Below are 115,343 nucleotides of genomic sequence, written 5' to 3' on the forward strand. Positions count from 1 at the left end.
AGGCAGTTTTTTAAACATACAAAGACGAAGTATGTTACAGAAGCATGTCTTCAGAAGCTTCACTACCATTATCAGGAGCAGCATTTCTTTAACATGAATCACCCAGATGATTTTGAAAGGGCTTTAAAAATAGAGGGGGATTCTAATAGGAAATAGAGGCATCCTCTTTGGAATCTGTCCGAAAATTTGGTATGTTGTTAGTAACAAACTTTAACGATAAATTGAGATAATAAATATGTTGTTGGGGAGGGGTTTACTTGAATTTTTACGAGATTGCTAAGGAGCCGATTGTCATTCAAGAGGTGATTGATAAAGTGGTCCAGCGTGAAGCGGGTGCGATTACGACCTTTATCGGCACCGTACGGGAATTAACTCATGGAAAAAAGACGTTATACTTAATTTATGAAGCCTATGAAGCGATGGCAGTTAAGAAGCTTGAACAAATTGGCGATGAAATAAAGGAGCGATGGAGCGGGGCTGAGGTCGCCATTACTCATCGTGTCGGGAAGCTAGATATTACGGATATAGCTGTTGTTATTGCGGTTTCAACTCCCCATCGTGCCGATGCATATGAAGCCAATCGATATGCAATTGAACGGATCAAGGAGATTGTTCCAATTTGGAAAAAGGAGCATTGGGAGGATGGAGAGGAATGGATCGGAAACCAGCTTGAAACGGTTGCCTATCCAAAAGGAAAACCGGAGGAGAGTGACTTACATGAATAAAATTTTGTTTTTTGCTCATTTGCGTGATGCTGTTGGGGAAGAATCTGTGCAGTTGAATGTGGGCGGCAAAACCGTTGCCGAGTTGAAACAGATCATCTCTGAAACATATAAGTCCGTTAATCTGGAAAATGTGATGACTGCTATTAATGAAGAATTTGCTTCAAATGAAGAGGTTATTCAAGCTGGGGATACTGTTGCGTTTATTCCTCCAGTCAGTGGAGGCTGATGTTCTATGGATGATCGATACTCCCGGCAGACTCTGTTTCCATTCATAGGGAAAGAGGGACAGGAGAAAATCCGTTCCAAGCATGTATTGATGATTGGAGCAGGTGCTTTAGGGTCAGGAAATGCTGATATTTTAACAAGAGCGGGCATTGGAAAGCTAACGATCGTTGACCGCGATTATGTGGAGGCAAGCAATCTGCAGCGGCAGCAGCTTTATACAGAGCAGGATGTCGAAGAGAAGCTTCCAAAGGCGGCAGCGGCTGCAAAACGTTTGAAAACCATTAATTCAGACGTTAACATTCAAGCTGTGATTGCTGATGCGAATCCGGAAATGATGGAGGAACTTGTTCAAGGAATAGATCTCATCATTGATGCAACAGATAATTTCGAAACAAGAATGATGATCAATGATATCTCACAAAAACATCATATCCCATGGATCTATGGGGGATGTGTGGGGAGCTTTGGCATGAGCCTCACCATTATCCCTGGAAAGACCCCTTGTTTGAATTGCCTGCTCAAAACCGTTCCTATCCAAGGGATGACTTGTGATACAGGCGGAATTATTGCACCTGCTGCTCAAATGGTCATTTCACACCAAACGGCAGAAGCTCTGAAAATTCTTGTGGAAGATTGGGACGCCGTTAGAACGTCCTTCGTCAGCTTCGATTTATGGAGAAATCAATATACGAGCATGAAGGTTTCGAAAGCAAAGGATATGGGCTGTTTATCGTGCGGGGAAGTGAGAACCTACCCGTATCTCGACAGTGAAAACATGATGAAATCTACGGTCCTTTGCGGAAGGGATACCGTGCAAATTCGTCCGCCAAACGTGCAGCAAATTCAGCTAGGGGATTTATCTCGTCAGTTGAAATCCCTTGGCTATCAAGTAAAGGGAAATCCTTATTTACTTTCGGTTGAAATGGAAGAGCAGCGTCTCGTTATTTTTAACGATGGCCGGGCGCTCATTCATGGCACGAAGGACTTATCACAAGCTAGAGCGATTTATCAGCGTTTGCTTGGATAAGGAACTATAAGCTAAGTTTAAATTCAGTACTAAAAAGATAGGTATAAGGGTTTAAAGGAGGGTCCTATTCTGTAGTGAGTAGGCCCTTTTTTAGTCTCTATTTTAGCGTTATCTACATCATTCGCCTTGTTTCACGTGGAACAGACAAGTTTTGGCAAAAGCCGCCCTTAAAAAGCAGTGTAATCGAAAATTCATTTGCTATCATGTATAATGTAGAATATTAATTTGGAGAATGAAAATGATGGCAAAGAGAGTGGATTGTTTTAAGTGTAAATATTTCTATGTAACGTGGGATCAAAGATTTCCTAAAGGCTGTAGAGCCTTTGAATTCAAAACAGCAAGGCTTCCATCCATGGAAGTTTTGCGCGCATCGGGGCAGCCGTGCATGCGTTTTGAAAGAAAGGGAGATAAGTAGGGCACACTTTCCTAGATTTTATAGGAAATTATTTGAATGCTAAGGAGTGATTGTGTTGAACATTACCGTCCAGCAGCTTTTAGGAAAGATGGAAAAGGAATTGAAGGAAGCAAAGGATAGTTCAACAACGGCAAGGCTGCGGGAAAGGATTCATGCGATTAAATCGTTATGCGAATTAATTCTTGACGAGCCGGCACAGGAGAATAGAGTATCTCCTTCAATAAGTTCTTACATGGCTCCAACTGTCCAGCCAGCTCAGCCGGCCGCCATTCAGCAGCCGAAGCGAATAGAAATGGATGACAGTGCTAATGGAGAATCGCTATTTGATTTTTAAATCAAGGGGCTATTAATGGAAGTCAGAATACAGATGTGAGGGAAGTTCAATGAAACTATTTATCATTATAGGGGCTTTAAATGCCTTTTTATCTGTGGCTTTAGGTGCATTTGGTGCCCATGGGCTTGAAAAAGTGGTGGAGCCAAAGTATCTGGAAATCTGGAAGACCGGTGTACAGTATCAAATGTTTCATGCTACAGGCCTTTTGGTTATCGGGGTATTGCTTGGTAAAATGCCGGCAAATGCTCTAATTTCCTGGTCAGGCTGGATGATGCTCATCGGGATTATTCTTTTCTCAGGGAGCTTATACGTGTTAGCTGTTACCCAAATTAGCGTCCTAGGTGCCATCACACCTTTAGGTGGGGTATCCTTCTTGGCGGCATGGGTACTATTAATTATAGCTGCTGTGAAGAATTTATAAGTGAAGACGAAAAGAAGCTTTGACCATGTTGTCAAAGCTTCTTTGGTTATGCGATTATCGTGGACTAAATTGCGATAACATTCCAGGTTGTGTGAATCCTGGGTACTCGTATTCAATTTCTTCGGAGAATGTCACATAATCTACATACACCATTGGGATTAAGAATCTCATGCCCGATTGAGGATCACTTATTATTACATGGTCTCTCCCAGCGGCTTCGATGATTCCTTCAAATTTTTTCGCATTCCACTCTCTATTATTTTCAAAAGTTGCATAAACGGTGACAAGCTTTCCTTTGTTTAAGCGGAGAATGTTCTCGATATAAGATTGCTCAATCGGAAGCATACCAGGTACCTGCGGGCCAGTTGTTTGTGGGGTCATTCCCATTGTTTGCGGAGGAAGCATTCCCCCAGCTGGCATCATCCCCATTGTTTGCTGCATTTGAGGCATGCTAGGCTGGACTCTCATTGAAGAGTTCTGCGCCTGTACCCCTGCTGTTGGCTGCTGATACCCATAATAAGGTGTTCCGTATGGATTGAAATTTGATTGACTCATTTTTTCCCCTCCCAAGCTTAAAATAATTCCGATAATATTAATAAAGCACCCCATTTTCAGAACACTTTCTGCCTTAATGAAAAATGGCGGTGTTGAGCGGAGCTATGTATCTCACTTAAATAGGTGAGCCCCCGCTCCATTTCCTTCATAAAAAAGAACCTTGAAGCATCGTAGATTTTTTTCCTCAAGAGAAGTGTGATCATAATTAATAGTTCGTCAGAAACTTTTCCTTATAAACGCCTTGAAGGAAGCTAGGCAAAAATCATTACAAGATTTGGATACTCACTCACTAATTCAATAGTATGTTCATGCCTGTTCCTTTATGCTTTCTTTTATGAATAAAAAAAGGGAAGATTCATATCCAGATACAATTGCGGATTCAATAGGGGAAAGGGGGGATTTATAAAAAAACTCCTAGATCCATCATCTAGGAGTTAAACAGGTTAATTGACATGCAACAGCTTGCCAATTTGATTTTCTTCAAGCAGATTTCCAACGAAGAAAGAGCCAAATTCGCCATAGCGTGCACTTACTTCGTCAAAACGCATTTCATAGACAAGCTTTTTGAATTGAAGGGCATCGTCAGAGAATAGTGTAACGCCCCACTCGTAGTCATCTAAGCCAACAGAGCCGGTAATAATTTGTTTCACCTTGCCTGCATATTGGCGGCCAATCATCCCGTGGCTGCGCATCATATTGCGGCGATCCTCCATCGGAAGCATATACCAGTTATCATTGCCCTGGCGGCGTTTATCCATTGGATAGAAGCATACATGCTTCGCTTTAGGCAGAATTGGATAAAGGCGGGCAAGTACTTCTGGACTTTGGTAAGGGTCCTGATCGGAAGGCAGGTAATTGCTCAATTCCACAACAGACACATAGGAATACACAGGAACCGTATATTCAGCTAGTTTTGTTTTATTGAATTCATTTTCAATTTCATTTAATTCTTCTAAAGTTGGTCTTAACACCATCATCATAAAATCGGCTTTTTGGCCAACTACTGTATATAACGCGTGGCTGCCTTTCTTCTCACTTTGAACCCCATTCCATTTATCAACAAGGGTTGCAAACTCATGGATAGCTGCTTGGCGCTCATCACTAGAAAGCATCTTCCAAGACGTCCAATCAATAGCACGGAAGTCATGTAAACTATACCAGCCCTCGAGCGTTTTTGCTGCTTCACTCATAACTATCACTCCTATGTATGTACTTAGAAAATTACACCATTACTATATCATAGTTTCTCCAATTGCCAACGTAATAAAACTTGAAATTGGAAAGGAAGTCCGTATAGTATGGCGAAATTGTGGATACTTTGTTATAAGCGGCAAATTAAGAGGATTGAATTTGACGATAAAAGGGTCAAGCATTAGATTAAAAATAGAGGATTAACTTTTTCCAGCAAAAGGAGAGAATGTAATGATAGATTTATTTAGAAAGTTACAGGAAAAGGTCAAGGGGAAAAATGTGAAAATTGTATTTCCGGAAGGGACGGATAATCGAATTTTAGCTGCGGCGGGAAGACTTGCGGAAGAAAAAATTCTGACGCCCATCCTAATTGGCCAGATTCACGAAATTGAAGCAAAGGCGAAGGAGATGAATCTTTCTCTAGAGGGTACGGAAATTTACGATCCAAGTCAATATGAGTTTGCAGATGAAATGGTTGCTGCTTTTGTAGAAAGAAGGAACGGAAAAGCTTCAGAAGAGAATGCGAGAAAAATTCTTTTAGACGAAAATTACTTCGGAACGATGCTTGTTTATATGAATAAAGCAGATGGACTTGTAAGCGGGGCTGCCCATTCAACGGCCGACACCGTTCGTCCGGCATTGCAGATCATCAAAACGATAGAGGGTGTACGGAAAACATCAGGTGTCTTCATCATGGTTCGGGAGGATGAAGAGTATGTTTTCGCGGATTGTGCCATAAATATTGCTCCGGACAGTCAGGATTTAGCTGAGATTGCGATTGAAAGTGCTAGAACTGCGAAAATGTTTGATATTGAGCCTCGGATAGCGATGCTAAGCTTTTCAACGAAGGGATCAGCCAAGTCGCCAGAAACCGATAAGGTTATTGCGGCTGTTGAAGAGGTAAAAAAACGGAATCCGCAGTTATTGATTGATGGGGAGTTTCAGTTTGATGCGGCATTTGTCCCATCTGTGGCTAAAAAGAAGGCACCGGATTCACCTATTCAAGGGGATGCGAATGTTTTTATTTTCCCAAGCTTGGAAGCAGGAAATATCGGGTATAAAATTGCTCAGCGTCTTGGAAGGTTTGAGGCGATCGGCCCTATTTTACAAGGGTTGAATCAGCCAGTTAATGACCTTTCCCGCGGATGCAATGAAGAGGATGTTTATAAACTAGCACTAATTACCGCGGCACAGACATTGAATGATTGATTTGGAAAGGGTTAAGGGTCGGGCTTTAGGTCCGTCTCTTTTTTTTCGCCATTTTTGCTGATATAATGTGCTTTGGTTGATAATTGAAAAGGATTCGCTCAAAAGGAGAACCGGGTGTATGAATGACTTATTACAGCAAGATCAATGGAGAGTGATTGATCAATCGTCAGCAGCCGTCCATTTAGATGCTTTATATTCATTCGGAATGGATGATACCCTCTGTGCATCGGTCGGGAGCGGCATGGCACCCTCAACGGCAAGGGCCTGGGTTCACCGTGATACGATTGTATTAGGCATCCAGGATACAAAGCTTCCCTTTCTGGAAGAGGGGATCAGCTATTTGCAGAAAGAGGGTTATCGGGTCATCGTCAGAAATTCAGGTGGACTGGCTGTTGTGTTGGATGAAGGGATCTTAAATCTAACTCTAGTTTTTTCAGAAGGTGATAAGGGCATTGATATTAATCGGGGCTATGATGCGATGTGGATGCTCATTAAAGAAATGTTTTCTGATTTTAATAAAGAAATAGAAGCAAGGGAGATTGTCGGTTCCTATTGTCCGGGAAGCTATGATTTAAGTATAGGCGGGAAAAAGTTTGCCGGCATTTCTCAAAGGCGTCTGAGAAATGGAGTGGCTGTGCAGATTTATCTTTGTGTTCATGGAAGCGGGAGTGCCCGTGCTGAACAAATTGGCCGTTTTTATGCCATTTCCAAGAAAGAGGCGGACACTAAATTTCATTTTCCTGACATAAAGCCTGAGGTGATGGCTTCTTTATCTGAATTGCTGGGGCAAAGTCTATCGATTCAAGATGTGATGCTTCGGTTTTTACAAGCATTAAAGATTCGCTCTAACCGTTTGTTTTCAGGTGAATTGCACGGTGAGGAGATTTCGCTATTTGAAGGGTATCACCAGCGTATCGTTGAACGTAACGAAAAGGTACTCGGGTGAAATATGAGAAAGCCGTAAACAGAGCGTTACGGCTTTTTTTAATAAAAATCGAGGATGTCATTCCTTCTCCTGCTCCCATAATTGGAAGTTTTATATTTACTCAGCTACCTTTTCCAGGTTTCCGTTTCGGTCCATCTTGAACTTAGTCGCTGGTCTTTCTTCTTCCTCAAAAAGGACGAGTTTGCGGGCGCGGTTCATAATTTTCATGAGCGTCTCGTAATCTTCTTGGATCGTTTCCGAATTTTCCTCAAGATGATTAATCTTACCCTCTAGCTCTTCGTTTCGGCTCTTAATCTGTGCAATCTCCCGCTTCAATCTTTCATTCTCATTTCTCAAAATATCTAATTGAATACTCGAGTGTTTTAAAGATTGTAAGTAAGTGATGATGCGATCAAGATTTAAATCATTGCCGCCAATTTGAGATCCACTTGTGTAGCTTGGTTTCTCCGTATAGACAGGGATAGGGCTTGCTTCGATAATTTCCATGGAATCATAATCATCCTGCTCTACAGGTGCAGATATCATCATGGCCGCAGCGGGTACGGCTTCAACCTCTGAAACGGCTGGTACAGGCGGCGAATAGAGCAGCTTTTTCTTTCCGCTTTGTTCTTTTCCAAGCAAGCGCTGCCTTTGCTTCCGCTGTTTTTTAGCAAGCTGCAATGCCTTTTCGTATTGATGCCTCACAACTGCATTCCAGCGAAATCCACAGGCCGCAGAAGTTCGGTCGAGGCGGTCTCCCACTTCTTCAAAAGCATTTAATTGCGTACTTCCTTCTCTTACATGTCTTAAAACGGTTTCGGCTAGCAATAAATCATTTTCTTCCGTCCATGCATCCTGGCGAACTTTCATTTCTTCAACTCCCAATTCATTTACATTTTTTAATTCTTAATATAAGGATGGACATTTCAGAAGAAAAATATACAAAGTGAATTAAAAGGATAGTAGATTTTTTTATTTTTTCAATAGATAGGTATTGAAAACTCTTTAGATTCATATGTTTATTTCCCTTTTGCGGGTGCTTAACATAGGCGACAGCTTGCATTAGAAGGAAAGAAGCTGTAAAATACAGCAAGAGAATCGAAAAGCGGAAGCGCCTTGACCAGGGGCGACAAGCATAAGGCAAGCAGGCGAGAAGGTTGCACTTTAACCTTCTTGACTGATTGACTTATGACCTCCGACGTACAGGACGTACTAGTGCCGATGTTGCCACAGGACGTGGCGCTCTTAGTCGGCGAGCCCCTAGGCGCTGGAGCTAGACAATATCGAAAAGAGAAAGCGAAGGTGCAGATAGTTTTTACCCGACCCTCGCTGATTATAAATTCACCTTTATCTTAATTTCAGGCGGCATTTGCCCATTTTGTATAAATTTTTTTAAGATAGACCATAGAAAGGGTTGTAATAAATATGGCAAACGAATTTCGTGTTTGCGACGATTGTCAGGGTGTTAATTTAAAAACCTTAATTCCCCGTTTGAAGGAGATAGATCCAGAAGCGAAAATCGAGATAGGCTGCCAATCTTATTGTGGACCAGGCCGTAAGAAAACATTTGCCTTCGTCAATAATCGTCCGCTCGCTGGGTTAACGGAAGAGGAATTAATGGAAAAAGTTAATAAAAAGCTTAAGAAGTAAAATCACCTTTTTGATCGCCCCTAAGGTGATTTTTGTTTTTCTTAAGATGATCCGCCTGCATCAAGGTTTTCGTCGAATTCTGCAGAATTAGCAGATTTTCTGTAGTGAATTGCAGAAGGAAACGGGCTATAATAGAGACACATTAGAAAATCGGAGGTAAATGATGGCATATCCGGTGGAGAAGTTACGTGAAGAAAAGGTATTTAAAGACCCTGTCCATCGCTATATTCACGTGAGGGATCGGGTAATCTGGGATTTAATTGGGACGAAGGAGTTTCAGCGCCTTAGAAGAATTAAGCAGCTCGGGACTACTTATTTAACGTTCCATGGGGCCGAGCATAGTCGTTTTAACCATTCCCTAGGTGTCTATGAGATTATTCGCCGAATTGCGGATGATGTGTTTCATGGCCGGCCGGAATGGAATGAAGATGACCGTCTCCTCTCCCTGTGCGCAGCTTTACTCCACGATTTAGGACATGGCCCATTTTCCCATTCATTTGAAAAAGTCTTTGACCTCGACCATGAGCATTATACAAGAGCTATCATTCTCGGAAAAACAGAAGTCAACCGCGTTCTATCTACCATAAGTGCTGATTTTCCTATGAAAGTTGCTGAAGTCATCGCGAAAACGTCAAAAAACAAATTAGTCGTCAGCCTTATTTCCAGTCAGATTGATGCCGACCGCATGGATTATTTGCAAAGGGATGCCTACTATACAGGGGTCAGCTACGGCCATTTTGATATGGAGCGGATTTTGCGCGTCATGCAGCCGGGGGAAGACCAGGTTGTTTTTAAACAAAGCGGTATGCATGCTGTTGAGGACTATATTATGAGCCGGTACCAAATGTATTGGCAAGTATACTTCCACCCTGTGACGAGAAGTGCCGAAGTGATTTTGACGAAAATTTTGCACCGTGCGAAAGACTTACATAGCAAAGGCTATTCTTTCAAATCGCATCCAAATCATTTTTTCTCGATGTTTAATGGGGAAATTACACTTGAAGATTATCTGAAACTAGATGAAGCAATCATCCTTTATTATTTTCAAATGTGGCAGGAGGAAGAGGATCCTATTCTACGGGACCTTTGCCGCCGCTTTATGAATCGCAATCTATTTAAATATGCTGAATTTGACCCTGCAAAGGAATATAAAAAGCTTGCGGAGCTGTCCATTCTATTTCAGAAGGCAGGAATTGATCCTGAGTATTATTTAGTTGTCGATTCCTCATCCGATCTTCCGTATGACTTTTACCGGCCGGGAGAAGAAGAAGAACGGCTGCCGATTTCTTTGCTGATGAAAAATGGAGAAATTCGGGAGCTTTCCCGGGAATCTGAAATTGTCGATGCGATCTCTGGAAAAAGAAGAACCGACCATAAATTATATTATCCAGCAGATTTTCTAAAGGACTTTTCAACAGAATCTGCGATAAAAAAAGACATTTGCAAGCTGCTTGAAATAGACGTGTCACGGTATTAAATGGAGTAGGAGTTGACGTATCTTGTTGAAAGATCATGCTAAAATTATTCATGCCATTGCTGCCTCAGAAGAAATCATTGGACGGAAACGGCTTCAGAAAATGGTATATATCGCAAAAAAACTAGAATTCCCCTTTCAAGAAAGATTTCAATTTCATTTTTATGGCCCTTATTCCGAGGAGCTGACTTTGAGAGTGGAGGAGCTTTGCAATATGGGCTTCCTCAATGAGGTGAAGGAGAAGAAGGGCGGCTATTATCAGTACCGGTACACGTTAACGGACAATGGCAAGGAGTTCTTGAGCTTGAATGAAGGGGTAGCTATGCCCAATCTTCAAGATTGCTTGACTGATATGAACAGCCAAAATGCAAGATTCCTTGAGCTTGTATCGACCGTACTTTTTTTCGAAAGTCTGCCAAGGGAAGAAGTGCAGGAGAAGATTTTTACGTTAAAAAGCAAGCAGCGCTATACGGAGGAAGAAGTGGAGACGGCTTATCAATATATTGAAAGCTTGAAAGAAAAAGCCGGGCATTGAGCTTGCCCGGCTTTCCTGTTGGAAGCAGGGGGCTTTTCGCACCCCAGCACAAATTATTGGTCGCTTAGGCGCTTGCCTGCAACAGCGTAATGGTTCTTCGGCATTTCCTCGATAAACACAACAACATTTTCCTTCGGTGCTCCTGTTGTTTCGCTTACTGCGTCTGTTACCTTCTCAACGAGTGATTTCTTTTGTTCTTCTGTACGGCCTTCTAGCATTTTTACTGTTACATATGGCATGGGGATCTCTCCTTTTTTTGTAGGCTGTGGTTTTCCGCTTTCATTTTACAGGCGGTTTAACCTCAGCTTTTCCTAATGTTTTTAGTTTTTCATATTTCAGAAAAATGTGCAAGTAGTTCATTCGTTTTCCCTTTATCCTTGATATCGTGTATAATTTTTTTAAGTTGTAATTAAAGGGGTTTTGGCCTTGGAACAATTTTTAGCCTTTGATTTAAAGGAAATTCCTTATGTGGCGATTACATTAATGATTGCTTTTACCGTTCATGAATTTGCCCATGCGTTTGTCGCCTATAAATTCGGCGACTCAACAGCGAAAAATCAAGGAAGACTCACGTTAAATCCGATTCAGCATTTAGATCCAATTGGAACGATCCTGATTTTTATTGCAGGCTTTGGCTGGGCGAGACCTGTTCCGGTTAACCGATTCTTTTTTAAAAATCCTCGTTTAGCAGGAATTTCAGTTTCCATTGCCGGCCCAATTAGCAATTTGATCATGGCGAGTTTAGGGTTTCTCATTTGGTATGCTATGGCAGGAATGGGTGTTGCGGCTGGATTGCCATCCTTTGTCCCGGATTTTTTAAATATTTTTATTCATCTCAATTTAGTTTTGTTTATTTTTAACTTAATCCCGCTTCCGCCTTTGGACGGATATCGCATTGTGGAGGATTTAATGCCAAAATCGATTAGGCCGCGATTAACACAATATGAGGCATATGGATCGGTCATTTTCTTAATTCTTGTGATTACGCCGCTCGACCAATATACGATTCAGCCAATCTTTCGTTTTGTTTTGCCTGTCGTTGCAGATGGGTTAGCTAACTTCTTTGGCGGGATATTTTTATAATAGGTTTTTTGAAAAAAGGAGGAACTTCACGTTGGAAGAAAATAAGAAGAAAAATATTGCATTCAATATTATTAAGAATGATCCGACTGCCGGACATGGAGGCTTTGGCTCGGGGTCGTTAAGTTTGGATAATGTTTCGCCTGTCATCATTGACGTGGAGGCGGGGGAGGCATCAATTGAAGTGGGTGCATTGCATGCCCGCAGCCCAGTGGAAAAGGGTATTAAATTCCTGCCCAATAAGGAAGATGTGCCAAATGGAAAGCCGTATTGGCTGATTTGGGTGACGATTGACCGCAAAGAGGATGGTCCTTATTACGCAGGTGTGACAGCTTGTGAAATGACAGTAGACCGGGAAATTCGCAGAGGCTATAAATCCTTGCCGGAGCATGTAAACCGCATGGATAAATCGATTAAGCGCCATATTATGGTTGATCATATGGATGCTAAATCGAAGAAAGTTCTAAGTGGATTTCTGAAAAATCACGATGCCGGCATGTGGGAACGCTCTCTACAACAACTAAAGGATGGTTTGCAAGAAAATTAAAATAATCTTTTTAATTTATGACGAAATTGTGACAGATTACTGACTTAAATTTCTAACTACTTGCCCAAATCCAATACAAAATAGTACAATATTTAACAGTGTGAATGCACTGTATAGAACTAGGACAAGAAAAACCTCGGGCCTTTTGGCACGAGGTTTTTCAATTTGTCATAGCAGGTAATTTGGACAGGTTTTGATGAAAACTCAGAAAGCTGTCCAGAAACCGAGCTGATTTGGACAGGTTTAGTAGAAAACTCAGAAAGCTGTCCAGAAACTGAGCTAATTTGGACAGGTTTTGAAGAAAACTCAGAAAGCTGTCCAGAAACTGAGCTGATTTGGACAGGTTTTGAAGAAAACTCAGAAAGCTGTCCAGAAACCGAGCTGATTTGGACAGGTTTAGTAGAAAACCAGAAAAGCTGTCCAGAAATCGGGCTAATTTGGACAAGTTTTGGTCAAATCCCCGAAACCTGTCCAACAAGCCAATAACCGCTACAAAATTGGTTCTATTTTACCAATTAAACAACCGCTTAAACCAAGGCTTCTTCGCTGGCTTCTCTTCTACATCTGGTTTCTCCTCTTGATATAACAAGTGAGCTGTACAATATTCGGTTGGCTCTGTGCCACTTGCGAAATACGTTAGACGTTTAACAGGGCATTCATCAGTGGCTAATTTGCCGTTTTCCGGATTCACATAGACGCCGACTGTTCCTTTTGCCGGTTTAAAGCCTTTGACTGGCAAGCCTTGATGCGCCTCCTCCATAAAGCGAATCCAGATATTTTTTGCATAGGATTTATCTGCTGTTTTATGAATCGTTTTTCCTTTGTCAAAGCCGGTCCAAACGGCGGAAACAAGCTGAGGCGAATAGCCGATCATCCAGCTGTCGGCATCCGTTGAGCCGGATTTCCCTGCGTATGTCCGAGTCATATCATTGATAACGGACCGCCCCGTGACACTTGTGTACCCGTTCAGCTTCGGGTCAAAAATGCCTGTCATCATTTGTGTCATCACATAGGCTAAATCAGATTTTAATATTGGGAGCGCCTCTTTTTCCTGCTTGTAAATGATTTCTCCCTTATGATTTTCAACCCTTGTGATTAAAACAGGCGACACCTTTTTTCCGCCGTTCGCAAATATGCTGTAGGCATTTGCCATTTCGATTACCCGAACGCCAGATGTGCCTAGTGCCAGGGACGGGACACTGTTCATTTTCGTCGAAAGTCCGAATTTCTGAGCTGTGTTGACGAGTGTATCGATTCCTAAGAAAAGATGGGTTTTCACAGCATAAATATTATCCGAAAGGGCTAGCGCCTGAGCCATGGTGATATCGCCATCCGCATACTGGCTGTTAAAGTTTTTCGGTGTATAGTCGGGTCTTCCGTCATCAAATCGGAAAGTGGTTTGCTCACTTCGCATTAAAGTGGAAGGGGTAAATCCATTTTCCAAAGCAGCGTAATAGAGCAGCGGCTTCATCGTTGATCCCGGCTGGCGAATGGCCTGAACGGCACGGTTAAAAGGACTTTCCGTGTAATCTCTTCCTCCGACCATCGCTTTGACATGCCCGTTTTTTGGATTCATTGAAACCATTCCAACTTGGATTTCAGATTCCTTAGATATTAACTGATCAACTGTCTGTTCCGCGATTTCCTGCTGCTTCATATCCAAGGTGGTGTAAACTTTTAATCCCCCCAATTCAATGACCCGGTCATCCAGTTTCAGCTCTGTTTTCAATGCTTGGCGAACCGCATCCTGAAAGTATGGGGCTGTTACAGCTTTTGTATGGAGATGCTTCCCAACTATGGTCAACGGTTCTTGCACAGCGGCTTCAGCCATCTTTTTATCAATATAGTCGTTTTCGACCATCGTGTTTAAAATGATTTTTTGCCGATTTTTTGCATTTTCGACTGATACGAGTGGGGAATAGATGCCGGCCCCCTTTGGAATTCCAGCTAAAATCGAAGCCTCCCCAAGTGTTAATTCGCCCGCATGCTTGCCAAAATAAAACTGGCTTGCTGCTTCTGATCCATAAGCGCCATGGCCATAATAAATAGTATTTAAGTAGCCTTCAAGAATCTCTTTCTTCGAATAGTTCATTTCAAGCCGAATCGTATAGAAGGCTTCCTTCAATTTACGCTTCCATGTTTTTTCATGTTCAAGAAATAAATTTCGGGCATACTGCTGGCTAATGGTGCTCGCCCCTTGTACTTTGGCCATTGCTTTAATATCCGCAATGATGGCTCCTGCAATTCTCTTATAATCAAACCCATGATGGGAGTAGAATTTCCGGTCTTCAATCGAAACGGTGGCATTCACTAAGTTTGGGCTAATGTCTGCGAGCTCTACCCAATACCGCTTTTGGCCATTATGACTTTCCCCGATCACGGTTCCATCATCCGAATAGAATAAGGTCGACTGCGGAACAGCTAGAGGCGGAGGCCCAAGAACCTTGGCATATAGCAAAATGCCGGCCATGATCATAGCAACTAGGGTAAAACCAATTAAGCTTAAAATCAAGATGGCGCGTAAAACCTTGCCAGCTTTTTTGAAACGTTGATTCGTCATAATCTCCATCGTGAAAACCACCACCTCTCCAAAGTTTTTAATAGACTTTTATATATTTCTAATTAGGTAAAAATTCCATCTCTCAATAGTATTGAAACAAACCTTTCGTTTTAAACATTTCTCTTGAGCAAAATTCAATTTTTTCTTGCTTTTTTGCTAGATTCATCTATACTTTTTCTCATGTTTGTAATTATTCAGATTGGGAAGTATAAAAAAGAATTGTTATCGACAGTAAATAATCGATATTTTACGGAAGGAATGGGTAGATAAATGGGACTTTGGTTTACTGAAAAGCAAACAGAGAATTTTGGGATTACAATGAAGGTTAAGCAGACTTTACATACAGAACAGACAGATTTTCAAATGCTTGAAATGGTGGAAACGGAAGAATGGGGCAATATGCTTTTACTAGACGGCATGGTTATGACTTCTGTGAAGGACGAATTTGTTTATCATGAAATGGTTGCACATGTACCGTTGTTTACACATCCAAATCCTGAAAATGTTTTAGTTGTTGGCGGCGGGGACGGCGGTGTGATTCGCGAAGTTCTTAAGCACCCAAGTGTGAAAAAAGCAACGCTTGTTGATATTGATGGGAAGGTCATCGAGTATTCTAAAAAGTACCTTCCAGAAATCGCAGGCAAACTAGACGATCCGCGTGTGGATGTTCAGGTTGGCGATGGTTTCATGCACATTGCTGAAAGTGAAAATGAATACGATGTGATTATGGTTGACTCCACTGAGCCTGTTGGTCCAGCCGTGAATCTTTTTACAAAAGGCTTCTATGCTGGGATTTCCAAAGCTTTAAAAGAAGACGGAATTTTTGTTGCGCAATCAGATAACCCTTGGTTTAAAGCCGATTTGATTCGCAGTGTTCAAAGGGACGTTAAGGAAATCTTCCCGATTACACGTCTTTATGTGGCGAACATCCCAACGTATCCAAGCGGATTATGGGCGTTCACGATCGGTTCTAAAAAGTATGATCCACTAGAGGTAAGTGAAGACCGCTTCCATGAAATCGAAACAAAATATTATACAAAAGAGCTTCATCAGGCTGCTTTCGTATTGCCGAAATTTGTGAAGGATTTAGTGGAGTAAATAAGTGAAGTTAATTGGCAGCAAAATCTCGATTGGCTGACAAAGCTGGTGAATGGGCTGACAAATCGAAAATTTGGCTGACAAAACAGGTAAATTGGCTGACAAACTGTTTTTTTTGAAAAAAGAGTACTTATGACTTAGCACTCAAGGGGCTTGAGACCCCAAATTTAATACGAACGAGGGATGACAGTGGTGCGTTTTGATGAAGCATACTCTGGCAATGTTTTTATAAAAAGCCATCCGAATTACGAAGAAAGTAAAGCGGTCATTTACGGAATGCCGATGGATTGGACTGTCAGCTACCGTCCGGGCTCACGTTTTGGCCCTGCCCGTATTCGTGAGGTGTCTATTGGGCTCGAGGAATATAGCCCTTATTTAGACCGCGAATTGGAAGAAGTAAAATATTATGATGCCGGCGACATTCCGCTGCCATTCGGAAATCCGCAGAAAAGCCTGGATTTAATTGAGGAATTTATTGACCAGCTTTTAGCAGAGGGTAAATTTCCTCTTGGTATGGGCGGTGAGCATTTAGTTTCATGGCCTGTTTTCAAGGCAATGTATAAAAAATATCCGGATTTAGCGATTATTCACATGGATGCACATACGGATTTGCGTGAGAATTACGAAGGGGAGCCATTATCCCACTCGACTCCTATCCGCAAAGCCTGTGATCTAATCGAGCCTCAAAATATTTTTTCCTTTGGCATCCGTTCTGGAATGAAGGAAGAATTCAAATGGGCAAAAGAAGTTGGCATGCACATTTCAAAATTTGAGGTGCTGGAGCCGTTAAAAGAGATTTTGCCAAGACTTGCGGGACGTCCTGTTTATGTAACAATCGATATTGATGTGCTTGACCCTGCACATGCTCCGGGAACTGGCACTGTGGACGCAGGCGGCATTACATCGAAGGAGCTTCTCGCTTCCATTCATGAAATTGCCCGTTCCAATGTAAACGTAGTTGGCTGTGATCTTGTAGAGGTTGCACCTATTTACGACCCGTCTGAGCAAACGGCTAACACGGCGAGCAAGCTTATTCGCGAAATGATTTTGGGCTGGGTAAAGTAAGAAAAGCTTTTTAAAAAACGATGACGGAGACAGAGGTCTCCGTTTTTTCCATTTTAAAAAAAGGCTATAGTACAGGGAAAAGTAGAACCTTTTGCAAAAGTCTACTATAATGTTACGAAAAGGATGTGTGGCCGTTGTCTACTAGACCAGCGGAGCAAATGCCTGTTAAAATTAAAGTAAAGACAGATATTCGAGATGGGCACAGCAAAGACACTTTTGAACTCATCGCATTTGGTCGATACTATATAAAGGAAAATGCCCGGTTTCTTCAATATGAGGAAGCGATGGAAGAGGGAATGGCCAAAACGATTATCAAAGTATCAGATAAAGAAGGTCTTATTATGCGAAGCGGCGCTGTGAGAATGAGGCTCCCTTTTATCATGAATAAAAAGCTTAAGGGAAGCTATCATACACCTTATGGCGTGTTTGAGATGGAAACGTTGACAAAAAGGTTGGATCATCAGTTTAACGAACAGACCGGGACCGGCTCTATCGACCTTTTATATGAATTGAAAATGCAAGGCGCAAGTTCAGGTACATACCATTTATTGATTACTTTCGAAGAGGAGGAAGAAAGTTGAACAGTGTAGAGCAAATGCAAAACAAACTGAAAGAAGAAATTAAAGCAGCTGTGATTAAAGCGAATCTAGCAACTGAAGAACAAATACCAAACGTTATTTTGGAAACGCCGAAGGAAAAGGCACACGGGGATTATTCCACGAATATGGCGATGCAGCTTGCACGCGTTGCAAAAAAGGCACCGAAAATGATTGCCGAGGCGCTGATTGCGAATTTTGATAAATCGAAAGCCTCCATTGAAAAAATGGAGATTGCGGGCCCAGGGTTTATTAATTTTTACATGGACAACAGCTATTTAACGAATTTAATTCCTGCCATTCTTGATGCAGGCGACAAGTACGGAGAAACGAATATTGGGGCCAATCAAAAGATTCAAGTGGAGTTTGTATCCGCCAATCCGACTGGGGACCTCCACCTTGGGCATGCTCGCGGTGCGGCTGTAGGGGATTCTTTGTCCAATATTTTGGCTAAGGCTGGCTATGATGTTTCCCGCGAGTACTATATTAATGACGCTGGCAACCAGATTAATAATCTTGCGTATTCAGTGGAAGCCCGTTACTTCCAGGCATTAGGATTGGAAAAAGAAATGCCTGCAGACGGCTACCACGGCGAGGATATTATTGGGATTGGGAAAAAGCTTGCTGAGGAATTCGGCGACAAATATGTTCATGTGGATGAGCAGGAGCGCTTTGACTTCTTCCGTGAATATGGATTAAAGGTTGAAATGGCCAAGCTAAAGGCTGACCTAGAAGAATTCCGTGTTCCGTTTGATGTGTGGTATTCTGAAACATCCCTCTATCATAATGGAAAAATTGATACGGCTTTACAAGCATTGAAGGACAACGGCCATATTTATGAGGAAGAGGGGGCAACATGGTTCCGCTCTACGACTTTTGGCGATGATAAAGACCGGGTTATGATTAAAAATGACGGATCTTATACGTACTTAACACCAGATGTTGCGTACCACAAAGACAAGCTGGAGCGCGGCTTTGAAAAGCTGATTAATATTTGGGGTGCTGACCATCACGGCTATATTCCTCGTATGAAAGCAGCTATTCAAGCATTAGGCTACGACCGTGAAACGCTTGAAGTAGAAATTATTCAGCTCGTTCATTTATATAAAAACGGCGAAAAAATGAAGATGAGCAAACGGACAGGAAAAGCGGTAACGATGCGTGATCTAGTGGAAGAAGTAGGGTTGGATGCAACTCGCTATTTCTTTGCGATGAGAAGTGCGGACACGCATATGGACTTTGATCTGGATTTGGCTGTTTCCGAGTCTAATGAAAACCCTGTTTATTATGCGCAATATGCCCACGCACGGATTTGCAGTATTTTACGCCAAGGCGAGGAGCAGGGATTAACCGTGAGCAGCTCTGCGGATTTCTCCTTGATTTCAGCTGAAAAGGAAATAGACGTTTTGAAGAAGCTGGGCGAGTTCCCACAAGCAGTTGGGGAAGCCGCACAAAAACGATTGCCGCATCGAATTACCAACTATATTTTCGAATTGGCATCTGCGTTCCACAGCTTCTACAATGCTGAAAAAGTATTAGATACCGACCACCCAGAACGGACGCAAGCAAGACTTGGTTTAATCAAAGCAGTTAAAACCACATTGAAAAACGCCCTTGCATTAATTGGCGTATCCGCTCCGGAAAAAATGTAATAAAGAAGCTGGCTTGTAAAAGGAAGGTTCCCATTAAATGGGCTATCCTGTTTACGGCCAGCTTTTTTTGATTGGAAAAAGTGGTTTCTATTAGTTCATGCTTCGCGTTAGGAGGGGGGTGTTCCGAAACGCTTACTATGAAAGGTTCATAACACGCGTTTGGCAGGTACCGCCTGCGAAATGCTTACTATGAAAGGTTCATAACACGCGTTTGGCAGGTACCGCCTGTGAAATGCCACTATGAAAGGTTCATAACACGCGTTTGGCAGGTACCGCCCGCGAAATGCCCACTATGAAAGGCTTATAACACGCGTTTGGCAGGTACCGCCCGCGAAACGCTTACTATGAAAGGTTCATGATATGCGTTTGGCAGGTACCGCCTGTGAAATGCCCACTATGAAAGGTTCATAACACGCGTTTGGCAGGTACCGCCCGCGAAATGCCCACTATGAAAGGTTCATAACACGCGTTTGGCAGATTCCGCCCGCAAAACGCCCACTATGAAGGGTTCATACCTCGCGTTTGGAAGGTTCCGCGCGCGAAATGCCCACTATGAAGGGTTCATAACACGCGTTTGGCAGGTACCGCCCGCAAAACACCCACTATGAGGGGTTCATGATATGCGTTTGGCAGGTACCGTCCGTAAAACGCCCACTATGAAAGGTTCATAACACGCGTTCGCGAGAGTCACCTCCTAAATCGCTCCCACTACTGGCTCATAGCCCGGCAATCACAAAAACAATATAATCAAATGCGCCGCCCATTCCTTAAATGACCGGAGGGGGTTAAACTGATTTAGTTCAGTGAGCATCATTCGTTCGGATTGGCGAATGTCTGATTGTACAACCTGCCGCACCTTCTGAATAAAGTCATAATCATAGATATAACAGTTAATTTCATAGTTTAAAAAAAGGCTCCGAAGATCAAAGTTTGTTGTGCCCACATCGCAAACTTTATCATCAATAATAAGGGTCTTAGCATGATAAAATCCATTTTTAAATTCGTAAACAACCGCACCCTGCCTAATTAATTTTCTAAAAAAATAATACGAAGCTTCCTTAACAAGAGGATGATCAGATGTCTTCGGGACAAGCACGGTAAGGCTGACACCTCTTGAGAGGGCATTAGACAATTCACGCAGCAGTTTTTGGCTGGGAATAAAATAAGGTGTTCCAATGGTAATATTCGTTTCTGCCTTCCGTATTAACGTCGTATAAGTATCCTCCAGAAACGCGCCTTTAGAGGGAATTAATTGATGTCTAGACGGACCCTGAGGAAGTGCAGGGAAATAATCTGGATGATCCAGCAAATCCTCCTTGCTGTCATGGCGCCAATCAGTCAAAAACTCCTTTTGCAGGCTGTTTACACCTTCACCCTCAATCTTCAAATGATAGTCTCGCCATGGACTCAATTTAGGATCTAAATCAATATACTCCTTGCCAATATTGAAACCGCCGATATACCCAATTTCCCCGTCGATAACTGTAATTTTTCTATGATTGCGAGCCTGCAGCGTATAGAACAGGAAGGGGAACTTGGGCCGCTGGGAAAAAGAAAACTGAATCCCTTCACTTTCTAAAGACTGGATCGTTTTTTTATCAATGAGATGGCTCCCAAGCCAGTCCAGAAGGAGGCGGACCTCGACTCCCTCTCGAGATTTTTGCCTCAGGATATTTAAAAATTCTGTACTAATTTGATCGTCTTTAACAATATAAAATAATATATGAACGTGAAGCTTTGCTTTTTTTATTTCCGAAAAAAGATCCTCGAATAATGCCGGTCCTTCTGTAAAAATATCCAGGCTGCTATTCCAAAAGGGATACTCCTTCTTTGATTGTTTGCTTAATTGCCTATTTCGTCCAAAATAAAAATCAAGCGCCAGCCAAAGAGCAATCAATAGAACGATGATGAAAAGAATGGAGGTTACTTTCATTACTTTCTCCTCCTCGTGATGGTTTCCATTTATTATCTCCAGTCCAATCATTTATATAATTATTTTCTAAGCAGATAGAAGTGATTTAGTCAACTGAAAAATTTTCAAAATAAAATATGTTGACTGAATGCTCATTCATAATATAATAGAGACAAGGAATAATTTCTGAAAATTTTATTGTATTTAAAATTTTAGAATTATAGGCTGGACAATCCATTTTAAGAGGGGAGAGCAAACGTATGACAGGATTGTTGTGGGTGAATCTAATTGGATTTCTCCTTGTAACCGCTTACGCAGTCAGTTTATTTGTGTATGTTGTTAAAACGAGAATTGAATATATCAAACTCGGAAAGAAGGTAGAGTTTGATAACAATGTTAAGGAACGTCTAGGTAAAATCTGGGTGAATGTCTTTGGCCAGAAGAAGCTGTTGAAGGATAAGAAAAGTGGAATCATCCACGTCATGTTTTTCTACGGGTTTATTCTAGTCCAATTTGGCGCCATTGATTTCATCATTAAAGGAATCAAACCAGGTGCGCATTTGCCGCTTGGACCTCTCTATTCAGGATTTACGTTTTTCCAGGAGCTTGTTACTTTAATGATTCTGGTTGCTGTGATTTGGGCCTTCCATCGCAGATATGTGGAGAAGCTTATCCGCTTAAAAAGAGGCTTTAAATCGGGTCTAGTGCTTATTTTTATCGGTGGATTAATGCTTTCCGTTTTACTAGGAAATGGAATGAGCATGATCTGGCACGGACATGAAGCAGCATGGACAGAGCCAGTTGCGTCAGTCATTGCAGGCGCTTTCTCATGGATGGGCGAAACAGCCTCCATCGTTGTGTTCTATATCGCTTGGTGGATTCATCTAATCTTCCTATTAGCTTTCCTTGTGTATGTGCCGCAATCCAAGCATGCACACTTAATCGCAGGACCTGCTAACGTCTATTTCAACCGTCTTGAAAAGCCTGGTAAATTGACAAAAATTGATTTCGAAGATGAAACACAAGAAAGCTTTGGAGTCGGAAAAATTGAAGACTTCACTCAGCTGCAAATGATTGATTTCTACGCTTGTGTAGAATGTGGACGCTGTACGAATATGTGTCCAGCAACGGGAACAGGCAAAATGCTGTCACCGATGGATTTAATTCTAAAGCTTCGTGATCATTTAACGAATCATGGAGCAGCCGTTACTTCCAAACAGCCATGGGTGCCAACTTTTGCTTTTTCGAATACAATGGGCAATCAGATTGCCTTAGCAGGTGCGGGAAAAGCGGCAGAGGAAGCAGCTGCAGGATTAGCATACAGCCCAAGCTTAATTGGCGACGTCATTACAGAAGAAGAGATCTGGGCATGCACAACTTGCCGTAACTGTGAGGATCAATGTCCAGTTATGAATGAGCATGTAGATAAAATTATCGACCTTCGCCGTTATCTTGTTTTAACAGAAGGAAAGTTAGATGCAGACGCACAGCGTGCTATGACGAACATTGAGCGTCAAGGAAATCCTTGGGGATTAAACCGCAAAGAGAAGGAAAACTGGCGTGAAGCACGCGAGGATGTTCATATACCAACTGTGAAAGAAATGAATAAAGCTGGGGAAGAGTTCGAGTACCTATTCTGGGTAGGATCCATGGGTTCATTTGACAACCGCAGCCAAAAGATTGCTCTTTCTTTTGCAAAATTAATGAATGAAGCGGGCGTGAAGTTTGCCATTCTTGGAAACAAGGAGAAGAACTCAGGGGATACACCGAGACGTCTTGGAAATGAGTTCTTATTCCAGGAGCTGGCGACAAAAAATATTGAGGAATTTGAAAAGGCGGAAGTGAAGAAAATCGTCACAATCGACCCGCATGCCTACAATATTTTCAAAAATGAATACCCTGATTTCGGACTTACAGCAGAGGTTTACCACCATACGGAAATCCTTGCACAGCTTGTTGAGGAAGGAAAGCTGAAGCCGCAATATCCGGTAAATGAAACGATTACGTTCCATGATTCTTGTTATTTAGGCCGCTATAACGAGGTTTATGATCCGCCTCGCGAAATTCTGAAATCCATTCCAGGGGTGAAGCTTGTAGAAATGGAGAGAAACCGCGAAACCGGCATGTGCTGTGGAGCGGGGGGCGGTTTAATGTGGATGGAAGAAGAAACCGGCCACCGCATTAACGTATCTCGTACCGAGCAAGCATTAGCCGTAAGCCCATCAATCATCAGCTCAGGCTGTCCATACTGCCTAACGATGCTATCGGACGGAACGAAGGCGAAGGAAGTGGAAGAAACCGTCCATACGTACGATGTAGCAGAAATTCTCGAGAAATCCGTCATCGGGGAGAAGCAAACTTTAGTTTCTTAATGAATTTTATAGTTCAACTTCAATTGGTGGATTCCGTTAATTGAAGTTGAACTTTATGAATTTTTCGTAAAGTATTTCAATTTTTACTATTTTTAAAGTAAAATAGAATTATAGATAAAGCGCTTACAATTATATTTTTTTGGATGGATATTGAGCGAGCGTTCAGTCAAATGGCTTGATCGCTATGAATCAATTGGGCAAGAAAGTTTTTAAAAAAAGTAAAACAAAGGAGAGATTCTGATGGGAAGAACCGTAATTTTGGGTGGAGCAAGAACGCCATTTGGTAAGTTTGCTGGGGGATTAAGCAGCTTTTCTGCTTCAGACCTTGGCGGTTTCGCTGTAAAAGAGGCTTTAGTTCGTGCTGGTGTCAAACCGGAGGAAGTCGGTGAAGTCATTCTCGGAACGGTACTCCAAGGTGGGCAAGGCCAAATTCCTTCCCGTCAGGCTGCAAGAAAAGCAGGGCTTCCTTGGAATGTGAAAACAGAAACCGTTAATAAGGTTTGTGCTTCGGGCATGCGCAGTGTCACATTAGGGGATCAAATCATCCGCCTCGGTGATGAAGAGGTAATCGTGGCTGGAGGAATGGAATCCATGAGCCAAGCGCCGTATATACTGCCAACCGCTCGTTGGGGACTTCGCATGGGGGATGCGCAAGTTGTGGATTTAATGACACATGATGGATTAAGCTGCAGTTTCAAAGGGGTTCATATGGGGATGTACGGAAATGAAACGGCGGAAGAAATGGACATTAGCCGGGAAGAGCAGGACCGCTGGGCGCTTAGAAGTCATGAACTGGCCATTGCTGCAATAGAAGCTGGAAGGCTAGCGGAGGAAATTGTTCCAGTCTCGGTGCCGCAAAGAAAAGGAGAGCCCATTATGATTTCCGAAGATGAATCTCCTCGAAAGGATACGTCCATTGATAAATTGGCGAAGCTTCGTTCAGCCTTTGGTCAAAGGGGCACAATTACGGCCGGCAATGCGCCTGGAGTGAATGATGGAGCGGCGGCTTTAGTTTTGATGAGTGAAGAAAGAGCTGTTCGTGAAGGAAGAAAGACAGAAGCAGTTATTCTCGGTCACACGGCTATTGCGGTGGAGGCGAAGGATTTCCCGAAAACACCGGGTCTTGTGATCAACGAGCTCTTGAAAAAGACAGGGAAATCCGTTGAGGAGATTGATCTTTTCGAAATTAATGAGGCATTTGCAGCTGTTGCCCTAACAAGCGGAAAAATTGCCAGCCTTGATGAAAATAAGGTGAACGTGAATGGCGGTGCGGTCGCGCTGGGACATCCAATCGGCGCAAGCGGAGCGAGAATTATTTTGACACTAATGCATGAGTTAAAACGCAGAGGCGGCGGCATCGGCATCGCAGCGATTTGCAGCGGCGGCGGGCAAGGGGATGCCATTATGATTGAGGTTCCAAAAAGCTAAATTTGGGTACAAAATTCTTTGGTCCAAGTTGAAATTGGCAGCTAACTTTGCATGCTAGTCAGCCGATTTACTTGCTTATCAGGTGGAATCTGACTTTTTATCAGTTAATTTAGCCAGTTTATCAGTGGAATGTGTTTTTATCAGCCAATTTAGCTTATTTATTTGCGGAATCTTTTTGTTTATTAGCCGCTTAGGCAATTTATCAGCCAAATATATCGGTTTGCCAGCCAATTCGTGCTATTTATCAGCCAAATACACCGGCTTGTCAGCCAATTTAGCCAGTTTATCAGCCAATTGAAAAATTTGTCAGTAAAAAAATTAACATCCCAACAATCGGCCAATATAACATTCAACCGAACGGAGGAATAAAAAATGAACGTACAAAAAATCATGGTAATCGGAGCGGGCCAAATGGGCTCAGGGATTGCCCAGGTTTGTGCACAAGCGGGCTACAGCGTTTTTTTAAACGATTTAAAACAGGAATTTGTTGATCGCGGTCTAGGTGTGATCCGGAAAAACCTTTCCCGTCAGGTTGAAAAAGAACGGATGACTGCAGAGCAAATGGAAGAGATTCTCAACAATCTTACTCCATCAACAGATCTGCAGGACGCCAAAGCCGTAGACCTCATTATTGAAGCAGCCGTGGAAAATATGGAAATCAAAACGAAAATATTCAGCCAGCTGGATGAAATTGCGCCTGCACACGCCATCCTAGCAAGCAATACATCATCCCTCCCAATCACAGAAATTGCAGCCGCCACAAAGCGGCCCGAAAAAGTGATTGGTATGCACTTTATGAACCCAGTTCCGGTTATGAAGCTAGTAGAAATCATTCGCGGACTTGCAACAGCCGATGACGTCTACCAAACAATCGAAGACATAACAAAGACGCTCAAAAAGGTACCAGTTGAAGTTAATGACTTTCCGGGATTTGTGTCAAATCGAGTGCTGATGCCAATGATAAACGAAGCCATTTTTACCCTATATGAAGGGGTGGCTTCAAAGGAAGCGATCGATGAAGTCATGAAGCTTGGGATGAATCATCCGATGGGTCCGCTTACTTTGGCAGATTTTATTGGACTTGACACTTGTCTTTATATTATGGAAACGCTCCATGAGGGCTTTGGTGACGATAAGTACCGCCCGTGTCCGCTGTTAAGAAAATATGTGAAGGCCGGCTGGCTGGGACGTAAGACAGGCAGAGGCTTTTATACGTACGAATAGGCATTTCCTTTTTAAAAAATCATCCGACAGGAGTACGGAGGGCTGCAAATGAACCTGAGATTTACAGAAGAGCAGGAAATGATGAGAAAAATGGTGCGAGACTTTGCCCAATCCGAAATAGCACCTTTTATTGAAAAAATGGAGCAAGGAGAGTTTCCTCGTGAGATTTTACGAAAAATGGGGGAGCTAGGCCTAATGGGAATTCCTATACCGGAAAAGTATGGCGGTGCGGAAATGGATTTTACCTCCTACATCATTGCCATCAATGAGCTTTCTAAGGTGAGTGCAACAATTGGCGTCATCCTATCCGTCCATACCTCTGTAGGGACCAACCCAATCCTTTATTTCGGTACAGAGGAACAAAAGCAAAAGTATATTCCAAAGCTTGCCTCAGGCGAATATCTTGGCGCCTTCTGCCTAACAGAGCCGAGTGCCGGATCTGACGCGGGAAGCCTGAAGTCAAAGGCTGTTAAAAAAGGTGACCATTATGTGATCAACGGCTCCAAGGTATTTATCACAAACGGCGGGGAAGCGGATGTATATATCGTATTTGCCTTGACCAATCCTGAGCTTGGAAGCAGAGGCATTTCCGCTTTTATCGTTGAGAAGGATACGCCGGGTCTTGTAATCGGAAAAGACGAGAAAAAGATGGGCTTGCACGGCTCCAGAACACTTCAGCTAAGCTTTGAGGATATGAGGGTTCCTCTTGAGAATCTTCTTGGCGAAGAAGGACATGGATTTAAGATTGCCTTGGCTAACCTGGAGGTCGGACGAATCGGTATTGCCGCGCAGGCGCTTGGAATTGCGGAAGCAGCTCTTGAAGCAGCGGCGGAATACGCGAAAGAGCGTGTCCAATTCGGAAAACCGATTGCGGCCCAGCAGGGGATCGGATTCAAGCTGGCTGATATGGCCACAGCTGTTGAAGCATCGAAGCTCTTAATCTATCGTGCAGCTGACCTTCGCGAAAGAGGAATCAAATGTGGAATGGAAGCCTCCATGGCCAAGCTGTTTGCTTCCAAAACCGCTGTCGATGTAACAACAGAGGCCATCCAAGTATTTGGCGGCTATGGCTATACAGAGGATTATCCAGTTGAACGATACTTCCGTGACGCGAAAATTACCGAAATCTACGAGGGAACGAGTGAAATTCAGAGATTGGTTATCAGTAAACATCTTTAGTAGCGAACTCACTTAAAACACATAATTCATAGTGAGTGTTTTGAAAGGAACTCATCCAAAACGCTCGTCATGACTGCTTCATAGTGAGTGTTTTGAAAAGGACTTATCCAAAACGCTCGTCATGACCGCTTCATAGTGAGTGTTTTGAAAGGAACTCATCCAAAACGCTCGTCATGACCGGTTCATAGTGAGTGTTTTGAAAGGAACTCATCCAAAACGCTCGTCAAGGCCGCTTCATAGTGAGTGTTTTAAAAGGGTCTCATCCAAAACGCTCGTCATGACCGCTTCATAGTGCGTGTTTTGAAAGGAACTTATACAAAACTCTTGTCATGATCGCTTTATAGTGCGTGTTTTGAGAGGCATCCACCAATAAAGCTAACCATGACGCTTCATAAGTGTTAATTTTCAAAGAAGCTCAACGATCATATCAATTACGCTAAATTAAATGGGGGACAGGGACATGAACTTTCAATTATCAGAAGAGCATGAAATGATTAGAAAAATGGTACGCGATTTTGCAAAGAATGAAGTGGCCCCAACGGCTGCTGAGCGTGATGAGGAAGAGCGCTTTGACCGTGAAATTTTTGACAAAATGGCGGAGCTTGGGCTGACGGGAATTCCGTGGCCAGAGGAATATGGCGGCATTGGCAGCGACTACCTGGCCTACTGTATTGCTGTTGAGGAGCTGTCAAGAGTGTGTGCCTCAACAGGTGTAACGCTTTCCGCTCATACATCTTTAGCAGGCTGGCCGATTTTCAAATTCGGCAGTGAAGAGCAAAAGCAAAAATATTTACGTCCTATGGCAGAAGGAACGAAAATTGGCGGTTATGGCCTAACAGAGCCTGGCAGCGGTTCTGATGCCGGCGGAATGAGAACGACAGCTCGTCTTGAAGGGGACCACTACGTCTTAAATGGTTCAAAAATCTTCATCACAAACGGCGGAATTGCTGATATTTATGTTGTTTTTGCTTTAACTGACCCAGCGGAAAAACATCGAGGAACGACCGCATTCATTGTGGAGGCTGACTTTGAAGGCTTCTCGGTCGGCAAAAAAGAGAAAAAACTCGGCATACGTTCATCACCAACAACGGAAATTATTTTTGATAATTGTAAGGTTCCAGTAGAAAATGTTCTAGGAAATGTGGGAGAAGGCTTTAAAATTGCGATGATGACCCTTGATGGCGGCCGAAACGGAATCGCCGCTCAAGCAGTGGGAATCGCGCAAGGTGCATTAGATGCCTCCGTTGAATATGCAAAGGAGCGCGTTCAATTCGGCAAACCAATCGCTGCTCAACAAGGAATTGGCTTTAAATTAGCGGACATGGCCACAAGCATTGAAGCTTCTAGATTATTAACCTATCAGGCAGCATGGCTTGAATCTGAAGGACTTCCATACGGAAAAGAATCCGCCATGTCCAAATTATTAGCTGGAGACACAGCGATGAAGGTGACGACAGACGCTGTCCAAATATTTGGCGGCTATGGCTATACAAAGGATTATCCGGTTGAACGCTTTATGCGCGATGCGAAAATCACCCAGATTTACGAAGGCACACAGGAAATTCAGCGCCTCGTTATTTCTCGTATGCTGACAAAATAGGCTCCTATCATTTATTCTATTAAAAAAAGGCTTTAGCAGAGTTGAGCCATTCTTATAGAAGGACGGTAGGTAAAATGAAAAAACGCGAAGTACAGGCGTCTGTCAAAGATGAACGCCTTGTTAAAAAAAGACGGGACCAGATGATCAAAGGGGCTGTAACCCTATTTATTCAAAAGGGATTTCATCGCACAACGACAAGAGAAATTGCAAGAGCTGCAGGTTTTAGCATCGGAACATTATATGAATATATCCGCACAAAAGAGGATGTTTTATATCTCGTTTGTGACAGCATCTATGACCAGGTTAGCGACCGCTTGCAAAAGGATCTCAACACTGACCAAGGCACGCTTGAAAGCCTAAAGCGCGGAATTGCTGATTATTTTCGCGTGGTAGATGAGCTGCAGGATGAGGTCCTTGTCATGTATCAGGAAGTGAAATCCTTATCAAAGGATGCCCTTCCATACGTGCTGAAGAAGGAAATCGAAATGGTTGGAATGTTTGAGCAAATCGTAACGAGATGCGTGGAAAATAAAGAAATAGATCTAACCGAAGACCAGATCAAAATGATTGCCCATAATATTTTTGTGCAGGGGCAAATGTGGGCATTCCGCCGCTGGTCATTGAAAAAGATGTACACGCTAGACGAGTATATCCAGCTTCAAACGGAATTGCTTTTTCAAGGGATTAACCAAGTGGAAGTGCCGAAGCAAGATAACTCGCTAGTTTCAAAAATGTAAGTCTTTGACGGAACCTGCGTTAATACGAACAGGGGGAGAAAAATGAGTAATCCAGTAGTGTATAAGCCAAAGAATCATATTCGTTTTGTTACGGCTTCTAGTCTATTTGACGGTCATGATGCTTCCATTAATATTATGAGAAGAATCATTCAGGCAAGCGGAGCGGAGGTCATTCATCTAGGCCATAACCGTTCCGTAGAAGAAGTGGTAAATGCGGCAATTCAAGAGGATGTTCAAGGTATTGCGATTTCTTCCTATCAGGGAGGGCATGTGGAATACTTTAAATATATGTATGACCTTTTAAAGGAAAGAGGGGCTTCCCATATCCGCATTTATGGAGGCGGCGGCGGAGTCATTATTCCAAAGGAGATTAAAGAGCTGCATGACTACGGAATTGCAAGAATCTTTTCACCTGAGGATGGCCGTCAGCATGGGCTTCAAGGCATGATCAACCTCATGATTGAAGAATGTGATTTCCCAACCTTTACGCCAGAAGCTACAGAACAGATTGAAAAGCTTCAGGAAGGGAACACGAATGCCATTGCTAAGCTGATTACTTTAGCCGAGCACCATGTCAGTGTTGAAAAAGAAACGGCAGCCGCACTTGATTCTGTGATGGAAAAAGTGAAATCATTGGAAAAGTCTGTCCCAGTTCTAGGAATTACAGGAACAGGCGGAGCCGGAAAAAGCTCATTAACCGATGAATTAATTCGCCGTTTTATCAATGAAATTCCTGAAAAGAAGGTTGCTATTTTATCAGTCGATCCGACAAAGCAGAAAACGGGCGGGGCTCTTCTTGGGGACCGTATCCGCATGAATGCGATATTTAACCCGCGTGTTTATATGAGAAGCTTAGCGACGAGAAATTCGAAAAGCGAACTCTCGCTTGCGATAAAGGACGCGATTTCGGTTGTCAAAGCAGCCGGCTTTGATCTAATCGTTGTGGAAACAAGCGGAATTGGGCAAGGGGATGCAGAAATTACTGAAATTTGTGACGTTTCAATGTACGTCATGACGAGTGAATTCGGTGCGCCTTCCCAGCTTGAAAAAATCGATATGATTGATTATGCGGATTTAATTGTGATCAATAAGTTTGAACGCAAGGGTTCTGAGGATGCGAAGCGCCAGGTGCAGAAGCAATACCAAAGAAGCCGAATGCTGTTTGAAAAAGACATAGATGAGATGCCTGTTTACGGCACGATTGCGAGCCAGTTCAATGACCCGGGAACGAATGCAGTTTTTGCCGCAATCATTGAAGAATTAAAAGAAAAGGCCGGAACAGACTGGAAAACGAGTTTTTCCAAAACGGCCCTAGTTGAAAAACAAAATGTCATTATTCCGAATGAGCAGCGTTATTATTTACGAGAGATTTCGGAGACGGTGCGCGGCTATCACAAGAAGGCAGAGGAGCAGGCGAATCTTGCCCGCAAGCTTTTTCAGCTTGAAGGTGCGATTCTGGCTGTTAAGGAGCAGGAGGCAAATGAGGAAGTGGTTGCTTCATTAGAGGCGATCAAGTCTAGCGTGGAGTCTAAGCTGACTGCTGAAACGAAGACAATCCTTGAAGGCTGGGACTCTCTGAAGGAAAAATATGCAGGGGATCAGTTTGTCACAAGAATCCGTGACAAAGAAATTATTACTGTGTTAAAAACGAAGAGCCTTTCTGGTTTATCTATTCCAAAGGTGGCACTTCCTAAATACAAGGATTACGGCGAGATTATCCGCTGGGTTTATAGAGAAAATGTTCCAGGCTCATTCCCTTATACAGCTGGCGTATTCCCATTCAAGCGTGAAGGGGAAGATCCAAAAAGACAATTTGCCGGTGAAGGAACACCGGAAAGAACGAACCGCCGTTTTCATTATTTGTCAAAGGATGATTCGGCCAAGCGCTTAAGCACTGCCTTTGATTCAGTTACCCTTTACGGAGAAGATCCGGATTACCGTCCTGATATTTACGGAAAGGTTGGGGAAAGTGGAGTCAGCATCTGTACATTGGACGATATGAAAAAGCTATATGCAGGCTTTGATCTTTGTCATCCATCAACATCCGTTTCGATGACGATCAATGGTCCTGCTCCGATTATCTTGGCGATGTTTATGAATACTGCCATTGAACAGCAAATCGAGGCAAAAGAAAACGAGCTTGGCCGGGTTCTAACTGCAGAAGAGTTCACAGAAGTCAGAGCGCGCACACTTCAAACCGTTCGCGGAACTGTTCAAGCGGATATTTTAAAAGAAGACCAAGGGCAAAATACTTGTATCTTCTCAACTGAATTTGCCCTCCGAATGATGGGAGATATCCAGCAGTATTTTATCGACCAAAAGGTGCGTAACTATTATTCGGTTTCGATTTCAGGCTATCATATTGCGGAGGCTGGCGCGAACCCGATTTCGCAATTAGCGTTCACATTGGCGAACGGCTTTACGTATGTGGAGTACTATTTGAGCAGGGGCATGGATATTAACGACTTTGCACCGAATCTTTCTTTCTTCTTCTCAAATGGGCTTGATCCGGAATATACGGTGATTGGCCGTGTGGCACGCAGGATTTGGGCGACTGTGATGAGAGACAAATATGGTGCGAATGAGCGCAGCCAAAAGCTGAAATATCATATTCAAACGTCAGGGCGTTCGCTGCATGCGCAGGAAATTGATTTCAATGATATTCGTACGACTTTGCAGGCATTAATGGCGCTGCATGATAACTGTAATTCCCTTCATACGAATGCCTATGATGAGGCCATTACAACACCGACAGAGGAATCAGTGCGCCGTGCGATGGCGATTCAAATGATCATTACGAAGGAGCACGGCCTCACGAAGAACGAAAATCCGCTGCAAGGTGCCTTTATTATTGATGAATTAACAGACCTTGTGGAGGAGCTGGTGCTTCAGGAATTCGAACGCATCAATGACCGCGGGGGCGTTCTCGGTGCCATGGAAACGCAATACCAACGCGGAAAAATTCAAGATGAATCCATGCATTATGAAATGAAAAAGCACACAGGCGAGCTGCCGATTATCGGGGTTAATACGTATTTAAATCCGAACCCTCCTTCTGAAGAAGAAGTGAACAATATGGAACTGGCAAGAGCCACACAAGAAGAAAAAGAAACGCAAATTCAAAATCTGCGTAGCTTCCAGGAGCGCAACAAAGACAAAACAGAAGAAGCGATCAAACGCTTGAAGGAAACAGCTGTTTCCGGCGGCAATATTTTTGCAGAATTGATGGAAACAGTGAAAGTGGCAAGCCTTGGCCAAATTACTCATGCTCTGTACGAAGTGGGCGGACAGTATAGAAGGAATATGTAGTCTTTAGTAAAAAATAGGAGGAAACTGGACTTGTGCCGGTTTCTTTTTTTAAATTTTGTTTTACGAATAATATACAAACTTTGCTAAACTCTATATAATCAAAATAATTAATATTTAAAGTGAGCTGACGGTTTATACTTCTTGGATATGATTAGCAGGATGTGGAAATATGAAGCGAATTTTTTTGTTTGCAGCGATTATCGGAATTTGTATCGGATTTTATTACCTTTACCAAAAGCAGCTAGGCGCGATTCCTTTCTTTTTAATTTCGATTTTTTTCTTTTCACTCGCCTATAGCCAGCTCTCGCAAAAAACGAAGAACTCAGCTAAAAACGAAAAAGACAACGGGCGAAAGATATAGCTAGCATAAACACCAAAATATTGTTTATAATGGAGAATATGTATTCTTGAGGGTGCCTAAAGGTTTAACAAAATGGTTCCCAAATTAGTATGGAAGCTAAATAATCTAATGTTGAATTAGCTGTTTATTTTTCGCTTTCTATAAAGCGTTACATAGTGAAGGGGCGTGCTCATGTTGAGTTTATATGAACTTACAAAAGAAGAATTGAAAGAAATGTCATTCATTGAAGTCACTTATGAACTATTAAAAGGCAGAAAAGACGCGATGGCGTTTAAAGATATTATGGATGAATTGACTTCCCTTCTGGATCTGACAGAAGATCAGGTGAAATCAAAAATTGCTCAATTTTATACAGATTTAAACATTGATGGGCGTTTTTTAGGCTTAGGAGACAATCGTTGGGGACTCCGTGTTTGGTATCCAATTGAGCAGCAGGAAGAGGATGTCGTAACGGAAATTAAGCCGAAGAAGAAGAAGTCGAAGAAGGCGAAGGATGAAGACGATCTAGACCTTGACTACGATGATCTTGATGATGAAGATGTTGATTATGATGATATCGATGACATTGATGACGAATTTGAAGAAGAGGAAGAGGAAGTTATCGAAGAGGATGATTTGCTCGATGACGAAGAGCTGGAAGAGGACGACGACCTGATTGACGAGGATGAAGAGTATGACCTTGGAGATGAGGATGAAGATATAGAAGAAGATGAAGACCTTGATCCAGATGAGGAAGATTTAGATTAATCTTATATTCCTATAAGTTAAAATCTGGGCGCAATTTCGCCGAGGCGAAAATGATCCTGCTATCTTGACTTTTTTTTTATAGGCTTGTAGAATACTTTTTGGGCTCCTTAAAAAGGAACGAATCATTAGACGCGTATAGCGCTCCCTTACTTGTTGAAAGTAAGTGGAGCGCTATTTATTTTTTTGGAAAGATTGAATTTTTTTATTCATTAATTAAAGAAGAATATGCACAAACTGTAATGAGGGGGAATTAAAATGACAAAGTATATTTTTGTAACAGGTGGCGTAGTGTCGTCGCTCGGGAAAGGGATTGTCGCAGCTTCCCTTGGACGCCTTCTGAAAAACAGAGGATTGAGCGTGACGATTCAAAAATTTGATCCGTATATTAATGTGGATCCTGGGACGATGAGCCCCTATCAGCACGGTGAAGTGTTCGTAACAGGTGATGGCGCGGAAACGGACTTAGACTTAGGTCACTATGAGCGTTTTGTTGATGTGAATTTAACTAAATACAGCAGTGTGACGACAGGGAAAATTTATTCCACTGTACTTAGGAAGGAACGCCGCGGTGAATACAATGGCGGAACCGTTCAAGTGATTCCCCATATTACAAATGAAATTAAAGAAAGAGTTTTCCGTGCGGGACATGAAACCAATTCAGATGTCGTGATCACCGAAATTGGCGGAACGGTAGGAGATATTGAGTCCCTTCCATTCCTTGAGGCGATTCGCCAAATTAAAAGTGACATCGGCCGCGACAATGTGATGTACATCCATTGCACGTTAATTCCTTATATTAAAGCGGCTGGGGAAATGAAAACAAAACCGACACAGCATAGTGTAAAGGAATTAAGAAGCTTAGGGATTCAGCCAAATGTGGTCGTAGTCCGTACAGAAATGCCGATTTCTCAAGAAATGAAGGACAAGCTTGCTTTATTCTGTGATATTGATAAAGAAGCGGTTATCGAATGTAGAGATGCTGACACATTGTACTCTATTCCGCTTGCGCTTCAAGATCAAAACCTTGACAGCATTGCCTGCAATCATTTGAAACTTGTTTGCGGGGATGCTGATATGACGGAATGGAAGCAGCTCGTTGAAAAAGTAACAAACCTTTCTAAGACAACTAAAATCGCGCTTGTTGGAAAATATGTTGAGCTTCAAGACGCCTACATTTCAGTAGTAGAAGCATTGAAACATGCAGGCTATGCACATGATTCTGATATTGATATTAAATGGATTAATGCTGAAGAAGTGAATGAGGGAAATGTTTCAGAGCTATTAAATGAAGTGGATGGGATTCTTGTTCCTGGCGGATTTGGTGATCGCGGGGTTGAAGGAAAAATCCTTGCGATTCAATATGCCCGTGAAAATAAAAAGCCGTTCCTCGGCATCTGCCTAGGCATGCAATTAGCATCCATCGAATATGCCCGAAACGTATTGAATCTGAATGGGGCGCACTCTGCGGAAATTGATCCATCTACGAAGCACCCGATTATTGATCTTTTACCAGAGCAGAAGGATGTAGAGGATTTAGGCGGAACGTTAAGATTAGGTATTCAAGCATGTAAATTAAACGAAAATACGAAAGCCTATGAAGCTTATCAAGATGAGGTTGTCTATGAGCGTCATCGTCATCGCTATGAGTTTAATAATCATTACCGCCAAGAAATGGAAGATGCTGGCTTTGTCTTCTCTGGCACTAGCCCAGATGGACGCCTAGTCGAAATTATTGAGATTAAAGACCATCCATGGTTTGTGGCATCCCAATTCCATCCTGAATTTATTTCAAGACCGAATCGCCCACAACCCTTATTCCGTGACTTTGTTGGCGCGGCATTAAATCAGAGCAGATAATAGTAAAGGAAGACTCCTGAGCAGCTGGCCCCTAGTGTGGGGACTGGTGCTTCGTGTGGAGGCTTCCTTTTTTGCATTTTCTGAAATACTTTAGCTATGGAGTGGTCATGGTTCGTGTTTTGCAGGAGTAGGGGGGGAAACGGTAACTATAGAGAGTTCATGGAGCGTGTTTTGGAAGGGGACGAGTAGAAACGATAACTATGGAGAGTTTATGGAGCGTGTTTTGCAGGGGAAGAGTTGAAAACGGTAACTATAGAGAGTTCATGGAGCTCGTTTTGGAGGGGGAGGTGTAGAAACGGTAACTAAGGAGAGTTCATGGAGCGTGTTTTGGAGGAGAAGGAGTGAAAACGGTAACTATAGAAAGTTCATAGAGCTCGTTTTGTAGTAGAAGTGATAAAAACGGTAACTAAGGAGAGTTTATAGAGCGTGTTTAGCGGGAGTAAGGGTAAAAACGGTAACTATGAATAGTTTATGGAGCTAGTTTTGAATGATTAGGTGTAAAAACAATAACTATGAAGAGTTCATAGAGCTCGTTATGAAGGAACATATGTGAAAACGATAGCCATGAAAGGCTCATGGCCCCTATCTATCCTAAAAGGTAGCGATAACAGCGGCCATGAATAAATAATGAGTCATCAAAACGGAGAAGGTTCTTTTTTACGATTAATTCCTAAAGCCCTTTATTCATATTCCTCTAAAATTTCCTCTAATATAAACTTGATCCCATAGTATGAAAATAAGGCAGCCATGGAGGAAGGGTAGCCAAATCTGTTACCTGTTTCATCTGGCAGCAGACCTTTTGTAAGCCTTAAATCAATATGTACATCGGCCAAATCAGCTAGTCCGTGACCTTCCTGAACAGTGGAGATGCCCACAAATGGAATCATTTTCTCGGCAAGAATTTCCGCCATCTTCACCGCTTCTTCATCTGTAGAATGACGCGCGACAATGAGAAATCTGTCTGTCTCTGATAGATCATCCAATGGACGGTCGATTGGCCAGATGGCTGCATTTTTCAATGGCTCTTGCCCCTCGGTTGCTTCATAAGCAATAGCATTCATCTCATTGGCCCCAAAAATATAAATATTCCCGTTTCCGACAGCCGCCTGGGCCAGCAGTCTAGCACTGTCTTCCATCGAAAATTCCTCGTTTTCCTGGATTCTTTTAAACAGCCCGGTAAGCTGTGTAGAAAACATCTTTAGCATCATGTCTCTCCTATCGCAATTAAAGATTTTCGGTATATCAATTATATGAAAAGCAAACAAAAAGGTAAAATCGGATCCATGTTTTGCAGAGTAACCGGACTCCCATTCCTTTATTTACTCAAAATCCCCTTGATTCTGAATACTTGCGGACACCAGTTCCGTTAACAGACGGAAATCATACGAAATTTACCCTCTGTAGATCTTATAGCGGAACGTAAGTCCGATAAGGCTGGTAATATAGCCTATTTTGTTAAATAACGGAACCCCAGTCCGACCAACAGTTTAAAATTAACTCCAGCAAGCAAATTTTTTGAAGAGGGAGGAATTCTGAGTCAGCAAGTAGAATTAAAGAAAGGGGGAATTCTAATTGGGTAGATAAAACAGCAATCAAAATGACAGAATTTTTGAGACGAAGGGAAGAGGTGGGTTGATTGAAGGGGAAAATATTAATCGTTGATGATCAATTTGGTATTCGCATTTTGCTGAATGAAGTTCTACAAAAGGAAGGCTATGACACATACCAAGCTGCAAATGGAATTCAGGCACTTGACATTGTCTCCAAGCATTCACCTGATCTAGTGCTTCTCGATATGAAAATCCCTGGCATGGACGGGATTGAAATATTAAAGAGAATGAGAGTAATTGATAAAGAAATTCGTGTCATCATTATGACGGCATACGGCGAGCTGGATATGATTCAGGAAGCACGCGATTTAGGCGCCTTGACGCACTTCGCAAAGCCTTTTGATATTGATGATATTCGGGCAGCCGTTAAGAAATATGTGCCAATAGCCAATTCATTTTAACAACCAGCCTGTGGGCGATCAGCGGCAGATTCATCTGTAACATTTATGCGCGCTTTCGCTTCACAGGCTTTTCATATCGAGCTTCGTTTTCTCATGAAAATTCATTCCGGTAATAGCATTTCTTTAGCTGTTTTGGTATGATACAAATGAATTCCATAGGATCGGTTCCGTTTAAGCAGGAGAATACATAAACGCAAGTATCAAGGGAAGACTTATCCTGTGTAAATTAGAAGCGATGATCATGAAGGAGGAAGAAATATGCCTTTAGTATCAATGACTGACATGCTGAACAAGGGAAAAGCGGAAGGCTATGCAGTAGGTCAATTTAACTTAAATAATCTTGAGTTTACTCAAGCGATTCTTCAAGCAGCAGAGGAAGAAAAATCCCCTGTTATTCTTGGTGTGTCCGAAGGGGCAGCACGTTATATGGGCGGCTTCAAAACCGTTGTAAAAATGGTAGAAGGCTTGCTTGAGGATTATAAAATTTCGGTACCTGTAGCGATTCATTTAGATCATGGTTCAAGCTTTGATAAATGTAAAGAGGCGATCGATGCTGGCTTTACTTCAGTTATGATTGACGCTTCACATGATCCTTTTGAAGAAAATGTGGCAACTACTTCAAAGGTTGTAGAATATGCACATGCCCGCGGTGTTTCAGTGGAAGCTGAATTAGGGACGGTCGGCGGACAAGAGGATGATGTTGTAGCAGATGGTGTTATTTACGCAGATGCAAAAGAATGTGAAGAGCTTGTAAAAAGAACGAAAATTGACTGCCTAGCTCCTGCGTTAGGATCTGTGCATGGTCCTTACAAAGGGGAACCAAATCTCGGATTTGCTGAAATGGAAGAAATCGGCCAGCTCACAGGCGTTCCACTTGTTCTGCACGGCGGAACGGGAATACCAACGAAAGATATTCAAAGAGCGGTTTCTTTAGGAACGGCCAAAATTAATGTAAATACAGAGAATCAAATTGCTTCTGCCAAGCGTGTTCGCGAGGTATTAGCTGCCGATTCAGAAATGTATGATCCACGAAAATACATGGGACCAGCTAGAGAAGCTATTAAAGAAACCGTTATTGGAAAAATGCGCGAGTTTGGTTCTTCTGGGAAGGCTTAATAGCAGTGTAGAATTTTTAGGAAACCGCCTTTAAAATAGAGGCGGTTTTGATTCATTTGTTAAGTTTTTCGGGCAGGAAAGCTTAAGAATACTATTTATTTTTTTGAGGAGGATTTTATTATGAAATTTTTCATCGATACAGCGAATATGGATGAGATTAAAGAAGCACATGCATTAGGTATTCTAGATGGGGTCACGACAAACCCTTCATTGGTAGCAAAGGAGAAGAATGTTTCCTTCCATGACCGACTGAAAGAAATTACAGAGCTTGTTCCAGGTTCAGTAAGTGCAGAGGTGATCGCACTAGACGCGGAAGGCATGATTAAAGAAGGACGCGAGTTAGCGGCTATTGCGCCAAATATTACAGTTAAAGTCCCGATGACGCCTGATGGATTAAAGGCTGTTCATGTTTTTTCAAAAGAAGGAATCAAAACAAATGTTACGTTAATTTTCAGTGCGAACCAAGCATTGCTGGCAGCAAGAGCTGGAGCTACATATGTTTCTCCTTTCCTTGGCCGATTAGACGATATTGGCCATAATGGGCTGGATTTAATTTCTACCATTGCAGAAATATTTGCTATCCATGATATTCATACGGAAATTATTGCAGCATCAATCCGTCATCCTCAGCACGTAACAGATGCCGCTTTAAGAGGTGCTCACATTTCAACAATCCCTTATAAAGTGATTATGCAATTATTTAAACACCCGCTAACGGATAAAGGGATTGAAGCATTTCTTGCTGACTGGAATGCCCGCTAAAAATTAAATGGAAGAACGTCCGTTTTTTACAAAAGTTTGGGTATTACCAATGGCCGATTTGGGGTAAAGTGTTAGTAGCAAGCACTAGCAGACGTTGAACAATTGAAACTTTATTTTCATAACCACACATGGGAATGGCTTTTTCGTGTAAACTAGAAGATAAGGAATCATGTCGGAATGAACAGGATGCGACCTGTTGTCAGTTCTATTTCTAAAGCAAAGGACAAGCTAAATTAATTCCTACATAGTTCAAGAAGGATGCAGACATTTCATTACCCACGCAGCGATTTTTCATATACTTTACGGCGTAGAAGGGAGCAAAAAATGGAAAAGCTTATGATTGCAGGCGGTTACCCTTTAAAAGGAACTGTTCGAATTAGCGGAGCAAAAAATAGTGCAGTGGCATTGATTCCGGCTACGATTCTAGCTGATTCGCCTGTCACAATTGAAGGGCTGCCAGATATTTCGGATGTGCAAATTTTAAAAGGACTGCTTGAAGAACTTGGGGGGACCGTCAACTTTATTGACGGAGATATGAAAGTTGACCCCTCCTCGATGATTTCCATGCCTTTGCCGAATGGAAAAGTAAAGAAACTGCGTGCCTCTTATTATTTAATGGGGGCCATGCTTGGCCGATTCAAAAAAGCAGTGATTGGTCTGCCAGGTGGATGCCATCTTGGCCCGAGACCGATTGACCAGCATATTAAGGGCTTCGAGGCTCTTGGTGCAACTGTAACCAATGAGCAGGGAGCTATTTACCTGCGGGCGGATGAACTGCGAGGGGCTCGAATTTATCTCGATGTTGTCAGTGTTGGGGCGACCATCAATATTATGCTGGCAGCTGTTAGAGCTAAAGGAAGAACGATCATTGAAAATGCGGCAAAAGAGCCGGAGATTATTGATGTAGCCACTTTGCTGACGAATATGGGGGCAAAAATTAAGGGTGCTGGAACAGATGTTATTCGAATTGATGGGGTAGACCAGCTACATGGCTGCCAGCACACGATTATCCCGGACCGTATCGAAGCGGGTACGTATATGTTACTTGGTGCAGCCGTTGGTGAAGGAATGACCATTGATAATGTGATCCCTCAGCATCTTGAGTCACTGATTGCGAAATTAAGAGAAATGGGTGCTCAGATTGAAACAGGGGATGATCATGTCTATATTCATCCGGTTGGAAAAAGAAAAGCCGTTGATATTAAAACGCTTGTTTATCCAGGTTTCCCGACAGATTTGCAGCAGCCTTTCACGACTTTATTAACGAGTGCAGATGGGACAAGTATGGTGACGGACACCATTTATAGTGCCCGTTTTAAACATATTGATGAATTAAGAAGAATGAATGCGAATATTAAGGTGGAAGGCCGTTCAGCGATTATTCACGGACCTGTCAAGCTTCAGGGCGCCAAAGTAAAGGCCAGTGATTTACGAGCAGGCGCAGCACTAGTCATTGCTGGACTGATGGCAGACGGAATTACGGAAGTAACCGGAGTCGAGCATATTGACCGCGGCTACAGCCATCTTGTAGAAAAGTTAAATGGCCTCGGAGCAACTATTTGGCGAGAAAATTTAACAAAAGAAGAACAGGAACAAATGAAAAATGCTTAACTTATTGATGGAATCTGCCTAATGGACCCCCGGGTTCCAATAGGCATTTCGAATTTATTTCATAAATGTAGAACAGCAAAGATTTGAGGGGGAAAAAGGATGGAACGCAGTTTAACAATGGAGCTTGTCCGTGTAACAGAAGGGGCAGCCTTAGCATCGGCCCGCTGGATGGGACGCGGGAAAAAGGATGAAGCAGATGATGCAGCCACAACAGCGATGAGAAATGTGTTTGATACCGTACCAATGAAGGGAACCGTTGTCATTGGTGAAGGGGAAATGGATGAAGCGCCAATGCTTTACATCGGAGAAAAGCTTGGTACTGGCTATGGACCGCGTGTAGATGTAGCAGTAGATCCGCTTGAAGGCACGAATATCGTGGCATCTGGAGGCTGGAATGCACTTGCTGTTTTGGCTGTTGCTGATCATGGCAACTTGCTTCACGCTCCTGATATGTATATGGACAAAATCGCGGTTGGCCCTGAAGCTGTAGGCCAAATTGATATTAATGCTTCGGTCATCGATAACTTGAAGGCTGTAGCAAAAGCGAAAAATAAAGACATTGAAGATGTGGTAGCAACGGTCTTAAATCGTGATCGTCATAGTCACATTGTGTCTCAGCTTCGTGAAGCGGGGGCTAGAATTAAATTGATCAATGACGGGGATGTCGCAGGTGCGATCAACACGGCATTTGATCATACGGGAGTCGACATTCTTTTCGGACTTGGCGGTGCACCAGAGGGCGTGTTAGCCGCTGTAGCACTTAAATGCCTAGGCGGAGAAATTCAAGGAAAGCTTGTTCCGCAGAACGATGCTGAAATCGAACGCTGCAAGAAAATGGGCCTTGATGTAAACAAAATTCTTCTTATGGAGGATTTAGTAAAAGGCGATGACGCTATCTTTGCTGCAACGGGTGTGACAGATGGAGAGCTTCTTCGCGGAGTACAATTTAAAGGAACGTACGGGTCTACTCATACGGTTGTTATGCGTGCAAAATCCGGAACAGTCCGTTTCATTGAAGGACGTCATAGTCTAACGAAAAAACCAAACCTAGTCATTGGATAAAGAGAGTCTTTACGGGCTGTTGATCCCAGGCTCAACGGGGGCTCACAGCCCGATAATCTGCGATAATATCTTCAGAATGCTAGTTCATTCTAATGGAAAGTAACCTTTCCAAAATGAAGAGGATAAAGATATAAAAAGGTCTGGTCATAAAATGGCCAGGCCGTATCCTCTTATTTCCTGCCAAAATGGACTTGTTTCCTAATTGTAAATAAAATATAGTTAATACAGGCCCCTATGGGGAGTGCTTTTAAGTTTTTTTCAATAAAGCTAACCTCAAAAAAATAACCTTTCAAAGTTGTAGGATTAGATGGGCTCCTTTTTTGATTTATCCTCAAGTTTAATTATATATAATACTAGTTTTCGTTTTACCTCAATCATATTTTTCCCGTTTTATTTTATTGTTTCTTCGGTTTTTAGTTTCAATTTTTTAGGGGAAGAGTTTGAAAAAATAAAAGAGTGGTGTCATTATGGGATTAAATATATCCAGTTTAGAAAATATGAAGTTAAAGGAGCTTTATGAGCTTGCCCGCGAATATAAAGTTTCTTATTACAGCAAATTAACAAAGAAAGAATTAATTTTTGCCATTTTAAAGGCGAGAGCAGAGAAGGAAGGATACTTCTTTATGGAAGGTGTCCTGGAAATCATTCAATCGGAGGGCTTTGGATTTTTAAGGCCGATCAATTATTCTCCAAGCTCAGAGGATATTTATATTTCGGCTTCGCAAATCCGCCGTTTTGACTTAAGGAATGGGGATAAGGTTTCCGGAAAAGTTCGTCCTCCGAAAGAGAATGAACGGTATTTTGGCTTGCTTCAAGTTGAACTTGTTAATGGGGATGACCCGGAGACTGCGAAGGAGCGCGTGCATTTTCCTGCCTTAACACCGTTATATCCAGATCTCCACATGAAGCTGGAAACAACGCAAAGGCATCTTTCTACAAGAATTATGGACGTGCTGGCACCAGTTGGATTTGGACAGCGTGGTCTAATTGTCGCTCCGCCTAAGGCTGGTAAAACGATGCTTTTAAAAGAAATTGCCAATAGCATTACAACGAACCATCCTGAAGTGGAGCTGATCGTCCTCTTAATTGATGAGCGCCCGGAAGAGGTAACCGATATTGAACGCTCTGTTGCGGGAGATGTAGTGAGCTCAACCTTTGATGAGGTTCCTGAAAATCACATCAAGGTGGCGGAGCTTGTCCTTGAACGTGCGATGCGCCTAGTCGAGCATAAGCGCGATGTTGTGATCTTGATGGATAGTATTACGAGATTGGCAAGGGCTTATAACCTTGTTATTCCGCCGAGCGGCAGAACGCTTTCAGGGGGGATTGACCCGGCAGCCTTCCACCGTCCAAAACGTTTCTTCGGTGCAGCGCGTAATATTGAGGAAGGCGGCAGCTTAACGATTCTAGCAACCGCTCTTGTCGATACAGGCTCGAGAATGGACGATGTCATTTACGAGGAATTTAAAGGGACTGGTAATATGGAGCTTCATCTTGACCGTGCACTTGCCGAAAGAAGAATCTTCCCAGCGATTGATATCCGCCGTTCCGGAACGCGTAAAGAAGAGCTTCTTATCCAGAAGGAACAGCTGGACATGCTGTGGGCGATTCGAAAATCCATGTCAGACTCACCAGACTTTGCTGAGAAGTTCTTGCGCAAGCTAAGACAAACGAAATCAAATGAAGACTTTTTTGCCAACTTGGCAGAAGAAATGAAGTCGAAGCGTTCTCATTAGTAGGAAAACAGGGCAAGTAGTTGGGAAGAGTGGATAATTTTTCTCTCTTTATATACGCAATCAAATATTGCAAAATAGGGTTGACCTTGTTATAATAATTCCAGTGTGTTTTAGATTATACGGTCAGCTTCATTTGACCCGTAATATATAACTCTGTCTCAGTATGATTCAGGGCGGAAGGAGATGAAAAGAATGAAAGCAGGAATTCATCCAAATTACAATAAAGCAATCGTTAAATGTGCATGTGGTAATGAATTTGAAACGGGTTCTGTTCAAAAGGAAATCCGTGTTGAAACTTGTTCTGAATGCCATCCATTCTACACAGGTCGTCAAAAATTCGCTGAAGCTGGCGGACGTGTTGACCGTTTCAACAAAAAATACGGCATTAAGCAATAATAATAACAAAACCAAAACAGGCAAGTTTTCTTTCTTGCCTGTTTTTTATTTCGATTTTACAGCATAATTTGCACTGTTTTTAAGGAGGAGAGGCCTTCTATGTATGTCATGAAGCAACATGGATGGGTAGAGGTGATTTGCGGGAGCATGTTCTCTGGAAAATCCGAAGAACTGATTCGCCGGGTGCGCAGAGTGCAATTTGCGAAACAGCAAATTGTGGTGTTTAAACCGCAAATAGATAATCGCTATAGTGAAGAAGCGGTGGTTTCCCATAATGGGACAGCCTTTACGGCTATACCGATTTCAAATTCTACAGAGATTTTCAAACATATTCATTCTGATATCGATGTTATTGCTATCGATGAGGTTCAATTTTTTGACTCGGAAATCGTAAAGGTGATTCAGCATCTAGCGAATAGCGGCCATCGTGTCATTGCAGCAGGCCTCGATCAGGATTTCCGCGGCGAGACATTTGGCCAAATGCCAGCCCTTATGGCCATTGCCGAATTAGTGACCAAACTTCAAGCCGTCTGTGCGGTTTGCGGCTCACCAGCCAGCCGTACGCAAAGATTAATTAACGGGGAGCCCGCTTCCTATGATGATCCTGTTATTTTAGTTGGTGCTTCTGAAACGTATGAAGCACGGTGCCGACATCATCATGAAGTGCCCAAGTCACCGAAAATTTCAGGTGAAGAGCAGGCAACACAGGCTTTATAACATACTTAATTCTGTCTGAAGAGATTCAGGCAGTTTTTTTGTTTTTTGGAGAAGAAGGAGATGGCGGATAACATGATGGAACTGGCGGGTATTTTGCCAAAGCAGCGGATATAGTGGCGTATCTAGCGGATATCCTGGATTTGTCCATTTTTAGAGGGGGATTTTTTTAAAAAAAGAGCAACGTTTTGGCTGAAATTGGGCGGTGGAATCTCCGGTATAGTGGACATGCTATAAATGGAGGTGTAAATGATGAAGAGATGGTTTGTTATTATTATGCTTCTTGTATTATCAGCGGGCTGTACGAATTTTAATCGTGGAGTTGAAAAGCTTTACGGGCCGAATGAGGATCAGGATGGGTTTAGAAATGTATCTACCCGAAATGATGACCAGGACTATAATACAAGGGCTTGGACAATGGATGAACAAAATCCTAATTTTCCTAATACGACAGGAACGAATAGGGTAAATCAGCAGTCAGAAATTGATCAAGCACGCCAGGTCATCGATGCCTTAGATGGCTACCGTTCTGGTCCCGTATGGATCAACGGCGATGATATGTGGGTCACGGCTTATAAAAAAGGCATGCTGACTGATAGCCAAAGAACAAAGGAAGCGTCTATGCTCCGAAAAAAACTAGAACATGCGCTGCCCCGCTATCATATTGAAATTAAAGTTCAAGAGGATCGAAGGTAAAATGCCTTGCTGCTGCAGCAGGGTTTTTTTTGTTGTGGATTGTCCGCCTTGGTGGACATAGTGTCCGCAAGTTTCTTCAACTATTGAGTTTAGTACAAAAAAATCTCCCTCAATCTAATAAAAACAGTTGATTAAAAACCAAAATGCGATATATTAGTTATATGAATTTAACATAATATTTCAAATTTTGGGGAGAGAACATCATGCGGCCAATCATAATAGGGATTTTTGCGGCTTTCTTTTTTGCGTTTACATTTATTTTTAATCGGTCAATGGAGCTTTCAGGGGGAAGCTGGATTTGGAGTGCTTCGTTACGATATATATTTATGGTGCCATTTCTAATGCTCATTGTCGCAAGCAGAAGGAATTTAAAGCCGCTTTTAATTGAAATGAAAAAGAATCCGGGCGCCTGGCTTCTATGGAGCTTAATCGGATTTGGACTTTTCTATGCCCCTATAAGTTTTGCGGCAGCCTATGGTCCAGGATGGCTGATTGCTGGAACATGGCAAGTGACGATCATTTCGGGCTCACTGCTTGCTCCATTATTTTTTGAAACAAAGCAAACACGAAACGGCCCGATTAAAGTGAGAGGAAAAATTCCGCTTATTGGTCTGTCGATGTCATTGATCATCCTTCTAGGTGTTGCGTTTATGCAATTGGAGCAAGCAAGCAATATTTCTGGAAAAATGCTCATGCTAGGAGTGGTGCCGGTCATTATTGCCTCATTTGCCTATCCATTAGGGAACCGGAAAATGATGGAGGTTTGCGGAAATCGGTTAGACGCTTATCAGCGGGTGCTAGGGATGACATTGGCAAGTCTGCCGTTTTGGTTGCTTTTATCTATATATGGAGTAGCTACTGTTGGGCTGCCGAGCACAGGACAAACCTTTCAATCACTTCTAGTTGCACTGTTCTCTGGAGTGATTGCAACAGTACTCTTTTTCAAGGCAACGGATTTGGTAAAAGGGGACATGCAGAAGCTGGGAGCTGTAGAAGCAACACAGTCATTTGAAGTTTTATTTGCCGTAGCGGGAGAGATGCTCATTTTATCAGCACCCGTTCCTTCGCTTGTTTCTTGGATCGGCATTCTCTTAGTCATTGCGGGTCTAGTTCTGCATAGCTATGTTTCCAACCGGGAAAAACCGTTAAAGGTAACGGCGGTAAGATACAAATCTAGCTAAGCAAAAACTCATAAGGCTGCTTTTGCCTGTCATGCTTAAATTGACAGACAAATACAAGGTTGATATATTGGTTTTATGAAGATTATTAAAACGATTGCGCGCCCTGCTTTAAGAGATCAAGTATATGAGTCATTGAAGAAAGCCATTGTGACATTGGAATTAGAGCCTGGCCAGCGGATTATGGATAAGGATTTAGCCACACAGTTCGGTGTTAGCAGAACGCCTGTGAGGGAAGCACTTAAAAGGCTGGAGGATGAAGGTCTTGTTGAATCATTGCCAGGCTCGCAAACTCGGATTACGGAAATTCATTTAGAGGAGGCGAAAAACGCGTTTACCGTTGTTGCTGCCTTGCATGGGTTAGCTGCACGGCTGGCCGTACCGTCTATTACGGAAGAAGATATTCAGCTAATGGAAGAAAGCAATGCTCAGTTAAAAAAGGCATTAGAAAATAAAAATGTTTTAGATGCGGTCGAAGCAGATGACCAATTTCATGCGATTCTGTTATTAGCTTCCGGGAATCAGGAAATAAGTCTGGCATTAGAAAGAATGATGTCGAAGGTTCGGAGACTGGAATTTTCGAAGTTTAGTTCTCTTGATGGGATGAAATCGATTGCGGAGCACGATGAAATCATTTCCGCCTGCAGAACCAAAAATCCAAGCCTAGCCAGTTCACTGTTAGAAGAAAATTGGCTTAGCCTAGGAAGGCTATTAGTCGGAGATGAGGAATAAAGAGAATCATACACTTTTTGAGTATAACATTTGTTGTACTCTTTTTTATTTTGTCGAAAATTAATATTTGAAAAAATAAAATAATCAGAAAAATAACATTGACTGTTTAAACAATATGCGATATATTGGTTTTGGATTTGGGTTTTCTAATGCAGCTCTGAGTTCTCATACGATAATCAGTCAGAATGTTGTGCTTTTTGTAAAGGGATTGAACTAGATTATAAATTTAGGAGGAAACGGCAATGACTTCACTTACCACAACGGCTGGAAATTATGATGTTCACGACTCAAAGGTATTAGATTGGGCAAAGGATATTATTGAAAAAAGCTCTTCTGCGAGATTAATTCAGAAGGAAATTATTGATGCTGTCGACCGGAATGCCATTTGGAGAGGGCAGGAGTGTCTGAATTTATTGGCCCCTGAGGCGCCGACAAGCCCAACAGTAAGACAATTATTAGCTTCTGAGGTGGGAACAAGAGCGGCTGAGGGTCATATTGGGCCAACGCAAAGATGGTTTTCCGGAACGAAATATATAGATGAAATTGAATCTTTATGTGTGGAATTGCTGAAAAAGGTTTTTAACAGTAATTATGCAGATCATCGCCTTGTGGCAAGTATGATCGGGAATATGACGGTTTATGCTGCGTTGACGAAGCCTGGGGATAATATTTTAACAATTGCTCAGCCATTTGGCGGCCATTCCAGTAATCGTTATGATGGACCTGCGGGAATTCGCGGCTTGAACATTTACGATGTTCCAATGGATCCTGTTGATCTCGTTGTAAATATCGATGAGTTTGCCAAGGTGGCGAGGGAGGTAAAGCCTAAGCTCGTAACGCTCGGTGCTTCCATGACACTGTTCCCATTCCCGCTGAAGGAAATGTCCGATATTGTGAGCGAATGGGGCGGGAAAATCTTCTTCGACGGTGCCCATCAGCTCGGCCTTATCGGCGGCGGACAATTTCAAGATCCATTAAACGAGGGTGCCTGTGTCATGACAGGCTCTGCTGGAAAAACATTCAGCGGACCACAGAGCGGAATTATTGTCTGGAATGATCCTGAGCTAACGAAGCCAATTTGCGATACGATTTTCCCGGCACTTGCTGCCACTCACCAAGTGAACCGTGTAGCAGCATTGGCTGCATCAGCAGCTGAATTCCTGGCGTTTGGAAAGGAATACATGGCGCAAATTGTGGCAAATGCCAAGGCACTGGCAAAGGCATTGCATGAACGGGGCATTACAGTACTCGGAGCTCATAAAGGTTTTACTGAAACTCATCAAGTTATTGTAGACGTGAAGCATTTTGGTGGCGGGCTTGATGTCGCTCATAAACTGGCAAAAGCGAATATCATTACGAACAAAAATCTGATTCCAAGCGATAAACCTGAAGATTGGGATTTCCCAAGCGGCCTGCGCATAGGTACGATTGAAATTACCCGCCTTGGCATGAAGGAAGCGGAGATGGAGATCATCGCAGACTATATTGTCAGTGTGCTTGAGGATCGGGATACGGTTGAGAATATTCGCAAACAAGTCATTGATATGCGTTCTGCTTATCAAAAAATCCATTACTGCTTTGACTAATAAATTGTCCGAAGAGGCTATCGTTCTTAAAACGGTAGCCTTTTCTATTGCTTTTTCCAAAATATTTTTGACCTCATCTTTCACCTATACTATAATTAGAATGTTATGGACTTTATTGGTGAATAAGCGTGAATCGCTCACTTTTAGCGTAAACGTATTGAATAGATATAGCTCGGAAATAATACTCCGAAGTGTTATGGAAATTAGAGGTGAAATGCTGTGTTTGATCGTCTTCAATCTGTAGAGGACCGCTATGAAAGATTAAATGAGCTTTTAAGTGATCCGGAAATTGTTAATGATCCAAAAAAATTGCGCGAATACTCGAAGGAACAGTCAGATATTCAGGAGACTGTTGACGCTTATCGTGAATATAAGGATGTTCGTGAGCAGTATCAAGATGCGAAAGCCATGCTTGATGACAAGCTGGATGCGGAAATGCGTGAAATGGTAAAGGAAGAGCTTGATGAGCTGGAAGACAAGGTCGAGGAATTAGAAGCTCGTTTGAAGATTCTTTTAATCCCGAAAGATCCGAACGATGATAAAAACGTTATTATGGAAATTCGTGGAGCAGCAGGCGGAGATGAAGCTGCCTTATTTGCCGGGGATTTATACCGCATGTACAGCCGTTTTGCCGAGATGCAGGGCTGGAAAACGGAAGTCATTGAAACACACTCAACTGGAGTGGGCGGCTACAAGGAAATTATTTTTATGATTAACGGAAACGGCGCTTATTCAAAATTGAAGTTTGAAAATGGCGCTCACCGCGTACAGCGTGTACCGGAAACAGAATCTGGCGGTCGTATCCATACTTCTACGGCAACGGTTGCGGTTTTACCAGAGGCAGAGGAAGTTGAGATTGAAATTCATGATAAAGATGTTCGTGTGGATACGTTTGCATCAAGTGGACCAGGTGGACAGAGTGTTAACACCACAATGTCAGCTGTTCGTTTAACACATATTCCAACAGGTACAGTTGTTTCCTGCCAGGATGAAAAATCGCAAATTAAAAATAAAGAAAAAGCCATGAAGGTTTTACGTGCGCGTGTGTATGATAAATTCCAACGGGAAGCACAGGCTGAGTATGATCAGGCCCGTAAATCCGCAGTTGGTACCGGAGACCGTTCTGAGCGTATCCGCACGTACAACTTCCCGCAAAATCGTGTAACAGACCACCGCATTGGATTAACGATCCAAAAGCTTGACCAAATTCTTTCAGGGAAATTGGATGAAGTAATTGATGCGTTAATCGTTGAAGAACAGTCAGCTAAGCTGGAAAGTGCATCAAATGAGTAATCAAGCTATGAAAGTCTATGAAGCCCTCCAGTGGGCTTCTTCTTTTTTAAAAGAAAAAAATCGGGATGACAATGCGGGAGAAATATTATTGCAGCATTATATGGGAATGGACCGGGCGAAGTTTTTAGCTAGCCTGCGTGAAGAGGTGGAGGCGCGGGTTTTCGAGGATTTTAAGAAGGCGGTGCTTCTTCATAGTGAGGGTAAGCCCGTTCAATATATTATTGGAATTGAGTCTTTTTATGGGCGGGATTTTAAAGTAAATGAGGATGTGTTGATTCCTCGTCCTGAAACGGAGGAGCTGGTTTATCACACGCTGAAGCGGGTGGGGAAGCTTTTTGGAAAGAAGGAAGGTCTTAAATTGGCGGATATTGGGACGGGGAGCGGGGCCATTGCCGTCACATTGAAGCTGGAGAATCCTGATCTGGCTGTAACCGCGACAGATATTTATGGACCGACTCTGCTTTTAGCGGAGGAAAATGCTCGTCATCTTGGTGCTGACGTTCGATTTGTTCAAGGGGATCTACTGAAGCCATTTATTGATGGTGGCGAGAGATTTGATATTGTTCTTTCCAATCCACCATATATTCCGGATGGGGATATTGAATGGATGTCAGAGGTCGTGACTGAGCATGAGCCTCACCGGGCACTGTTTGCAGGAATTGATGGGTTGAATATTTATAAAAGGCTAGCGGAGGAGCTTCCGTTTGTTGTCCGCGAAGAGGCGTTGATTGGTTTTGAGGTTGGGGCCGGTCAAAGTGAAGCTGTGGCTAGTCTGCTGAGTCGAGCCTTTCCTGGAGCAAAAGTGGAGACGGTCTATGATATTAACGGGAAGGACCGAATGGTATTTGCGGAGGTTGGGTTTTAGGAAATAGGGTGTTCTTATAGTGAGTGTTTTGGTCAATGAAAGAGGAAAACGCGAGTTATGAATGGTTCATAGTACTCGTTTTGGTGAATGAAAGAGCAAAACGCGAGTTATGAAGGGTTCATAGTAAGTGTTTTAGTTAATGAAAGAGGAAAACGCGAGTTATGGAGAGTTCATAGTACTCGTTTTAGTCAATGAAAGAGGAAAATGCGACTTATGAATGGCTCATAGTAATCGTTTAGATCAATCACAATAAAAAAACGCGACTCATGAATAATCCACAGCAAGCATTTTTACACAAATAAAATTAGCTCAATCCCAAGCCAAAAGCCCTTAGAAAATCTCTAAGGGCCTTAAATTCAAGTATTCTGTTCCTCAGGAACTAAAATTTGTCCCCTTTTACCGGTTTTCAGCAGGGTTTGGTGGATTGCTTCTGATAGCTCGCTGGGTTTATATGGTTTAATGAAGAAGTCATTGGCTCCGAGGGATAATCCCTTCTCCTTCTCATCCAAGGCAGTTGAGATGATAATTGGGATATTTTTCAGGCGCTCGCTTTCCTTCATTTTTCTCATAATGGTCCAGCCGTCGATTTGTTCCTCCAGCAGAATATCGAGCACGATGGCGTCCGGTGTTTCCTTCTGAAAATAATCCAGTGCTTCTTCACCCTTTGCAAAGCATGTTACATGGAACCCGCTTTCGGTTAATTCATTTTGAATAAGCTCAGACAGGCTTTGGTCGTCCTCAACTACCGTGACGTTGAAATCGGCAGCCGGCATGTTAGGTAAATCGGTCGTTCCTACCGGCTTTGCATTCCCGACTGTAGGGAAGGAGAGGCTGAAGGTACTTCCTTTGCCATAGTGGGAGGTGACCTTGACCGCCCCATTATGGGCTTTCATAATTTCTTGAACAATAGCCAATCCCAAGCCAGTCCCGCCAATCGTTCTCCGATCCGAATTATCGACCCGGAAAAATTTAATAAATAATTTATCCAGTGCATCCGCTGGGATCCCCAAACCATGGTCCGTAATATCGACCTTGAGACTGGAGCCCTCCCCGTAAACATCAATTTTAATATCTCCGCCCTTAGGGGAATATTTAATGGCATTGTTAATAAGGTTCGTAAAAACATGCTCCATTTTCGAACGGTCGCCGTTCACTAAATCATTTTCAACAAACGGATGAAGCTCAATCCGATGAAGATCGGTTTGAACTTGCTGCTTTTCAATGACCTTTTCAATAATCGGCACGAGCTTTATGAATTTCTTTTCATACGTTTGTTTGCCGGATTCCATCCGTTGGACATCTAAAAAATCGTTAATTAACGCAGTCAAGCGTTTAGCCTCATTTAAAATCGTTGTTAAATATTTCGTTTGCTTTTCCGCCTTCAGCTCCCGATTCAGCATTAATTCGGTAAAGCCTAGAATACTGGCTAATGGCGTTCGCAATTCATGGCTGACGGTGCTGACAAACTCTGATTTCATCTGGTCTACTTCAAATTCCTTTGTCATGTCGCGATGAACGATGACCGTGCCGAAACGTTCCTCTCCATCATATAGACCTTCCAAATACATCTTAATAACCTGCTGGGAGTTTTTCATTTTATACGTAAAAGAGTGCTCTTCCTCTGAACGATTGTTAAGGGCATCTGTCAAAAATGCGATAAATTCATGCTCATCCTCGACAAACTCCTTCATCACATCTGTCCATTCGTACCAAGAAAGGCCAATGAGACTAAGGTTTTTCTCACGGGGGAAAAGCTCACATAATTGATTATTCACTTGAAGGATTTTCCCGTCCGAATCAATTAGCTGGATGCCTTCTTTTACCGTATCCATAATATTTTGGTTTAATTTGCGACTTTCCTCAGATGACTCATAAAGTCTAATTTTTTCAAGAGAGATTCCGATTTGCTTAGACAAAGCCTCGTATTCTTCCATTTGATTTGGCTGAAAATGCCCCCCGAACCGGCTAAATACCATAATCGCCACAACCTCATTTTCTGAGGAGAGAATAGGCATATACAAATCATGTCCATACGAAACCGCCGTATGATAGCCTTTTTCCTCAGGCTGTAGTTCACGCCTAATTGTGAAGACCTGTTTCGTTTTCTTAAGTCGTTCATGTAAGCCATTATCGATGTATTGCTTAAACTGCCGGGTGCCAGCTTCAGAAATTCCGAAAGAAGCAGAGGCATCTTCGTTCAGCATGACAATCATTCCACTGTCAGCATCAAGAACCTCGCACATATTCGTGACAATGCTTTCCAACACTTCTTGTTTCTCAAGAGAATTCGAAATGCTGTTTGTCAGCATGTTTCTTCTTTCTAGCTTTCTTTCATTTTCCTGCACAGCCGAAAGCATCGATTCCAGTTCAAGCTGCTGTGCCTGCAGCTCGTCCTGCTGGGCCATAAGCTCTTCATTTTGAGCAAGCAAGTCCTGTTCATTTTCCTGTATACTCTTAATCATTTTTCGAAAAGCAACGGACAGCGCACCAAGTTCATCATCCCGTTTTTCTTCTACTTCAATGACCGCTTCCTTCCCAAGGGCAATTTCATTCGCCGCTTTGGAAAATTGAGCAAGCGGCTGGCCAACTTTTTTGACCATGACCCTGATGAAGAGGAATAGGATGAAAAGCAGTGCCAGAAAAAGAATGATAAAAACCGACTGAATCAATGACTGCTTTTCCGTTAATTCAGTGGCTTTTGCATTTAAGTTCTTCTGCACACTTTTTAAATAAGTTTTAGAATAGACTTGAAAGTTCTTTATCTTTTGGAATCCGATAGATTGGACGATTTGAATGATTTCATCTTTTCGCCCGGCTTCAATATAGGAGAACGTTTCAGGCAATCTTTCGATGAAATAATAATCGATCATTTCCCTAAGTTCCCTGGCATACGCTTTATCCTCTTGCGTCACGGCAACGGCTTCCAGCTGCTTATGCAACTCATTTAGCCTTGGCAATTGGGCCAAAGCCTCTTGCTTAAACTCTTCATTTTCAAAAGCAATGTAGCTGCGGGCATCCAAAACGGCAAGATTAAAGGATTCATCAATTTCCGCCAAAAGCCCTTGCTTTTCAACAAGCACCTGCCGCTCCTTAAAATAAGTTTCATTTATTTGCTTATGGGTCAAAAATAAACTCGAAGCAATCCCGATAAAAAGAAGGGTAAACAAGCTGATGAGGGTAACAAATTGCCTGGAAAGGCTCCTTCTTACATATTGATTAAGCTTCACCTTAGAATCTCCCCAACCTTATTCAAAAGATGGAGGGGGCTGAACGGCTTGGCCATAAAGTAGTCTGCCCCAGCTGCTAATACACGGTCCTGTTCATACTGCTGGCTTTTTGCAGATAGCATCAGAATTTTCACATGCTGATTTTCGGCATTAGACCGGATTTTTTCAATAACCTCTAATCCTGAAAGACCTGGCATCATGTAATCAACGATGATTAAGTCATAGTTATTTTGGTAAAATAAATCCAATGCCTCTTGGCCATCAGCGGCTTCGTCTATTTCGAAATCTTCATCCTCAAACGTATCCACAATCAGCATTCGTAAAATCTCTTCATCTTCTGCAAGCAAAATTCTTTTCATATTGAGTCCTCCATACATCACGATGGGTTAGTATTTTGCGGGTTCCCGCATAGCAACGGAAAAGAACAGCGGCCAAATTCGCCAGCATTTACGATAGTCTTTGGATAAGGCGCTGGATCCTTGCTTCCAATTCCATAATGCTAAAGGGCTTTGTCATATAATCATCCGCCCCAAGCCTCAGGGCTTCGGCAATATCGCTTTCACTTTTTCGTCCCGTCAGCATGAGGACTGTCATTTCCTTCGCGTTTTTCGCCTGTTTTACCTTTTTCAGCACCTCAAGTCCGTCCATGACAGGCATCATGCCATCAAGAATTAAGAAATGGCCGCCTTTTTCTTCAAGTCTATTGGAAGAAAAGAACTTTAAGCCATCCTCATACACTTGAATATCTAGTTCAAACTGATCGAAATTCATATGTTGCAATATTTTCATCAGCATCATTCGAATAATGGCATCATCATCAATAACCGAAACACGTAAAAGCCTCTTAGCAGGAGTTACCTCAATCTTATTCGCACTTTCCACACGGGCCCGGCCGTTATTCTTCGCCTCATAAAGGGCGGAATCAGCCATTTTTATGACTGCTGACGTATCCAAATCTGGATCGGTAATCATATATACACCTGCTGAAAAAGAAACAGAAAACTCTTGGCCATTTTCGCTAAAAATTTTACCCTTAAATTCCTGGATCAGTCTTGTTAGGACATTCTTTGCTTCCAAATCAGTGGTCTGCGGGAATAAAATAATAAACTCTTCCCCGCCAAAACGGAAAACAGTATCCAGACTTCGGACATTCTCCTTCAAGAACTGGGCAAAAGCAACAAGGACACGATCCCCTGCAATATGACCGTATGTATCATTGACTTTTTTGAAGAAATCCAGATCCATCACAGCGAGAGTGAAGCATTTTCCGGTCCTTTTCAGCTCCTTCATGCTCTTTTGCATCGTATCCTGAAGGAATTTACGATTATATACTTGGGTGAGCTCATCAATGAGGACAGATTGATCGAAAATCTTCTTTCTATCTAAGTGCCGTTCCATCCGTACTAAAAACTCTTCCAAATCAATCGGCTTTTCAATAAAGTCATCTGCGCCCATTTTATATGCCTGAATTCTAGTCTGCCTGTCATTTTGAATACTGATCATGATCTTCGGGATAAATTTCTTGTTCGAGTGCCTTTGAATATCTTCCAAAATTTGAAAGCCATTTTTCTTTGGCAAGTTAATATCAATAATGAGGCAATCCGGGCGCATATCAAAATATTGCTCAGTTGCCTTAAGCGGATCGGTGTTCGCCAGCACCATCCAGCCCCTACTCTCCATCGCATCCTTGAGTAGAATGAGCATCGAAATATCGTCATCAATCAATTGAATAAGAGGGACGTTTTCATTTCGAGGAATAGCTAGCTTTTCTTCTATCTGGTTAAAATGCTCGTATTCATAGCTAAATTCTATCAATTCATATAAAAAGTCACGAAGCTCCTGATTAGTCCAAGTCTCGTTTTCCTTAGTAGTAACCTCGTCCATTAGCTTTGTGGCAATCTGATGAAGGCCGCCAAGCTGCAGCGTCCCAGCTGTTCCCTTAATCGAGTGAAGAAAGCGGAATATTTCTTCATTCGTAAACGTGGCTTCCATGCCATCTTCAAACCATTCTGTCAGCTGCTCCTTTACCTTTTGGAAAAGAAGATCTTTGTATTTATCTAGATTCATAGTATTCACCTCAATTTGACTAAAAAAACCGGCCATACGATGATTGGGCCGGTTTAGTTCGAAAGAGAGACCTGCAATCACAGTAGGCTGAACGATATATAGATGATTGCAGCAAAAACATATTTTAATAGAATAAGAGTATAATGAATCTTTTTCCCAACAAACAAAATATAGTCTTCACATAATCATTCGTCAATCATTTTTCTCTGTAAAACTAAATTGCCGTTGAAGTTCGGAGTAATCACCGGCCAACGACTTTTTGCAGTATCTGCTATTAATAGATTAAATTTATTAATTTTACTAGTTTAAGATTTCGGTTCCTTGACCACAATGAGTTAGTGAAGGGGCGTGGAGAATATGAAAACAAAAACAGCGGTAAATTTATATATAATTATCTTATGTTTGGGTACGATTTTAAGTTTATATATACCACAAAATGAAACATTGACCGAAGATCAGCTCGTCATTCCAAATGAAGCGATCCGTCTTAGAATTCTAGCAAATAGTGATAGAGAAAAAGATCAAGTCATCAAGCGACAAGTGAGAGACGCGGTGAATGCGGAAATTACTAAATGGGTCGCAGAGTTAACTTCAATTGATGAGGCCAGAAGCTTACTACAATCCAAGCTGCCGGAAATTCAAGCAATCGCAGAAAAAGTGGCAGCGGAAAACCAATCAGCACAAGCGGTTAAGGTGAACTTCGGCAAGGTAGATTTCCCAACTAAGCTTTACGGCCAATTCCTTTATCCGGCAGGTGAATATGAAGCCATTCTGATTTCGCTAGGTGACGCGCAAGGAGCTAACTGGTGGTGTGTATTATTCCCCCCGCTATGCTTCCTCGATTTCTCAAATGGGGTAGCGGTAAGTGATGGATTTGAGGAAGATGGAACGAAAGAAGTGGCCGCTGCAGAAACCAAGCCGGAGAAAGAAGAGAAGGCACCTCCAGTCTATACGGGAGAGGACGAACAGCCTGTAAGAGTTAAATTTTTCTTAGTCGAGCTTTGGGAGAAAATTTTCGGATAAGGAACTTAGTAACTGCTCAAAAATATTATTTTCTGCATAAAGTTCTACTATCTCTATTTCTTCATATGAATATAGTAAGTTTCAACACATCTACTAGAACAAAATGGGTGAAATTTATTAATAGACTATATGAATGAGGTGGAACGATGGCTGCTTTCATACGATGTGCAGTGGCAGAGGATGTTGAGAGATTAACAAGTTTTTTGGCAGAGGCGAAACTTAATACGGATGGACTTGCGGAATCCATCGATTATTTTTTAATCATGGAGAATGATCAGGGAAATGTGAAAGCAACGCTTGGGATTGAGCCATTAGGGACAATGGGATTGCTTCGTTCTCTTGCCATGACAAAGGAAATGACTGAAAACGAGCTGTTCGTCCTATTCGAGCAGATCCTAATGTTAGCAAGAGACAGGAAGCTGCGATCTCTTTACCTTTCCTCCAATAAAAAAACCTCGCTGGCCTTTTTTCAGCTGCTAGGTTTTAAAGAAGTGGATAAGCGGAGCTTGCCGGCGGAGCTTTATGAATCCGACCATGTAAAACATATTTTAACTGTGGACAACTCATTCTTTTTGACATTATCCGTGTAAAATGTGGATATATTGGCGAAGTTATGCACAAATGTGAGCAATCTGTCCACAAATTGTGGATAATGCTTGAGTTATCCTCCATCTTCTTTTATACTTTCAAAAGTAATTAACATGTGAATAAAGGATTTTATTACGATATTAAGGTGACAAAAAGAAGGTGGAGCATCATGAATACGGAAAGATGGTCAGTGGATAAATATGTGGATGATCTCGAAAGTTATCCACAAATTGCACAGGCTGCTGACCTTTTAAAAAATAATGAAGTCGTAGCATTCCCGACAGAAACGGTTTACGGCTTGGGCGGTAACGCGGAAAATAGCGAGGCTGTAGCAAAAATTTTTGCAGCTAAAGGGAGGCCAAGTGATAATCCACTGATTATCCACATTGCGGAGGAACACCAGCTTAATGATTTTGCGAAGGACATATCAGATCAAGCTAGACTTTTGATAAAGGAGTTCTGGCCAGGTCCGCTTACTCTTATTTTTAAAAAGAAAGAGGAAAAGCTTTCGGATCAGGCGACAGCAGGGTTATCCACAGTAGCTGTTCGTATGCCGGATCATCCGGTTGCGTTAGCCATCCTCAAGAAATCGGGCCTTCCGATTGCCGCACCGAGTGCAAACCGCTCAGGAAAGCCAAGTCCGACAACTGCTGAGCACGTGTGGGAGGACCTGAACGGGAAGATTGCGGGAATTGTGGACGGTGGCCAAACAGGTGTAGGTGTGGAATCGACTGTATTGGATTGCACTGAAGAAATCCCTGTTATTCTGCGGCCGGGTGCCGTGACAAAGGAACAGATAGAGGCCGTGATCGGTGAAGTTTCCGTTGATGCAGCGCTCCTCGATGCAGGTCAGGCGCCGAAATCTCCAGGAATGAAATACCGCCACTATGCTCCAGATGCACCGCTCTATTTAGTGAATGGGTCAAGGGAGTTTATCCAGGAACTTGTGGATAAGAAGAAGGAAGAGGGGTTGACCGTTGGGGTGTTAACAACTGTGGAAAACGAAGCCTTCTATCAAGCGGATTATGTCGTTCCTTGTGGACAACGCGAAAATCTTGAAACCGTTGCGAGCTATTTATATGAAGCATTGAGGAAATTCAACAATACAAACGCAGATATAATCTATAGCGAAATGTTCCCGAATGAAGGAGTCGGCGTTGCCGTCATGAACCGCCTGATGAAGGCAGCGGGGCATCGCGTGATCTGATGGGACGAGGGGCGGCCTCGTCCCTTTTCTGTTGTCAGAACTTGTCCTTGATGTACGAAGTAATCACCAGCGCAGAGAAATGAAGCCAACGACTTATACTTCTAGGTTGGTGCAGACACTAATGAATGTTTTTTGATAAAGCAGGAAGGGGAACAGATTCCTTTTCGATTCTAAATTCTCTTGGACGTGCATATGTTGAAATAGCAAGTCCAAGGAGGAGAAAAGATGGCAGATTTATTCGGAGAAATACTAACACTCACAATCATGGCGTTTGCCCTGGCCATGGATGCCTTTTCAGTGGGCTTGGGGATGGGCATGTATAAGCTCCGCCTTAGACAAATATTCACAATTGGTGTGACAATTGGCTTTTTCCATATTTGGATGCCCCTCATCGGAATGATTGCCGGGAGATTATTATCAGATAAATTCGGTGCCATTGCCACCTATGTCGGCGGCGGGCTCCTGCTCATATTAGGTATACAAATGGTCTGGTCAGGATTCCAGCAGGAAAGAAGCAGCATGATTACCCCAGTGGGAGCCGGCTTAATGCTCTTTGGCTTCAGTGTAAGCTTAGACAGCTTTTCCGTTAGCTTAACTTTAGGCATTTACGGAGCCAAAACGTTGTTAGTTTTGACATGCTTCGGTGTCACCGCCACCTTCCTAACGTGGATGGGCCTGCTCATAGGCAGAAAGGTCCAGGGCTGGCTCGGCACCTATAGTGAAGCCCTTGGCGGCAGCATCCTTTTTGCGTTCGGGATTAAGCTGCTATTGGGGTAGGGAGCAGCGCCAGCGGATTTGTTAAACATACTTTTCGGAAAGGATGGGGATGTCCTTTCTTTTTTGTTGTCTACTAAGAATGGGATACCTTAAAAATGTCTAAAGTAAGCGTTTTGGGGTTTCTGCATGGAAAAGGAGTACTATGAACGAGTCATGGTGAGCGTTTCGGGGTTTCTGCTTGAAAACGAGTGTTATGAACGAGTCATGGTGAGCGTTTTGGGGTTTCTGCATGGAAAAGGAGTACTATGAACGAGTCATAGTGAGCGTTTTGGGGTTTCTGCATGGAAAAGGAGTGCTATGAACGAGTCATAGTGAGCGTTTTGAGGTTTCTGCATGGAAAAGGAGTGTTATGAATGAGTCATGGTGAGCGTTTTGGGGTTTCTGCATGGAAAAGGAGTGCTATGAACGAGTCATAGTGAGCGTTTTGGGGTTTCACCTTGGAATAGGAGTGTTATGAACGAGTCATAGTGAGCATTTTGAGGTTTCTGCATGGAAAAGGAGTGTTATGAATGAGTCATGGTGAGCGTTTCGGGGTTTCTGCTTGAAAAACGAGTGTTATGAACGAGTCATGGTGAGCGTTTTGAAGCTTCTCCTCGGAAAATGATTGCCAGTAAGCGTTTGGAAGGGTAAAGTCACAAAACGCTAACAAAGCCGGTTCAATGTAAGGTTTTTCTAATCTTTTAAAAATTTTCACATTCAATACTATTGAATCTGGGGATTTTGGCTTATAATGGGATGAAAGGAGGCGCAGCTATGACTCGAATTTTATTTGTGTGTACGGGGAACACATGTCGGAGCCCGATGGCTGAGGCCATTTTGAGGAATATGGGGCCCCTTGGAGTAGAGGTGAAATCAGCAGGCGTTTATGCTCAGGATGGAAGCGATGCGTCCGAACATACACGGACGGTTCTGGCGGAAGAAGGAATCGGCATCGACCATCAAGCTTCCATGATCAACGAAAGCCTAGTGAATTGGACAAGCTTTATTTTGACGATGACGGAAAGCCATAAGGCGGCAGTCACTCGGACGTTTCCAAATGCCTCGGGAAAAACATTTACGTTGAAGGAATTTGCCGGAAATGAAGGGGACCTGGATATTATTGATCCTTTCGGGGGCCCAGTTGAAATGTATCGAAAAACCTTCAATGAGATGAAAATCGCTATATCCGAAATAATAAAAAAATTATAAAGCAATATTTTTCAGGGGGAGCATAATGGGAGAAAAGCAAAGATACAAATTTGGTTTAAGAAAGAAACTTGTATTTTTTATTACGATTTTAGCCATCATTACATATTCAACAAGTGCATTCTTTATCTATTTCCTATACCCGATGATCCAAAATTCACTGCCTGTCAATGAGGCCCTTTTCAGCGTTATTACATTAAGCTTAGGGATCATTTGGTCGGCGCTCTTGGCCTTTTTCGCTGCGGGCTTCATTATAAAGCCATTGCAAAAGCTAGAGAAAATGGCATTAAAGGCTGCGCAAGGGGATATTCAAGAGGATGTGGAGTTAGCGAAATCAGATGATGAAATTCGCTCACTCGGGGTTGCCTTTAATGACATGCTTGCGAATTTAAGGGAAATGGTTCAAAAAATTGATGAGAACTTTCGCGAAACGAATGATAAGGTCATTGCGATTTCCAAGGAATCCTCTTATGCGGCAGATCAGGCAAATTCCATTGCTCGAACGATCAATGAAATCTCACTTGGAGCTGACAACTCAGCGATTGCGATTCAGTCCACCGCGGAACTGGTTGAAGATGTAATTAGCATTGCGGAAGAGGTTCAAGAGAAAGCGAGAGCTTCTGTATCCGTTTCAAGTGAAATGGTTCAGGATCTCCATGATTCTAAAAAGGTGATTCATTCTCTCGTATCAGGCATTGAAAAGCTTGCTAATGAAAATCAGGAATCCTTACAAACGGTTATTCGTTTAGAGGAGAATGCAAGAAAAGTAGAGCAGATTATTCAGCTTGTCGGTGACATTGCCGCTCAGACGAATCTACTTGCCTTAAATGCTTCCATTGAAGCAGCGCGTGCCGGGGAGCATGGAAAAGGATTTGCCGTTGTTGCGGAGGAAGTTAGGAAACTAGCTGACGAAAGTGCAACCGCGGTTCAAGGAATTTCTGAATTAATTTCGAATATCCAAGCTGAAGTTCAAAATGTCGTTAAGCAAATTTCCGAGCAAGTCGAGACCGCTAATAATGAAGCGAAAAAAGGAACAGAAACGAATATAGTCATTGAGGAAATGACGAAAACCGTCAACGAAATGGCTTCCTTTGTTTCGGCCATTACCGATTTAGTCGACCGCCAAATGGAAAGCATTCAACATACATCCACACAATCACAAGAGGTCGCGGCAATTGCGGAAGAAACCTCTGCAGGTGCTCAGGAAGTGGCGACAGCGACAGACCAGCAAAACGAAGTCATGTCGAATGTTGAAAATCTAGCTAATGAACTAAAGGTACAAGCAGAAAAACTAAAGAATACGATTACGAGATTTCAGATTTGATAGAGGAGAGTCTTCTGTTTTCAGGAGGACTCTCTTTTTTTTAAAAAAAGGGTCTTGCGGCTCACTCTTACAAAAAGGTCTGCTTGCACACTTCTCATTGCTTATGTCAAAATAAAAGCATACTCAAATGTTTCTAATAAATAGGAGGATTATATATGAAGGTTGCAATTGCGTCTGATCACGGCGGCATTCACATCCGTGAAGAAATTAAAGCGCTCATGACAGAAATGGGCATTGAATTTGAGGACTTTGGCTGTGATTGCGAAACGTCTGTGGATTATCCGGATTATGCGTTGCCTGTTGCTGAAAAGGTAGCGAAAGGTGAGTTTGATAAAGGGATTCTTGTTTGCGGAACTGGAATCGGGATGAGCATTGCCGCCAATAAGGTGAAGGGCATCCGCTGTGCACTTGTACATGATACCTTCAGTGCGAAGGCAACACGTGAACATAATGACAGCAATATGCTAGCCATGGGGGAACGCGTTATCGGTCCAGGGCTGGCACGTGAAATTGCAAAGATATGGCTGACAACGGAATACGAAGGCGGACGCCACGAAAACCGTGTTGGCAAAATTAAGGATTACGAAAGTAAATAAGGTGAAGCTTCCGGTTATCGGACAGGTTTTCGGGAAAACTTTGAAACCTGTCCGGATTCCTTGATTTGTTGGACAGGTTTTCGGAAAATCATAGAAAGTTGTCCATGAAACCCGATTTATTGGACAGGTTTTCGGAAAATCATAGAAAGTTGTCCATGAAACCCGATTTATTGGACAGGTTCTTGGAAAAACGCAGAAAGCTGTCCATGAAACTCGATTTATTGGACAGGTTTTCGGAAAAACGCAGAAAGCTGTCCGTGAAACTCAATTTATTGGACAGGTTCTCTAGAAACACGCTGAACCTGTCCAAAACAACATCTTTGGCAAGGCCTGTTTTATCTAAAAAAACAAAGCTTCCGAAAGGGTGAGCTTATTATGATTCATATTTGGGAAAAGCAGCTAACAGATATTATTCAAGATTTTGGTGAACAAGTGTCCCTTGATCAGCGGCATATTTTAGTGATTGGCTGCAGCACGAGCGAGGTGGCAGGGAAGAAAATCGGAACGGCTGGCACTGAACAGGTAGCCGAGATGATTTTTTCCAAACTAAAAAGCTTTAGTGAAAAAACAGGTGTGGCCCTCGCCTTTCAATGCTGCGAACATTTGAATCGTGCTTTAGTTCTTGAGCGGCAAACAGCGGAGCGGAGAAATCTTGATGAAGTAACCGTAATTCCGGTTCGTACGGCTGGCGGAGCCATGGCAACGTATGCTTTTGAGCATTTCGAGGATCCGGTTGTGGTCGAACATATTAAGGCGGACGCGGGAATCGATATCGGCGATACTTTCATCGGCATGCACATGAAGCATGTGGCTGTTCCAATTAGAACTGCTCAGAAATCGGTCGGCGATGCGCATGTGACCTTAGCTAAAACGAGACCAAAGCTGATCGGCGGCGCAAGAGCGGTATACGAGAGAAAAGCGGAAAATGAATCTTGCCAGTAAGGATAATATGAGTTCGCTAAAAAGGAGAGTCTTGCATCATGCAGGGCTTTCCCTTTTTAAATTGCTAAAGAATATATCATCTTCTTTTCACAAACGAAACGTGATACTATATAATAGAATTTTCAAAAGTGGTAGAGTGTATTTATTTTTTTGAAAATAGTTGAAGGAAAAGGGAGGCCTATTAGATGAAGCATCTAGCAAAGCAAGATGAGCTAATTTTCAAATCCATTCAAGATGAATTAGGACGCCAAAGATCAAAAATTGAATTAATCGCGTCTGAGAACTTTGTGAGTGAAGCAGTGATGGAAGCACAAGGGTCTGTGCTAACAAATAAATATGCAGAAGGCTATCCTAGCCGCCGCTATTATGGCGGATGCGAGCATGTCGATGTTGTCGAGAATTTAGCTCGTGACCGTGCGAAGGAAATTTTCGGAGCAGAGCATGTGAATGTACAGCCGCACTCTGGTGCCCAAGCGAACATGGCGGTTTACTTCACTATTTTAGAGCCAGGCGATACGGTTCTTGGTATGAATCTATCTCATGGCGGTCACTTAACACACGGCAGCCCTGTAAACTTCAGTGGCGTTCTATATAATTTTGTGGAGTACGGTGTGGACGAAAAGACTCAATTGATCGATTATGATGTCGTTCTTGAAAAAGCACGCGAACACAAACCAAAGCTGATCGTGGCGGGAGCAAGTGCTTATCCACGTGCGATTGATTTCAAACGTTTCCGTGAAATCGCTGATGAAGTGGGAGCGATTCTGATGGTGGATATGGCTCATATCGCTGGTCTTGTAGCAGCTGGCTTGCATCAAAACCCAGTTCCTTATGCGGATTTTGTGACGACAACTACTCATAAAACTCTTCGCGGCCCGCGCGGCGGTATGATTCTTTGTAAAGAAGAATACGCGAAGAAAATTGATAAATCCATCTTCCCTGGCATTCAAGGTGGTCCATTAATGCATGTGATTGCGGCGAAAGCTGTTTCATTTGGTGAAGCGCTTCAAGATGAATTTAAAACATATGCAGCCAATATCATTTCCAATGCGAAGGTTCTTGGGGAATCTCTTCAAAAAGAAGGAATCAACCTTGTTTCTGGCGGAACAGACAATCACCTATTATTAGTTGATTTACGTTCACTAGGCCTAACTGGAAAAGTGGCTGAACATGTTCTTGACGAAATCGGTATCACTGTGAACAAAAACACGATTCCGTTCGATCCGGAAAGCCCATTTGTAACAAGTGGAGTCCGCATCGGTACAGCTGCCGTCACATCCCGCGGATTCGGGGAAAAAGAAATGCAAGAGATCGCATCCATCATTGCTCTTACATTGAAAAACCACGAAGACGAAGGCAAGCTTGAGGAAGCAAGAAATCGTGTCGAAGCTTTAACAAGCAACTTTACTCTATATCCTGAATATTAAAAAATCCTGGGTCAGATCCTTTTCGAATGGGTCTGGCCTTTTTTTGCGATTAAATCCATGGGGAATGCGGTTAAAACGGATTTTTTCAGTCCATTAGGATAAGTTGTCAGGTAGATTCGCTGTGTTTTGGCAAAATAGTAGCTAGAATAGTTACATTATATGGAAAATGTAAGGTTATCAAGACTGTTTCCCTGTTTTATCAGCCGATTCATACAGTTTGTCAGCCAATTTCATAAATCTGCTAATCCCCAATTGATTCCTCCACACATTATGAAGATTCCATAACAATTTTAAATCAAAGTTGCCGTGAGAAAAGTTTTTCTGTAAAATTAGACGAAGTGCAAGATGAAGAAAAATGTCGAAGGTAGAATAGCTTCCTTATAGTTGCTAACCCTATTGAAGAAATGGAAAGATTTTTTTGAGAGGGCAGAAGGAAGATTCTTCATTAATAGGAGCATGTCTAAAATAGAAAAGGAGAGATTTTTATATGGCAAAAGTATTCGTATTCGATCATCCACTAATCCAGCATAAACTTACATACATCCGCGACAAATCAACAGGGACAAAGGATTTCCGCGAGCTTGTCGATGAAGTAGCCACGTTAATGGCGTTTGAAATTACGAGAGATATGTCATTAGAAGACGTTGAAATCGAGACGCCGATTAGCATGACAAAATCAAAAGTCCTCTCTGGGAAAAAGATCGGAATCATCCCTATTCTACGCGCAGGAATTGGAATGGTCGATGGAATCTTAAAGTTAATCCCTGCTGCAAAGGTCGGCCATGTTGGGCTATACCGCGATCCAAAAACATTGCAGCCTGTAGAGTATTATGTAAAGCTGCCTAGCGATGTGGAAGAAAGAGATTTCATCGTCATCGACCCAATGCTTGCGACAGGCGGATCCGCCATCGAAGCCATTCATTCCTTGAAAAAACGCGGCGCAACACATATTAAATTCATGTGCCTAGTTGCCGCGCCTGAAGGAGTCGAGGCACTCCAACAGGCTCATCCGGATGTAGATATTTATATCGCGGCCCTAGATGAAAAGTTAAATGACCACGGTTATATCGTTCCTGGACTAGGAGATGCGGGAGATCGATTGTTTGGAACGAAGTAAGACATTTGGGGATAGCGCTATTCCCTTTGTAAGGTTCTTTTGTACTTCCATTTATTAACTATTGTTGATGTAAAATGTCCTCCAATCCTTTTGGGGGCAGAGAAGAATTTGAGAAGCCATTACTTTTTAGACTTATTGGCGGATTATCAAGAGGAATATAAACGCAATTATTGAGATTAGACTGGTCCTGGTGAAGGGGCCAGTCTTTTGTTCCTTGAGTTGATTTTTGAAAAAATTAGAATAGGATCCCTCAACATAAATGGGTTATAGTTAGCGTTTTAGAGGAGTTGTGGCAGAAATGCTGAATATGAGCGGGTCATGGAACGCATTTTTGAAAAGATGAAGGAGAAACACTCACTATGAAAGGTTCATGGAACGCATTTCGGAGAAGTTGAAGTAGAAACGCGAACTATGAAAGGTTCATGATAAGCATTTTAGAGAAGTTGAAGCAGAAACGAGAACTATGAGTGGTTCATGGTACGTGTTTTTGAAAAAATGAATTAAAAACACTCACTATGAAAGTAACCGCTCACATAAGAAGAGCAACCCCTTATTTTTCATTAGCCATAGCCAATCAAACTACCAACAATCCTCCCGCATATTTCCCCTCTATAAAGAAAACCCTATTTAAAAAAAGGGGGATTACTATATGAAAAAACTAAACATATTTTTACCCCTCATCTTCATGCTGCTTTTCCAATCAACCGCAAATGCACAAACACTGGATCACCCTCCCATCCCAATGGAATCTTCACAAAACAAAAAGGTATCGATCATCATTCTGGAAAAAGAAAAAAGCGAGCAGGAAATCAAAAAGCTCATCCAATTTGTACCCAATCTGGAATTACGGCATATCTACAAATACGCCTTTCACGGATTTTCCGTAAAAGGCACACAGGCAGATATTGATCAGCTTTCCAAACTTGCTGGTGCAAAAATGGCTTCACCCGTTAATACGTATACGGTTCATGCGGACGAAAGTGTGAAAATGATTGGAGGAGAGGAGGTCAGGGGTTTATTTGATGCCAAAAATCAGCGATTAACGGGGAAAGGCGTTAAGGTTGGCGTCATTGACACAGGGATCGATTATACCCACCCTGATTTACGAGCGAATTATGGGGGCGGCTATGATTTAGTTGACAGAGATCACGACCCGATGGAAACTCAGGCTACACAAGGGGAGGGCACCCTCCACGGAACGCATGTTGCGGGGATTATTGCCGCAAACGGAAAAATTCGCGGGGTTGCGCCGGAAGCCACCATCATTGCCTACCGGGCACTTGGACCAGGGGGAAGCGGCACCACCGAGCAGGTGATTGCAGCCATTGATCGTGCCATAAAGGATAAAGTGGATGTTCTAAACTTATCGCTCGGAAATAATGTGAACGGTCCTGATCTTCCGATAAGCCTAGCGTTAAATAAAGCAGTGGAAAAGGGGATTACGGCTGTTACGTCTTCGGGAAATTCGGGCCCGAATAGCTGGACGGTCGGATCGCCTGGCACAGCCTCCAAAGCGATCTCAGTCGGCGCCTCAACCCCTTCCTTGAACATTCCCTATGTGGATATTGCCGGCCAAAAGTTAAGACTTGAGCCTCTGCAAGGATCTGTAGAATGGGATTTTAATAAATCCTATGAAATCATCAAAGCTGGATTAGGGAAAAAGGAAGAATTAAAGGAGGCAAAGGGTAAAATTGTTCTACTGGAGAGAGGAGAATTGACTTTTACCGAAAAAGCATTAAATGCCCATGATGCAGGTGCTGTTGCCGTTATGATTTACAATAATACGAAGGGGGCCTTTTTCGGAAATTTAGAGACGGATGTGACGATTCCAGTCACGGCAATGTCAAAAGCGAACGGTGAAAAAATAAAAAAAGCCTTAGCCAAAAACAAAGTATTTGCCAGAACCCAAATAATAGAGGAAAAGGATGTTCTTGCTGACTTTAGTTCCCGCGGTCCTGTGACCTCCACATGGGAAATAAAACCGGATGTCGTTGCACCGGGGGTTGCGATTAACAGCACCGTACCTGGCGGGTATTTGCCTTTACAAGGGACAAGCATGGCTGCGCCTCATGTAGCGGGAGCCTGTGCATTAATTAAGCAAGCCCATCCCGACTGGGGTCCAGAGGAAATTAAAGCCGCACTTATGAATACAGCAAAACCGATATTCAATCAAAAAGGAAAGCTGTACCGGACATTCGAGCAAGGCTCGGGAAGAATTCAAATCGAAAAGGCACTAAAGACCAATACCTTGGCTACGCCTGGATCCCTTCAATTCGGGAAATTCCAACTTGCAGACAGCCTGCATGAGCACTCAAGCTATGTGACCGTCAAAAATATCGGCACAAAAGGTCAATCCTATTCTTTTTCGATTCCGCCTGCAGAAAACGGGCTAAGCTGGAAATTTCCTTTATCCTTCTTCTTAAAGCCGGGCGAGAAAAAAAGAGTGGAAATCAAGCTCTCTGCGGATCCGGAGCTGCTAAACAAAAAAATATATGATGGCAATATTACATTAAATGCAGGGCCACAAACAATTAGCCTGCCCTATCTTTATGTCCTTGAAGAACCTAATTATCCTCGGGTAATGGGATTTGGTTTGGGAAAAGGGGATAAAAAGGATATGTATCGCTATGAGGTGTATTTGCCAGGAGGAGCGGAGGAGTTCGGGATCGCCATGTTTGAAGCGGAAAGTCTGCGCTTTGTTGGATTTTTAGACTGGAAAAGGAATGTTGGAAAAGGGCAGCTTTTGCAGGAAATCGACAGTCAGCAGCTTCCGGAACCGGGTCTTTATCTGATCAAGGTTTTTGCCAAAAAGGCGGGAAAAGAGGATTCAATTGAGTCATATTTATTCATTCAGCCAAATGGCCAATTAGTTGTGCAAAGTAGCTAAATATAAAGAGCGTACCAAATGTACGCTCTTTTTTCAATAGTTTTGGCGAAAATTAAATTGTGATAATTATGTGAACATACCATATTTCCATCATTTTCAATGTGACTTTTTTCACTACAAACACGTTGACATTGACAAGGGCCTATTGTATGCTTACAAAGGGTGTAAATGGCAGGGTTTTCAAAATGAAAAAACAGTCATGAAACCCGTTATACTTGACTTTTTTAGTAATCCGCTTACCGTTCTCTTATGTGGAGAGGATGCGTTTTTATGCGTCAAAAAAACCGTAATCCATTTATCGCAATGGGGTTAATGTCTGCTATTCTTTCACAATTAGTCGGATCTGTCTTAATTGGTATTTTTGCAGGAAGATGGCTAGACAGTAAGGTGAGTACTGAACCGCTATTCCTTATTATAGGATTATTTCTTGGCTTGGCAACAGGAGTTTTTGCTATGACTAGACTAATCCAACATTTTTTTACAGGAGAATAAGAGACCATGCCGGAATTTAAAGTGATGTTTATCAGGCAACGAAAATACATATTTTTATTGTTGTCCGTTTATGTTCTTGGCTGGGGTTTTACCTCTTATCAATCTATTTTCCTAGGACTTATTTTAGGAACAGTCTTAAGCTTATTTAATTTATGGCTGATGACGAGAAGGGTTGATAAGTTCGGACAAGCGGTGACAAAGGGAGAAAAGGTGCGTTCCTTAGGGATGGTCTCCAGGATGGCATCGGCCGTTTTAGCGGTGATGATTGCCATGAAATATCCGGAAAAGCTGCACCTGATTAGCGTGGTTTTTGGATTAATGACAGCTTATATTGTCATTATGATAGATTATTTTCTTCAATCTTTTCATTTACGTAAATAGTGGGGAAGAGAGGTGAAACACATATGCATCATGAAGCTCCTATACGTGAGTTTATGGGCTTATCATTTAACTTGGCAAACGTTTTGATGATCACAATTGCAAGTGCTGTTGTCTTCATTATTGCCCTTCTTTCCACCCGTCGTTTAGCCATGAAACCAACCGGAATGCAAAACTTCTTCGAGTGGATCATGGATTTTGTCAAAGGAATTGTCAATAGTACGATGGATTGGAAAACAGGTGGCAGATTCCACATTTTAGGAATCACTTTACTTATGTATATCGCTATATCCAACTTTTTAGGGCTTCCGTTCTCAGTTGTCATTGATAATACTTTATGGTGGAAATCACCTACAGCTGATCCGGTCATTACCCTGACTTTAGCAACGATGGTTGTTGCTCTCTCACATTATTATGGCATTAAAATCAAAGGCGCTAAGGAATACGGCCGTGACTTTTTCAAACCAATGCCGTTCTTATTTCCTCTTAAAATCATTGAGGAATTTGCCAATACCTTGACACTTGGTTTACGTCTTTACGGTAACATTTTTGCGGGTGAGATTTTACTTGGTCTCCTTGCTGGCGGCTTAGCTGCTTCAGGATTTGGCGGCATGTTAGCTGCCGTTATTCCAACACTTGCATGGCAAGGATTCTCAATCTTTGTCGGCGGTATCCAGGCATTTATCTTTACTATGTTGACAATGGTTTATTTAGCTCACAAAGTGAGCTCGGACCATTAATATATATACCTGTTCATTATATGAACAAACACGAATAAACAAAAAAATATTTATACAATTTTAAGGAGGAACTTAATAATGGGTCTTATAGCAGCAGCAATCGCAATCGGTTTAGCAGCACTAGGTGCCGGTATCGGTAACGGTCTTATCGTTTCAAGAACAGTAGAAGGTATCGCACGTCAGCCAGAAGCTCGTGGTATGCTTCAAACAACAATGTTCATCGGGGTTGCGTTAGTAGAGGCGATTCCTATTATCGCGGTTGTTATCGCATTCATGGTTATTGGTGGTTAATAACTGGTAAAAAATGTTCCAAAATGGCGAAGATCATTCTATGAGAACCTTCGCCTTTCCTTTATGTCAATATTCCTGAAAAGATTTATATACACAGAAACTTGAGAGACTCTTGAAGGGAGTGAATCGATTGTGTTAACTAGCGGTTTAGTATTAGGAGTTGCTTTTAACGGCGGAGATATTTTATTCCAGCTTGTAATGTTTATCGTTTTAATGGCTCTGCTCAAGAAGTTTGCTTGGGGCCCTTTAATGGGCATCATGAAGCAGCGTGAAGAGCATGTAGCAGGTGAAATTGAAGCAGCTGAACAAAGCCGTCAAGAAGCGAAGAAGCTTCTAGAAGAGCAAAGAAGTCTGCTTAAACAAGCACGTGAAGAAGCACAAGGTCTGATTGAAAGCGCGAAGAAGCAAGGCGATATTCAGCGTGAGGAAATCATTACTGCGGCTCGTTCAGAATCTGAGCGCATTAAGGAATCTGCTAAGCTTGAAATCGATCAGCAAAAAGAAAAAGCAGTTGCAGCTATTCGCGAACAGGTTGCTTCTCTGTCTGTCTTAATTGCATCTAAAGTGATTGAGAAGGAATTAAGCACAGAAGACCAAGATAAGCTTATTAACGAATATATTCAAGAGGCAGGAGAAGTGCGATGATAAGCTCCACAGTAGCAAAGCGCTACGCGTTGGCTCTTTTCCAGCTTGCAAATGAACACCAGCTTCTTGATCAAATAGAAGAAGAGCTTCGTGTAGTTAGGAAAGTAGTAAACCATAACTCCGACTTAAATGCGGTTTTGAAATCTCCTAAGCTTCCACTTGAGAAGAAGAAAGAGATGATTAAAGATGCTTTTGCATCTGCAAACCAATATGTTTTGAACACACTTATGATTTTAATAGAGCGTCATCGTGAAGATCATATTTCCGATGTGGCTGATTACTTTATAAGCCTTGCTAATGATGAAAGAGGCATTGCAGAAGCGACTGTTTATTCCATTCGCCCGTTATCTGGGGCAGAAAAAGAAGCTTTATCTGTATCTTTTGCAGCTAGGGTTGGAAAGCAATCACTTCGTATTGAAAATATTATAGATTCTAATTTACTCGGCGGCATCAAGCTTCGAATCGGAAACCGGATTTTCGACGGCAGCTTGCGCGGTAAGCTAGATCGTCTAGAACGTCAATTATTAGGCTAAGATTCGTAGATAGGGGTGAAACTCATGAGCATCAAAGCTGAAGAAATCAGTGCGCTGATAAAAAAGCAAATCGAAAACTATCAGTCGGAAATTCAAGTGAGTGATGTAGGTACGGTTATCTCTGTGGGTGACGGTATCGCTCGTGCTCATGGCCTCGACAATGTCATGGCTGGAGAACTTGTTGAATTTTCAAACGGCGTTATGGGTATGGCACAAAACCTTGAAGAAAATAACGTCGGTATCATTATTCTTGGACCTTTCACAGAAATTCGTGAAGGCGATGAAGTACGCCGTACAGGACGCATCATGGAGGTTCCGGTTGGAGAAGGATTAATCGGACGCGTGGTAAATCCACTTGGACAGCCTGTCGATGGCATGGGTCCAATTAACACAACGAAAACTCGTCCTATTGAAGCGAATGCTCCTGGTGTTATGGATCGTAAATCTGTACACGAGCCGCTTCAAACGGGAATTAAAGCGATTGACGCATTAGTGCCAATCGGACGCGGACAGCGTGAGTTAATCATCGGTGACCGTCAAACTGGTAAAACATCTGTTGCAATCGATACAATCCTTAACCAAAGAGATCAAAACATGGTTTGTATCTATGTGGCAATCGGACAAAAGGAATCTACTGTTCGTAATGCAGTAGAAATGCTTCGCAGAAATGGTGCATTAGATTACACAATCATTGTAACAGCTTCTGCATCACAGCCTGCTCCATTATTATTCTTAGCTCCTTATGCTGGGGTAACAATGGGTGAAGAGTTCATGTACAACGGCAAGCACGTTCTTGTTGTGTATGATGACTTAACGAAACAAGCATCTGCTTACCGTGAGCTTTCCTTATTATTACGCCGTCCTCCAGGTCGTGAAGCGTATCCAGGGGATGTATTCTACTTGCACAGCCGTCTGTTAGAGCGTGCTGCAAAATTAAGTGATGCAAAAGGTGCTGGTTCAATCACAGCATTGCCATTTATCGAAACTCAAGCAGGTGACGTTTCTGCTTATATCCCAACAAACGTTATTTCCATTACTGATGGACAAATCTTCTTACAGTCAGATCTATTCTTCTCCGGTGTACGTCCGGCGATCAACGCAGGTCTTTCTGTATCACGTGTAGGTGGATCCGCACAAATCAAAGCGATGAAAAAGGTTGCAGGAACACTGCGTCTTGACCTTGCTTCTTACCGTGAGCTAGAATCATTTGCCCAATTCGGTTCTGACCTTGATAAAGCAACACAAGCGAAATTAAATCGTGGTGCCCGTACAGTTGAGGTTCTTAAGCAGGATCTGAACAAGCCGTTAAAAGTTGAGAAGCAAGTTGCAATTCTTTACGCACTTACTCGCGGCTTCCTAGATGATATTCCTGTACATGATATTCGTCGTTTCGAATCTGAGTTCCATGCATGGTTAGACCATAACCGCAAAGATTTGTTAGACCATATCGTTACAACTAAGGATCTTCCTGCAGATGACGATATGGGTGCTGCAATTAATGAATTTAAGAAAACATTCGCAGCATCTGAAAAATAGAATTTCTCTATTATAGGGGTCTGACATTAGGAAAGCAGAAAGTGCCCAGAAATTCCTGGGTGCTCTCTGCTGGACATTCTTTGAAAAAGGGTGGTGAGAACCTGTGGCATCATTACGTGATATAAAAACTCGTATTACTTCTACGAAGAAAACGAGCCAAATTACAAAAGCAATGCAAATGGTATCTGCTGCGAAAATGAGCCGTGCAGAAATGAATGCAAAATCATTCGTTCCCTACATGGAAAAAATTCAAGAGGTTACTGCCTCCATCGCAGTTGGAAGCAAGGATTCAAATCATCCAATGCTGACAAGCCGACCAGTGAAGAAAACAGGCTACCTAGTCATCACATCAGATCGTGGTCTTGCTGGAGCTTTTAACAGTAACGTTTTAAGGCATGTATACCAAACGATAAATCAGCGCCATAAATCTAATGATGAATATGCAATCATTGCCATCGGCCGTAATGGACGTGACTTCTTTAGAAAGCGCGGCATGAATGTCATTCTTGACATTGTAGCTGTTGCCGATCAGCCTGAATTTGCTGAGATTAAGGATATTACGAGCAAAACGGTTGGCATGTTTACGGATGAAACATTTGATGAATTATATATGTACTATAACCACTACGTCAGTGCAATTCAACAAGATGTAACCGAGAAGAAGCTGCTTCCATTAACGGATATTTCAACTTCAACAAAGCTTACATCTTATGAATTTGAACCGTCAGCAGAAGAAATTCTAGAAGTATTGCTCCCACAATATGCAGAAAGCTTAATTTACGGAGCCCTTTTAGATAGTAAAGCTTCTGAGCATGCCGCAAGGATGACGGCTATGAAGAGTGCCACGGATAATGCGAACGAGCTTATTAAATCTCTAAGCCTAAGCTACAACCGTGCTCGTCAAGCAGCTATTACGCAAGAGATCACAGAGATCGTTGGCGGGGCAGCTGCACTAGAGTAATAATACAATACTTTCTTAACATAAATATATTTGGCATCTGCTCCCGAATTTTAAGTTTGGGTAAGGCGCCAACGCATTTCTTTATTAGGAGGGAAAAAGATGAACAAAGGACGCGTTCTTCAAGTTATGGGTCCGGTTGTTGACGTAAAGTTCGAAAGCGGTCAGCTTCCTGAGATCTATAATGCATTGACAATCGTAAATCAAGCGCGTAACGAATCTGAAGTTGCCATCAACTTAACCCTTGAAGTTGCTCTTCATTTAGGTGATGATACTGTTCGTACCATTGCGATGTCTTCAACTGACGGCTTAACGCGCGGCAGTGAAGTAGTAGATACGGGTGCTCCTATTTCTGTTCCTGTTGGGGACGTAACTCTTGGTCGTGTATTTAACGTATTAGGTGATAATATTGACCTTGACGCACCAATCCCTGCAGAAGCACGTCGCGACTCCATTCACAGAGAAGCGCCGAAATTCGAGCAGCTTTCAACTGAGGTTGAAATTCTTGAAACTGGAATTAAAGTAGTAGACCTTCTTGCACCATATATTAAAGGTGGAAAAATCGGTCTATTCGGTGGTGCCGGTGTAGGTAAAACCGTTTTAATCCAGGAGTTAATCAATAACATCGCTCAAGAGCACGGCGGTATTTCCGTATTCGCTGGTGTAGGTGAGCGTACTCGTGAAGGAAACGACCTTTATCATGAAATGACAGATTCAGGCGTTATTAAGAAAACAGCGATGGTATTCGGTCAGATGAACGAACCGCCTGGCGCACGTATGCGTGTTGCTTTAACTGGTTTGACAATGGCTGAATATTTCCGTGATGATCAAGGACAAGATGTTCTTTTCTTCATGGATAACATCTTCCGTTTCACACAAGCAGGTTCTGAGGTTTCTGCCCTATTAGGCCGTATGCCTTCTGCGGTAGGTTACCAGCCCACTCTTGCTACTGAAATGGGTAAATTACAAGAGCGTATTACATCAACAAACGTTGGTTCTGTAACTTCGATCCAAGCGATCTACGTACCAGCCGATGACTATACGGATCCAGCTCCAGCAACAACTTTCGCTCACTTAGATGCTACAACGAACCTTGAGCGTAAGCTTTCTGAGATGGGTATCTATCCAGCTGTGGATCCGCTTGCTTCCACTTCTCGTGCATTGTCACCGGAAATTGTTGGAGAAGAGCACTATCATGTGGCAACACAAGTACAGCAAACATTACAGCGTTATAAAGAATTACAAGATATTATCGCAATCCTTGGTATGGATGAGCTTTCTGACGATGACAAGCTTATTGTTCAACGTGCGCGTCGTATCCAGTTCTTCTTATCGCAAAACTTCCACGTTGCTGAACAGTTTACTGGTCAGCCGGGTTCATACGTACCTGTTAAGGAAACTGTTAATGGTTTCAAGGAAATTCTTGAAGGAAAATATGACCACCTTCCAGAAGATGCTTTCCGTCTCGTCGGCCGTATCGAAGAGGTTATCGAGAAAGCAAAGAACATGGGCGTAGAGGTCTAATTTCGGTCCAGGAGGGTAAAAAATGAAGACGATTAAAGTCAGTGTTGTTACTCCCGATGGCCCGGTGTATGAATCAGATGTGGAAATGGTAAGCACAAAAGCTCAAAGCGGTGAGCTTGGAATTTTACCTGGCCATATACCAATGGTTGCACCGTTACAAATTGGAGCCGTCCGTTTAAAAAACGGCGGAAATACAGATTTCGTAGCAGTTAGCGGCGGCTTTCTTGAAGTTCGCCCTGACCAAGTCACGATTTTAGCACAATCAGCTGAACAAGCTGACAGCATTGATGTCGAGCGTGCCGTCCGCGCCAAAGAACGCGCTGAGCAACGCCTCAACGAACAAAAGCGCGACAACATCGACTTCAAACGAGCTGAACTTTCACTTCAACGTGCCATCAATCGTATCAAAGTTTCAGAAAAACATTTCTAAACATATTACCAAACACTCTTCAGCTGCGGCTGGGGGGTGTTTTTTGTTTTTGGGGGGAGAGGTTAATTTGTGGGGTCTTATAGTGCGTGTTTTAGTGGTGGAAGATGGAAAATGGTAACTATGGAGGGTTCATAGTGCGCGATTTGGTAGAGGGAGATGGAAAACGATAACTATGGAGGGTTCATAGTGTGCGTTTTGGTGGAGGGAGATGGAAAACGATAACTATGAATGGTCATAGTGCGTGTTTTGGTAGATGGGGATGGAAAATGGTAACTATGGAGGGTTCATAGTACGTGTTTTGGTGGAGAGAGATGGAAAACGGTAACTATGAATGGTTCATAGTGCGTGTTTTGGTGGAGGGGGATAGAAAATGGTAACTATGGAGGGTTCATAGTGCGTGTTTTGGTAGAGGTGGATGGAAAATGGTAACTATGAATGGTTCATAGTGCGTGTTTTGGTAGAAGGAGGTGGAAAACGATAACTATGGAGGATTCATGGTGCGCGTTTTGGTGGAGGGAGATGGAAAATGGTAACTATAAATGGTTCATAGTGCGTGTTTTGGTAGATGGGGATGGAAAACGGTAACTATGAAGAGTTCATAGTACGTGTTTTGATAGAGAGGGATGGAAAACGATAACTAGAATGGTTCATAGTGCGTAATTATAACTAGGTAATACTTGACAATTTTGTAAATCACTTTAATATTAAGACAGGCCTTCTTACCCCTCCGTAATAAAACCTCAAGTTAACATCACAATTATGCAGTGATCTTTTACCCAAATCCGTTGAAAATCTAATAATTGAAAGGAGTTGATGTATGTAGCTTGATAATGTACGTCTTTTTCTGAATCCTTATTAAAAAAGAGAATAAAGAATGGAGTGTAAAAAATGATACTTAGAACTCGCAAGGAATCAGTAGAATTATTGCTTCATAGATATTTAAATATTCGATCGAGCTTATCAGAAAAGGAGCAGAATTATTATTTAGGTCTTGAGAAGGGATATCAAGGTGAGCTAATGTTTGATGCTTTGTCGGCGCCCCTCTCAGCTAATTGGCTAATCATAAACGACTTAATGCTCGAATATAATCATTCCGTTTTTCAAATAGATACACTGCTAGCATCGGCAGAGAAAATATTAATTTTGGAAATAAAAAACTTTGAGGGTGATTTTTTTATCAAAAATGATAAGTGGTATACATTATCAAAAACGGAAATTACCAATCCTTTGGACCAGCTAAAACGAAGTGAATCATTACTCCGACGATTACTACTAAATTTAAATTTTAACATCCCCATCGAAACATGCCTCATTTTCGTTAACCCCGAATTTTATTTATATCAGGCACAAATAGACCTTCCTATTATTTATCCAACACAGCTTAATCGCTTTATAAAACAACTAAGCAAAAATCCAGCAAGATTTAAAGATAACCATTTAAAGCTTGCTAAACAATTAGTGTCCATGCATGTTGAGAAGTCACCATATTTTCGTTTACCCGAATATAGCTATGGCGAACTGGAAAAAGGAATCACCTGTGTATGCTGCCATTCGTTTAATTTGGAGCATAAAGGCAATGCGTTGGTTTGTAAGAAGTGTGGGCATACGGAGAAGGTACCCTCTACATTATTACGGGGAGTGGAGGAGTTTTCATTCCTTTTTCCAGATAGAAGAATTACCACTAATGGCATGCTGGAATGGTTTAAAATAATTGAATCTAAAGTAACCATGAGAAGGCTGCTCTCGCAAAACTTTAACCAAATGGGGCATGGGAAATACACTTATTATGTAAAATGATAATGCTTTTTATATTAGGGATAGCTAACGAGTGCTTATGGAGTGGGTTCGGGAGCTTGTTTAAGGAAAACACTAACTATAATAGGTTCAAAGTGCGTGTTTAGGGTCCCATTCATGTAAAACTCTAACTATGAGAGGTTCATGGTACGGGTTTAGTAGCTCGACCGCGAAAAACGCTCATCATGATAGGCTTATGGTGCTTGTTTGGGAGCCCATTCATGAAAAACACTTACTATGGGAGGTTCATGGTGCGTGTTTGGGAGCCCATTCATGAAAAACGCTTACTATGACAGACTCATGATGCGTATTTAGGAGATCATCCATTCAAAATGCTTACTATGAAATGTTCATAGATTGAGTTTAGCGGCTCTCCCATGGAAAATGCTTACCTATGAAGGTTCATCGGGCACTTTCGGTATTTCCCAATATGGGTCGCTTTTATAAAAATAAAAGCTTGGTTATTTTTAGGGGAGAAGTTTAATAAGAGTAGTATTAAGTAAGATTGTGGTTTTTGGGTGAAATTGAACATAGAGAAAGAGCTTGTAAATGATTTTTCTCACTGAAAATCTTGTTGTTTTCATGTTTAATGGATAGTGGGAAATAATCTGGGGTGGGTTTTTTATGGGGGGGTTGGAGTTTTTCTGAAAAAATTAATTCTGGAAATTCTCTGTGTTAGCGGTGCTGGCGCACTATTAAGCCGTGAGCTTTTTTAGGATAAAGAAAAAGTTCCTCCTTTATTAAATTATGTAGTTCGCAGTTCGCATTTGCGTCATCTTTGATGTAAGCCAGGGAAGCTAATCCAGGGGATGACGCAAATGCTCAGGGGGTGGGATTTGTGTCGATAACGGAGGTGGCTTTCTGGAAATTCTCTCTTTGCGAGGTGCTTTCGCACCTCTGGCATCAGCTCCGCTGCTGCCCCCACAGAACAAAGCTTTTTCCGCTTATGAGAGCCCGCTCTCGGGCGCTGTAAAAGCTTTGTTCTGTGGGCCGGGAGAATTTCCAGTAAAGTTGGTGGGTTTATCGACACAAATTGGTAAGAGTGCTATAATGATTACGGTTACAACTGGGTAGAGAAAATTCATAATATTGGGGGGGATGAGACATGGAGATGCTAAATGTATATCAAAATAACTATTTGATCGTGTTTGTGTTCCTATGTCTTGGAATTTTGTTACCTGTGGTAGCTTTGTTTTTTGGGAAGCTGCTTCGGCCTCATAAGCCGCAAGAGACGAAGTATACCACGTACGAGAGCGGGATTGAGCCATTCCATGATTCACGGGTGCAGTTTAATGTCCGCTATTATATTTTTGCAATTATGTTTGTCATTTTTGATGTAGAAACGGTATTCCTATATCCGTGGGCAGTTGCTTATGAAAAACTCGGAATCTTTGCATTAATAGAAATGTTGATTTTCGTATGTATGCTTGTCATCGGTCTTATTTATGCATGGAAGAAGAAGGTGTTAAAATGGACTTAAAATTGGAAAATATCTCACCTGAAGAAATGGAAGAACTGCAGCGTAATGTATTTATGGCAACATTGGAACAAATAAAAGCTTGGGCACGGAGTAACTCATTATGGCCAATGACCTTCGGGCTTGCTTGTTGTGCCATTGAAATGATGGGTGTGGGCGGTGCTCACTACGATTTAGACCGTTTTGGCTCGTTTTTCCGGACATCCCCCAGACAGTCAGACGTTATGATTGTTTCTGGTACCGTTACGAAAAAAATGGCTCCGATTGTTCGCCGTTTGTATGATCAAATGCCAGAGCCGAAGTGGGTGATTGCGATGGGTTCCTGTGCAACAGCGGGAGGACCATATGTGAAATCCTACTCCGTTGTAAAAGGTGTTGACCAAATTGTTCCTGTTGATGTTTACATACCAGGATGTCCACCAAACCCGGCAGCATTAATATATGGAATTAATAAATTAAAGGAAAAAATCCGCTACGAGGCTAAAACTGGGAAGAAGGTGATCTAACCTATGAGCGGGGAAAAAGATCTGGATCAGTTAAAAAAGGAGGCCGCCGCCAAAGCGAAAGCCGCCGCACTAGCGAAAATGAAAGCCAAACAAGAGGGCGAAGCGAAGGAAGAAACTCCAGCCGAAGACCTTGATATAGCGAAGCAAAAAGCTGCCGCCGCTGCCAAAGCCAAGGCTGCCGCGCTAGCAAAAATGAAAGCAAAAGAAGAGGGCGAAGCAAAGGAAGAAACTCCAGCTGAAGACCTTGATATAGCGAAGCAAAAAGCTGCTGCCGCTGCCAAAGCCAAGGCTGCCGCACTAGCAAAAATGAAAGCAAAAGAAGAGGGCGAAGCGAAGGAGGAAACTCCAGCTGAAGACCTTGATATAGCAAAGCAAAAAGCCGCTGCAGCCGCAAAAGCCAAGGCTGCCGCACTAGCGAAAATGAAAGCCAAACAAGAGGGCGAAGCAAAGGAAGAAACTCCAGCTGAAGACCTTGATATAGCGAAGCAAAAAGCCGCCGCCGCAGCCAAAGCGAAGGCTGCTGCTGCAGCAGCTAAGGCGAAAGCTGCAGCATTGGCAAAGCAATCGGAAGAAGCACCAGCCGGTGACGATGAGAAGGCGAAAGCGATTGCAGCCGCGAAGGCAAAGGCCGCAGCCGCAGCTAAAGCGAAAGCCGCTGCACTGGCAAAGCAATCAGGAGAAGCCCCGGCCGGTGATGATGAAAAGGCGAAAGCAATTGCAGCCGCCAAAGCAAAAGCTGCCGCAGCCGCAGCCGCAAAAGCCAAGGCCGCAGCTGGTGCTGGAGCAGGTGACGACGAAAAAGCGAAGGCGATCGCCGCTGCCAAAGCAAAAGCCGCCGCCGCAGCAGCCGCGAAGGCAAAAGCAGGTGGGAAAGCCGCAGCTGAGCCTGCAGAGGAAAAGAAACCATCACCAAATCAGCCATATCTCGATAAGTATGTAAAGGTTACCTCTGAGCACCTCGGTCAAGATGTGCTGGAAGATTACTATATCAATAGTTTATCCAAAGATGTCCCAACATTAGTGGCGAAGAAAGAATCCTACTACAAGCTTGCTGAATTTCTTAAATACAATGAGCAGCTTGGGTTTGATTACTTATCTGAAATTCATGGGACAGATTTTGAAACACATATGGAAGTGTATGTTCACCTGTTCTCATATAAGAACAGACAGTCAGTTGCGTTAAAAGTAAAGATTGAACGTGATGAACCAACCATTGATTCTCTGGCGCCATTATGGGCAGGGGCAAACTGGCCTGAGTGTGAAGCCTATGATCTTTTAGGGATTAAATTTACTGGACACCCGAATCTGCATCGGATTCTGCTTGGGGAAGATTGGATTGGCCATCCGTTAAGAAAAGATTATGAACCGTATGATGTGGAGGTGTAACCAGTGATACGTACTGAAGAAATGCTTTTAAACGTAGGTCCTCAGCATCCAAGTACGCACGGTGTATTTCGTCTCGTCGTCAAAATTGATGGGGAAATCATAAGGGAAGCGAAGCCAGTCATCGGTTATTTGCACCGCGGAACGGAAAAGCTGGCTGAAGATCTCCAATATACTCAGATCATCCCGTACACAGACCGAATGGATTATCTGTCAGCAATGACGAATAACTATGTCATCTGCCATGCCGTAGAAACGATGATGGGCATCGAGGTTCCAGAACGGGCGGAATTCCTGCGCGTAATGGCGATGGAGCTTGGCCGGATTGCGAGTCACCTAGTTTCATGGGGAACTTTTTTGCTAGACCTAGGGGCTACGAGTCCATTCATTTTTGCTTTCCGTGAACGTGAAATGATCATCAATATGCTGAACGAGCTTTCAGGCGCACGCTTAACCTTCAACTACATGCGTGTAGGCGGCGTGAAATGGGACGCACCAGAGGGCTGGGTTGACAAGGTAAAAGAATTTATTCCTTATATGCGTGAACAGCTGGTCGGCTACCATCAGCTTGTAACAGGAAATGAAATTTTCATGAACCGTGTTAAAGGAGTAGGCGTTTATACGAAGGAAGAGGCCATCCAATACTCATTAAGCGGGCCGACACTTCGCTGTACCGGCGTAAAATGGGATCTGCGCAAGGATGAGCCATATTCCATTTACGATCGCTTCGATTTTAACGTCATTACTCGTGAAGAAGGCGATGCATGGGCTCGTTATCACGTAAGATTAGCAGAAATCGAGGAATCTTTGAAAATTCTTGAACAGGCATGTGAACAATTCCCGGCTGAGGGAGAAATTATGGCCAAGGTTCCTAAGATTATTAAGGCTCCAAAAGGAGAAACCTTTGTCAGAATTGAATCTCCACGCGGAGAAATTGGCTGCTATATATACAGTGACGGGAAGAAAGAACCGTATCGCTTGAAATTCCGAAGACCGTCCTTCTATAATCTGCAAATTCTTCCTAAGCTGCTTGAAGGCGAAAACATGGCAAACATGGTTACAATTTTAGGAGGAATTGATATTGTCCTCGGGGAGGTGGACGGTTAATGGTAGAAGAATTATTGCATTCGAGTCCCGGATTATTAAATTTCGGTATTTTCTTCTTACTAGCCGTCGTTTTACTATTGGTGGTCCTAGGTTTTGTTACGTATGCAATCCTAGCAGAGCGTAAAGTTATGGGATATATGCAAATGCGCCATGGTCCGAACCAACTCGGTGGACGCTGGGGGTTATTACAAACAGTTGCTGACGTTCTCAAGCTGCTTTTAAAAGAAGATATCATTCCAAAGCTTGCAGACCGGCCGTTATTTATTTTAGCTCCTGTGATTGCGTTTGCACCGTCCTTTATGGTGCTTGCAGCCATTCCATTTACCGATAAATTTCAATTTGCTGATATCGGTGTAGGCCTGCTTTACTATATCGCCGTATCAGGAATCACTACTGTAGGAATTGTAACAGGAGCTTGGGCTTCTAACAATAAATATGCTCTCCTTGGAGGAATGCGTGCAGCGGCACAAATGATTTCTTATGAAATCCCGCTCGTCATGTCTGTTGTTGGGGTGATCCTCCTAACAGGAAGTATGAATTTAAATGACATCGTTGAAGCACAAAGAAATGGATGGTATATCATTTGGCAGCCAGTTGCGTTTATTGTCTTCTTTATTGCATCAGTTGCCGAATTAAACCGTGTGCCATTCGACTTGCCTGAATCAGAGTCGGAACTAATTTCCGGATTCATGATGGAATACTCTGGATTCCGCTATGCATTCTTTATGCTTGCTGAATACGTATATGCATTTGCCATGTCAGCGTTAACGACCGTATTATTCTTCGGTGGCTGGCTGCCGCTTCCATTCTTAGACTTTATTCCAGGTGCCATTTGGTTTGCGCTTAAATTCTCAGTGGTCTTCTTTATTCTGATTTGGTTCCGTTCCACGTTCCCGCGTGTGCGTGCAGACCAGTTGATGGAATTTGGCTGGAAGGTTCTCTTGCCAGTTGCGTTAGCGAATATTTTCTTAACCGCACTATTAAAAGAATTGCTAAAACTATTCTAAAAAAGCCTTACACTTTTAATATTCAAGGGGTGAAAAGACATGCTTGGATTAGCGAAAGGTTTATCATATACCCTAAAAAACTTGACCCGCAAAAAGGTCACATATGATTATCCGAATGAGCCGCTTCCGCTTCCAGACCGGTTCCGCGGAATTCAAAAATTCTATCCGGAGAAATGCATCGTTTGTAATCAGTGTGCGAACATTTGCCCGACTGAATGTATCCAGCTGACAGGTAAAAAGCATCCGGATCCGGCGAAAAAAGGAAAAATTATTGATACGTATGATATTAACTTTGAGATTTGTATTCTATGTGATTTATGCACAGAGGTTTGTCCAACAGAGGCCATTATTATGACGAATAACTTTGAACTGGCTGAGTACAGCCGGGATGAGCTGTTTAAAAACCTCGAATGGCTGGATGAAAATGATGAGAATATACGGAAGGAGAATAAAGCATGACGTTTTCAGGTGAATTTATTGCGTTTATGGCACTTGCCATCGTGGCAGTCATGGGCGGCGTGCTTTTATTAAACCTTTCCAATGTTGTGCATATGGTAGTGGCGCTAGTTTTTACTTTTATCAGCATTGCGGGGATTTTTGTTTTACTATCTGCTGAGTTTCTTGCTGCAGCCCAAATTCTGCTGTATTCCGGAGCCATTACAATCATTATGTTATTTGGAATTATGCTGACCCGTCATAACGATGTGAGTGAGCCAAAGACCGGTATCGTCCGAAGGGTATTACTGTTTTTGGGGGTTCTAGGCTTCGCATTTACGGTCTATATCGGTATTTACGGCCTTGATTTCGGTGATTTGCCAAATACGCTGCATGAAAATAATACAGAGCAAATTGGAGTGGCGCTATATTCCAAATACATCATTCCATTTGAATTAACCTCTGTTTTACTATTGGCAGCTCTGATTGGCGCAATCGTTTTAGCGAGGAAAGATGATGAGAAGGGAGCGGAGAAGGAATGAGCTCAGTTCCCGTTTCGGCGTATCTTGCCTTAGCGTTAATCTTATTCTGTATCGGATTATATGGCGCTTTAACGAAGAGGAATACAGTTATCGTCTTAATATCGATTGAGTTAATGCTAAATGCAGTCAATATCAATCTAGTGGCCTTCAGTAAATTTGGCGCGGCGCCTGCGATTACAGGTCAGATCTTCGCTTTATTTGTTATGACAGTTGCCGCAGCGGAAGTAGCTGTTGGGGTAGCGATCTTGATTGCCCTTTACCGCAATCGGAAAACCGTTAATATTGATGAAATCAACACATTGAAGCATTAATGAATGCTTTTGCACGAATAAAAGAGGCTGTTCGTTATACTAGTAAAATATTTTTCCGGGAAATAATGCGCTTTTATTGGAAATAAGTCATGTAACTATTTCCTTGCGCGAAAAAGTATAACCTGCTCTCAATCTAACACGCTGCACTTACAGACGGACAAAACTTACCAGCGTGTTCAAAAAAGGGGATTGTGATATTGATGGAGAATGCATGGATCATACCGCTTTTCCCGCTTTTATCGTTCTTATTCCTTGTCTTTTTCGGCAAACGGCTTAAGGATGCGAGTGCTTACATAGGAATTCTGCTTTCGCTTGCGTCTCTTGTCTACTCGTTGTTGGTGCTGTTTGAAAGATTTTCGTCACCAACCCATAAGGCAGAAGCTGTTTGGCTGACAATTGGGGATGTTCAGTTAACAGCGGGTTTTGAAGTAAACCAGTTAAATGCATTAATGCTAGTGATCGTCTCACTCGTCAGTTTCCTTGTTCACACGTATTCAAAGGGATATATGCACGGGGATGAGAGACTTCATGTTTACTATTCATATTTAGGCTTGTTTACCTTTGCAATGCTAGGGCTTGTTCTATCTCCTAACCTATTGCAAACGTATATTTTCTGGGAGCTTGTCGGCTTAGGCTCATTCCTATTGATTGGTTTCTACTTTTATAAAGACGAAGCAAAAAAGGCTGCGAAAAAGGCGTTTATCATGACGCGTATCGGGGATGTGGGCCTTTTAATCGGAATGATTCTCTTATTCTGGCAGGTTGGCAGCTTTGAATATGACGAAATCTTTGCGGCTGTTGCAGCTGGATCGGTTTCAACAACAATGATTACGTTAACAGCGATTTTGATTTTTATCGGAGCGATTGGGAAATCAGGTCAATTTCCGCTTCACACATGGCTTCCGGACGCGATGGAAGGGCCAACACCAGTTTCAGCGTTAATCCACGCCGCGACAATGGTCGCAGCAGGGGTTTATTTAGTAGCGGCTTTGTTCCCGCTTTTCACAGCAAGCGAAACCGCGCTCATGACTGTAGCTGTTATTGGAGCGATTACCGCGATTTTTGCGGCGAGCATTGGTCTTGTGCAAACGGATATTAAAAGAGTGCTAGCCTACTCAACCGTCAGCCAGCTCGGCTACATGATGCTGGCGCTTGGATCTGCCGGCTATGTAGCGGGTGTGTTCCACTTAATGACTCACGCTTTCTTTAAAGCATTGCTTTTCCTTGCTGCAGGAAGTGTCATCCATGCTGTTCATACACAGGATATTGAGAAAATGGGCGGACTATGGAAGAAGCTTCGTGTCACAGGTCCACTGTTCTTAATTGGAACATTGGCGATCAGCGGGGTTCCGTTATTTTCAGGATTTTTCAGTAAGGATGAAATTTTAATTGCTGCTTGGGCAAATGGCAATACAGTATTGTTCTGGCTTGCTGTTGTGGCTGCATTCTTTACAGCATTCTATATGTTCCGCCTGTTCTTCATGGTATTCTCGGGCGAATCGCGTAGCGATATGAGCCATGCGAAGGAGTCGCCAAGTGTGATGACCGTGCCGATGATGATTCTCGGAGTCCTTGCAGTCGTTGCAGGTTACGTCAATACACCATGGTTCGGAACGTTCCTTGGAGATTGGTTAGTAGACGGAAATCCAGCGCTCGGGCATGGACATATTGAAGGTCCTGCATGGATTATGATTGTCGCAACAGTTGTATCCTTGCTTGGTATTTTCCTAGCTTGGATGATTTACAGCAAGCGTTCACTATCACGTGACTGGCTTGGTGCTGAAACGATGTACAATATTTTATATAACAAATATTTTATCGATGAATTTTACGGGCTAACCGTCCTTAAGGTGACGAAGTTCTTCAGTATATTCCTTCGCTACATCGAAACCTTCCTTGTTGAAGGCGTTGTAAAAGGAGTATCTGGAACCGTGTTCGCACTTGGAAGACTAGGCTCAAAATTCCAAGATGGCCAAGTACAAAGATATGGAACGGTCGCTTTTGTAGGATTAGCTATTTTAGTAGTCGTATTTGCGGTAACAGGGGGGTATTTAAGATGAATATCGCTTATTTCTTATCAATCTTAGTATTTTCCCCTTTAGTTGGTGTTTTAGTTTTATCATTGATTCCGAACACAAAGGAATCTGTTATTAAAACGGTCGGTTTCCTAGCAACTCTGCCAGCATTAATTTTGTCACTTGTGGCATTTTTTCAATATCGTGCAGGTGTATCGCTAGCCGATATAAGCGAGAATGTGCGCTGGGTTCAGTTTGGCGATCCGAATCGCTTAGGAGATTTATTCTCGATTAATTACGAGCTTGGGGTAGATGGATTCTCCCTCATTATGATCGTGCTGACAGCGATTCTGTCCACTCTTGCAGCCATTGCTTCTATGTATATTAAAAAAGAATGGAAAGGCTATTTTATGCTGTTCCTTCTATTAGAAGTAGGAATGCTCGGTGTGTTCGCTGCCGAAAACTTAATTCTATTCTTCATCTTTTTCGAAATTACCTTAATTCCGACCTTCTTCCTGATTGGAAAATGGGGTTATTTTGAAAAAGAAAGAGCAGCCTTCAGCTTCTTAATTTATAACGGATTAGGATCTGCTGTGCTTCTCATTGTGATTATGGTGTTATTCTCCCGAACAGGAACGTCGAATATTGACGCACTGATGGCTATTTTGCATGCAGACGTCAATCATGCCGTTTTCTCGGAAGGGACTAAAATGGGCTTGCTTATTGCCTTGTTAATTGCTTTCGGTGTTAAGCTGCCAATCTTCCCGCTGCATAGCTGGATGGTTCGTGTTCACGTACAGGCATCTCCGTCCGTTGTTATGCTGCATGCGGGTATTTTGCTGAAAATCGGGGCATACGGGATCATTCGTTTTGGAATGGGAATCTTCCCAGAGCAGTTCCAGGAATTAGCAGTATTAATCGCTGTTCTCGGGGTTGTGAATCTGTTATACGGTGCATTCTTAGCCTTAATTCAGACAGATTTCAAAATGGTCCTAGCTTATTCATCTATTTCCCATATGGGAATTGTGTTAATTGGATTAGGAGCAATGAACGAGGCGGGAATTCAAGGAGCCATCTTCCAAGTGGTTTCCCATGGTTTGATTGCAGCACTTCTATTCTTCCTTGTTGGCGTATTTTACGAGCGTCTGGATACATCCATCATTCAAAATCTTGGCGGGTTGGCAAAGGGAATGCCGGTTACAGCTGGTTTCTTGCTAGCTGGAGCAATGGCTTCACTCGGTATGCCAGGTATGTCCGGATTTGTGAGTGAATTTATGGCGTTCCTTGGCCTATTTAAAGAAATGCCAGTTTTAGCAGCGGTAGGGGCACTGGGGATTATTTTGACAGCTGTTTACCTGCTTCGCGCAGTTCTTGGCATTACTTATGGAAAAGCCCATCGCGAATTTGCCGGTGTAACTGATCTTCGCGGAAGAGAATGGGTTCCAGCTTTAGTTTTACTAGCGATTATTGTGTTAATTGGTGTGTACCCAAGTGTACTAAGCGAACCGCTAACTTCCACACTTGAAACGATTATGCTTGGGATAGGAGGGTGATGAAGGATGGATCTTACAGAATTATTTTCATATAAATGGAGCATCATGACACCAGAGTTCATCATCCTTGGTGTAGCCACTTTACTATCATTATTAGATTTATTTATGCCAAAGACGGTGAACCGGAAAATCCTTGGCTGGATTGGAGTTGCGGGGATTCTAGCTGCATTAGCTTCCTTATTCAGCTTGTTTGGGCAAGGGGCGGAATCGATTCTATATGATACGTTTAGACTCGATTCTTTCGCGAAGGCATTTAAGCTGTTATTGTTATTGGGAGCAGCGCTTGTGATGATTCTGGCAACAAGCTATGAGCCGAAGGAAGGCTTTGCTGAATATAGGGGAGAGTTCTTCTATTTATTCATGGCTGCCCTGCTCGGAACGATGATCATGTCTTCAAGCGGCGATTTAATTACGCTGTTTGTTGGCCTTGAGCTGCTTTCGATTCCATCTTATATCCTTGCAGGCCTTCACAAGAAAAATAGGCTGTCGAACGAGTCTTCAATGAAATACGTCATTAATGGCGGAATTTCAACAGCGATTACTCTTTTCGGGATGAGCTATGTGTACGGTCTTACTGGAACAACGAACCTGCTTGAAATGGCTCGGGGATTATTGGCATTAACGAACCCGCAGCACATTTATCTAATGGGTCTTGCTTTATTTATGATTTTTGTCGGGCTATCATTTAAATTGGCAACGGCGCCGTTCCATATGTGGGCACCTGATGTGTACCAAGGAGCGCCGACACCTGTTACGGCTTTCTTGAGCGTCGTTTCAAAAACAGCCGGCTTTATCATTCTCATTCGAATTATGCTTGTGGTGTTCTTAAGCACACCATCTTCAGACATTCCAAATTCGATTCCGCTCTTTATGAAGGTTCAGGATTACATTGCCTTCCTGGCAGCTGCAACGATGATTATTGGAAACGTGGTAGCGTTAAGACAGAAAAACATTAAGCGTCTATTCGCCTACTCAAGTATTGCACAGGCGGGTTATCTGCTTGTTGTAGTCGCATCGTTATCGGTATTTATCTTTGATACACTTTGGTTCTATTTAGGAGCATATTTGTTTATGAACTTAGGGGCATTTGCGATTATTCAGCTGATCACACAGAAAACAGGATCAGAGGATATTTCCCAATTTGCGGGATTATATCGTAAGGCACCGATTTTGTCGGTATCGATGGCTGTATTTATTCTCAGCTTAGCGGGAATTCCAGGTACTGCCGGATTTATCGGGAAGCTTAATATCTTCATGGGTGCTTTGGCCGTTGAGCCTGCACGCTATGTGTTAGTTTCTATTATGATCGCGACAACAGTCGTATCGTATTTCTACTATTTCGGTGTACTTGTGCAAATGTTCTTCCGCCCAGCTGCCGATCCAGAGGCGAAAATCAAGCTTCCAGCAGGTCTAGGGGTTGTTATCGGCATTTGCGTATTTGCTACCGTGTTGTTTGGAGTCGCGCCGAGCATCGCGTTCGACTTTTTACAGGGGAACTTCAATCAGTTCAGTGACTTTTTTCAGTAAGGGGAATTTTTAAAGGGTTAATCTAAGGGGTAGACATATATTTTATGAGAAAGGGGAGCGGTCCCCTTTCTTTTTTTTGTCTTTTTTGAGAAATAGGAGGGGAATCGAGGGGGATATTGGAATTGGCTGACAAAAGGGGGAATCTGGCTGACAACGGTATGGAATTGGCTGACAAAAGGGGAAATCTGGCTGACAAATGCATGGAATTGGCTGACAAACCGGGAATCAGGTTGAACAACAGCGCGAAATTGGCTGATAAACCGGGAATCAGGTTGAGCAACGGCGCGAAATTGATAGACGACCGGAAATCAGACTGAACAACGGCGCGAAATTGATCGACAAACTAGGAATCTGGCCGATAACCGCATCAAATTATCCAACATACCACGAACTTTTATCAAAACTTAGAGATTCTTTATAGTAAAAGTGTTATTCCCTATTATAAAGCCGCGTTCCATGCTATGATTATAGGCGGATTGTCAATTTTCGGTTTAGTCATGACCAAAATATTGAATGATAGCCCAAATAGAATTTCCTATGGCAGCGATGGAGATGGGAGTGGTATACATGGTTCCAGGATTTGGACAGCAGGCGTTAATTAGCATCATGTCACATTTGGTTTTTATTGCTTTAGCCTGGTGGGCTCTCCAAGCATTGCGCATTGATCAGCTATTGCGCCCCAACCGTGTCATGCAGGCAAGAGTACTCTACATCCTATTATCGATTGCCATTGGGGCGTCCGTAAGCAACTTTTTCCTAGATTATCTTCTATGGTCGAGGCAATTGCCCCTTATTCTTCAAACCGTACTTTAAATTTAACAAATAGTAGATAATATGGGTCTTCGTACATGTTTTCAATTATCTTATTTTTAAGTACAATTCTATTTGTTGTGCTCTATTTTTGTGTGTTTAAAAATTGGCATTAAATAGTTAATCCCACATTTGATGATTTTGAATAGGATATAGGAAATTGGGCAATATCCTCAATTTTGCAAAAGCTTCAGTCGCTATGAACGTCATGTTCAGTGGCAAAACTTCAGCTTTTCTAATTGTCAAAAAGTGACGACAATTCCCAAGTATGCAGAGCCTCTCCTTGGTAACAATGGTAGTAAGGGGGAGGAAGCAAATATGAAATACTTGAAGATAATATTAGCAATTGTTGGTATTTTGGGTTTTGTAGTCTTAAACTTTGGGAATAAGACGACTGTGGCCAAAACTGAGCTCGATCTTATGAAGCTATCCTCAATTTTACAGAACGAAGATATTTTAATCATTGAATGGTCTTTGCATGCAAGAGAAAATATGGAAAATCTTCAAAGCGTGGATGAGGTAAAAAAATATACAAAGAACCTCATGAAACAATACCCAAATTGGACTTGGACGAGTAATGATTCGGGCGAAAATTCAGAAACCGTGGCAGTTTTGAATAAAAATTCCCACACGGAAACGTTAAAGATTCTATCGACCCCCACAAAAAATAAAGTTCAAACGTATGTCATTTATGAAGTGAAGGGGAATAGCTGGAAGGCTGAATCTGAAAAAGAGATCAACTCTCTCTTAAATGGCAGAATTTCTGACATATTCCACAAAAATACAACAATTTTCTCTTGTTTGAAAGGCGAATTCAATGGTAAAATTGATAAGACTTTGCCTGATGAAATAAACCAATTATTAACGGCATTTGACGCGAAAAAAATTGAAGGTTTACATGAGGAAAATTTCATATCGGCATCCGCCTATTCGACATTGTTTGACAATACTCTTCAAACAAAAGGCAAGGATATGAATTTGCAAATAGGTATACGAAATCATGGATTGGGCGGAAAGACTACCCTTGTAGTTGGCACACCCATCCTAACGATTGAATATTAATATAGAGAAATTGGACGCGGAGGGGAATACACTTTGGAAAAAATCATCGTCCGCGGCGGAAATAGGTTAAGCGGTATTGTCAAAGTAGAAGGAGCAAAAAACGCTGTTTTACCGGTTATCGCCGCAACATTATTAGCAAGTGATGGCAAGAGCGTAATTCGTGATGTACCGACACTCTCCGATGTATACACGATCAATGAAGTATTACGCTATTTAAACGCCGAAGTGGAGTTTAAACATAATGAAGTCACTGTTAATGCATCACGAGAATTAAGTGAAGAGGCACCTTTTGAATATGTCCGTAAAATGCGTGCTTCTGTTTTGGTAATGGGATCTCTGCTTGCCCGTAATGGCCGTGCGCGTGTAGCATTGCCTGGCGGCTGTGCCATTGGATCTCGCCCGATTGATCAGCATTTAAAAGGCTTTGAAGCAATGGGTGCTACGGTGAAGGTTGGCAATGGATTTATCGAGGCAGAAGCAGCAAATGGCCGCCTGCACGGGGCAAAAATCTATCTGGATTTTCCGAGTGTCGGAGCAACGGAAAATATTATGATGGCTGCCACCCTTGCCAATGGAACAACAATTTTAGAAAACGTAGCAAAAGAGCCGGAAATCGTGGATTTAGCGAATTTCCTCAATAAAATGGGTGCAAAAGTTAGAGGAGCTGGAACTGGAACGATCCGAATCGAAGGTGTTGACCAATTATTCGGAGCGGAGCACCATATTATTCCTGACCGAATTGAAGCTGGTACCTTTATGGTGGCTGCTGCAATTACAGGCGGAAATGTGCTTGTCAAAGGCGCTGTTCCTGAACACTCCACTTCATTAATTGCAAAAATGGAAGAAATGGGCGTTCTTTTTGTTGAAGAAGCAGATGGCATTCGTGTCATCGGTCCAGAGAAACTAAAGGCAGTTGATATTAAAACAATGCCTCATCCTGGTTTCCCAACGGATATGCAATCCCAAATGATGGCGTTATTACTCCATGCAAACGGTACAAGTGTGATCACGGAGACTGTATTCGAAAATCGCTTCATGCATGTGGAGGAATTCCGCCGTATGAACGCTGATATTAAGATCGAAGGCCGCTCTGTTATTATGAACGGACCATCTAATCTCCAGGGAGCTGAAGTAGCTGCAACGGATTTACGCGCAGCAGCGGCACTTGTTTTATCTGGATTGGTAGCAGATGGGGTCACTCGTGTAACAGAATTGAAGCATTTAGACCGTGGCTATGTGGATTTCCACAACAAGCTGGCTGCTCTAGGTGCGGATATTGAGCGAGTGAATGAAATGGACGAAACCGTTTCCCCGGTGGAACGCTATGTTTCGGATATGAATGCTTAATTGAATGATGCTAGATAAAACGAATTTTGAGATAAAGCGCAGAATCCGTTCGTCAGACCTCTGACGAGTGGGGGTTGCGTTTTTTCTTTTTTAAGGGCCTCTGAACCTCCACCCGAGCTCATGAAGAGCCACCAACCTTTAACATTTTAGATGAAAATTCTTGTCATAATAGCCTGTCCACGACCATAAGATTGTGAAGAGACAGACTTCTAAGGGGTCTAAATCACATATTATGGAGGCGTAGTCATGACAAAATTTAAACCTTTCATCGTACTAGGAGCACTGCTTATTTTCATTACTCTACTGATTCCTTCTTTATTAGTCCTCCCATTTAAAGACGATCAGGTGACCGGAAAGCTAGGGGAGCGGATAAATAAGGAAGAAAGCAAGAAGCATACGGCGGAAATCTCTAATGGGCCAGCTGTAGAGGTAGCGGTATTTCGAATGAAAAAAAAGCAGGTGGATACGCTTCCGCTAGAGGATTATGTTGTCGGGGTAGTAGCATCAGAAATGCCAAGGGCTTTTGAAAAAGAAGCGTTAAAGGCTCAAGCCTTAGCGGCAAGAACGTATATTGTGAATCAAATGATGCGAGAAAATAAGTCAGAGCTGCCTGATGGAGCGCTTGTCACGGACACGGTGGAGCATCAGGTTTATAAAGATATGGATGAAATCAGAAAAACATTTGGCCCGGATTTTAAATGGGCGATCGAAAAAATCACAGAAGCGGTCAAGGAAACGAGCGGGCAAATTATCGTTTACGAAGGCTCGCCGATTGACGCCAGCTTCTTTTCAACAAGCAATGGGTATACCGAGAATTCTGAAGCTATCTGGTTAAACGCAGTCCCTTATTTAAAAAGCGTAGAAAGCCCATGGGACCTGGAATCACCAAAGTTCAGCAACCAAAAAATATTTACCATTTCAGATTTCGAGAATCGGTTAGGCGTCAAGCTTCCTTCCGATAATACGATCGGCACGATAACAGAAAGAACTGCGGGAAAGCGTGTCGGTGAGGTTGAAATTAACGGGAAAGTATTCTCAGGTAAAGTGATCAGGGAAAAGCTCGGACTAAGGTCCACAGACTTCACGTGGAAGCGCCAGGGTGACCAGATCGTCATCAACACGAGGGGATATGGCCACGGGGTCGGCATGAGCCAATACGGGGCAAATGGGATGGCCTCAGAAGGCAAAACCTACAAGGACATCATTTCTTACTACTATAAAGGTGTGGAAATTGCTAATTCGGAAAACTACCTTACTAAAGTTTTGGCTAAAAAATAGATATGAATGAAAAAACCAAATCGCGTCTGATTTGGTTTTTTCTATTCATGATGGGATTGGCGGACAGCCGTTCCGTTAATTCGATAAAAATGGGGTCATTTCTTATGTTTGCGGACATGGGTTCCGTAATTTTGTAAAAAAGCAGTAATTTGCCTGTATTTTTCGTAAATAAGGTCCACTGTGTCCGCTTGAACCAAAATTATGGTCATTTCATGCAAATAGCTGACTCCATGTCCGATTAAGATTGGGCGAACCGTGTTTATGGGGTGAACAGCCTGGTGTGTGGGTTTGGGCAGTTCTTTTTTATGCCCAAAAGAACGCCATTTATCCCAGGGAAAATTTATTTTTAAATAATGAATAATTTCTTTTATTATGTCGAAAAATAATCCAAAAAATATTTTTGCGTGGATGTATATAATTCTTCTAATCTGTTCAGAATGATTGCTGAGGTGATGATAAATGAGAGAGGAAGAAAAGAAACGATCTTCTCAAAATTCCAGCTTTAAGCGCTTTTTCAAAAAGCGTTGGGCATTCCCAGCGATCTACATTGCAGCAGCAGCAATCATTCTAACCGGGGTTCTTTGGTACCAAAACGCGAATAATAATTCAGCGAATCCAGATAGCGTGGATAATACCGCTACCGACGTACCGGGGAAAAAGTTTAACGAACCAGCAATCGAAGTAAACCGATCTATGGAAAACATCATGATGCCTGTAAAAGATGTCGACGCATCAGTCATTCAAAGACCATTCTATGACGCAGATGCGAAAGCAGAAGAACAGGAAGCAGCACTTGTTTTATACCAAAACCAATATCACCAAAACACAGGTATCAATATTGGGATGAAGGATGGAGAAACATTTGATGTCGTTGCATCCTTAAGTGGAACGGTTACGAAGATTGAAGAAGATGTGCTGTTGGGAAATGTCATTGAAATTGAACATGACAAAGGAATTGTAACACAGTATCAAGCTGTTAAAGAGATCAGTGTCGAGGTTGGCAGTCAGGTTAAGCAAGGCCAAGTGATTGCAAAAGCTGGTGAAAGCATGTTTGATGCGGAAGCAGGTGTCCACGTACACTTCGAAATTCGCAAGGATAACGTTGCGCTTAACCCGCATGATTACTTCCAAAAGCCATTAAGCACATTACAAGAGCTTAGTGCGGAAGATGAAACGAAAGCATCTGATGATCAAGATGCTGTAGATGAAAAAGCCTCTGAGGAAGATTCAGAAAAAGGTACAAACGATGATGAGAAAGATTCCGAAGAAGACACGAATAGCGAAACAGAACAAAATTCTAAGGATTCTTCAAACGCATAATATAAGCTAAAGCCTGCCGATTCGGCGGGCTTTTTGGCGTTTTGGCCCGCAGACTATTACTGACAGGAAATTTCCTCAATCGACAATTTCTCGGGAAATATCCGGTAAAAGCTCATTTTCCTACAAAAACCCCCTTTGATCTGAAGTGAGCCTGTGAAGTAACACCCATTGATAATTTTTAAAATATGTCCCCTTAAAAACTGTCAGTCCAATACCGAAAACACAATATTTTTAGTCAAATTCTCCCGATAAATACTAAATCTTCAAAAAACTTTCACAATACCTTGTCCCTAATGTGTTTTTCGTGCATATATCAGCAACCAAGCTAATAGACTGATACAAACCTGACAAAGAGAGTGGTTGAGGTGAGGAGTCGTTTTGCAGATAGTATTGAATGTGCCTTAGGACATGTTTATTCACCGCAAGCTCAGAAAGTAAACGCTTTCTGCCGTATGGAGAATTCTCCGAACATTGCCGCCATGCGGAACAGAGTATAGATCAAAGCGAAAAGCGAGTCTCATTTCGCACTTCTCACATCCAATTTAGGGAGGGCGAGTGGTGTGCACGATTACATCAAAGAGAGAACTATCAAGATTGGAAAGTATATCGTGGAGACGAGAAAAACAGTTCGCGTTATCGCGAAGGAGTTTGGCGTATCCAAAAGTACAGTCCATAAAGACTTAACAGAAAGACTACCTGAGATTAACCCTGAACTGGCGAATGAAGTGAAGGAAATTCTAGATTATCATAAATCAATCCGACATTTACGCGGGGGAGAAGCCACAAAAATGAAATATAAGAAAGAAGAAGTCGAAGGGGAGGTCATAAAATAAAGAACCCTTATGAGAGAGCCAAAAACCAATAAGTTAAGGAAAAACAATCAGCCTTGAAATAGCTGGTTGTTTTTTTAGTGGTGGGAATGGGGGGGGATTTAGGGACAGTCGCTTGCTCAAACCCCATTTTAGTATGCTATTCACATGAACTTTTCATAAAAAGTCTCCCCCCTCCCCTCTTCCGACAAAAAACTTCAAAAACCCACACATATTCTGACAAAAAATTATTTAATTCGCCTTGAGTGTGGTAGAATATAGAATTAGGATAGAACTTGATTCGTATAATCCAAAAGGTCTACAACTAGATGAGTTAAGGTAAGTGGAATGCTTCAATTTTCCGAGGCATAGAAATGTAAAATTTAAAGCGAGGTTCGCTTGATATAGCTAAATACATAAGGCGTGTACTGGGCTGACCCGGCCTGGTGCTTAATTATGTCCATGAGCAAGTGGCGGACAATGCAGGCCAGTAGTCAAGGAGGAAAGATGAGAGAATGTTTGCAAGGGATATTGGGATTGACTTAGGAACGGCTAACGTGCTGATTCACGTGAAGGGCCGCGGAATTGTTTTGAATGAACCGTCTGTGGTGGCAATTGATAAGAACACGAATAAGGTGTTGGCAGTAGGTGAGGAAGCGCGCAGAATGGTTGGACGGACGCCTGGCAACATCGCAGCGATTCGCCCGCTAAGAGATGGAGTCATTGCTGACTTCGATGTAACAGAAGCGATGTTGAAGCATTTTATTAACCAACTGAATGTGAAGGGCTTTTTATCGAAGCCGCGTATTTTAATCTGCTGCCCAACGAACATCACAAGTGTGGAGCAGAAGGCGATTAAAGAAGCGGCAGAAAAGAGCGGCGGGAAGAAGATCTATTTAGAGGAAGAGCCTAAGGTAGCCGCGATTGGCGCTGGTATGGATATCTTCCAGCCAAGCGGAAACATGGTCGTTGACATCGGTGGAGGAACGACAGATGTGGCGGTTTTATCGATGGGCGACATCGTAACATCTTCTTCAATTAAAATGGCAGGAGATGCCTTCGATAGTGAAATTCTGCAATATATTAAGCGCGAGTACAAGCTATTAATCGGGGAAAGAACGGCTGAGAATATTAAAACAACCATTGGAACCGTATTCCCTGGTTCAAAGAACGAGGAATTGGATATTCGCGGGCGCGATATGGTTTCAGGCCTTCCAAGAACGATCACCGTTCGTTCAGATGAAATTGAACGTGCTTTAAGAGAATCTGTTGCGGTTATCGTACAGGCGGCAAAGAGTGTGCTTGAACGGACGCCACCTGAATTATCTGCTGATATCATCGATCGCGGGGTTATTCTAACAGGAGGCGGCGCACTTCTCCACGGCATTGACACCCTTCTTGCCGAGGAATTGAAAGTGCCAGTCCTGATAGCAGAAAACCCAATGGATTGCGTAGCGATTGGAACGGGGATTATGCTAGATAATATTGATAAGCTTCCGAAGCGCAAGCTGGGATAAATTTTTATGAATCGAGTATGAAATCAGCAGGGTTTTGTACTCGATTTTTTATCAGAAAGCGGCTTTAGAAAATGGTAAAATAATAGTATCTGCACTATTTAATATTACAGATTTTTTCTATAATAGAAGTAATGCTAAAGAATAGGCGATTATACATATTATGAGGTGGACTTATGTTCAGAGGGTTTTATACAGTGGCCTCCGGGATGCTGGCGCAGCAGAAAAGGACAGAAATGCTGACGAATAATATGGCAAATGCGAATACACCAGGATTTAAGGCGGATCAATCTGCCTTGCGTGCGTTTCCGGAAATGCTTTTGCAGCGATTTGATCAGGAAGTAATCCCAACGGAAGAAGGCCTTCGTCTGCCATTCAACCGCAGAATTGGCGCTTTGAATACAGGCGTTTATATGCAGGAAACAATGCCGGCTTTTTTGCAGGGCGATTTAAAGGAAACAGGCATTCAAACGGACATGGCGTTAATCGATGTGTCTATGCCTGCTAATGGCAGTGTGTTTTTTACAGTGGCGGGTCCGAACGGGGAACGGCAATATACGAGAAACGGAAACTTTACTGTAGATGGACAAGGCTTTTTAACGACCGCAAGCGGCCATTTTGTATTGGATGAAGCGGGGAATCGCATTCAGTTGACTAGTGATCGATTTACGCTGAATGAAAATGGTATGCTGACGGGTGAAGGCGGAGAAACCGCAAGACTGGGAATCGCATTCGCTGAGGACGCAAATCGCCTTATGAAGCAAGGAGACGGGTTATTTCGGACAGAGGACGGCAATCCGCTGGCAAATGCTTATAATGCCGCAGGAGCTCAATTTAAGCTTCAGCAAGGGTTTGTAGAGCGTTCTAATGTGGATGTTGGAAGAACGATGACAGAAATGCTATCCGCCTACAGATCGTTCGAGGCGAATCAGAAGGTGCTGCAAGCTTATGACCGGAGTATGGAAAAAGCAGCGAATGAAATTGGGCGTATCGGGTAAAGTTTTTCCGGCAAAGGGGGATGAACGATGAATAGAACGATGATTACGGCACAGAATACATTAACCCAGCTGCAAAAACAAATGGATATTGTCAGTCATAATATGGCAAATATCGATACAACGGGCTATAAGCGCAGAGAAGCGAATTTCACGGATTTGCTTTTTCAGCATTTTAATAATCAGACGCTCCCTCAATTAGAGGTCAATCGATTAACGCCTAACGGAATTCGGCAAGGAGTTGGGGCCAAGCTCGCTCAATCGCAAATTGTAGGGAGCCAGGGCAGCTTGAAGAATACAGAGCGTTCGCTTGATATGGCTATGACTGCAGAGGGCCAGTATTTTAAAGTGCTCGAGCAGGGGGAGAATGGTTCGGCTATCCGCTATACGAGGGACGGCGCCTTTTACTTAACGCCATTATCAGCAAATGAGAACATGCTTGTCACGAGCAATGGCTATCCGGTTTTGGATGAAAATAATAATCCGATTACGTTTAGCAGCGATGTGAAGGAATTTACTTTACAGGACGAAGGGCGACTGATGGCAACTTTAAATGATGGCAGTACTAGTTCGTTTAATCTTGGTGTCGTTCATATTAAGAAATCCCAATTTCTCGAGCAAAAAGGAGAAAACCTCCTCGGTCTGCCGGAAAATATGGCCGAACTAAATACGCCAGTGAATGATATTTTAACGGATCTTAACGGTCCTTTAAGAAATCAAATTTCCATGCAGCAGCGCGTTTTGGAGCAGTCCAATGTAGATATGTCCAAAGAGATGACGGAGCTCATTAATCTTCAGCGTTCTTATCAATTCCAGTCTAGATCCGTTTCCATCGCAGACCAAATGATGGGGCTCATCAACGGAATTCGTTAAAAGGGGAATTAACATGTCGGTTAACAACAATAATCAAGAAGCAGCGAAATCACGTGAACAATTAAAAAAAGAACGCACAACCTTGGCGGAAAAGAGACGCAGCCGCCGTATTCGGGTGCGCATGATTCCGATTTGGCTGCGGATTATCATTGTTGCGGTTTTAATTTCTATAAGCGGTATTGCAGGCGCGGCTTTCGGATATGGGGTCATGGGAGGCGGCAATGCGAAAGATATTTTCCAAAAATCTACCTGGACGCATATTGTCGACCTAGTGGAACGAGAATAAAAGGGGCGTAGGCCTCTTTTTTTTGGAATTGTGAGGGGGCTAAGTGGGGATTGGCTGACAAAGAGCTGGATCTGGCTGACAAACTACCCAAATTGGCTGACAAAGTGGTGGAATTGGCTGACAAACCATTAAAATTGGCTGACAAATTACTGAATGGACTAGCAAACCAACAAAAGTAGGCAGACAAATTGCTGATAATTGGGTAAATAGCTGCTAGAAACCGGCTGTTAACATCAAAATGACTGACAAAGTGCTCAAATAAACTAAAAAAACAACAAAATAATCAGAACAAGTGCCAGAAATAGTTGCCAACCCAAAACAACCTACCACTTCATCAATTCAAACTTCCCGTATGCTTCTTTTTTTAGTACAATTAACTATAACCTAATATTAGGAGGAGGTACTAATTATGCTAGATATTGAACAAATTAAAGAGATCATTCCTCACCGTTATCCTTTCTTGCTCATTGATCGAATTCTTGAGGTGGAAGAAGGGCATAAGGCAATCGGAATTAAAAACGTAACAGCCAATGAAGAGTTTTTTAACGGGCATTTTCCTGATTTTCCGGTTATGCCGGGAGTGCTGATTGTGGAGGCGCTGGCTCAGGTGGGGGCTGTCGCGATGCTGAAAAAGGAAGGAAACCGCGGGCGTCTTGCTCTTTTTGCCGGAATTGATAAATGCCGTTTTAAAAGACAAGTGAAGCCAGGCGACCAATTGCGTCTAGAGGTTGAAATGATTCGGTTTAAGGGGCCAATGGGCAAAGGAAAAGCAATTGCGACGGTCGACGGAGAGCTTGTCTGCGAAACGGAGATCATGTTTGCACTACAGTAGGTTTTTGTTAAATATTAACGGAAGAAAGCCAGCACATAAATTGCTGGCTTTCTTTTTTTTCATGCAAGTTGCAGACGATTTTGGGAATTATAACATAAGACCCGTAAAAAAGGTCAATTTACAAAACATATTTGAAAGGAGCTTTTTCGAATGAACAAAAAGCTTTTAAACCTTATTGGCGGTTCTGTTCTTGCAGCGTTGCTTTTAGCCGGTTGTGCAACGAATGATCAAGAGCCTCCTCCGCCGAACACCAACGATAACAATGGGGTTATCAATGATGACAACAATTTAGACAGAAATAATGAATTGAACGACAACAACGGCATTAACGACAACAATGGCATGAACGGCAATGGCACCAATAATGACGTCAACACCAATAACAATGGGGATGTCATGAGAGACAATAATAATAACGATGATTTAATTGAGGATAATCTTAACCGGAATGATAAGGACAATAACAGATAATGCTTTTTAATGGGGCAACTCCAAGTCGATTTTTGGCTTGAAGTTGCCTTATTTTAATTCCCTTTAGCAGCAGTAATCTGAGGCTTTCCGCGGAGAATGGTCTTAAATTCCTTCAATAGCGTATCCCCTGATAAGCCCTGATCAATAAGCTTTTTCAAAACTATTTCCGCATAATCATAATTCGTTTTCTTCAGTTTGCCTTCAAAAAGAATACTAATATGATCGGTCACGTGTTTTATTGTTGCAATCTTTGTTTGGAAGGCGGCTGGGCTGTTTTCCTTCTTCGTGATGACAACCTGAACAATAATATCCTCGCCGAGCTTGGACAGCTTCTGAAAATAATCATTATAGGTTTTGTCCACATAGGCTTCTAGCATCCAAGTATTCTGATCGTTCTCTTGATTAATAATTAACCCGTCAACTAGGTTGATATCTACCAATGAATCATCCTCGACAATTTGCAGCGAGATGAGTTTAAACGTCTTCATCCTTTTCCTCCCGTCCGTTATGGCTTATTGAAAGTATAACATAGACCTTTTGGGTAATCGAATTTGGCAGGAATTTTGATTTGTCGAATTTTCTTTTGAAAATGTCTAAATTTGCATTTTTCGAGCGCTTTTTGGTACGGAGTGAACCTTTATACCTATTAAAACTAACTTTTTCCTCCAAAATACCCCCTCATAATTCAATTTTAGCCCTTTTACTCAAATGCCATTCAGGGTTTAAGATAAGAGCATGTTGAAGAGAGGAGAGAAATGGATGATTAATCAAGTAACGTTAGTAGGCAGATTGACGAAGGACCCGGAGATCAAAAGAACACCTGAAGGAACAGCTGTGACGAATGTGACCTTGGCCGTGAATCGTCAGTACCGCAATCAGCAAGGAGAAATAGGGGCGGATTTTGTTCAATGCACCCTATGGAGAAAGACCGCCGAAAATACATCGCGCTATTGCCGCAAAGGCTCTTTAGTTGGAATTACCGGCAGAATTCAGACAAGATATTATGACAATCAAGAAGGAACTAGGGTTTATGTAACTGAGGTATTAGCAGAATCTGTGAGATTTCTTGAGCAAAGGCGTACAGAAGAGGCATTTATCCCCGCTGGAATGGAGGCTTAGGAATTGAACAAAGAGAGGGATTTTGAAAGCCTTGTTGAGGCGTTAATTAGAATGTTGGGCAAATCCAACGAAAGAGTCAATGACTTAACGAATCGGGTCAATCAATTGGAAGTCATTCTCCGAGAGTCATTGTTGCCGGTCTATCACCCTATGCATCAAACGGATCCTAAAGCCAATTTGCAAAAATATCCTTCATGAGAGTTCCTCACCCTTTTCCTCATCTAGAGAAAATCAATCCAATCCCCACTGACTCCATTTTCTCCGGCGCATATCGCGCCGGTTTTTTTTTGGAGATGAGAATCGTTTGCGTCATTCTTTTTACCCTTTTTTCATCCCCTGTATGAGAAACTGCACTACCCTCACCGTTTGAGCTTTTGTCTTTTCATCAAAATTATATAGCTCCAGGAGTGATTTCTTTAATTCCGGATAGCTGTGAAGCAGCTGTTTTATCATATCCATTTCAGGATCAATCGTTCCTTCCTTTAAAACATAGGAATTTGATCGGGTTTTATGCTGAGTTCCATGTGATTCATCCAGTTGATCAATTAAAAATGCGCGATCAACTTGATAAATATCTGCAAACTTTAGGAGGACCCGGTAGGTAGGAACGATTTGCCCAGTTTCATATTTGCTAATCGTGGAACGATGTACATTCATTAATTTTGCGACAAACTCCTGGCTCCAATTTTGTTTGTCACGCAGCTGCTTGAGTTTTTTTGAAATAGACATGTACTCACCGCTTTTCAGAAGTTCTTTTTCTCTAAACTTAGCGGGAATTTGACTGGAAAGGGATGAGTGTTCCTGTTAATCACACTCGTCGTTGTGAAAGGTAATCACAATTGGCGGAAAAGGGCGAAATAGTAAGCTTTTTGTAGAATTGGGCAGGGGAAAATTGAAGGAAGTAAATGAATCGTGTCGAATCTAACTAGTAAAATAGTCCTGACTTTATGATGGGGTGGAATAGGAGTAGTTTGATGTGCCATTTAAAAAAGAAAACAATTTAACAGCATCATTTTATTTTTGCAGGGAGCTATTCAGTCAGCAACATTTGAATATCAATTACCAACCCGGTTTTTTTGACGCACTCAAGTTAATTCACCTCCAAAAACCGAACCCTTATCAAAAAGTTCCTCTTAGAAAAAATACAATTCTTCGTTTTTACTACCTAGAAAATAACACCCAACAATCAATCGATTATTTATTTGATTTCAAAAAAGGCTCCATTGAGGTGAGGAAACCCGAAACAATATCCGCCAATTATCGCCACTTATCCTGTTTTTTAATTAAAGAAGGGAACCGAGTCTCATATATGGCGTATCGGCCAAACGCACCAAGGAAAGTTGCCATAAAAAAACAGCCGCCAAGTCTTGATGGTGAACAGACGATTGGGGGCTGAGGAGGGAGGGGTGGATTTGGACAGGTTTTTGGTAAGATGCTGGGGATCTGAGGTCAAGTTGGGTTAGTTGGACGGGTTTTGTTGGTGCCACGCCAAACCGAGCCTTATGAGCGTTTCATAGTGCGTGTTTTGCTAGGTGCTACGCCAAAACGAGCCTTATGAACCTTTTATAGTGCGTGTTTTGCTTGATGGCAAGCCATAACGCGACTTATGGACCCTTCATAGTGCGTGTTTTGCTAGGTGCCAAGCCAAAACGAGATTTATGAGCGTTTCATAGTGCGTGTTTTGTTTGGTGCCAAGCCAAACCGAGCCTTATGAGCGTTTCATAGTGCGTGTTTTGCTAGGTGCTACGCCAAAACGAGCCTTATGAACCTTTTATAGTGCGTGTTTTGCTAGGCGCCATACCAAAATGAGCCTTATGAGCCTTTCATGGTGGGCGTTTTGTAGAAAACGCGAAAAGGTGTCCATCAAGTCGGGTTAATCGGACAGGTTTTGTGAAAAGCACGAAAACCTGTCCACCAAGTAGGATTATTTGGACAGGTTTCAGAAAAATCCCCAAAACCTGTCCAGCAAACTTAAATATCTGCAAATCTCGCAGTTATATCGGTCACTTTGAAGCTATATCGCTCCAGCACCACCACATTAATTCAAAAACACCAAATCCCTCAATTCATCCGTAGAAAGCTCGGTAATCCAGCTTTCGCTTAGGATGATTTGGTCGTTCAATGATTGCTTTTTCTCCAGCATGGCGTCGATTTTTTCCTCGAGGGTGCCGGTGCAGATCATTTTATGGACGTGGACGAAGCGTTTTTGGCCGATGCGGTAGGCGCGGTCGGTGGCTTGGTTTTCAACGGCAGGGTTCCACCAGCGATCATAGTGGATGACGTGATTGGCCGCAGTCAGATTCAAACCGGTTCCGCCCGCCTTTAAGGATAAAAGAAACACAGGAAACTTCCCGGCTTGGAACTGCTCAATCATCCGGTCGCGTTCGTTTTTCGGAACACTGCCATTCAAAAACGGTACATCGACACCGAAGCGCTTCTTAATCATCCCGCGAATAATATTGCCCATTTCAATATATTGAGTAAAAATCAAGCAGCTTTCCCCTTGATCCAGAACTGAGTCGACCAATTCATTCAGCTTCTCAAGCTTTGCCGAACGCTCAAGCACCTTCGCAGGCTTTTCCTCTTTTAAATAAAGAGCGGGATGGTTGCAAAGCTGCTTCAAACGGCTGAGCATTTGTAAAATTAACCCCTTGCGCTCAAAAGTGGATAAACTTTCGATTTGCTCGAACGTGTCCTTGACGAGCTGTTCATACAACGAAGCCTGCTCCGCTGTTAACGGGCAGTATTCCTTTTGCTCGAGCTTGTCTGGAAGATTCAGCGCCACCTCTTCGTCTCGTTTCGTGCGGCGCAGCAGGAAAGGTCTAATAAAAGCTTGGAGCTGCCCAACCTTTTCCTTATTATCATCCTTCTCAATCGGGAGGACGAAGCGCTTTTGAAATTGGCCCATGCTGCCCAAATAGCCGTGGTTAGTAAAATCAAAAATCGACCAAAGCTCAGACAAACGGTTTTCCATCGGGGTGCCAGTCAAAGCAATATGATGCTTGCCCTTCAGCTTCCGTACCGCTTTTGATTGTTTCGTTTGCGCATTTTTAATATTCTGCGCCTCGTCAATGCTGATCGAGCTCCATTCAACACTCTCGAAATCCTCACCATCTAGAGCGGTTAGTCCGTACGAGGTAAGGACAACATCAGCCCCAACAGCTTTTTCTACAAACTCCTCACCCTTAGGACGGTTCCCTCCATAATGAAGATACGTGTTCAACCCAGGGGCAAACCGTTCAATTTCCTTTTGCCAGTTTCCAAGCACGGAGGTCGGGCAAATAATCAGGGCGGGGCCGGAGTCCGCTTCCTCTTCCTTCACTTTTAAAAGATAGGAAATCAGCTGAATGGTTTTGCCAAGTCCCATATCATCCGCCAAACAAGCGCCAAATCCATACTTGCGCAAAAATAGCAGCCAGCTCATGCCAAGCTTTTGGTATGGACGAAGATCGCCTTGAAAAGCAGAAGGGACCTCCTCAAGCGGGATATCCTTAACATCGCGAAGCTGCTTCACCATTTGCTTCCACTGGCGGTTCATTTCAATTTGAATCCGGGCAAAGGCTTTTGGATTCTCGAGCTCATCATCTTGGTCAGAATCATCAGCAAGAAGCTCCTGCTCAATTAAATCGCGGACATGAAGTCCTTCTTTTTCCGCTTTTTTCATTAAATCTTGAATTTGCCGGACAAACCCGGGATCAAGCTTAATCCATCTTCCTCGAATATAAACGAGCCGCCTTTTTTCCTCCACCATGCTGTTGAACTCATCCTCTGACAAATCGACTCCATTCATGGAAATCCGCCAGTCATAATCGAGCATCGCCTGCAGCCCGACAAAGGATGGCCGATGGCTTGTGGACTGCCCTTTAAGACGAGCCTTCACCTTGAGACTGGCATTCTTCATCACCAGCCACCATGAAGGCAGCAGAATGTCAATTCCTAAAGAAAGGAGAGTTTCACTCGCTTCGGTCAAAAATGTCCAAGCCTCATCCTCTGTTAGGCGAGTCGCGACGCCCTGATCACCTTTAAGCCAAGGAAAAACGTTCAGCCATCTTTCCTGTTCCTTCGCGATTGCCTCCTCGTATTTCTTCCAGCCCCGAGGGTAATTCGCATAATCATGCAAATCCACTAGCAGATCCGGCTCTTTTTTTCCACGAAGAAAAATGCTAAGCTCCCATGAATCGTCCACCTCAGCAGGCTCCTCCAGCTTCAGTCCAATGGAAAAAGGAGTGTCGTTTTCCTTCACGCCAATCCATTCCTGCCAGCTTTCCTCGTCAAAATAGGCCGCAAGATCCCGGGGAGAAAGCTCACTCCGGCGCAGAGTATTTATTTTTCCGCTTAAATCGGCTTTCAGCTTGTGATTTCGCTTAAAAAAAGCATCCAATGCATGATGAAACATCTCGTGTGTAAAATCCTTAACAGATATTTCCCCAATCATCTGCTCCCAAAAGGAAGAACCAAATTCCTGCACAACCCGGTCAGGCAGCGCCCAGCGGAATTCTCCATTTTCCCAAGCAGAAAAATCCGGAATCCACTCCTTCTCGGAAATCGCCTCATATATAGGAAGAGAAGCGGCTAAACAAATTTGGGCGAGCTCATCCCAATCCCACTCGGTAAATGAATTAAACCGCTCCTTCGCAAACAACGTGACAAGCTGCCAGCCGTTAAGGGGAATATCCTTTTCTTCCGTGGCTTTATGATCTTGAAAAAGAGTTCCATAGAAGCTCTCCTCATGATGATTAAACAGCAGCTTGCCCCAGAATTCAGGTTTTAAAAAATACCCCTCATCATTTTGCGCAGAAAGGCAATATAGGTCAGTATCTATTTGTCGGACGTTAATTTTGATCTTAAGCATCGATTAGTTTTCCCCTCTTACATTCTTCCTGGAAGGCGCGAAGCCGCTTTGTTTTTTCGAGCAGGGTGTCTAGGAAAAAGGCCCAGTCATCCTGTCTTTTCAGCTTTTTATATAACGTCCGGAGCTTTTTTAATTTCCGGACAGCCACGCGGTAATGGTCACGGCCTTTATGGGAAATATGGTTTTGGATCGACTGATGATAAAGCGGCAACAGCAGTGCCGGCGCATCTTTTTCAATTTCCTTGATCCGGCTCTTTGGAAGCACGTCAATATCATGGCTCATCCACGCTTGCAAATCAATCCAGCGATCAAAGGAGCGATTTTCAAAAAGAAGATATTCATATTCATTAAAGCTGAATGGCAGCGTTTCAACGAGAGCCTTTTCATATAAATCCTCTCTGCCTGTTTCAGAACAGTAAGGTTGTATCACTTTTATGGCAAGATTAGAGAAATTGCGGTTAACATAATGGTTATCCGAAATTTGAAGGTATTCCCGCAGCCTCTTAATAAATTCCTCGACATAGGGGCCCATTCGTTTCCATTCCTTTTGTTGGGTAAAGAATTCTAGCCAGGTCAGGAAATAGGGAGTCATCCCTTTTTCAGGAACCTCCAATAGCCGAATGGCCTCCTCATCTTTCCCCAATAGGATATATTGATGAATAACAGCAACCACGATTGGGAAATTTCTATCCTTAATAGCCAGTAGTTTTTCGACTTCTTCCTGGCACCAAGCCTTCTTCTTGAAAAATTTCATCCACAGGATTCGATACAATTGAGTTTGTTCAAATTCAAGCGGGAAATCATATTTAAGGATATCGGTCGAATCCCCTTTTAATTTTTCAATAAACTCATCAAAGGCAAAGGGAAGGGATTGGACTGACAGCTTGTTGGTCACTTCCAAAATATCCTCCATCAAATCCTGATAAAGATGGTGATAGTAACGGTGAATCATTTCTCCCGAGTGCCCGAACTGAATGCTCAGTTCCATCAGCTTTTTAAAGCTAAAGAAGTAGCCAACCAAGTGATAAAGGAGCTTCCATTCCTGCTCAAAAGGCGCATTGGCTTGCCAGCGCTTCGTATAGATTTGAAAAAGTTCATTCATATAATAAGGCTTCGGCTCGCCGTTCCCGGTCATAATCGTGTCAAAGCTAGCGTGAAAGGAGGCCACCCACTGGTCATAATCAGGTTTTTGTCTGCTTGAAGTGGTCAACAGATCTTTCGCTCGCTGAAGGCCGAGAAGCTGGACCGTTTTGCTCTCCTGCAAAGGCTGTCTCCAATCATTCACCCAATCCGTCACACTCTTCGCCTGCGAAAGCAGATAGAAAAACACCGCAAGCTGGTGCCGGCAAAATCCATCAGTCGGACACGAGCATTCGCTTAAATTGATAAAATTCGGATCAAGCATCACCTTTGCCGGCGTCACATCCTGAACCACACCCACGATCTCGTTCCGATCAAAGCGAACGTGAGAAACTAGCCCTTGCCGAAAAAGCATCAGTCCCTTCTGAACCATGCGCTCATCCTCAGGCGACTTCGGACTCAGCATATCCTTCAACTCACCCGCCGCAAAATCCAACGGCTCGAGGAAATGCTCTGGAATGGTAGACATGGAAAAACCTCCTTTTCCCACCGGTGCCAGGCACCATCAATGGGCAAAATATATATATTTTTAGTCATTCGCCAGTGCTGGGCACTATTGTTTTGTATTTTTGATGGAACAATTATTTGATAACATTACGCTTGCTGATTTTGAAAAAATACATCCATTTATTATACCATTTTAAGGAGAGCCATTGAAGGGAACAAAACTGGGGTATTTAGAAACAAGAACGCCGGGTTATCATTTATTGTTACTTACAAAAGGGGAATGTTTGTTCGTTTTCCTCTAGGAGAATAATAAGAAATATGATAGACTAAATATGCAACTGTATATTGTGAGAGAGGTTGGTTGTTACTCTTCTTCCGGTTTGGGAAGGAGGTGATGATCATGGAAACATTTCTTGAATTTCTTAGAGAAGTTCTGAAGGGGATTGTGCGTGAGGTTAGTGCCCAATTCTTTCGGAAACACGTTCTAGATAACAAGAAAACCACCCTACGCCGTCACAAGCAAAAGGGTGGTTTTCGAAAAACGAATAAATAATTAGACAACCATCACCCTGACGGTAGAGGTTGCAGGGAGAAGTGTTCACAGCACTTCTCTTTTTAATATACTCTTATTATACATGAAATAAACCCTGTAATAAAGGTAAAGGGTACAAATTAATAGGAATGTTTGGTTAGGGATTTGTTGGAAAACTATATAAAGTTTTTAAAAATAAATTCCAAAAATGTATTGACCCCAACAAATGTTTCGTGTTATATTAGTGAATTTGCTTTAAAAGTCACCCTGTGTTACCATTATAAATGAAGGTATATGGAGGTGATGATATGTTTCAAATTGGCGATAAGGTTTTTTATCCAATGCATGGGGCAGGCATCATTGAGGCCATAGAAGAACGGGAAATTCTTGGGAAGACACAGGAGTATTGTGTGATTCACATACCCATGAATAAGATGGACGTCATGCTTCCATTGAAAACAATGCAGAAATCCGGAGTTCGCTCCATCATAGACGTGGATGCGATGAGAGAAATATTATTTGATCTTCACCATGTGGAATCAGACTGCAATCTCCCTTGGAAGGAACGGTACAAAGCAAACGCGGAGAAGCTGAAGACGGGTCGAGTGGAAGATTCAGCTGAAATTGTTCGGGATCTCCTGCATCGCAATAAAGAAAAGTCGCTTAATACGAGTGAACGGCAAATGCTCAATCAAGCGCAGCGAAATATCATAAGTGAAATGATTTTAATAAAAGACATCAGCGAGACGGAAGCGGCTGAAATGTTGAAGAAATCTAGTTAGGACAAAGTATTAAAGGTGCAAACATGCTAAATAGAGTGCTAAAAAGCACTCTATTTTTGTTATGCTTTCAGCGTTTAGAGGCAATTGGTTGGGCATATGAAATCAAAACCTGCATTAAATTTCCTTTATTAACTAATCAGGATGCTAAATTTCCTATGGATTGACTAAGCTTAATATTTCCCAATGCTCTATTGAATTATCAGAAAGTATTACTTACAATTATAGTAATACTGATATGTGGGGAGTGAATAGAATGGAATTAATGAGTGGAAAGATGACGAGCAAAGGACAAATCACTATTCCAAAAGAACTCCGAGAGTTATTAAGTGTCAAAGAAGGCGACCAATTTCGATTTTTAGTGGATGAGGATACAATCAAGATTGAACCTGTCAAAAAGAATTTATTAAGTCATGTTATAGGCCGTGTGGTAGCAAGTGAACCTATGGATTTAGAACATATGAGGCAGGTTACCCAAAAACAAGCCGCTCAAACGATTGATCGAGAGGAACTTAGTGAGAGTGAATAAGTTTTTAACGGATACCAATGTCCTAATTCGGTTGATTGTGAAGGATGATGAGGATAAATTTCGTATCATGATGAAATTAGCCAAAAAAGTCGAAAATCATGAATTAACATTAATAATTCCAACGGTGGTTATAGCCGAGTGCTGTTGGTTATTAAAATCTTTTTATCAGTTAGAAAAATCGTTAATTAAGGAATATTTAACGGACATCCTTCAATCGGTTAATGTGGAACCTGAAGAAGAGATCGTGATAGAAGCTCTGCGGTTATATGCCGAAAAAAACATAGATTTTGCGGATGCTTTATTAAGTGTTAAATCTTCGAGTACCCTACCAGTTTTAACATGGGATAAAAAAGATTTTAAGAGGTTGAATTGCGAATATTTCAGTCCAAACGAGATAATCTAAATAGAAAAATAAAGAAAGCAGGGCGAATACTTGCCCTGCTTTTACCTGTTGCTATACTTTTTCCTTCATGAACCTCAAAAGAGAACATGTTATAAAAATAAGAGTCGCTCTCTAGTTATATACTTTAATCTTCACTGTTTTATTTCCCCATTGAATGGCCTGCTTTTGAGAAGGGATAAATACGTCAATTTTGTTTCCTTTAACAGAAGAGCCCTTGTCGCCAGCGATTGCTTCTCCGTACCCAGGTACAAAAACTTTCGATCCGAGCGGGATAACCTTAGGGTCAACAGAAATGACTTTCAAGTTTGGATTCTTTTTTAAATTTAGTCCTGTAGCCGTAATGCCGCTGCAGTTTTTGCAGCTAGCTGTATAGGCAGTGGCTTTAACGGTAATTTCTTTATAGCTCGCAGCTTTCACAGCAGGAGCGGGCGGTTTGGTTTCAGAAGTTACTGATGTAGGAGCCACTTTTAACACCTGATTAGGCTTAATGATATCTGATTTAAGCTGATTCCAAGATTTTAGTTGCTGTACGGTAATTTGATTCTTTTTAGAGATGGACCAAAGAGTATCTCCATTTTGCACTTTATATGTATGTTCAGCTGCAGATGCGGCATTCGAAAATCCAACTAGTAGAAAAAATGCTGTCGTGATGGTAATTAGAAGTTTTTTCATGAGAGATTCTCCTTTTCTTTCTTCTTAAGGAGTATATTAGCAAAGGAAGATAACAGGAGTGTTTCAGAATAAAACTATTTTTATTACAAAGTAGATTAGGTTTGTAATATTTAGAGTAGGTTTTGAGGTTAATAGTTTTAAAGGACACAAAGCAGGGAGGTTACCTAATTCATGTCCATTACATTAAGATTGCTTTAAAGGACACAAAACGGGGGAAGTGCCCAACCGATGTCCTTTAAATCGGTTTTAAAGGACACAAAATAGAAGAATCACCCAATCTATGTCCGTTAAACGATGGGAATTATTCGAAAGTTCTCCTTTTAAGTCCCTATAGCGGAACCACAGTCCTCTCAAAAATTAAAGGGGACTCACCTTCCGCTAATTACACAAAATCCCCGGCCCCTCCCGCCGTCCGATATCTATTTTCAATAACCAGAAACAAGCTAATTTAAATTTACCAAAAATGCCGAATTTTGTTGAATATTAGCGATTTCAAGGTTATAATTTTGATAAAAAACGCTTACATAATTCCAATTAAAATGGGAACGGCTAGTACGATAGGACCAAAAGCATTGGGAGCTCGGGCGATCTCAAATCTTGCAATCTTTTTTCGATCATCGCCACGATTCGAATGTGAAAAAAGTGTCCCTTTTGGCTACTTTTAACAAGGTAGTCTTTTACTATAAAAGCGGAGCAAAGTTGAAAATGAAAGGAAGGCCTCCATCACCGTGAAAACCAAGCCAAAGAGAAACCCCATTTTTGCATTGACGATTAGGAAAAAACTAATTCTATCATTTATTCTGGTATTGTTAGTGCCATCTGTAACGATCGGTCTGTCATCCTATTTAAATGCGCAAGACAATATTAAGGAAAAAATCCAGATTAGTTCGAGGGAAAATGTTTTAATCATTGACAAGTTTATCACCAGCTTTATTGAGCCGAAGGAGAATGCGGCGGCTTATTTCGGCGGGCTATTTGACAAGACTTATTTTTCAGAAGAAAAGATTCCAACGACGATCGCGCATTTGAAGGAATATCAAGTACTAAATCCAGAGACGATGGTTGTTTATATAGGAACGGAAGAGAATGGGGATTTTCTCTCTTATCCAGAACAGGATTTGCCGGATGGGTATGATCCTAGAAAGCGCCCTTGGTACATTGGTTCTAAGGAGCAGAGCGGGGAAACGTTTATTACAGAGCCGTATATTGACGCCTTTACTGGTGGGGTGATCGTGACCATTGCTCACACGCTTAGGGATGGTTCGGGTGTATTTGCGATGGACCTTAGCCTTGAAGCATTAAACAAGCTAACAGATGGAATTAAGATTGGAAAAAACGGATATCCGATCCTTATAAGTGCTGAAGGAAACTACCTCGTTCACCCGGAAATTGCTGCTGGTGAAAAGGCAGAGGGCAGTTGGGTTCAGTCTTTATTGGAAAAGAAAGATGGGCAGGTCACTGATAGCCATAACCAAATTGATTTTACAACGAATGAAATAACCGGGATGAAAATTGCCGGTGTGATGGACTTAAATGAGGTCAGTCAAGATACGAAGCCGATTCTCATGATGACTCTATTAATCGTTGGACTTTTCATCGTGATCGGGGCCGTGCTATCTTATTTTGTGATCCGGTCGATTACGAGGCCTTTGAACCAGCTAGTTGCAGCCACTCGAAAGGTAAGCAAGGGCGATCTGACTCAAACCTTCGATGTGAAAAATAATGATGAAATCAGCCATTTAGGCATTAGCTTTAATAAAATGGTGGGGGCACTCCGCGAGCTGATCCGAAATGTGGATGCGAAATCCGAAATGCTGGCCGCCTCATCGGAGCAGCTGTTGGCAAGCACGGAGCAAAATAATACCGCGACAGAGCAAATTGTCGACGCCATTCAAGAGGTTGCCACCGGAACCGAACACCAATCCAAGATGGTTGAGGAAAGCCATCATATTGT

General features: G+C 42.5%; 111 protein-coding genes and 1 pseudogene (2 of these 112 running past the window's edge). 97 read left to right on the forward strand and 15 right to left on the reverse strand.

Annotated elements, in window-relative coordinates; genetic code table 11:
• From mobA to AR328_RS14595, 6 genes are all read left to right on the forward strand, one after another.
• Nucleotides 1–156, forward strand: the end of a protein-coding gene (gene mobA, locus AR328_RS14565; protein ID WP_066296556.1) for a molybdenum cofactor guanylyltransferase. The gene continues 450 nt to the left of window position 1, outside the view; only the last 156 of its 606 coding nucleotides appear in the window; the start codon falls outside the window, past its left edge; it ends in the stop codon at nt 154–156.
• Between the two features lie 101 nt (nt 157–257).
• A complete protein-coding gene (locus AR328_RS14570) occupies nt 258–725 on the forward strand; it encodes a molybdenum cofactor biosynthesis protein MoaE (RefSeq protein ID WP_066296562.1) in 468 nt (155 codons plus the stop codon).
• Nucleotides 718–951 (forward strand): molybdopterin converting factor subunit 1, encoded by a 234-nt coding sequence (gene moaD, locus AR328_RS14575; RefSeq protein WP_066296564.1) that lies wholly within the window; start codon nt 718–720, stop codon nt 949–951. Before AR328_RS14570 ends, moaD begins: the two co-directional genes overlap by 8 nt.
• 6 nt (nt 952–957) lie before the next feature.
• Nucleotides 958–1,977 carry a MoeB/ThiF family adenylyltransferase gene (locus AR328_RS14580; protein WP_066296568.1) on the forward strand — a complete coding sequence of 340 codons (1,020 nt, stop codon included), beginning with the start codon at nt 958–960 and terminating at the stop codon, nt 1,975–1,977.
• Between the two features lie 467 nt (nt 1,978–2,444).
• Nucleotides 2,445–2,726 (forward strand): YwdI family protein, encoded by a 282-nt coding sequence (locus AR328_RS14590; RefSeq protein WP_231734863.1) that lies wholly within the window; start codon nt 2,445–2,447, stop codon nt 2,724–2,726.
• A gap of 49 nt (nt 2,727–2,775) precedes the next feature.
• Nucleotides 2,776–3,147, forward strand: a complete 372-nt coding sequence (locus AR328_RS14595) for a DUF423 domain-containing protein (RefSeq protein ID WP_066296575.1) — start codon at nt 2,776–2,778, stop codon at nt 3,145–3,147.
• Between the two features lie 54 nt (nt 3,148–3,201).
• Here the strand turns inward: AR328_RS14595 and gerQ are convergent, their stop codons facing one another.
• Both gerQ and hemQ read right to left on the reverse strand, forming a co-directional pair.
• Nucleotides 3,202–3,702 (reverse strand): spore coat protein GerQ, encoded by a 501-nt coding sequence (gerQ, locus tag AR328_RS14600; RefSeq protein WP_082677246.1) that lies wholly within the window; start codon nt 3,700–3,702, stop codon nt 3,202–3,204.
• A 443-nt stretch (nt 3,703–4,145) separates the two neighbouring features.
• A complete protein-coding gene (hemQ, locus tag AR328_RS14605; protein ID WP_066296578.1) occupies nt 4,146–4,892 on the reverse strand; it encodes a hydrogen peroxide-dependent heme synthase in 747 nt (248 codons plus the stop codon).
• A gap of 232 nt (nt 4,893–5,124) precedes the next feature.
• Between hemQ and pta the strand changes: the two genes are divergently transcribed.
• Both pta and AR328_RS14615 read left to right on the forward strand, forming a co-directional pair.
• Nucleotides 5,125–6,102: a phosphate acetyltransferase gene (pta, locus tag AR328_RS14610; RefSeq protein ID WP_066296581.1), complete on the forward strand. Its 978-nt coding sequence runs from the start codon at nt 5,125–5,127 to the stop codon at nt 6,100–6,102.
• A gap of 118 nt (nt 6,103–6,220) precedes the next feature.
• Nucleotides 6,221–7,048 carry a lipoate--protein ligase family protein gene (locus AR328_RS14615; RefSeq protein ID WP_066296582.1) on the forward strand — a complete coding sequence of 276 codons (828 nt, stop codon included), beginning with the start codon at nt 6,221–6,223 and terminating at the stop codon, nt 7,046–7,048.
• A 96-nt stretch (nt 7,049–7,144) separates the two neighbouring features.
• Here the strand turns inward: AR328_RS14615 and AR328_RS14620 are convergent, their stop codons facing one another.
• Nucleotides 7,145–7,897 (reverse strand): RsfA family transcriptional regulator, encoded by a 753-nt coding sequence (locus AR328_RS14620; protein ID WP_066296585.1) that lies wholly within the window; start codon nt 7,895–7,897, stop codon nt 7,145–7,147.
• 555 nt (nt 7,898–8,452) lie between these two features.
• Between AR328_RS14620 and AR328_RS14625 the strand changes: the two genes are divergently transcribed.
• From AR328_RS14625 to AR328_RS14635, 3 genes are all read left to right on the forward strand, one after another.
• The gene (locus AR328_RS14625) at nt 8,453–8,677 is read left to right on the forward strand and encodes a DUF1450 domain-containing protein (protein WP_066296587.1); all 225 of its coding nucleotides are present in this window, start codon (nt 8,453–8,455) and stop codon (nt 8,675–8,677) included.
• Nucleotides 8,678–8,840: 163 nt separating this feature from the next.
• A complete protein-coding gene (locus AR328_RS14630) occupies nt 8,841–10,154 on the forward strand; it encodes an HD domain-containing protein (protein WP_066296590.1) in 1,314 nt (437 codons plus the stop codon).
• 22 nt (nt 10,155–10,176) lie between these two features.
• On the forward strand, nt 10,177–10,686 hold the full coding sequence (locus AR328_RS14635) for a YwgA family protein (RefSeq protein WP_066296593.1): 510 nt from the start codon (nt 10,177–10,179) through the stop codon (nt 10,684–10,686).
• Between the two features lie 53 nt (nt 10,687–10,739).
• Here the strand turns inward: AR328_RS14635 and AR328_RS14640 are convergent, their stop codons facing one another.
• Complete coding sequence (locus AR328_RS14640) at nt 10,740–10,925, reverse strand: 2-hydroxymuconate tautomerase (RefSeq protein WP_066296602.1); 186 nt, start codon at nt 10,923–10,925, stop codon at nt 10,740–10,742.
• Between the two features lie 187 nt (nt 10,926–11,112).
• Between AR328_RS14640 and AR328_RS14645 the strand changes: the two genes are divergently transcribed.
• Together AR328_RS14645 and AR328_RS14650 are read left to right on the forward strand one after the other, a co-directional pair.
• The gene (locus tag AR328_RS14645) at nt 11,113–11,769 is read left to right on the forward strand and encodes a site-2 protease family protein (RefSeq protein WP_066296608.1); all 657 of its coding nucleotides are present in this window, start codon (nt 11,113–11,115) and stop codon (nt 11,767–11,769) included.
• A 31-nt stretch (nt 11,770–11,800) separates the two neighbouring features.
• Nucleotides 11,801–12,313, forward strand: coding sequence for a YwhD family protein (locus AR328_RS14650; RefSeq protein ID WP_066296618.1), 513 nt, complete (start codon nt 11,801–11,803; stop codon nt 12,311–12,313).
• A gap of 508 nt (nt 12,314–12,821) precedes the next feature.
• On the opposite strand, the gene AR328_RS14655 is transcribed toward AR328_RS14650, so the two are convergent.
• Entirely contained in the window at nt 12,822–14,882 is a 2,061-nt protein-coding gene (locus AR328_RS14655; protein ID WP_066296620.1) for a transglycosylase domain-containing protein, read from the reverse strand.
• Nucleotides 14,883–15,143: 261 nt separating this feature from the next.
• On the opposite strand from AR328_RS14655, the gene speE reads away from it, so the two are divergent.
• The 4 genes from speE to argS all read left to right on the forward strand — a co-directional run bounded on the left by speE (nt 15,144) and on the right by argS (nt 19,284).
• On the forward strand, nt 15,144–15,971 hold the full coding sequence (gene speE, locus AR328_RS14660; protein ID WP_066296623.1) for a spermidine synthase: 828 nt from the start codon (nt 15,144–15,146) through the stop codon (nt 15,969–15,971).
• 192 nt (nt 15,972–16,163) lie between these two features.
• Nucleotides 16,164–17,036: an agmatinase gene (gene speB, locus AR328_RS14665; protein WP_066297337.1), complete on the forward strand. Its 873-nt coding sequence runs from the start codon at nt 16,164–16,166 to the stop codon at nt 17,034–17,036.
• Between the two features lie 134 nt (nt 17,037–17,170).
• Nucleotides 17,171–17,617, forward strand: coding sequence for a DUF1934 domain-containing protein (locus AR328_RS14670; protein WP_066296625.1), 447 nt, complete (start codon nt 17,171–17,173; stop codon nt 17,615–17,617).
• A complete protein-coding gene (gene argS, locus AR328_RS14675) occupies nt 17,614–19,284 on the forward strand; it encodes an arginine--tRNA ligase (RefSeq protein ID WP_066296632.1) in 1,671 nt (556 codons plus the stop codon). Before AR328_RS14670 ends, argS begins: the two co-directional genes overlap by 4 nt.
• A gap of 730 nt (nt 19,285–20,014) precedes the next feature.
• On the opposite strand, the gene cls is transcribed toward argS, so the two are convergent.
• Complete coding sequence (cls, locus tag AR328_RS14680) at nt 20,015–21,217, reverse strand: cardiolipin synthase (protein WP_066296634.1); 1,203 nt, start codon at nt 21,215–21,217, stop codon at nt 20,015–20,017.
• Nucleotides 21,218–21,456: 239 nt separating this feature from the next.
• On the opposite strand from cls, the gene AR328_RS14685 reads away from it, so the two are divergent.
• From AR328_RS14685 to AR328_RS14730, 10 genes are all read left to right on the forward strand, one after another.
• Nucleotides 21,457–23,568 (forward strand): (Fe-S)-binding protein, encoded by a 2,112-nt coding sequence (locus AR328_RS14685; RefSeq protein ID WP_066296638.1) that lies wholly within the window; start codon nt 21,457–21,459, stop codon nt 23,566–23,568.
• Between the two features lie 240 nt (nt 23,569–23,808).
• Nucleotides 23,809–24,996, forward strand: coding sequence for an acetyl-CoA C-acetyltransferase (locus tag AR328_RS14690; protein WP_066296644.1), 1,188 nt, complete (start codon nt 23,809–23,811; stop codon nt 24,994–24,996).
• A 372-nt stretch (nt 24,997–25,368) separates the two neighbouring features.
• On the forward strand, nt 25,369–26,220 hold the full coding sequence (locus AR328_RS14695) for a 3-hydroxybutyryl-CoA dehydrogenase (RefSeq protein ID WP_066296647.1): 852 nt from the start codon (nt 25,369–25,371) through the stop codon (nt 26,218–26,220).
• Nucleotides 26,221–26,268: 48 nt separating this feature from the next.
• Nucleotides 26,269–27,399, forward strand: coding sequence for an acyl-CoA dehydrogenase (locus AR328_RS14700; protein WP_066296650.1), 1,131 nt, complete (start codon nt 26,269–26,271; stop codon nt 27,397–27,399).
• 460 nt (nt 27,400–27,859) lie between these two features.
• Nucleotides 27,860–28,999 (forward strand): acyl-CoA dehydrogenase, encoded by a 1,140-nt coding sequence (locus AR328_RS14705; protein WP_066296654.1) that lies wholly within the window; start codon nt 27,860–27,862, stop codon nt 28,997–28,999.
• A 74-nt stretch (nt 29,000–29,073) separates the two neighbouring features.
• Nucleotides 29,074–29,736, forward strand: coding sequence for a TetR/AcrR family transcriptional regulator (locus AR328_RS14710; protein WP_066296657.1), 663 nt, complete (start codon nt 29,074–29,076; stop codon nt 29,734–29,736).
• Between the two features lie 42 nt (nt 29,737–29,778).
• Nucleotides 29,779–33,045: a fused isobutyryl-CoA mutase/GTPase IcmF gene (gene icmF, locus AR328_RS14715; RefSeq protein ID WP_066296660.1), complete on the forward strand. Its 3,267-nt coding sequence runs from the start codon at nt 29,779–29,781 to the stop codon at nt 33,043–33,045.
• A 169-nt stretch (nt 33,046–33,214) separates the two neighbouring features.
• Nucleotides 33,215–33,406 (forward strand): hypothetical protein, encoded by a 192-nt coding sequence (locus tag AR328_RS14720; protein ID WP_066296662.1) that lies wholly within the window; start codon nt 33,215–33,217, stop codon nt 33,404–33,406.
• Nucleotides 33,407–33,580: 174 nt separating this feature from the next.
• Complete coding sequence (gene rpoE / locus AR328_RS14725; protein WP_066297340.1) at nt 33,581–34,153, forward strand: DNA-directed RNA polymerase subunit delta; 573 nt, start codon at nt 33,581–33,583, stop codon at nt 34,151–34,153.
• Nucleotides 34,154–34,408: 255 nt separating this feature from the next.
• Complete coding sequence (locus tag AR328_RS14730) at nt 34,409–36,010, forward strand: CTP synthase (RefSeq protein WP_066296668.1); 1,602 nt, start codon at nt 34,409–34,411, stop codon at nt 36,008–36,010.
• Between the two features lie 680 nt (nt 36,011–36,690).
• On the opposite strand, the gene AR328_RS14735 is transcribed toward AR328_RS14730, so the two are convergent.
• Nucleotides 36,691–37,215 carry a DUF2529 domain-containing protein gene (locus AR328_RS14735; RefSeq protein WP_066296670.1) on the reverse strand — a complete coding sequence of 175 codons (525 nt, stop codon included), beginning with the start codon at nt 37,213–37,215 and terminating at the stop codon, nt 36,691–36,693.
• 431 nt (nt 37,216–37,646) lie between these two features.
• Here AR328_RS14735 and AR328_RS14740 point away from each other — a divergent pair, with 431 nt between their 5' ends.
• The 14 genes from AR328_RS14740 to prmC all read left to right on the forward strand — a co-directional run bounded on the left by AR328_RS14740 (nt 37,647) and on the right by prmC (nt 51,768).
• Nucleotides 37,647–38,021 carry a response regulator gene (locus tag AR328_RS14740; RefSeq protein ID WP_066296672.1) on the forward strand — a complete coding sequence of 125 codons (375 nt, stop codon included), beginning with the start codon at nt 37,647–37,649 and terminating at the stop codon, nt 38,019–38,021.
• 258 nt (nt 38,022–38,279) lie between these two features.
• Nucleotides 38,280–39,137: a class II fructose-bisphosphate aldolase gene (locus tag AR328_RS14745; protein ID WP_066296675.1), complete on the forward strand. Its 858-nt coding sequence runs from the start codon at nt 38,280–38,282 to the stop codon at nt 39,135–39,137.
• A gap of 120 nt (nt 39,138–39,257) precedes the next feature.
• Nucleotides 39,258–39,899: a fructose-6-phosphate aldolase gene (fsa, locus tag AR328_RS14750; protein WP_066296678.1), complete on the forward strand. Its 642-nt coding sequence runs from the start codon at nt 39,258–39,260 to the stop codon at nt 39,897–39,899.
• A 324-nt stretch (nt 39,900–40,223) separates the two neighbouring features.
• Nucleotides 40,224–41,510 carry a UDP-N-acetylglucosamine 1-carboxyvinyltransferase gene (locus AR328_RS14755; RefSeq protein WP_066296686.1) on the forward strand — a complete coding sequence of 429 codons (1,287 nt, stop codon included), beginning with the start codon at nt 40,224–40,226 and terminating at the stop codon, nt 41,508–41,510.
• A gap of 99 nt (nt 41,511–41,609) precedes the next feature.
• A complete protein-coding gene (gene glpX / locus AR328_RS14760; RefSeq protein ID WP_066296687.1) occupies nt 41,610–42,572 on the forward strand; it encodes a class II fructose-bisphosphatase in 963 nt (320 codons plus the stop codon).
• A 467-nt stretch (nt 42,573–43,039) separates the two neighbouring features.
• On the forward strand, nt 43,040–44,308 hold the full coding sequence (gene rho / locus AR328_RS14765) for a transcription termination factor Rho (protein WP_066296694.1): 1,269 nt from the start codon (nt 43,040–43,042) through the stop codon (nt 44,306–44,308).
• A gap of 192 nt (nt 44,309–44,500) precedes the next feature.
• Nucleotides 44,501–44,704: a 50S ribosomal protein L31 gene (gene rpmE, locus AR328_RS14770; protein WP_066296699.1), complete on the forward strand. Its 204-nt coding sequence runs from the start codon at nt 44,501–44,503 to the stop codon at nt 44,702–44,704.
• Between the two features lie 99 nt (nt 44,705–44,803).
• Nucleotides 44,804–45,421: a thymidine kinase gene (locus AR328_RS14775; protein ID WP_066296706.1), complete on the forward strand. Its 618-nt coding sequence runs from the start codon at nt 44,804–44,806 to the stop codon at nt 45,419–45,421.
• A 249-nt stretch (nt 45,422–45,670) separates the two neighbouring features.
• Nucleotides 45,671–46,114: a hypothetical protein gene (locus AR328_RS14780; protein ID WP_066296710.1), complete on the forward strand. Its 444-nt coding sequence runs from the start codon at nt 45,671–45,673 to the stop codon at nt 46,112–46,114.
• A gap of 203 nt (nt 46,115–46,317) precedes the next feature.
• On the forward strand, nt 46,318–47,295 hold the full coding sequence (locus AR328_RS14785) for a DMT family transporter (protein WP_066296712.1): 978 nt from the start codon (nt 46,318–46,320) through the stop codon (nt 47,293–47,295).
• A 75-nt stretch (nt 47,296–47,370) separates the two neighbouring features.
• Nucleotides 47,371–48,024, forward strand: coding sequence for a GntR family transcriptional regulator (locus tag AR328_RS14790; RefSeq protein ID WP_066296717.1), 654 nt, complete (start codon nt 47,371–47,373; stop codon nt 48,022–48,024).
• 242 nt (nt 48,025–48,266) lie between these two features.
• Nucleotides 48,267–49,610, forward strand: a complete 1,344-nt coding sequence (glyA, locus tag AR328_RS14795; protein ID WP_066296724.1) for a serine hydroxymethyltransferase — start codon at nt 48,267–48,269, stop codon at nt 49,608–49,610.
• A 219-nt stretch (nt 49,611–49,829) separates the two neighbouring features.
• Entirely contained in the window at nt 49,830–50,903 is a 1,074-nt protein-coding gene (gene prfA / locus AR328_RS14800) for a peptide chain release factor 1 (RefSeq protein ID WP_066296726.1), read from the forward strand.
• On the forward strand, nt 50,896–51,768 hold the full coding sequence (prmC, locus tag AR328_RS14805; RefSeq protein WP_269433523.1) for a peptide chain release factor N(5)-glutamine methyltransferase: 873 nt from the start codon (nt 50,896–50,898) through the stop codon (nt 51,766–51,768). Before prfA ends, prmC begins: the two co-directional genes overlap by 8 nt.
• A 356-nt stretch (nt 51,769–52,124) precedes the next feature.
• Here the strand turns inward: prmC and AR328_RS14810 are convergent, their stop codons facing one another.
• The 3 genes from AR328_RS14810 to AR328_RS14820 all read right to left on the reverse strand — a co-directional run bounded on the left by AR328_RS14810 (nt 52,125) and on the right by AR328_RS14820 (nt 57,062).
• Nucleotides 52,125–54,995, reverse strand: a complete 2,871-nt coding sequence (locus AR328_RS14810; protein WP_066296728.1) for an ATP-binding protein — start codon at nt 54,993–54,995, stop codon at nt 52,125–52,127.
• Nucleotides 54,992–55,354, reverse strand: a complete 363-nt coding sequence (locus AR328_RS14815; protein WP_066296730.1) for a response regulator transcription factor — start codon at nt 55,352–55,354, stop codon at nt 54,992–54,994. The genes AR328_RS14810 and AR328_RS14815 overlap by 4 nt, the downstream gene beginning before the upstream one ends.
• Before the next feature lie 88 nt (nt 55,355–55,442).
• Complete coding sequence (locus AR328_RS14820; protein WP_231734865.1) at nt 55,443–57,062, reverse strand: GGDEF domain-containing response regulator; 1,620 nt, start codon at nt 57,060–57,062, stop codon at nt 55,443–55,445.
• Nucleotides 57,063–57,419: 357 nt separating this feature from the next.
• Here AR328_RS14820 and spoIIR point away from each other — a divergent pair, with 357 nt between their 5' ends.
• From spoIIR to AR328_RS15055, 48 genes and pseudogenes are all read left to right on the forward strand, one after another.
• On the forward strand, nt 57,420–58,085 hold the full coding sequence (gene spoIIR, locus AR328_RS14825; protein WP_066296736.1) for a stage II sporulation protein R: 666 nt from the start codon (nt 57,420–57,422) through the stop codon (nt 58,083–58,085).
• 146 nt (nt 58,086–58,231) lie between these two features.
• Nucleotides 58,232–58,675 (forward strand): GNAT family N-acetyltransferase, encoded by a 444-nt coding sequence (locus AR328_RS14830; RefSeq protein ID WP_066296739.1) that lies wholly within the window; start codon nt 58,232–58,234, stop codon nt 58,673–58,675.
• A 167-nt stretch (nt 58,676–58,842) separates the two neighbouring features.
• Nucleotides 58,843–59,880 (forward strand): L-threonylcarbamoyladenylate synthase, encoded by a 1,038-nt coding sequence (locus AR328_RS14835; protein WP_066296742.1) that lies wholly within the window; start codon nt 58,843–58,845, stop codon nt 59,878–59,880.
• Between the two features lie 225 nt (nt 59,881–60,105).
• Nucleotides 60,106–60,657: a manganese efflux pump MntP gene (locus tag AR328_RS14840; RefSeq protein WP_066296745.1), complete on the forward strand. Its 552-nt coding sequence runs from the start codon at nt 60,106–60,108 to the stop codon at nt 60,655–60,657.
• A gap of 753 nt (nt 60,658–61,410) precedes the next feature.
• Entirely contained in the window at nt 61,411–61,845 is a 435-nt protein-coding gene (locus AR328_RS14845; RefSeq protein WP_066296750.1) for a low molecular weight protein arginine phosphatase, read from the forward strand.
• Nucleotides 61,846–61,987: 142 nt separating this feature from the next.
• Nucleotides 61,988–62,227, forward strand: a pseudogene (locus AR328_RS23490) (HAMP domain-containing protein); the annotation flags it as partial.
• A gap of 12 nt (nt 62,228–62,239) precedes the next feature.
• Nucleotides 62,240–63,166: a methyl-accepting chemotaxis protein gene (locus tag AR328_RS14850; RefSeq protein WP_442854457.1), complete on the forward strand. Its 927-nt coding sequence runs from the start codon at nt 62,240–62,242 to the stop codon at nt 63,164–63,166.
• Nucleotides 63,167–63,321: 155 nt separating this feature from the next.
• Nucleotides 63,322–63,762 (forward strand): ribose 5-phosphate isomerase B, encoded by a 441-nt coding sequence (rpiB, locus tag AR328_RS14855; RefSeq protein ID WP_066296759.1) that lies wholly within the window; start codon nt 63,322–63,324, stop codon nt 63,760–63,762.
• 375 nt (nt 63,763–64,137) lie between these two features.
• Nucleotides 64,138–64,704, forward strand: a complete 567-nt coding sequence (locus AR328_RS14860; RefSeq protein WP_066296761.1) for a TIGR01440 family protein — start codon at nt 64,138–64,140, stop codon at nt 64,702–64,704.
• A gap of 185 nt (nt 64,705–64,889) precedes the next feature.
• Nucleotides 64,890–66,131, forward strand: coding sequence for a serine hydroxymethyltransferase (glyA, locus tag AR328_RS14865; RefSeq protein ID WP_066296763.1), 1,242 nt, complete (start codon nt 64,890–64,892; stop codon nt 66,129–66,131).
• Nucleotides 66,132–66,618: 487 nt separating this feature from the next.
• Nucleotides 66,619–67,248: a uracil phosphoribosyltransferase gene (upp, locus tag AR328_RS14870; RefSeq protein WP_066296766.1), complete on the forward strand. Its 630-nt coding sequence runs from the start codon at nt 66,619–66,621 to the stop codon at nt 67,246–67,248.
• Nucleotides 67,249–67,897: 649 nt separating this feature from the next.
• Complete coding sequence (locus tag AR328_RS14875) at nt 67,898–70,135, forward strand: S8 family serine peptidase (RefSeq protein ID WP_066296769.1); 2,238 nt, start codon at nt 67,898–67,900, stop codon at nt 70,133–70,135.
• Between the two features lie 270 nt (nt 70,136–70,405).
• The gene (locus AR328_RS14880; RefSeq protein ID WP_066296772.1) at nt 70,406–70,627 is read left to right on the forward strand and encodes an AtpZ/AtpI family protein; all 222 of its coding nucleotides are present in this window, start codon (nt 70,406–70,408) and stop codon (nt 70,625–70,627) included.
• Nucleotides 70,628–70,633: 6 nt separating this feature from the next.
• Nucleotides 70,634–71,008 (forward strand): ATP synthase subunit I, encoded by a 375-nt coding sequence (locus AR328_RS14885; protein ID WP_066296774.1) that lies wholly within the window; start codon nt 70,634–70,636, stop codon nt 71,006–71,008.
• Between the two features lie 23 nt (nt 71,009–71,031).
• Nucleotides 71,032–71,745: a F0F1 ATP synthase subunit A gene (gene atpB, locus AR328_RS14890; RefSeq protein WP_066296776.1), complete on the forward strand. Its 714-nt coding sequence runs from the start codon at nt 71,032–71,034 to the stop codon at nt 71,743–71,745.
• 78 nt (nt 71,746–71,823) lie between these two features.
• Nucleotides 71,824–72,036 carry a F0F1 ATP synthase subunit C gene (gene atpE, locus AR328_RS14895; RefSeq protein ID WP_019153961.1) on the forward strand — a complete coding sequence of 71 codons (213 nt, stop codon included), beginning with the start codon at nt 71,824–71,826 and terminating at the stop codon, nt 72,034–72,036.
• 132 nt (nt 72,037–72,168) lie between these two features.
• Nucleotides 72,169–72,681 (forward strand): F0F1 ATP synthase subunit B, encoded by a 513-nt coding sequence (gene atpF / locus AR328_RS14900; RefSeq protein ID WP_066296778.1) that lies wholly within the window; start codon nt 72,169–72,171, stop codon nt 72,679–72,681.
• Nucleotides 72,678–73,214 carry a F0F1 ATP synthase subunit delta gene (locus tag AR328_RS14905; RefSeq protein ID WP_066296781.1) on the forward strand — a complete coding sequence of 179 codons (537 nt, stop codon included), beginning with the start codon at nt 72,678–72,680 and terminating at the stop codon, nt 73,212–73,214. The genes atpF and AR328_RS14905 overlap by 4 nt, the downstream gene beginning before the upstream one ends.
• A gap of 24 nt (nt 73,215–73,238) precedes the next feature.
• A complete protein-coding gene (gene atpA, locus AR328_RS14910) occupies nt 73,239–74,750 on the forward strand; it encodes a F0F1 ATP synthase subunit alpha (protein ID WP_066296785.1) in 1,512 nt (503 codons plus the stop codon).
• A gap of 103 nt (nt 74,751–74,853) precedes the next feature.
• Nucleotides 74,854–75,711 (forward strand): F0F1 ATP synthase subunit gamma, encoded by an 858-nt coding sequence (locus AR328_RS14915; protein WP_066296791.1) that lies wholly within the window; start codon nt 74,854–74,856, stop codon nt 75,709–75,711.
• A gap of 99 nt (nt 75,712–75,810) precedes the next feature.
• Entirely contained in the window at nt 75,811–77,232 is a 1,422-nt protein-coding gene (atpD, locus tag AR328_RS14920; RefSeq protein ID WP_066296795.1) for a F0F1 ATP synthase subunit beta, read from the forward strand.
• Between the two features lie 22 nt (nt 77,233–77,254).
• Nucleotides 77,255–77,662 carry a F0F1 ATP synthase subunit epsilon gene (locus tag AR328_RS14925; protein WP_066296801.1) on the forward strand — a complete coding sequence of 136 codons (408 nt, stop codon included), beginning with the start codon at nt 77,255–77,257 and terminating at the stop codon, nt 77,660–77,662.
• Nucleotides 77,663–78,550: 888 nt separating this feature from the next.
• On the forward strand, nt 78,551–79,459 hold the full coding sequence (locus tag AR328_RS14930) for a nuclease-related domain-containing protein (protein WP_066296808.1): 909 nt from the start codon (nt 78,551–78,553) through the stop codon (nt 79,457–79,459).
• Nucleotides 79,460–80,561: 1,102 nt separating this feature from the next.
• Nucleotides 80,562–80,936 (forward strand): NADH-quinone oxidoreductase subunit A, encoded by a 375-nt coding sequence (locus AR328_RS14940; RefSeq protein ID WP_066296820.1) that lies wholly within the window; start codon nt 80,562–80,564, stop codon nt 80,934–80,936.
• The gene (locus tag AR328_RS14945; protein WP_066296822.1) at nt 80,927–81,439 is read left to right on the forward strand and encodes a NuoB/complex I 20 kDa subunit family protein; all 513 of its coding nucleotides are present in this window, start codon (nt 80,927–80,929) and stop codon (nt 81,437–81,439) included. The genes AR328_RS14940 and AR328_RS14945 overlap by 10 nt, the downstream gene beginning before the upstream one ends.
• A gap of 3 nt (nt 81,440–81,442) precedes the next feature.
• Complete coding sequence (locus tag AR328_RS14950) at nt 81,443–82,825, forward strand: NADH-quinone oxidoreductase subunit C (protein ID WP_066296830.1); 1,383 nt, start codon at nt 81,443–81,445, stop codon at nt 82,823–82,825.
• Nucleotides 82,826–82,828: 3 nt separating this feature from the next.
• Nucleotides 82,829–83,929, forward strand: coding sequence for an NADH-quinone oxidoreductase subunit D (locus AR328_RS14955; RefSeq protein ID WP_066296832.1), 1,101 nt, complete (start codon nt 82,829–82,831; stop codon nt 83,927–83,929).
• Nucleotides 83,929–84,936 carry an NADH-quinone oxidoreductase subunit NuoH gene (gene nuoH, locus AR328_RS14960; protein ID WP_066296836.1) on the forward strand — a complete coding sequence of 336 codons (1,008 nt, stop codon included), beginning with the start codon at nt 83,929–83,931 and terminating at the stop codon, nt 84,934–84,936. Before AR328_RS14955 ends, nuoH begins: the two co-directional genes overlap by 1 nt.
• A 39-nt stretch (nt 84,937–84,975) precedes the next feature.
• Nucleotides 84,976–85,395 (forward strand): NADH-quinone oxidoreductase subunit NuoI, encoded by a 420-nt coding sequence (gene nuoI / locus AR328_RS14965; protein ID WP_066296838.1) that lies wholly within the window; start codon nt 84,976–84,978, stop codon nt 85,393–85,395.
• Nucleotides 85,392–85,913 carry an NADH-quinone oxidoreductase subunit J gene (locus AR328_RS14970; RefSeq protein WP_066296841.1) on the forward strand — a complete coding sequence of 174 codons (522 nt, stop codon included), beginning with the start codon at nt 85,392–85,394 and terminating at the stop codon, nt 85,911–85,913. The genes nuoI and AR328_RS14970 overlap by 4 nt, the downstream gene beginning before the upstream one ends.
• Nucleotides 85,910–86,224 carry an NADH-quinone oxidoreductase subunit NuoK gene (gene nuoK / locus AR328_RS14975; protein WP_066296844.1) on the forward strand — a complete coding sequence of 105 codons (315 nt, stop codon included), beginning with the start codon at nt 85,910–85,912 and terminating at the stop codon, nt 86,222–86,224. Before AR328_RS14970 ends, nuoK begins: the two co-directional genes overlap by 4 nt.
• Before the next feature lie 197 nt (nt 86,225–86,421).
• Entirely contained in the window at nt 86,422–88,284 is a 1,863-nt protein-coding gene (gene nuoL / locus AR328_RS14980) for an NADH-quinone oxidoreductase subunit L (RefSeq protein ID WP_066296847.1), read from the forward strand.
• The gene (locus tag AR328_RS14985) at nt 88,281–89,792 is read left to right on the forward strand and encodes a complex I subunit 4 family protein (RefSeq protein ID WP_066296849.1); all 1,512 of its coding nucleotides are present in this window, start codon (nt 88,281–88,283) and stop codon (nt 89,790–89,792) included. Before nuoL ends, AR328_RS14985 begins: the two co-directional genes overlap by 4 nt.
• A 6-nt stretch (nt 89,793–89,798) precedes the next feature.
• Nucleotides 89,799–91,319 carry an NADH-quinone oxidoreductase subunit NuoN gene (nuoN, locus tag AR328_RS14990; RefSeq protein ID WP_066296851.1) on the forward strand — a complete coding sequence of 507 codons (1,521 nt, stop codon included), beginning with the start codon at nt 89,799–89,801 and terminating at the stop codon, nt 91,317–91,319.
• A gap of 122 nt (nt 91,320–91,441) precedes the next feature.
• Nucleotides 91,442–91,636, forward strand: a complete 195-nt coding sequence (locus AR328_RS14995; RefSeq protein WP_066296854.1) for a hypothetical protein — start codon at nt 91,442–91,444, stop codon at nt 91,634–91,636.
• A 250-nt stretch (nt 91,637–91,886) separates the two neighbouring features.
• Entirely contained in the window at nt 91,887–92,132 is a 246-nt protein-coding gene (locus AR328_RS15000; RefSeq protein WP_066296857.1) for a DUF1146 family protein, read from the forward strand.
• Nucleotides 92,133–92,447: 315 nt separating this feature from the next.
• A complete protein-coding gene (locus tag AR328_RS15005; protein ID WP_066296860.1) occupies nt 92,448–93,191 on the forward strand; it encodes a YwmB family TATA-box binding protein in 744 nt (247 codons plus the stop codon).
• A 33-nt stretch (nt 93,192–93,224) separates the two neighbouring features.
• Nucleotides 93,225–94,538 carry a UDP-N-acetylglucosamine 1-carboxyvinyltransferase gene (gene murA / locus AR328_RS15010; protein WP_066296862.1) on the forward strand — a complete coding sequence of 438 codons (1,314 nt, stop codon included), beginning with the start codon at nt 93,225–93,227 and terminating at the stop codon, nt 94,536–94,538.
• A 246-nt stretch (nt 94,539–94,784) separates the two neighbouring features.
• Nucleotides 94,785–95,816 (forward strand): stage II sporulation protein D, encoded by a 1,032-nt coding sequence (gene spoIID, locus AR328_RS15015; protein ID WP_066296868.1) that lies wholly within the window; start codon nt 94,785–94,787, stop codon nt 95,814–95,816.
• A 459-nt stretch (nt 95,817–96,275) separates the two neighbouring features.
• The gene (locus AR328_RS15020; RefSeq protein ID WP_066296872.1) at nt 96,276–97,136 is read left to right on the forward strand and encodes a M23 family metallopeptidase; all 861 of its coding nucleotides are present in this window, start codon (nt 96,276–96,278) and stop codon (nt 97,134–97,136) included.
• Between the two features lie 560 nt (nt 97,137–97,696).
• The gene (gene spoIIID / locus AR328_RS15025) at nt 97,697–97,969 is read left to right on the forward strand and encodes a sporulation transcriptional regulator SpoIIID (protein WP_066296878.1); all 273 of its coding nucleotides are present in this window, start codon (nt 97,697–97,699) and stop codon (nt 97,967–97,969) included.
• A 491-nt stretch (nt 97,970–98,460) separates the two neighbouring features.
• Nucleotides 98,461–99,462 carry a rod shape-determining protein gene (locus tag AR328_RS15030; protein WP_066296880.1) on the forward strand — a complete coding sequence of 334 codons (1,002 nt, stop codon included), beginning with the start codon at nt 98,461–98,463 and terminating at the stop codon, nt 99,460–99,462.
• A gap of 173 nt (nt 99,463–99,635) precedes the next feature.
• The gene (locus AR328_RS15035) at nt 99,636–100,457 is read left to right on the forward strand and encodes a flagellar hook-basal body protein (RefSeq protein ID WP_066296881.1); all 822 of its coding nucleotides are present in this window, start codon (nt 99,636–99,638) and stop codon (nt 100,455–100,457) included.
• 27 nt (nt 100,458–100,484) lie between these two features.
• Nucleotides 100,485–101,327, forward strand: a complete 843-nt coding sequence (locus AR328_RS15040) for a flagellar hook-basal body protein (RefSeq protein ID WP_066296891.1) — start codon at nt 100,485–100,487, stop codon at nt 101,325–101,327.
• A 13-nt stretch (nt 101,328–101,340) separates the two neighbouring features.
• On the forward strand, nt 101,341–101,613 hold the full coding sequence (locus tag AR328_RS15045; protein ID WP_066296898.1) for a DNA-directed RNA polymerase subunit beta: 273 nt from the start codon (nt 101,341–101,343) through the stop codon (nt 101,611–101,613).
• 50 nt (nt 101,614–101,663) lie between these two features.
• Complete coding sequence (locus AR328_RS23320) at nt 101,664–101,792, forward strand: hypothetical protein (RefSeq protein WP_269433524.1); 129 nt, start codon at nt 101,664–101,666, stop codon at nt 101,790–101,792.
• Nucleotides 101,793–102,022: 230 nt separating this feature from the next.
• The gene (gene fabZ, locus AR328_RS15050; RefSeq protein WP_066296901.1) at nt 102,023–102,445 is read left to right on the forward strand and encodes a 3-hydroxyacyl-ACP dehydratase FabZ; all 423 of its coding nucleotides are present in this window, start codon (nt 102,023–102,025) and stop codon (nt 102,443–102,445) included.
• A 150-nt stretch (nt 102,446–102,595) separates the two neighbouring features.
• Nucleotides 102,596–102,916: a hypothetical protein gene (locus AR328_RS15055; protein WP_066296904.1), complete on the forward strand. Its 321-nt coding sequence runs from the start codon at nt 102,596–102,598 to the stop codon at nt 102,914–102,916.
• Between the two features lie 53 nt (nt 102,917–102,969).
• Here the strand turns inward: AR328_RS15055 and AR328_RS15060 are convergent, their stop codons facing one another.
• Entirely contained in the window at nt 102,970–103,404 is a 435-nt protein-coding gene (locus AR328_RS15060) for a YwpF-like family protein (RefSeq protein ID WP_066296911.1), read from the reverse strand.
• A gap of 271 nt (nt 103,405–103,675) precedes the next feature.
• On the opposite strand from AR328_RS15060, the gene ssb reads away from it, so the two are divergent.
• Both ssb and AR328_RS15075 read left to right on the forward strand, forming a co-directional pair.
• Complete coding sequence (ssb, locus tag AR328_RS15070; RefSeq protein ID WP_066296917.1) at nt 103,676–104,035, forward strand: single-stranded DNA-binding protein; 360 nt, start codon at nt 103,676–103,678, stop codon at nt 104,033–104,035.
• Nucleotides 104,036–104,038: 3 nt separating this feature from the next.
• Complete coding sequence (locus tag AR328_RS15075) at nt 104,039–104,233, forward strand: hypothetical protein (RefSeq protein WP_066296924.1); 195 nt, start codon at nt 104,039–104,041, stop codon at nt 104,231–104,233.
• A gap of 120 nt (nt 104,234–104,353) precedes the next feature.
• Here AR328_RS15075 and AR328_RS15080 read toward each other — a convergent pair whose 3' ends face one another.
• A complete protein-coding gene (locus AR328_RS15080) occupies nt 104,354–104,764 on the reverse strand; it encodes a helix-turn-helix domain-containing protein (RefSeq protein WP_066296928.1) in 411 nt (136 codons plus the stop codon).
• Nucleotides 104,765–105,011: 247 nt separating this feature from the next.
• On the opposite strand from AR328_RS15080, the gene AR328_RS15085 reads away from it, so the two are divergent.
• The gene (locus AR328_RS15085; RefSeq protein ID WP_066296931.1) at nt 105,012–105,431 is read left to right on the forward strand and encodes a hypothetical protein; all 420 of its coding nucleotides are present in this window, start codon (nt 105,012–105,014) and stop codon (nt 105,429–105,431) included.
• Nucleotides 105,432–106,073: 642 nt separating this feature from the next.
• Here the strand turns inward: AR328_RS15085 and AR328_RS15090 are convergent.
• Together AR328_RS15090 and AR328_RS15095 are read right to left on the reverse strand one after the other, a co-directional pair.
• Nucleotides 106,074–108,887: a DEAD/DEAH box helicase gene (locus AR328_RS15090; protein WP_066296932.1), complete on the reverse strand. Its 2,814-nt coding sequence runs from the start codon at nt 108,885–108,887 to the stop codon at nt 106,074–106,076.
• A complete protein-coding gene (locus AR328_RS15095) occupies nt 108,880–110,496 on the reverse strand; it encodes an SWIM zinc finger family protein (protein ID WP_066296936.1) in 1,617 nt (538 codons plus the stop codon). The genes AR328_RS15090 and AR328_RS15095 overlap by 8 nt, the downstream gene beginning before the upstream one ends.
• A 378-nt stretch (nt 110,497–110,874) precedes the next feature.
• Here AR328_RS15095 and AR328_RS22845 point away from each other — a divergent pair, with 378 nt between their 5' ends.
• The 4 genes from AR328_RS22845 to AR328_RS15110 all read left to right on the forward strand — a co-directional run bounded on the left by AR328_RS22845 (nt 110,875) and on the right by AR328_RS15110 (nt 112,717).
• The gene (locus AR328_RS22845; RefSeq protein WP_197414468.1) at nt 110,875–111,027 is read left to right on the forward strand and encodes a hypothetical protein; all 153 of its coding nucleotides are present in this window, start codon (nt 110,875–110,877) and stop codon (nt 111,025–111,027) included.
• A 287-nt stretch (nt 111,028–111,314) separates the two neighbouring features.
• Nucleotides 111,315–111,788, forward strand: coding sequence for a CarD family transcriptional regulator (locus tag AR328_RS15100; RefSeq protein ID WP_066296938.1), 474 nt, complete (start codon nt 111,315–111,317; stop codon nt 111,786–111,788).
• Nucleotides 111,789–112,041: 253 nt separating this feature from the next.
• Nucleotides 112,042–112,314: an AbrB/MazE/SpoVT family DNA-binding domain-containing protein gene (locus AR328_RS15105; protein WP_066296943.1), complete on the forward strand. Its 273-nt coding sequence runs from the start codon at nt 112,042–112,044 to the stop codon at nt 112,312–112,314.
• Entirely contained in the window at nt 112,301–112,717 is a 417-nt protein-coding gene (locus AR328_RS15110) for a PIN domain-containing protein (protein ID WP_066296949.1), read from the forward strand. Before AR328_RS15105 ends, AR328_RS15110 begins: the two co-directional genes overlap by 14 nt.
• 111 nt (nt 112,718–112,828) lie before the next feature.
• Here the strand turns inward: AR328_RS15110 and AR328_RS15115 are convergent, their stop codons facing one another.
• Nucleotides 112,829–113,389: a 3D domain-containing protein gene (locus AR328_RS15115; RefSeq protein ID WP_066296954.1), complete on the reverse strand. Its 561-nt coding sequence runs from the start codon at nt 113,387–113,389 to the stop codon at nt 112,829–112,831.
• A gap of 722 nt (nt 113,390–114,111) precedes the next feature.
• On the opposite strand from AR328_RS15115, the gene AR328_RS15120 reads away from it, so the two are divergent.
• Nucleotides 114,112–115,343, forward strand: partial view of a methyl-accepting chemotaxis protein gene (locus AR328_RS15120; RefSeq protein WP_066296957.1) — the 5' portion only. Its footprint extends 754 nt past the window's final position; only the first 1,232 of its 1,986 coding nucleotides appear in the window; it begins with the start codon at nt 114,112–114,114; its stop codon lies off the right edge, out of view.

Origin of the sequence: Bacillus sp. FJAT-29937 (genome assembly GCF_001509555.1) — a bacterium.
Classification (GTDB): Bacteria; Bacillota; Bacilli; order Bacillales; family Cytobacillaceae; genus Cytobacillus.

Excerpts from the sequence above, each read along its gene's own strand:
- AR328_RS14860 (WP_066296761.1), top strand. The coding sequence starts at position 64,138 with ATGATTCATATTTGGGAAAAGCAGCTAACAGATATTATTCAAGATTTT.
- AR328_RS14905 (WP_066296781.1), top strand. The coding sequence starts at position 72,678 with ATGATAAGCTCCACAGTAGCAAAGCGCTACGCGTTGGCTCTTTTCCAG.
- gerQ (WP_082677246.1), bottom strand. The coding sequence starts at position 3,702 with ATGAGTCAATCAAATTTCAATCCATACGGAACACCTTATTATGGGTAT.
- AR328_RS14925 (WP_066296801.1), top strand. The coding sequence starts at position 77,255 with ATGAAGACGATTAAAGTCAGTGTTGTTACTCCCGATGGCCCGGTGTAT.
- AR328_RS14790 (WP_066296717.1), top strand. The coding sequence starts at position 47,371 with ATGAAGATTATTAAAACGATTGCGCGCCCTGCTTTAAGAGATCAAGTA.
- moaD (WP_066296564.1), top strand. The coding sequence starts at position 718 with ATGAATAAAATTTTGTTTTTTGCTCATTTGCGTGATGCTGTTGGGGAA.
- atpB (WP_066296776.1), top strand. The coding sequence starts at position 71,032 with ATGCATCATGAAGCTCCTATACGTGAGTTTATGGGCTTATCATTTAAC.
- AR328_RS15000 (WP_066296857.1), top strand. The coding sequence starts at position 91,887 with ATGGTTCCAGGATTTGGACAGCAGGCGTTAATTAGCATCATGTCACAT.
- AR328_RS14735 (WP_066296670.1), bottom strand. The coding sequence starts at position 37,215 with ATGCTAAAGATGTTTTCTACACAGCTTACCGGGCTGTTTAAAAGAATC.
- AR328_RS14835 (WP_066296742.1), top strand. The coding sequence starts at position 58,843 with ATGAATACGGAAAGATGGTCAGTGGATAAATATGTGGATGATCTCGAA.
- AR328_RS15060 (WP_066296911.1), bottom strand. The coding sequence starts at position 103,404 with ATGAAGACGTTTAAACTCATCTCGCTGCAAATTGTCGAGGATGATTCA.
- AR328_RS14730 (WP_066296668.1), top strand. The coding sequence starts at position 34,409 with ATGACAAAGTATATTTTTGTAACAGGTGGCGTAGTGTCGTCGCTCGGG.
- ssb (WP_066296917.1), top strand. The coding sequence starts at position 103,676 with ATGATTAATCAAGTAACGTTAGTAGGCAGATTGACGAAGGACCCGGAG.
- AR328_RS15090 (WP_066296932.1), bottom strand. The coding sequence starts at position 108,887 with ATGCTTAAGATCAAAATTAACGTCCGACAAATAGATACTGACCTATAT.
- speE (WP_066296623.1), top strand. The coding sequence starts at position 15,144 with ATGGGACTTTGGTTTACTGAAAAGCAAACAGAGAATTTTGGGATTACA.
- AR328_RS14625 (WP_066296587.1), top strand. The coding sequence starts at position 8,453 with ATGGCAAACGAATTTCGTGTTTGCGACGATTGTCAGGGTGTTAATTTA.
- spoIID (WP_066296868.1), top strand. The coding sequence starts at position 94,785 with ATGACAAAATTTAAACCTTTCATCGTACTAGGAGCACTGCTTATTTTC.
- nuoK (WP_066296844.1), top strand. The coding sequence starts at position 85,910 with ATGAGCTCAGTTCCCGTTTCGGCGTATCTTGCCTTAGCGTTAATCTTA.
- spoIIR (WP_066296736.1), top strand. The coding sequence starts at position 57,420 with ATGAAAACAAAAACAGCGGTAAATTTATATATAATTATCTTATGTTTG.
- AR328_RS14840 (WP_066296745.1), top strand. The coding sequence starts at position 60,106 with ATGGCAGATTTATTCGGAGAAATACTAACACTCACAATCATGGCGTTT.
- AR328_RS14785 (WP_066296712.1), top strand. The coding sequence starts at position 46,318 with ATGCGGCCAATCATAATAGGGATTTTTGCGGCTTTCTTTTTTGCGTTT.
- AR328_RS14655 (WP_066296620.1), bottom strand. The coding sequence starts at position 14,882 with ATGGAGATTATGACGAATCAACGTTTCAAAAAAGCTGGCAAGGTTTTA.
- AR328_RS14755 (WP_066296686.1), top strand. The coding sequence starts at position 40,224 with ATGGAAAAGCTTATGATTGCAGGCGGTTACCCTTTAAAAGGAACTGTT.
- AR328_RS14930 (WP_066296808.1), top strand. The coding sequence starts at position 78,551 with ATGATACTTAGAACTCGCAAGGAATCAGTAGAATTATTGCTTCATAGA.
- AR328_RS15095 (WP_066296936.1), bottom strand. The coding sequence starts at position 110,496 with ATGTCTACCATTCCAGAGCATTTCCTCGAGCCGTTGGATTTTGCGGCG.
- icmF (WP_066296660.1), top strand. The coding sequence starts at position 29,779 with ATGAGTAATCCAGTAGTGTATAAGCCAAAGAATCATATTCGTTTTGTT.
- AR328_RS14820 (WP_231734865.1), bottom strand. The coding sequence starts at position 57,062 with ATGAATCTAGATAAATACAAAGATCTTCTTTTCCAAAAGGTAAAGGAG.
- AR328_RS14945 (WP_066296822.1), top strand. The coding sequence starts at position 80,927 with ATGGACTTAAAATTGGAAAATATCTCACCTGAAGAAATGGAAGAACTG.
- AR328_RS15115 (WP_066296954.1), bottom strand. The coding sequence starts at position 113,389 with ATGAAAAAACTTCTAATTACCATCACGACAGCATTTTTTCTACTAGTT.
- AR328_RS15020 (WP_066296872.1), top strand. The coding sequence starts at position 96,276 with ATGAGAGAGGAAGAAAAGAAACGATCTTCTCAAAATTCCAGCTTTAAG.
- AR328_RS14940 (WP_066296820.1), top strand. The coding sequence starts at position 80,562 with ATGGAGATGCTAAATGTATATCAAAATAACTATTTGATCGTGTTTGTG.
- atpD (WP_066296795.1), top strand. The coding sequence starts at position 75,811 with ATGAACAAAGGACGCGTTCTTCAAGTTATGGGTCCGGTTGTTGACGTA.
- prmC (WP_269433523.1), top strand. The coding sequence starts at position 50,896 with ATGAGTAATCAAGCTATGAAAGTCTATGAAGCCCTCCAGTGGGCTTCT.
- AR328_RS14620 (WP_066296585.1), bottom strand. The coding sequence starts at position 7,897 with ATGAAAGTTCGCCAGGATGCATGGACGGAAGAAAATGATTTATTGCTA.
- AR328_RS15105 (WP_066296943.1), top strand. The coding sequence starts at position 112,042 with ATGGAATTAATGAGTGGAAAGATGACGAGCAAAGGACAAATCACTATT.
- rpmE (WP_066296699.1), top strand. The coding sequence starts at position 44,501 with ATGAAAGCAGGAATTCATCCAAATTACAATAAAGCAATCGTTAAATGT.
- AR328_RS14690 (WP_066296644.1), top strand. The coding sequence starts at position 23,809 with ATGGGAAGAACCGTAATTTTGGGTGGAGCAAGAACGCCATTTGGTAAG.
- upp (WP_066296766.1), top strand. The coding sequence starts at position 66,619 with ATGGCAAAAGTATTCGTATTCGATCATCCACTAATCCAGCATAAACTT.
- nuoI (WP_066296838.1), top strand. The coding sequence starts at position 84,976 with ATGCTTGGATTAGCGAAAGGTTTATCATATACCCTAAAAAACTTGACC.
- glyA (WP_066296763.1), top strand. The coding sequence starts at position 64,890 with ATGAAGCATCTAGCAAAGCAAGATGAGCTAATTTTCAAATCCATTCAA.
- hemQ (WP_066296578.1), bottom strand. The coding sequence starts at position 4,892 with ATGAGTGAAGCAGCAAAAACGCTCGAGGGCTGGTATAGTTTACATGAC.
- AR328_RS14780 (WP_066296710.1), top strand. The coding sequence starts at position 45,671 with ATGAAGAGATGGTTTGTTATTATTATGCTTCTTGTATTATCAGCGGGC.
- AR328_RS14880 (WP_066296772.1), top strand. The coding sequence starts at position 70,406 with ATGCGTCAAAAAAACCGTAATCCATTTATCGCAATGGGGTTAATGTCT.
- nuoN (WP_066296851.1), top strand. The coding sequence starts at position 89,799 with ATGGATCTTACAGAATTATTTTCATATAAATGGAGCATCATGACACCA.
- AR328_RS14705 (WP_066296654.1), top strand. The coding sequence starts at position 27,860 with ATGAACTTTCAATTATCAGAAGAGCATGAAATGATTAGAAAAATGGTA.
- glpX (WP_066296687.1), top strand. The coding sequence starts at position 41,610 with ATGGAACGCAGTTTAACAATGGAGCTTGTCCGTGTAACAGAAGGGGCA.
- AR328_RS15055 (WP_066296904.1), top strand. The coding sequence starts at position 102,596 with ATGAACAAAAAGCTTTTAAACCTTATTGGCGGTTCTGTTCTTGCAGCG.
- AR328_RS14850 (WP_442854457.1), top strand. The coding sequence starts at position 62,240 with ATGGTTCAAAAAATTGATGAGAACTTTCGCGAAACGAATGATAAGGTC.
- AR328_RS15080 (WP_066296928.1), bottom strand. The coding sequence starts at position 104,764 with ATGTCTATTTCAAAAAAACTCAAGCAGCTGCGTGACAAACAAAATTGG.
- AR328_RS14595 (WP_066296575.1), top strand. The coding sequence starts at position 2,776 with ATGAAACTATTTATCATTATAGGGGCTTTAAATGCCTTTTTATCTGTG.
- AR328_RS14745 (WP_066296675.1), top strand. The coding sequence starts at position 38,280 with ATGCCTTTAGTATCAATGACTGACATGCTGAACAAGGGAAAAGCGGAA.
- AR328_RS15040 (WP_066296891.1), top strand. The coding sequence starts at position 100,485 with ATGAATAGAACGATGATTACGGCACAGAATACATTAACCCAGCTGCAA.
- cls (WP_066296634.1), bottom strand. The coding sequence starts at position 21,217 with ATGAAAGTAACCTCCATTCTTTTCATCATCGTTCTATTGATTGCTCTT.
- AR328_RS14950 (WP_066296830.1), top strand. The coding sequence starts at position 81,443 with ATGAGCGGGGAAAAAGATCTGGATCAGTTAAAAAAGGAGGCCGCCGCC.
- AR328_RS14885 (WP_066296774.1), top strand. The coding sequence starts at position 70,634 with ATGCCGGAATTTAAAGTGATGTTTATCAGGCAACGAAAATACATATTT.
- AR328_RS14875 (WP_066296769.1), top strand. The coding sequence starts at position 67,898 with ATGAAAAAACTAAACATATTTTTACCCCTCATCTTCATGCTGCTTTTC.
- AR328_RS14970 (WP_066296841.1), top strand. The coding sequence starts at position 85,392 with ATGACGTTTTCAGGTGAATTTATTGCGTTTATGGCACTTGCCATCGTG.
- nuoH (WP_066296836.1), top strand. The coding sequence starts at position 83,929 with ATGGTAGAAGAATTATTGCATTCGAGTCCCGGATTATTAAATTTCGGT.
- AR328_RS22845 (WP_197414468.1), top strand. The coding sequence starts at position 110,875 with ATGGAAACATTTCTTGAATTTCTTAGAGAAGTTCTGAAGGGGATTGTG.
- AR328_RS14615 (WP_066296582.1), top strand. The coding sequence starts at position 6,221 with ATGAATGACTTATTACAGCAAGATCAATGGAGAGTGATTGATCAATCG.
- AR328_RS15005 (WP_066296860.1), top strand. The coding sequence starts at position 92,448 with ATGAAATACTTGAAGATAATATTAGCAATTGTTGGTATTTTGGGTTTT.
- AR328_RS14710 (WP_066296657.1), top strand. The coding sequence starts at position 29,074 with ATGAAAAAACGCGAAGTACAGGCGTCTGTCAAAGATGAACGCCTTGTT.
- AR328_RS14685 (WP_066296638.1), top strand. The coding sequence starts at position 21,457 with ATGACAGGATTGTTGTGGGTGAATCTAATTGGATTTCTCCTTGTAACC.
- AR328_RS14985 (WP_066296849.1), top strand. The coding sequence starts at position 88,281 with ATGAATATCGCTTATTTCTTATCAATCTTAGTATTTTCCCCTTTAGTT.
- atpE (WP_019153961.1), top strand. The coding sequence starts at position 71,824 with ATGGGTCTTATAGCAGCAGCAATCGCAATCGGTTTAGCAGCACTAGGT.
- AR328_RS15030 (WP_066296880.1), top strand. The coding sequence starts at position 98,461 with ATGTTTGCAAGGGATATTGGGATTGACTTAGGAACGGCTAACGTGCTG.
- AR328_RS14720 (WP_066296662.1), top strand. The coding sequence starts at position 33,215 with ATGAAGCGAATTTTTTTGTTTGCAGCGATTATCGGAATTTGTATCGGA.
- AR328_RS14830 (WP_066296739.1), top strand. The coding sequence starts at position 58,232 with ATGGCTGCTTTCATACGATGTGCAGTGGCAGAGGATGTTGAGAGATTA.
- pta (WP_066296581.1), top strand. The coding sequence starts at position 5,125 with ATGATAGATTTATTTAGAAAGTTACAGGAAAAGGTCAAGGGGAAAAAT.
- AR328_RS14640 (WP_066296602.1), bottom strand. The coding sequence starts at position 10,925 with ATGCCATATGTAACAGTAAAAATGCTAGAAGGCCGTACAGAAGAACAA.
- AR328_RS14580 (WP_066296568.1), top strand. The coding sequence starts at position 958 with ATGGATGATCGATACTCCCGGCAGACTCTGTTTCCATTCATAGGGAAA.
- AR328_RS15100 (WP_066296938.1), top strand. The coding sequence starts at position 111,315 with ATGTTTCAAATTGGCGATAAGGTTTTTTATCCAATGCATGGGGCAGGC.
- AR328_RS14845 (WP_066296750.1), top strand. The coding sequence starts at position 61,411 with ATGACTCGAATTTTATTTGTGTGTACGGGGAACACATGTCGGAGCCCG.
- AR328_RS15045 (WP_066296898.1), top strand. The coding sequence starts at position 101,341 with ATGTCGGTTAACAACAATAATCAAGAAGCAGCGAAATCACGTGAACAA.
- fabZ (WP_066296901.1), top strand. The coding sequence starts at position 102,023 with ATGCTAGATATTGAACAAATTAAAGAGATCATTCCTCACCGTTATCCT.
- AR328_RS14775 (WP_066296706.1), top strand. The coding sequence starts at position 44,804 with ATGTATGTCATGAAGCAACATGGATGGGTAGAGGTGATTTGCGGGAGC.
- rho (WP_066296694.1), top strand. The coding sequence starts at position 43,040 with ATGGGATTAAATATATCCAGTTTAGAAAATATGAAGTTAAAGGAGCTT.
- atpA (WP_066296785.1), top strand. The coding sequence starts at position 73,239 with ATGAGCATCAAAGCTGAAGAAATCAGTGCGCTGATAAAAAAGCAAATC.
- AR328_RS15035 (WP_066296881.1), top strand. The coding sequence starts at position 99,636 with ATGTTCAGAGGGTTTTATACAGTGGCCTCCGGGATGCTGGCGCAGCAG.
- AR328_RS14815 (WP_066296730.1), bottom strand. The coding sequence starts at position 55,354 with ATGAAAAGAATTTTGCTTGCAGAAGATGAAGAGATTTTACGAATGCTG.
- glyA (WP_066296724.1), top strand. The coding sequence starts at position 48,267 with ATGACTTCACTTACCACAACGGCTGGAAATTATGATGTTCACGACTCA.
- rpiB (WP_066296759.1), top strand. The coding sequence starts at position 63,322 with ATGAAGGTTGCAATTGCGTCTGATCACGGCGGCATTCACATCCGTGAA.
- AR328_RS14695 (WP_066296647.1), top strand. The coding sequence starts at position 25,369 with ATGAACGTACAAAAAATCATGGTAATCGGAGCGGGCCAAATGGGCTCA.
- AR328_RS14630 (WP_066296590.1), top strand. The coding sequence starts at position 8,841 with ATGGCATATCCGGTGGAGAAGTTACGTGAAGAAAAGGTATTTAAAGAC.
- fsa (WP_066296678.1), top strand. The coding sequence starts at position 39,258 with ATGAAATTTTTCATCGATACAGCGAATATGGATGAGATTAAAGAAGCA.
- AR328_RS14700 (WP_066296650.1), top strand. The coding sequence starts at position 26,269 with ATGAACCTGAGATTTACAGAAGAGCAGGAAATGATGAGAAAAATGGTG.